General features: G+C 50.1%; 104 protein-coding genes and 1 pseudogene (1 of these 105 only partly in view). 50 read left to right on the top strand and 55 right to left on the bottom strand.

Going from position 1 to position 115,343, the window contains the following annotated elements; translation table 11 throughout:
* The 31 genes from CWE07_RS08405 to CWE07_RS08260 form a co-directional block, all read right to left on the bottom strand.
* On the bottom strand, nucleotides 1–889 hold the 5' portion of the coding sequence (locus tag CWE07_RS08405; RefSeq protein WP_111569452.1) for a restriction endonuclease subunit S. It extends 362 nt beyond the left edge of the window; only the first 889 of its 1,251 coding nucleotides appear in the window; it begins with the start codon at nucleotides 887–889; the stop codon falls past the left edge of the window.
* A complete protein-coding gene (locus CWE07_RS08400; RefSeq protein WP_111569451.1) occupies nucleotides 879–2,417 on the bottom strand; it encodes a type I restriction-modification system subunit M in 1,539 nt (512 codons plus the stop codon). Before CWE07_RS08400 ends, CWE07_RS08405 begins: the two co-directional genes overlap by 11 nt.
* Nucleotide 2,418: 1 nt before the next feature.
* The gene (locus tag CWE07_RS08395; protein WP_111569450.1) at nucleotides 2,419–3,048 is read right to left on the bottom strand and encodes a restriction endonuclease subunit S; all 630 of its coding nucleotides are present in this window, start codon (nucleotides 3,046–3,048) and stop codon (nucleotides 2,419–2,421) included.
* 36 nt (nucleotides 3,049–3,084) lie between these two features.
* Nucleotides 3,085–3,369, bottom strand: coding sequence for a DUF3884 family protein (locus tag CWE07_RS08390; protein WP_111569449.1), 285 nt, complete (start codon nucleotides 3,367–3,369; stop codon nucleotides 3,085–3,087).
* Between the two features lie 188 nt (nucleotides 3,370–3,557).
* Entirely contained in the window at nucleotides 3,558–4,451 is an 894-nt protein-coding gene (locus CWE07_RS08385; protein ID WP_241974107.1) for a bacteriophage abortive infection AbiH family protein, read from the bottom strand.
* Complete coding sequence (locus tag CWE07_RS08380; protein ID WP_241974104.1) at nucleotides 4,448–6,058, bottom strand: Tn7-like element transposition protein TnsE; 1,611 nt, start codon at nucleotides 6,056–6,058, stop codon at nucleotides 4,448–4,450. Before CWE07_RS08380 ends, CWE07_RS08385 begins: the two co-directional genes overlap by 4 nt.
* Nucleotides 6,055–7,563 (bottom strand): TnsD family Tn7-like transposition protein, encoded by a 1,509-nt coding sequence (locus tag CWE07_RS08375; RefSeq protein WP_111569447.1) that lies wholly within the window; start codon nucleotides 7,561–7,563, stop codon nucleotides 6,055–6,057. Before CWE07_RS08375 ends, CWE07_RS08380 begins: the two co-directional genes overlap by 4 nt.
* On the bottom strand, nucleotides 7,564–9,228 hold the full coding sequence (locus CWE07_RS08370; RefSeq protein ID WP_111569446.1) for an AAA family ATPase: 1,665 nt from the start codon (nucleotides 9,226–9,228) through the stop codon (nucleotides 7,564–7,566). It lies immediately after the preceding gene.
* A complete protein-coding gene (locus CWE07_RS08365) occupies nucleotides 9,228–11,306 on the bottom strand; it encodes a Mu transposase C-terminal domain-containing protein (protein WP_111569445.1) in 2,079 nt (692 codons plus the stop codon). Before CWE07_RS08365 ends, CWE07_RS08370 begins: the two co-directional genes overlap by 1 nt.
* On the bottom strand, nucleotides 11,290–12,117 hold the full coding sequence (locus CWE07_RS08360; RefSeq protein WP_111569444.1) for a TnsA endonuclease N-terminal domain-containing protein: 828 nt from the start codon (nucleotides 12,115–12,117) through the stop codon (nucleotides 11,290–11,292). Before CWE07_RS08360 ends, CWE07_RS08365 begins: the two co-directional genes overlap by 17 nt.
* 148 nt (nucleotides 12,118–12,265) lie before the next feature.
* Nucleotides 12,266–14,158, bottom strand: a complete 1,893-nt coding sequence (locus CWE07_RS08355) for a J domain-containing protein (RefSeq protein ID WP_111569443.1) — start codon at nucleotides 14,156–14,158, stop codon at nucleotides 12,266–12,268.
* An 80-nt stretch (nucleotides 14,159–14,238) separates the two neighbouring features.
* Entirely contained in the window at nucleotides 14,239–14,919 is a 681-nt protein-coding gene (locus CWE07_RS08350) for a hypothetical protein (RefSeq protein ID WP_111569442.1), read from the bottom strand.
* A gap of 211 nt (nucleotides 14,920–15,130) precedes the next feature.
* Nucleotides 15,131–16,249, bottom strand: a complete 1,119-nt coding sequence (locus CWE07_RS08345; protein WP_111569441.1) for an acyltransferase family protein — start codon at nucleotides 16,247–16,249, stop codon at nucleotides 15,131–15,133.
* A 79-nt stretch (nucleotides 16,250–16,328) separates the two neighbouring features.
* Complete coding sequence (locus tag CWE07_RS08340; RefSeq protein ID WP_111569440.1) at nucleotides 16,329–17,189, bottom strand: hypothetical protein; 861 nt, start codon at nucleotides 17,187–17,189, stop codon at nucleotides 16,329–16,331.
* Nucleotides 17,190–17,353: 164 nt separating this feature from the next.
* Entirely contained in the window at nucleotides 17,354–19,183 is a 1,830-nt protein-coding gene (glmS, locus tag CWE07_RS08335; protein ID WP_111569439.1) for a glutamine--fructose-6-phosphate transaminase (isomerizing), read from the bottom strand.
* 18 nt (nucleotides 19,184–19,201) lie between these two features.
* A complete protein-coding gene (gene glmU, locus CWE07_RS08330) occupies nucleotides 19,202–20,566 on the bottom strand; it encodes a bifunctional UDP-N-acetylglucosamine diphosphorylase/glucosamine-1-phosphate N-acetyltransferase GlmU (protein WP_111569438.1) in 1,365 nt (454 codons plus the stop codon).
* 60 nt (nucleotides 20,567–20,626) lie between these two features.
* Nucleotides 20,627–20,767 carry a hypothetical protein gene (locus CWE07_RS14330; RefSeq protein WP_157983250.1) on the bottom strand — a complete coding sequence of 47 codons (141 nt, stop codon included), beginning with the start codon at nucleotides 20,765–20,767 and terminating at the stop codon, nucleotides 20,627–20,629.
* Nucleotides 20,768–20,853: 86 nt separating this feature from the next.
* Complete coding sequence (locus CWE07_RS08325) at nucleotides 20,854–21,282, bottom strand: F0F1 ATP synthase subunit epsilon (RefSeq protein WP_111569437.1); 429 nt, start codon at nucleotides 21,280–21,282, stop codon at nucleotides 20,854–20,856.
* 18 nt (nucleotides 21,283–21,300) lie between these two features.
* On the bottom strand, nucleotides 21,301–22,686 hold the full coding sequence (gene atpD, locus CWE07_RS08320) for a F0F1 ATP synthase subunit beta (RefSeq protein WP_111569436.1): 1,386 nt from the start codon (nucleotides 22,684–22,686) through the stop codon (nucleotides 21,301–21,303).
* A gap of 40 nt (nucleotides 22,687–22,726) precedes the next feature.
* Nucleotides 22,727–23,587, bottom strand: a complete 861-nt coding sequence (atpG, locus tag CWE07_RS08315) for a F0F1 ATP synthase subunit gamma (protein ID WP_111569435.1) — start codon at nucleotides 23,585–23,587, stop codon at nucleotides 22,727–22,729.
* Between the two features lie 62 nt (nucleotides 23,588–23,649).
* A complete protein-coding gene (gene atpA / locus CWE07_RS08310) occupies nucleotides 23,650–25,191 on the bottom strand; it encodes a F0F1 ATP synthase subunit alpha (RefSeq protein ID WP_111569434.1) in 1,542 nt (513 codons plus the stop codon).
* Nucleotides 25,192–25,205: 14 nt separating this feature from the next.
* Nucleotides 25,206–25,739, bottom strand: coding sequence for a F0F1 ATP synthase subunit delta (atpH, locus tag CWE07_RS08305; RefSeq protein WP_111569433.1), 534 nt, complete (start codon nucleotides 25,737–25,739; stop codon nucleotides 25,206–25,208).
* Between the two features lie 17 nt (nucleotides 25,740–25,756).
* Nucleotides 25,757–26,227: a F0F1 ATP synthase subunit B gene (atpF, locus tag CWE07_RS08300; RefSeq protein ID WP_111569432.1), complete on the bottom strand. Its 471-nt coding sequence runs from the start codon at nucleotides 26,225–26,227 to the stop codon at nucleotides 25,757–25,759.
* Between the two features lie 33 nt (nucleotides 26,228–26,260).
* Nucleotides 26,261–26,500, bottom strand: a complete 240-nt coding sequence (atpE, locus tag CWE07_RS08295) for a F0F1 ATP synthase subunit C (protein ID WP_111569431.1) — start codon at nucleotides 26,498–26,500, stop codon at nucleotides 26,261–26,263.
* 58 nt (nucleotides 26,501–26,558) lie between these two features.
* The gene (gene atpB / locus CWE07_RS08290; RefSeq protein ID WP_111569430.1) at nucleotides 26,559–27,404 is read right to left on the bottom strand and encodes a F0F1 ATP synthase subunit A; all 846 of its coding nucleotides are present in this window, start codon (nucleotides 27,402–27,404) and stop codon (nucleotides 26,559–26,561) included.
* A gap of 14 nt (nucleotides 27,405–27,418) precedes the next feature.
* Entirely contained in the window at nucleotides 27,419–27,817 is a 399-nt protein-coding gene (locus tag CWE07_RS08285; RefSeq protein WP_111569429.1) for an ATP synthase subunit I, read from the bottom strand.
* Nucleotides 27,818–28,017: 200 nt separating this feature from the next.
* Nucleotides 28,018–28,923, bottom strand: coding sequence for a ParB/RepB/Spo0J family partition protein (locus tag CWE07_RS08280; RefSeq protein WP_111569428.1), 906 nt, complete (start codon nucleotides 28,921–28,923; stop codon nucleotides 28,018–28,020).
* A gap of 35 nt (nucleotides 28,924–28,958) precedes the next feature.
* Nucleotides 28,959–29,762 (bottom strand): ParA family protein, encoded by an 804-nt coding sequence (locus CWE07_RS08275; protein ID WP_111569465.1) that lies wholly within the window; start codon nucleotides 29,760–29,762, stop codon nucleotides 28,959–28,961.
* 87 nt (nucleotides 29,763–29,849) lie between these two features.
* Entirely contained in the window at nucleotides 29,850–30,503 is a 654-nt protein-coding gene (gene rsmG, locus CWE07_RS08270) for a 16S rRNA (guanine(527)-N(7))-methyltransferase RsmG (RefSeq protein ID WP_198679906.1), read from the bottom strand.
* A 75-nt stretch (nucleotides 30,504–30,578) separates the two neighbouring features.
* The gene (gene mnmG / locus CWE07_RS08265) at nucleotides 30,579–32,477 is read right to left on the bottom strand and encodes a tRNA uridine-5-carboxymethylaminomethyl(34) synthesis enzyme MnmG (RefSeq protein ID WP_111569427.1); all 1,899 of its coding nucleotides are present in this window, start codon (nucleotides 32,475–32,477) and stop codon (nucleotides 30,579–30,581) included.
* A gap of 528 nt (nucleotides 32,478–33,005) precedes the next feature.
* The gene (locus CWE07_RS08260; protein ID WP_111569426.1) at nucleotides 33,006–33,449 is read right to left on the bottom strand and encodes a flavodoxin domain-containing protein; all 444 of its coding nucleotides are present in this window, start codon (nucleotides 33,447–33,449) and stop codon (nucleotides 33,006–33,008) included.
* Between the two features lie 307 nt (nucleotides 33,450–33,756).
* Between CWE07_RS08260 and CWE07_RS08255 the strand changes: the two genes are divergently transcribed.
* From CWE07_RS08255 to CWE07_RS08235, 5 genes are all read left to right on the top strand, one after another.
* Nucleotides 33,757–35,238, top strand: coding sequence for a SulP family inorganic anion transporter (locus CWE07_RS08255; RefSeq protein WP_111569425.1), 1,482 nt, complete (start codon nucleotides 33,757–33,759; stop codon nucleotides 35,236–35,238).
* Nucleotides 35,239–35,265: 27 nt separating this feature from the next.
* A complete protein-coding gene (locus tag CWE07_RS08250) occupies nucleotides 35,266–36,120 on the top strand; it encodes a universal stress protein (RefSeq protein WP_111569424.1) in 855 nt (284 codons plus the stop codon).
* Between the two features lie 96 nt (nucleotides 36,121–36,216).
* Nucleotides 36,217–37,077 carry a patatin-like phospholipase family protein gene (locus tag CWE07_RS08245; protein WP_111569423.1) on the top strand — a complete coding sequence of 287 codons (861 nt, stop codon included), beginning with the start codon at nucleotides 36,217–36,219 and terminating at the stop codon, nucleotides 37,075–37,077.
* Nucleotides 37,077–37,541, top strand: a complete 465-nt coding sequence (locus CWE07_RS08240) for a hypothetical protein (RefSeq protein ID WP_181452274.1) — start codon at nucleotides 37,077–37,079, stop codon at nucleotides 37,539–37,541. Before CWE07_RS08245 ends, CWE07_RS08240 begins: the two co-directional genes overlap by 1 nt.
* A gap of 59 nt (nucleotides 37,542–37,600) precedes the next feature.
* A complete protein-coding gene (locus CWE07_RS08235) occupies nucleotides 37,601–38,764 on the top strand; it encodes an AI-2E family transporter (protein ID WP_111569422.1) in 1,164 nt (387 codons plus the stop codon).
* 13 nt (nucleotides 38,765–38,777) lie between these two features.
* Here the strand turns inward: CWE07_RS08235 and CWE07_RS08230 are convergent, their stop codons facing one another.
* A complete protein-coding gene (locus CWE07_RS08230) occupies nucleotides 38,778–39,038 on the bottom strand; it encodes a hypothetical protein (RefSeq protein WP_111569421.1) in 261 nt (86 codons plus the stop codon).
* A 93-nt stretch (nucleotides 39,039–39,131) separates the two neighbouring features.
* Between CWE07_RS08230 and CWE07_RS08225 the strand changes: the two genes are divergently transcribed.
* Both CWE07_RS08225 and CWE07_RS08220 read left to right on the top strand, forming a co-directional pair.
* Nucleotides 39,132–39,737: an NUDIX domain-containing protein gene (locus tag CWE07_RS08225; protein ID WP_111569420.1), complete on the top strand. Its 606-nt coding sequence runs from the start codon at nucleotides 39,132–39,134 to the stop codon at nucleotides 39,735–39,737.
* 96 nt (nucleotides 39,738–39,833) lie between these two features.
* Nucleotides 39,834–40,415: a DUF1439 domain-containing protein gene (locus CWE07_RS08220; RefSeq protein WP_111569419.1), complete on the top strand. Its 582-nt coding sequence runs from the start codon at nucleotides 39,834–39,836 to the stop codon at nucleotides 40,413–40,415.
* A gap of 15 nt (nucleotides 40,416–40,430) precedes the next feature.
* Here the strand turns inward: CWE07_RS08220 and CWE07_RS08215 are convergent, their stop codons facing one another.
* Together CWE07_RS08215 and CWE07_RS08210 are read right to left on the bottom strand one after the other, a co-directional pair.
* Nucleotides 40,431–41,846: an EAL domain-containing protein gene (locus CWE07_RS08215; protein ID WP_111569418.1), complete on the bottom strand. Its 1,416-nt coding sequence runs from the start codon at nucleotides 41,844–41,846 to the stop codon at nucleotides 40,431–40,433.
* 118 nt (nucleotides 41,847–41,964) lie between these two features.
* Complete coding sequence (locus CWE07_RS08210) at nucleotides 41,965–42,648, bottom strand: DUF2959 domain-containing protein (protein WP_111569417.1); 684 nt, start codon at nucleotides 42,646–42,648, stop codon at nucleotides 41,965–41,967.
* 425 nt (nucleotides 42,649–43,073) lie between these two features.
* On the opposite strand from CWE07_RS08210, the gene CWE07_RS08205 reads away from it, so the two are divergent.
* A complete protein-coding gene (locus CWE07_RS08205) occupies nucleotides 43,074–43,367 on the top strand; it encodes a type II toxin-antitoxin system RelE/ParE family toxin (protein ID WP_111569416.1) in 294 nt (97 codons plus the stop codon).
* A gap of 14 nt (nucleotides 43,368–43,381) precedes the next feature.
* Nucleotides 43,382–43,705, top strand: coding sequence for a HigA family addiction module antitoxin (locus CWE07_RS08200; RefSeq protein ID WP_081195053.1), 324 nt, complete (start codon nucleotides 43,382–43,384; stop codon nucleotides 43,703–43,705).
* Between the two features lie 43 nt (nucleotides 43,706–43,748).
* On the opposite strand, the gene CWE07_RS08195 is transcribed toward CWE07_RS08200, so the two are convergent.
* On the bottom strand, nucleotides 43,749–45,971 hold the full coding sequence (locus CWE07_RS08195) for a TOTE conflict system archaeo-eukaryotic primase domain-containing protein (protein WP_241974103.1): 2,223 nt from the start codon (nucleotides 45,969–45,971) through the stop codon (nucleotides 43,749–43,751).
* Nucleotides 45,972–46,684: 713 nt separating this feature from the next.
* Between CWE07_RS08195 and CWE07_RS08190 the strand changes: the two genes are divergently transcribed.
* The 14 genes from CWE07_RS08190 (at nucleotide 46,685) to CWE07_RS08130 (ending at nucleotide 62,392) form a co-directional block, all read left to right on the top strand.
* Entirely contained in the window at nucleotides 46,685–47,353 is a 669-nt protein-coding gene (locus CWE07_RS08190; protein ID WP_241974102.1) for a hypothetical protein, read from the top strand.
* A complete protein-coding gene (locus CWE07_RS08185; protein WP_111569414.1) occupies nucleotides 47,346–47,759 on the top strand; it encodes a hypothetical protein in 414 nt (137 codons plus the stop codon). The genes CWE07_RS08190 and CWE07_RS08185 overlap by 8 nt, the downstream gene beginning before the upstream one ends.
* A 70-nt stretch (nucleotides 47,760–47,829) precedes the next feature.
* Nucleotides 47,830–48,219: a hypothetical protein gene (locus tag CWE07_RS08180; RefSeq protein WP_111569413.1), complete on the top strand. Its 390-nt coding sequence runs from the start codon at nucleotides 47,830–47,832 to the stop codon at nucleotides 48,217–48,219.
* A 120-nt stretch (nucleotides 48,220–48,339) separates the two neighbouring features.
* On the top strand, nucleotides 48,340–48,969 hold the full coding sequence (locus tag CWE07_RS08175) for a recombinase family protein (protein WP_111569412.1): 630 nt from the start codon (nucleotides 48,340–48,342) through the stop codon (nucleotides 48,967–48,969).
* Nucleotides 48,970–49,010: 41 nt separating this feature from the next.
* On the top strand, nucleotides 49,011–49,166 hold the full coding sequence (locus CWE07_RS14420; RefSeq protein ID WP_181452273.1) for a hypothetical protein: 156 nt from the start codon (nucleotides 49,011–49,013) through the stop codon (nucleotides 49,164–49,166).
* Between the two features lie 109 nt (nucleotides 49,167–49,275).
* Entirely contained in the window at nucleotides 49,276–49,848 is a 573-nt protein-coding gene (gene mobI, locus CWE07_RS08170; protein ID WP_111569411.1) for a conjugative transfer protein MobI(A/C), read from the top strand.
* 174 nt (nucleotides 49,849–50,022) lie between these two features.
* Entirely contained in the window at nucleotides 50,023–50,964 is a 942-nt protein-coding gene (locus tag CWE07_RS08165) for a helix-turn-helix transcriptional regulator (RefSeq protein WP_111569410.1), read from the top strand.
* 27 nt (nucleotides 50,965–50,991) lie between these two features.
* Nucleotides 50,992–53,262: a type I restriction-modification system subunit M gene (locus CWE07_RS08160; protein ID WP_111569409.1), complete on the top strand. Its 2,271-nt coding sequence runs from the start codon at nucleotides 50,992–50,994 to the stop codon at nucleotides 53,260–53,262.
* Entirely contained in the window at nucleotides 53,262–54,608 is a 1,347-nt protein-coding gene (locus CWE07_RS08155) for a restriction endonuclease subunit S (RefSeq protein WP_111569408.1), read from the top strand. The genes CWE07_RS08160 and CWE07_RS08155 overlap by 1 nt, the downstream gene beginning before the upstream one ends.
* Nucleotides 54,601–55,467 carry a DNA damage-inducible protein D gene (gene dinD / locus CWE07_RS08150; RefSeq protein ID WP_111569407.1) on the top strand — a complete coding sequence of 289 codons (867 nt, stop codon included), beginning with the start codon at nucleotides 54,601–54,603 and terminating at the stop codon, nucleotides 55,465–55,467. The genes CWE07_RS08155 and dinD overlap by 8 nt, the downstream gene beginning before the upstream one ends.
* A 40-nt stretch (nucleotides 55,468–55,507) precedes the next feature.
* Entirely contained in the window at nucleotides 55,508–58,546 is a 3,039-nt protein-coding gene (locus CWE07_RS08145; protein WP_111569406.1) for a type I restriction endonuclease subunit R, read from the top strand.
* 10 nt (nucleotides 58,547–58,556) lie between these two features.
* Complete coding sequence (locus tag CWE07_RS08140; protein WP_111569405.1) at nucleotides 58,557–59,903, top strand: PDDEXK-like family protein; 1,347 nt, start codon at nucleotides 58,557–58,559, stop codon at nucleotides 59,901–59,903.
* Entirely contained in the window at nucleotides 59,900–60,235 is a 336-nt protein-coding gene (locus tag CWE07_RS08135; RefSeq protein WP_111569404.1) for a hypothetical protein, read from the top strand. The genes CWE07_RS08140 and CWE07_RS08135 overlap by 4 nt, the downstream gene beginning before the upstream one ends.
* A gap of 57 nt (nucleotides 60,236–60,292) precedes the next feature.
* Entirely contained in the window at nucleotides 60,293–62,392 is a 2,100-nt protein-coding gene (locus tag CWE07_RS08130; protein ID WP_023011905.1) for a GmrSD restriction endonuclease domain-containing protein, read from the top strand.
* Nucleotides 62,393–62,664: 272 nt separating this feature from the next.
* On the opposite strand, the gene CWE07_RS08125 is transcribed toward CWE07_RS08130, so the two are convergent.
* Complete coding sequence (locus CWE07_RS08125) at nucleotides 62,665–63,618, bottom strand: GlxA family transcriptional regulator (RefSeq protein WP_111569403.1); 954 nt, start codon at nucleotides 63,616–63,618, stop codon at nucleotides 62,665–62,667.
* Between the two features lie 144 nt (nucleotides 63,619–63,762).
* Between CWE07_RS08125 and CWE07_RS08120 the strand changes: the two genes are divergently transcribed.
* The 4 genes from CWE07_RS08120 (at nucleotide 63,763) to cueR (ending at nucleotide 68,495) form a co-directional block, all read left to right on the top strand.
* Nucleotides 63,763–64,641, top strand: a complete 879-nt coding sequence (locus CWE07_RS08120) for an MBL fold metallo-hydrolase (protein WP_111569402.1) — start codon at nucleotides 63,763–63,765, stop codon at nucleotides 64,639–64,641.
* Between the two features lie 43 nt (nucleotides 64,642–64,684).
* A complete protein-coding gene (locus CWE07_RS08115) occupies nucleotides 64,685–65,236 on the top strand; it encodes a cysteine hydrolase family protein (protein ID WP_111569401.1) in 552 nt (183 codons plus the stop codon).
* A gap of 180 nt (nucleotides 65,237–65,416) precedes the next feature.
* Nucleotides 65,417–67,942, top strand: coding sequence for a heavy metal translocating P-type ATPase (locus tag CWE07_RS08110; RefSeq protein WP_241974100.1), 2,526 nt, complete (start codon nucleotides 65,417–65,419; stop codon nucleotides 67,940–67,942).
* 55 nt (nucleotides 67,943–67,997) lie between these two features.
* On the top strand, nucleotides 67,998–68,495 hold the full coding sequence (gene cueR, locus CWE07_RS08105) for a Cu(I)-responsive transcriptional regulator (protein ID WP_111569400.1): 498 nt from the start codon (nucleotides 67,998–68,000) through the stop codon (nucleotides 68,493–68,495).
* On the opposite strand, the pseudogene CWE07_RS14515 reads toward cueR, so the two are convergent.
* From CWE07_RS14515 to rpmH, 7 genes and pseudogenes are all read right to left on the bottom strand, one after another.
* Nucleotides 68,487–68,955 (bottom strand): annotated as a pseudogene (locus tag CWE07_RS14515) (site-specific integrase); the annotation flags it as partial. The gene cueR and the pseudogene CWE07_RS14515 overlap by 9 nt on opposite strands.
* A 213-nt stretch (nucleotides 68,956–69,168) precedes the next feature.
* Nucleotides 69,169–70,551 (bottom strand): tRNA uridine-5-carboxymethylaminomethyl(34) synthesis GTPase MnmE, encoded by a 1,383-nt coding sequence (mnmE, locus tag CWE07_RS08095; RefSeq protein WP_111569399.1) that lies wholly within the window; start codon nucleotides 70,549–70,551, stop codon nucleotides 69,169–69,171.
* A 102-nt stretch (nucleotides 70,552–70,653) separates the two neighbouring features.
* On the bottom strand, nucleotides 70,654–71,379 hold the full coding sequence (locus tag CWE07_RS08090) for a hypothetical protein (RefSeq protein ID WP_111569398.1): 726 nt from the start codon (nucleotides 71,377–71,379) through the stop codon (nucleotides 70,654–70,656).
* Nucleotides 71,380–71,490: 111 nt separating this feature from the next.
* Nucleotides 71,491–73,200, bottom strand: a complete 1,710-nt coding sequence (gene yidC / locus CWE07_RS08085) for a membrane protein insertase YidC (protein WP_111569397.1) — start codon at nucleotides 73,198–73,200, stop codon at nucleotides 71,491–71,493.
* A gap of 4 nt (nucleotides 73,201–73,204) precedes the next feature.
* On the bottom strand, nucleotides 73,205–73,483 hold the full coding sequence (gene yidD / locus CWE07_RS08080; RefSeq protein WP_111569396.1) for a membrane protein insertion efficiency factor YidD: 279 nt from the start codon (nucleotides 73,481–73,483) through the stop codon (nucleotides 73,205–73,207).
* The gene (gene rnpA, locus CWE07_RS08075; RefSeq protein WP_111569395.1) at nucleotides 73,438–73,809 is read right to left on the bottom strand and encodes a ribonuclease P protein component; all 372 of its coding nucleotides are present in this window, start codon (nucleotides 73,807–73,809) and stop codon (nucleotides 73,438–73,440) included. The genes yidD and rnpA overlap by 46 nt, the downstream gene beginning before the upstream one ends.
* 42 nt (nucleotides 73,810–73,851) lie before the next feature.
* Nucleotides 73,852–73,986 (bottom strand): 50S ribosomal protein L34, encoded by a 135-nt coding sequence (gene rpmH, locus CWE07_RS08070; RefSeq protein ID WP_055439485.1) that lies wholly within the window; start codon nucleotides 73,984–73,986, stop codon nucleotides 73,852–73,854.
* Between the two features lie 512 nt (nucleotides 73,987–74,498).
* On the opposite strand from rpmH, the gene dnaA reads away from it, so the two are divergent.
* The 5 genes from dnaA to CWE07_RS08045 all read left to right on the top strand — a co-directional run bounded on the left by dnaA (nucleotide 74,499) and on the right by CWE07_RS08045 (nucleotide 81,812).
* Entirely contained in the window at nucleotides 74,499–75,839 is a 1,341-nt protein-coding gene (gene dnaA, locus CWE07_RS08065; protein ID WP_420836542.1) for a chromosomal replication initiator protein DnaA, read from the top strand.
* A gap of 77 nt (nucleotides 75,840–75,916) precedes the next feature.
* The gene (gene dnaN / locus CWE07_RS08060) at nucleotides 75,917–77,017 is read left to right on the top strand and encodes a DNA polymerase III subunit beta (RefSeq protein WP_111569393.1); all 1,101 of its coding nucleotides are present in this window, start codon (nucleotides 75,917–75,919) and stop codon (nucleotides 77,015–77,017) included.
* Between the two features lie 3 nt (nucleotides 77,018–77,020).
* A complete protein-coding gene (gene recF, locus CWE07_RS08055) occupies nucleotides 77,021–78,127 on the top strand; it encodes a DNA replication/repair protein RecF (RefSeq protein ID WP_111569392.1) in 1,107 nt (368 codons plus the stop codon).
* Nucleotides 78,128–78,135: 8 nt separating this feature from the next.
* Nucleotides 78,136–80,550, top strand: a complete 2,415-nt coding sequence (gene gyrB / locus CWE07_RS08050) for a DNA topoisomerase (ATP-hydrolyzing) subunit B (RefSeq protein WP_111569391.1) — start codon at nucleotides 78,136–78,138, stop codon at nucleotides 80,548–80,550.
* 86 nt (nucleotides 80,551–80,636) lie between these two features.
* Complete coding sequence (locus tag CWE07_RS08045) at nucleotides 80,637–81,812, top strand: alpha/beta hydrolase (RefSeq protein ID WP_111569390.1); 1,176 nt, start codon at nucleotides 80,637–80,639, stop codon at nucleotides 81,810–81,812.
* Between the two features lie 87 nt (nucleotides 81,813–81,899).
* Here CWE07_RS08045 and glyS read toward each other — a convergent pair whose 3' ends face one another.
* Nucleotides 81,900–83,969: a glycine--tRNA ligase subunit beta gene (gene glyS / locus CWE07_RS08040; RefSeq protein WP_111569389.1), complete on the bottom strand. Its 2,070-nt coding sequence runs from the start codon at nucleotides 83,967–83,969 to the stop codon at nucleotides 81,900–81,902.
* A gap of 12 nt (nucleotides 83,970–83,981) precedes the next feature.
* On the bottom strand, nucleotides 83,982–84,899 hold the full coding sequence (gene glyQ, locus CWE07_RS08035) for a glycine--tRNA ligase subunit alpha (protein WP_111569388.1): 918 nt from the start codon (nucleotides 84,897–84,899) through the stop codon (nucleotides 83,982–83,984).
* Nucleotides 84,900–84,997: 98 nt separating this feature from the next.
* On the opposite strand from glyQ, the gene CWE07_RS08030 reads away from it, so the two are divergent.
* Together CWE07_RS08030 and CWE07_RS08025 are read left to right on the top strand one after the other, a co-directional pair.
* On the top strand, nucleotides 84,998–85,603 hold the full coding sequence (locus CWE07_RS08030) for a DNA-3-methyladenine glycosylase I (protein WP_111569387.1): 606 nt from the start codon (nucleotides 84,998–85,000) through the stop codon (nucleotides 85,601–85,603).
* A 37-nt stretch (nucleotides 85,604–85,640) separates the two neighbouring features.
* A complete protein-coding gene (locus CWE07_RS08025) occupies nucleotides 85,641–86,120 on the top strand; it encodes a GNAT family N-acetyltransferase (protein WP_111569386.1) in 480 nt (159 codons plus the stop codon).
* Between the two features lie 18 nt (nucleotides 86,121–86,138).
* Here the strand turns inward: CWE07_RS08025 and tusA are convergent, their stop codons facing one another.
* The 3 genes from tusA to fadB form a co-directional block, all read right to left on the bottom strand.
* Nucleotides 86,139–86,396, bottom strand: coding sequence for a sulfurtransferase TusA (gene tusA / locus CWE07_RS08020; RefSeq protein ID WP_111569385.1), 258 nt, complete (start codon nucleotides 86,394–86,396; stop codon nucleotides 86,139–86,141).
* 116 nt (nucleotides 86,397–86,512) lie between these two features.
* Nucleotides 86,513–87,676, bottom strand: coding sequence for an acetyl-CoA C-acyltransferase FadA (fadA, locus tag CWE07_RS08015; protein WP_111569384.1), 1,164 nt, complete (start codon nucleotides 87,674–87,676; stop codon nucleotides 86,513–86,515).
* 17 nt (nucleotides 87,677–87,693) lie between these two features.
* Entirely contained in the window at nucleotides 87,694–89,835 is a 2,142-nt protein-coding gene (gene fadB / locus CWE07_RS08010; protein WP_111569383.1) for a fatty acid oxidation complex subunit alpha FadB, read from the bottom strand.
* 135 nt (nucleotides 89,836–89,970) lie between these two features.
* Here fadB and CWE07_RS08005 point away from each other — a divergent pair, with 135 nt between their 5' ends.
* The 3 genes from CWE07_RS08005 to CWE07_RS07995 all read left to right on the top strand — a co-directional run bounded on the left by CWE07_RS08005 (nucleotide 89,971) and on the right by CWE07_RS07995 (nucleotide 94,914).
* The gene (locus CWE07_RS08005; RefSeq protein WP_181452272.1) at nucleotides 89,971–92,016 is read left to right on the top strand and encodes a lytic transglycosylase domain-containing protein; all 2,046 of its coding nucleotides are present in this window, start codon (nucleotides 89,971–89,973) and stop codon (nucleotides 92,014–92,016) included.
* Nucleotides 91,961–93,355 (top strand): Xaa-Pro dipeptidase, encoded by a 1,395-nt coding sequence (gene pepQ, locus CWE07_RS08000; protein WP_157983249.1) that lies wholly within the window; start codon nucleotides 91,961–91,963, stop codon nucleotides 93,353–93,355. Before CWE07_RS08005 ends, pepQ begins: the two co-directional genes overlap by 56 nt.
* 107 nt (nucleotides 93,356–93,462) lie before the next feature.
* Nucleotides 93,463–94,914, top strand: coding sequence for a TrkH family potassium uptake protein (locus CWE07_RS07995; RefSeq protein ID WP_111569380.1), 1,452 nt, complete (start codon nucleotides 93,463–93,465; stop codon nucleotides 94,912–94,914).
* 50 nt (nucleotides 94,915–94,964) lie between these two features.
* Here the strand turns inward: CWE07_RS07995 and trkA are convergent, their stop codons facing one another.
* From trkA to def, 4 genes are read right to left on the bottom strand one after another with little or no spacing between them, the layout of a single operon-like run.
* A complete protein-coding gene (gene trkA / locus CWE07_RS07990; protein ID WP_111569379.1) occupies nucleotides 94,965–96,341 on the bottom strand; it encodes a Trk system potassium transporter TrkA in 1,377 nt (458 codons plus the stop codon).
* Between the two features lie 27 nt (nucleotides 96,342–96,368).
* Complete coding sequence (gene rsmB / locus CWE07_RS07985; RefSeq protein WP_111569378.1) at nucleotides 96,369–97,787, bottom strand: 16S rRNA (cytosine(967)-C(5))-methyltransferase RsmB; 1,419 nt, start codon at nucleotides 97,785–97,787, stop codon at nucleotides 96,369–96,371.
* Nucleotides 97,784–98,752, bottom strand: a complete 969-nt coding sequence (gene fmt, locus CWE07_RS07980; protein WP_111569377.1) for a methionyl-tRNA formyltransferase — start codon at nucleotides 98,750–98,752, stop codon at nucleotides 97,784–97,786. Before fmt ends, rsmB begins: the two co-directional genes overlap by 4 nt.
* 44 nt (nucleotides 98,753–98,796) lie before the next feature.
* Entirely contained in the window at nucleotides 98,797–99,309 is a 513-nt protein-coding gene (def, locus tag CWE07_RS07975; protein ID WP_111569376.1) for a peptide deformylase, read from the bottom strand.
* Between the two features lie 178 nt (nucleotides 99,310–99,487).
* Here def and dprA point away from each other — a divergent pair, with 178 nt between their 5' ends.
* Genes dprA through CWE07_RS07940 form a run of 7 tightly spaced genes read left to right on the top strand, consistent with a single transcriptional unit; the run spans nucleotide 99,488 to nucleotide 105,074 of the window.
* Nucleotides 99,488–100,651, top strand: a complete 1,164-nt coding sequence (gene dprA / locus CWE07_RS07970; protein WP_111569375.1) for a DNA-processing protein DprA — start codon at nucleotides 99,488–99,490, stop codon at nucleotides 100,649–100,651.
* Nucleotides 100,652–100,654: 3 nt separating this feature from the next.
* Nucleotides 100,655–101,128: a DUF494 family protein gene (locus CWE07_RS07965; RefSeq protein WP_111569374.1), complete on the top strand. Its 474-nt coding sequence runs from the start codon at nucleotides 100,655–100,657 to the stop codon at nucleotides 101,126–101,128.
* A 24-nt stretch (nucleotides 101,129–101,152) separates the two neighbouring features.
* Nucleotides 101,153–101,719: a DNA topoisomerase family protein gene (locus tag CWE07_RS07960; RefSeq protein ID WP_111569373.1), complete on the top strand. Its 567-nt coding sequence runs from the start codon at nucleotides 101,153–101,155 to the stop codon at nucleotides 101,717–101,719.
* Nucleotides 101,720–101,758: 39 nt separating this feature from the next.
* Entirely contained in the window at nucleotides 101,759–102,325 is a 567-nt protein-coding gene (tsaC, locus tag CWE07_RS07955; RefSeq protein ID WP_111569372.1) for an L-threonylcarbamoyladenylate synthase type 1 TsaC, read from the top strand.
* Entirely contained in the window at nucleotides 102,322–103,266 is a 945-nt protein-coding gene (gene hemF / locus CWE07_RS07950) for an oxygen-dependent coproporphyrinogen oxidase (protein ID WP_111569371.1), read from the top strand. The genes tsaC and hemF overlap by 4 nt, the downstream gene beginning before the upstream one ends.
* Nucleotides 103,263–104,204 (top strand): pseudouridine synthase, encoded by a 942-nt coding sequence (locus tag CWE07_RS07945; protein WP_111569370.1) that lies wholly within the window; start codon nucleotides 103,263–103,265, stop codon nucleotides 104,202–104,204. Before hemF ends, CWE07_RS07945 begins: the two co-directional genes overlap by 4 nt.
* A 39-nt stretch (nucleotides 104,205–104,243) precedes the next feature.
* A complete protein-coding gene (locus tag CWE07_RS07940; protein WP_111569369.1) occupies nucleotides 104,244–105,074 on the top strand; it encodes a hypothetical protein in 831 nt (276 codons plus the stop codon).
* A gap of 18 nt (nucleotides 105,075–105,092) precedes the next feature.
* Here the strand turns inward: CWE07_RS07940 and CWE07_RS07935 are convergent, their stop codons facing one another.
* Nucleotides 105,093–105,506: a group II truncated hemoglobin gene (locus tag CWE07_RS07935; RefSeq protein ID WP_111569368.1), complete on the bottom strand. Its 414-nt coding sequence runs from the start codon at nucleotides 105,504–105,506 to the stop codon at nucleotides 105,093–105,095.
* Between CWE07_RS07935 and aroE the strand changes: the two genes are divergently transcribed.
* From aroE to polA, 6 genes are all read left to right on the top strand, one after another.
* Nucleotides 105,505–106,377, top strand: coding sequence for a shikimate dehydrogenase (gene aroE, locus CWE07_RS07930; protein WP_157983248.1), 873 nt, complete (start codon nucleotides 105,505–105,507; stop codon nucleotides 106,375–106,377). The two genes, CWE07_RS07935 and aroE, sit on opposite strands and share 2 nt — an antisense overlap.
* Nucleotides 106,374–107,900 (top strand): SLC13 family permease, encoded by a 1,527-nt coding sequence (locus CWE07_RS07925; RefSeq protein ID WP_198679904.1) that lies wholly within the window; start codon nucleotides 106,374–106,376, stop codon nucleotides 107,898–107,900. The genes aroE and CWE07_RS07925 overlap by 4 nt, the downstream gene beginning before the upstream one ends.
* Nucleotides 107,901–107,911: 11 nt before the next feature.
* On the top strand, nucleotides 107,912–108,337 hold the full coding sequence (locus CWE07_RS14415) for an SLC13 family permease (RefSeq protein WP_198679903.1): 426 nt from the start codon (nucleotides 107,912–107,914) through the stop codon (nucleotides 108,335–108,337).
* 68 nt (nucleotides 108,338–108,405) lie between these two features.
* Entirely contained in the window at nucleotides 108,406–109,128 is a 723-nt protein-coding gene (locus CWE07_RS07920) for a TetR/AcrR family transcriptional regulator (RefSeq protein ID WP_111569366.1), read from the top strand.
* A gap of 57 nt (nucleotides 109,129–109,185) precedes the next feature.
* A complete protein-coding gene (locus tag CWE07_RS07915; RefSeq protein WP_111569365.1) occupies nucleotides 109,186–110,385 on the top strand; it encodes a DUF945 family protein in 1,200 nt (399 codons plus the stop codon).
* 476 nt (nucleotides 110,386–110,861) lie between these two features.
* On the top strand, nucleotides 110,862–113,642 hold the full coding sequence (gene polA / locus CWE07_RS07910) for a DNA polymerase I (protein WP_111569363.1): 2,781 nt from the start codon (nucleotides 110,862–110,864) through the stop codon (nucleotides 113,640–113,642).
* Between the two features lie 58 nt (nucleotides 113,643–113,700).
* On the opposite strand, the gene CWE07_RS07905 is transcribed toward polA, so the two are convergent.
* On the bottom strand, nucleotides 113,701–114,645 hold the full coding sequence (locus CWE07_RS07905) for a DMT family transporter (protein ID WP_111569362.1): 945 nt from the start codon (nucleotides 114,643–114,645) through the stop codon (nucleotides 113,701–113,703).
* A complete protein-coding gene (yihA, locus tag CWE07_RS07900; protein ID WP_111569361.1) occupies nucleotides 114,605–115,249 on the bottom strand; it encodes a ribosome biogenesis GTP-binding protein YihA/YsxC in 645 nt (214 codons plus the stop codon). Before yihA ends, CWE07_RS07905 begins: the two co-directional genes overlap by 41 nt.
* Nucleotides 115,250–115,343: the final 94 nt, after the last annotated feature.

Here is a 115,343-nt window from a genome sequence, read left to right as displayed (position 1 = left end):
GATCAATTCTGCTGAAATTTATTGCGCCCCAGCGCAAGTTAGCTGGGTTGTAAACGATATCATTTGGCTTTACTAGCTTATATTTCTTCTCATCAGTATTTTTAACCAGAAACTCCCGGTTATAACGAGCTGATTTTGGCGTAATTCCATCTTCAATAGTAAGAGAGAACAGTGGTATATCTTCTGTAGGAACTTGTTTCTCCTTTCTAACCTTTAACAGATCGGAAACTTTCAGCCACTTCCACTCCCCACTGAACCTAACCTTATTCTCATCCAATAGGCGCTTTTTACCGGAAAGCAATTGTTGCATCAGAGCTCTTTTCTGCTGCTGGCTATTGGCGAGCAGTTGTTCGGTGGTGGTGATGACCTTATCCCAGGTTGAGATAATTAGGGCGATCTTCATTTGTTCAGGAAACGGAGGGATAAGCCCAATAACCGAACACAATCGTTCTGGCGAAGTATGCTTCACTTTTGTTCCGGTCGATTGTTCTGTAATCTGCTTTCTTGTTGCTGGGGCATTGAAAAGTAAGTATAAGAACTCAATAAGGACTTGTTCTGGCGCTGTAATCTGAACTAAGCCTAGCCGTTGGTTATGCAGATATTTGTTATTTTCTGGAACAAAAAGAGCGCTACCCAGAAGACCTTTAGCTTGCTCTGTCATTGCTAGAAGCATATCACCCTTTTTTAGCAAGTACCCATCCGGTACGTCTCCAACATAGTATTTTGTCTTCTCACCTTGGTCTCTAAAGCCGCCAGATTCATTAAAGCTACCTGGAGTAAGCAAAATGAAATCACCGCGAGCAGCAAAAAACTTACTTTTGAAAGCAAACCCGTGCCTAACCTTTATTAATCCGTGAAGGTCTCTTTTTTCCCATCCCTCAGGCACCATAACCCAACTCCTCGAGATACTCGGCCATCTGGCTCTCCAGTTCAGTCAATTGCGCTTTCAGCTGCTCGCGCTCGGCCCTTACCGCCATAAGGTCAATTTCTGCTTCTTCCTCAAAGGTATCGACGTAGCGGGGGATGTTCAGGTTGTAATCGTTTTCCTGAATTTCTTCGAGGGTAGCTAAATAGGCGTACTTTTCCACGCTTTGGCGAGCGCGGTACGTATCCACCACTTTTTGAATGTTCTCGTCGCTGAGCTGGTTCTGGTTTTTACCCGACTTAAACTCACGCGAAGCGTCAATGAACAACACCTTTTCGTCCGTTTTGCTTTTCTTAAACACCAAAATAGCAGCCGGAATACCCGTGCCGTAGAACAGCTTCTCCGGTAAACCAATTACTGCGTCGAGTAGATTTTCATCAATAAGCTGCTTACGTATTTTGCCTTCCGCCGAGCCTCTGAAGAGCACGCCATGGGGCACAACCACACCCATGCGACCACCAAGTGTTGACGACGAGCCCGGCTTCAGCGTTTCAATCATGTGCAGGATAAAGGCATAGTCGCCTTTGGTTTTGGGTGGCACGCCACGGCGAAAGCGCCCAAATTTATCGTTCTGAGCGTCTTCATGGCCCCATTTGTCTAAACTAAAGGGCGGGTTTGCAGTCACGATATCAAACAGCATTAAATCGCCGTTTTTGTCGAGTAGCTTAGGGTTGCGAATGGTATCGCCCCACTCAATTTTGTGGTTATCTTCGCCATGCAGGAACATGTTCATCTTCGCGAATGACCATGTTGAGCCAATCGCTTCTTGCCCGAACAGCGCATACTGCTTGCTACCATGATTCGCCACCACCTTACGACCACACTTCATCAGCAAGGAGCCAGAGCCGCATGCGGGGTCACAAATGCTGTCACCGGGTTGCGGGTCGAGAAGCTCGGCAATTAAGTCCGACACCTCCGGCGGCGTATAGAATTCCCCGGCTTTTTGCCCGCCACTCGCGGCAAAGTTCTTAATCAAATATTCATAGGCATTGCCGATGACATCAAGACTGCCAACGCGGCTGGGTTTAAGGTTCAGCTCAGGCTTGGAAAAATCTTCGAGTAGGTGGCGCAGAATATCGTTCTTTTGCTTTTCTTCGCCGAGTTTATCGGTATTGAAACTAATGTCTTGGAACACGCTCTTGCCGGCGTCTTTGAGCTTGGTGCCATTGGCTTCTTCAATAGCATGTAAGGCTTGGTCGATACGCTCGCCATTACCCGGCTCATACCGGCGCTCATACAACGCGTAGTAACTTGCATCCGGCGGCAACACAAAGCGCTCATTCTTCATCAGCTCTTCAATTAGCTCCGGTACATCGCCATGCTCAGCTTTATACTGGTCGTAATGGTCTTGCCATACGTCCGAGATGTATTTTAAGAACAGCATGGTTAATAGAAAATCTTGGTAGGTACCCGCGTTTACCGTGCCACGGAAAGTGTCGCAGGCGGCCCATAGCGCTTTATTAATTGAGTCTTGGCTTACTTTTTCGTTCATATTAGTTCGTCTCCTTGAGTAATTGCTGAAACAGGCCTTTCATCATTGTCTCACGATTCGCGAGAAGGGCGTGGGTCAGCTGTTTTTCCTTTTCCCACATGCTATTTAAGTGCAGGATCTCGTTTTGTCTTGTTCGTGCCGGAATTGGAACATGCACTTGCTTCACCGCCGACGCTTTCAGTAACCGAATATTGGTGCCTTGGCTCTCTCCCAGCAATGCTCTTTGTGTTTCTGGCTCATTCAGCAACCAACAAAGAAAGTCCGTTGAGATGTTACTTTGGTAGCTTTCTTTTACTGTAATCACCAGAAACTGACTGCTGACTACAATAGGTAAGCTTGCTTGCGCTGGATCCAGTTGAAATGCCTTTAAAAAGCTTCCTTTTGATGGCAGTAAAATACTTTCCACCTGTAAAAATGCTTTATCCTTACCTTGCCAGCTTATTTGCGGAAGATCACTCACTTGAATCACCGTTGACTGCGTTCCGTCCCAAATTTGACGCGTGTCTTTCAACTGAATAATGTGTGTATTGCCATGTTTAGCCTCGCAAATACTCTCACGAAAGGTAAACCCCATACGAACATCAGCAATGCTTCCAAGCGGCACGATATTGGAAGTGATTTTTTTAGTCATTGAACCTCCTTGAATGCGCCATCCTTGGCGCGTTGATTATGCAGCTCGACCAAGCGTACTTTGCAGCCAACGAGTTAAAGTGCCGTCCTCATCGAGATTTCGCCACGCAGCTTCTCCTGTCAGCTGAGTAACAAGCAGGCCGTCGTCATTGTCCATAACAGCCGCTAAATAATCCCGTATTTGAGTTGCTGTCATGTTTGATTCAATTATCCAGCAGGAATTGAGTACATGAGCCCACTTTCCTAACGATTGAATTTTCTCGTGAAGTCGTTCGTAATTACGCTGATTTCTTAGGTCATAATTTATCTGATATACTTTCATAGTCTATTTACCTCGTAACTTTTGAAGGGTTATTGGTTAATGACGGCATTGGCAGGAGGCAACCTGCCAATGCGCCTTCCTAATAGCGGACTCGAATAAATGCAGTAGAGCCGCTACAGAAATATGATAGGTGAGCAGAGTTTGTTTGTCAAACTTTATTTTGCAGTAACATCAATACTGTATATTTTTCACTGTGCTAGCGCCTGGAATTCGATTGTTTTTTCATCAACCCCTAGGCTTGCCATGGTTTGCTGATGTCGTCGCTTTTCTGATTCTGAGTAATAACTAACATACCAGCGAGGTTGGCCAGCAGATGTCGCATCTGCAACAGCCTTGAAGTAGGGCAGATCCACCATTGATAGAGAATGCCCCAACACATGTATGGTTTTGGTGTAAGCAATACGCTTGAAAAATTCAGCATTGAGGCTGAGTATGTCAGCGGTCGGCTTGAAGGTCGATTCAAAGTATCCGTTGATGATTTCCTGCCCCTCTAAAACTCTGACATCTTCCATGTTTGTAAAATCATTTCCGCTCGAGAACCGGTGCTGAGGGCTCCAACCGTGGCCTAAAACTATGCCGTCTTCACCATCGTAAATAGAGCCGTGAATTTGCAGAATTTGGTCATCCTCAATGCTATAGAAATCCTGAAGAACTGGTGTGTAATTGAAGTTTAAGAACAAGCTATGATCGTCATTAAAATGAAGCTTCTGGCTATCATCAATCTCGTTCGTTTCAATGCTACACAGCCACTCATAAAAATAGGCTTTGAGCTCTGAAGACACCGACTTAACCACCAGATTCATTTCATACTGATAGTCATGGTGGAAAGAGTCACTCCAGTCGTCGTCACCGCAAGACTTTAAAAAGTAACTCGCTTCGTCAATTAAGGAGTCCTCATCAAAGTTTGCAAAAGCCTCTTCCAAATTGGACCAATTCCCTCGTAGGCCACACAGATACTTTTCTGCCGTTACTACTAGCTGAGGTTTTCGCTTCAAAACAAAAGCTCGGAAATCTTCGAACCGTGTTGGTAGTCCATGATGGAGATCAAAGCCATTACCGATGATAAAAACCCTTTTAATCACAAGAAGAGCCCACGCTTTAATAAATTTCTGCGCACGTTCGCAGCCCAACGCTCAATATCGCCTATAGCTATCTCTCCAGCTTTTTGCGTTTTAGGGTGCACGATAAAGGAGTGATTATCCGCGCCGCAAATTTCATCCAAATAAGCCTTTGGCCAGTTTAACGAGTTCTTGAGAAGGCGGGCTTCAAATTCGCTTCGTTGCTCAATGATCTTATTTCCAAAAGGAGCGTTGACTACTTTAGTTGACAACGGTTTAGCTGCATCTGACATGTCGACCTCTAACAAATAGAAACTTGCCTGATCAAAGCTTATTTTTACGGCAGTCCAAACTCTAGGAGTGCTATCATCGCGCATTGTGTGGCCATTGCATCGCCCAACTTTAGGCAGTTTTCGCGTACCTAACTTGACGACATCAAAGTCATGCGCCGACTCAAGAATCTCCAGCATTTTAAAAAAGCTAGCGAAGCGGCTTTCATACAAAGCAGTATCCTCTGTTTGGTCATCAAGCCCATCCCAATCAGCAGACGCTAGATTTCCATCTGGCCCTTGCTCCTCGGTGCTCACTTCACTTGAAGCCTGAGCGCTATCTCCATCACCTCGACTGCCCGAGCTTTTAGTCTTTGTAGCCGTTTTACGGGTATTAAACGGCTTCGCGAACTCAAACGTCGTGGCGTTACCCTGCAAAATCACTGGGTAATTCTCTTTGCTCTCACCACTTTCATCTTCAACTTCGTGTTCTGGTGCTCGCTCAGCAGAACCACCACTTGAGCCGCCATCTGGTTCCTGAACAAAGAATTTAGGACTAACGAAGTCGACCTCTTCTGGGACATTGGCGGCGATATTTTCAATGCCCGAAACTTCATAAACGAAAAACGTATTTGTGTCTCGGTCCCAATTACCTCTTACTTTGAGCCTTGCTCCATTCATGGACGGCGGCTCAAATTGGAAATCCCAAATTCGATATAAGCCTCGGCTTTTACCGGTTTCTAATTGTCGCTGACTGATACTTTCATACGACCGACGCGCTTCAGGATCGAGGAGCACCCAAGCCAAAAAGCGGCGATAGCTATAATCTTTAAACATGTTGTCTGCACAGGTCGTATGCTCTCTGACGTGCACCGCAACGTGCTCAGGATCGTGCTCGTCGTACTCAATTCCGAATTCGCGGTCTAAAACCCCATGATCAAGGCAGCTACGTGAGAGGTATACGTTTTTGAAAAACAGTGCTCGCGCCATTTCGAACTGTGGAATAAATACCGTGGTACCGCTTTCAAGCGGTACCACAAAGCACAATTGTTCTGCTTCTTTTTTCAGCTCTCTCGGCCATGCCGGGCAGTTGTTAATGGCGTCAACTTCCCAGTTTTGAGCATTCTCGACATTGAAAGATAATGTTTCACCCTGGAGACTGTAATTTTTAGTGGGTCTGAGGACATTCTTTCGAACGGTAATGGGAGCCTGAGACAGAAGGAGTATCGTTTTGTTTTGGTCGAACGGGTACACGCTTAGGTTAATTCCCCAGTTCTTATGCCCGTTCTTGCGAAAAAGGGACCCTATACCATTGAGCCAGGTGTCGTCGGTGAAACCCTTAAGATTATCTTGTATATTCAATGTCCAATGATCTCCTCAAGCAAATACTTAGCCTGCGGTGTTAAGCGCTCGTCACTCAAACCCGCCTGTCTCAGCACTACCCACCGCTTAACATCCTCATCAGAGCTCACCAGAGACGCCACAGCCGCCGTTATACGACGTACCTGGCATTCCCATACCGACTCAGGGTAAACCGCTAAAAATCGTTTACAGAGGGGTAACTTGTTTAAATTCTTTTCAACAGTGGACTTATTCGAAAGCTGGTTCAGATACCAAACCGTCGAGCGCCTAGACCCAGTCAGTTCTCTCTCTGCGCCATTCATAACCCGAAAAAAGCGTTTCACAGTCTTCAGATCTCGCTGACGCCAGTCAACTCGGCTTTGGCTGTGTGTTTTACGCCCTAAGTAGGTCCGGTTCACCGTTAACAGCCAGTCCCTGTCATTTCGGTAAAGCCAAGCATAAATTGCGGCTAATCCGAATTTCCGCGCTCCTTTGGTACCTAAACGCTTGAGTCCATTAAGCCACTTCTCACGATTTACTCCTACTAATTCTGATGCTGCCGGCGTCACTAATGGCTTAAACATTCGTTTGGGTACCCTGGCTTTGTTTACACTCGTTAAAACTTGCTGAACACTTAATTGAGGACCGAGAAAAGCATGCAACACTGCAAGGTGCTCTAAGTAACTAAATGCTTTTCTGTGCTTGCGGAAAATCGCTCGCAACCAGCAATATTCACTATCACTGATCGCCAAGCCGTGGGTACCAAGCCAGTTTTGTGACCAAAAATTAGTCACACGGTCAGCAATTTGCTCATACAAAACATGTTGTCCCTTATTCATGCCAAAGTCACACGCTAATGACTTGTAATAACTACCCCATTGTTCAATTGAGGGCGCTCTGGATTCCGCCATGTTCAAGAGCTGGTGGATGCTGTGTTGCAACGTCAAACCTTGCCTCGAACCCGTTACTTGCTGGTATGCCGGGCATACTTTACGAGAAGCAGGCCAATACATGTGCCGCATTTTACTGGTTCTAGGGACAACAGTTGTCTGAAGCTCCCCATGCTTTGGACAGCAATCAACTCCAGCGACTTGCCATTCGCGATGCCAATAGCACTCCCCATGCTGCGCCACTTGCTCTTCGATGCACATCGGGCAGTAGCGTAAAAAAGTAGGCTGACGTACTCGTGAGGCTGCGAATCCCGTGCTCAGATGCACTGTGCTTTTAGCGTCACTCACTAGTTGTTTAGCCAACTTTCGTCGCCTGTTTTCACCATTAAACCATGCATACAAGGGGAATAAGGTGTGTTTGTACAGAAGTGATTGAGGGGTTAACCCGCACTCTGTCGGGTAAAGTCCACTCACTTGACTTAGATGACCATGAAGATCGGTGGTTGCAATAAGTTTCGTGTTCCCGAACACTTCCCGAAGAAGCTCCTTGGGTGAGGTTATCCCGCTATGAATCCCATGCCTAGCTATGGTGCTGTAGATGAGTTCACCCTCGTAAGGTAGCGGAAATCCAAGCATCTAACTCACCTGCTTCAGCCTGGACTGAATATCAAAAATATCAGTGCCTAATTGTAAGTCGTTATAAAAGCTTGAACTTCTCTGCGAATACTTAAAGCGAAGGTCGTCAGAGCCAAGTTCATGCCATTTACTTGATTTAATGCTTTTTGGCTTGGACGCCCGAATTTGGGTTTTCGACGGCTGAGGCTCGGAATACCAAGCCAGTACAATTTTCGTCAGCTCAGGCAACCCAAGGGTTGGATGCTCTTTAAACACCCGCTCTATTAGAGGTGCGAGTAGGGTTGAGTCACAGTCCATGGCTTGCAGCATATTATATAATCGCAGTGCCTTTTCATTGTTACCGAACGACACTTCTGTTTTCTTTTGTTCTTGTTGCTGTTCAATTAAGTGGCGTAGTTCCAGCAAGCGCTTATCTATTGAGGGAAGGTGCAAATCAGAGTATTTAACGATTAAATCAGCATCATTACGCCGCAGAGCATCAAGCATCGGATGTACGGGAATTAACTCATCGTCATACACTTTTTGCAGCAATTCAGGGGTGATTCGTTCAATCCCAGTCGCAATTGCTCGAAGCTGCGCAAGCACAAAGAGTTTAACCACAATATCCAACACCCCTTGAGACAGGCTGTACCAGCGTTCTCGCGTCGCATCATCAAGTGTTTCGCTTCTGTGCTTAAGCCACTGATACTTCCAAAGCTTATTGGTGAAGGCCTCCCATTCACTCAAACGAGCCTTCCCATTGCTATCTACTCGTGCCTTATTCGGGCGCTGCATGGGTTCCCAGAATAAAGAACCAAAGCCAGCACTTCTACGACCAGCTTGCAGCTCCATTTCGAAGATTGGTCTAGCTTTCGGCGTTCCCACCAGTACCACGGGTACACCGATAACATTCACGAGCGCAACAAAGAACTCAAGCATCGCTTCTTTACTGACTGAACGCTTCAAGCCTAAGCGTTGTACTTCATCAATCACCAATACGCCGAGCGCTTTCTGAGTTGCGAACTGACCCATTAACGATAACAGAACTTCGGTACCATGGCGTTTTCGCGCGTATTTCTGTTCGTAATCCTCATCCAAAGTACGATCTACTTCTCGGAAGAAATTCAGGCATAGACTTTTCAATGAACCATCGCTTGGGCATTCAATACGCAAATAGGGCAACTGCACAAAATTGATATCTGAATGAAAAATGACAGGGGGATAGGTCGATAAAATTCGGTTAACCGTGGTGCTTTTGCCGCTTCCTGAGCAGCCTATCAACGAGAGGCATTTGGCAGTGGAGTTTGTCTGAGCAAACCTGAAATTGTTAGAGGCACCGTCCATGATTCGCTGGTAACCATCCTGCATCTTTCGATTTAAACTGCCGTCTTTCGGGTTTCTACCCACGTAGCCTGCTCTAATCATTACTGAGAGCTTTTCTTCAAGTTGCCGGTGAATGGATAGCGGTTGGAAAAAGTCATCAAGCAATGAGGCAATTTCATGCGCTCTTTGATGAGGCTCGGTAAAACAGTCCTTGGGGTCAAATGTTACTGTACCGGTCAACTGTGACTTCAGCGCCTTCAAGTCCATGATTGGTGGCAACGCTTCGATAAGCGGGTTACCCCGGTATCTTGAGACACCAGGATCTTTATACACTGCGGCCACAAAATTATCGGGTAACGGCATCAGTCATCATCTCCAAAAAGCTCGTCTACATAATCGGGATAATCCAGATCTGGTGAGCTGTCTTTCAGTGGTATCACATCTGCTGGTTTTTGGTGATGTGGCTCTGGTCTTACCGCTTTGCTTTGGCGCTCCAATTGCTTTTCATTTGCTCGATTGTCTCGAATCGCCCGAACTTTCTCGCTTTTGGGAGTACCAGTGTCGGCGGGACTACTCGCCTGTGCCTGAGCGAGTTTCTCGATCACAAACTCTTCGTGTTGCCGGCGAGTTTGTTTAGCAGCAATTTTTGCCGCTGCGGCGGTCTTTTTCTTTTCCTCTTGAATGCGCCAGACATCCCAGAACGAACCACCTCGGAACTCCCGAGAGCGTTCCGTCAAACTACACGTCCAATATTTATTGTTGCCCATTTCATAAAATAGGTGAATCTGATCCGCAACTAACGGGTCATACGCCGCCACCATTTTGCCTGGTCGTTTCACTGCTTTCCCGCGATGCGTCCAACCCATGCGGAGTATTTCTTGCGAGGTGTAGTGCAGACCAAAAAGACTAACGCCTTGTTCAGATACCGTCACTTGGGCGCGTGGCAGCAATGCAATACGTAATGCATCACTATCAGTTCGATGAAGTCGGCCAGTGCGATTCTGAATACCCCAACGCCAAAGTTGTAAGGGTATATTCGGCAAATCAGTAGGCATGTCGCTATCACGATCGTATTTATCCAGGACGGCAAACTGATTATGTTGAAGCACAGATGACAGCACGATTTGAGTAAAGTCTGTGACCGTCAACTTTGCGTCCAGCCTGTAATCGACGCCGCCGCGCTTTCTAACTAAGTTGCCCGTAACATGCCCTGGCATAAATGCACCGAACGATGCATGCATGGTTCGAAAATGTCGCTCTACAATGCCCTTGGCATCACCTCGATAGGGTGGCGTATTCTCTAGGCGCACTGCAAAGCTATTCTCGAGGTTCTCAATCTGGTGACCTAACAGCTCCCCCCTGTCTGCTAAGATCGCATCTGGAAGGCCAACACAAGGCCAGTCCTCATCAGTAATGTCAAATCCAAGGTTTTGGCAATACTCAACTTTGCTTGTTGCAGCCATATAAAGTGCCTGCATCGCTGCTGCGTATGATGGGTTCTCAAACCCGATATACATACCAGCTACCATGCGAGTGAAAACATCCATGACAAAGTAAACTACCGGGCGGCCAACTATGTTTCGCCTATCTGAGTCAGACACGAGGTATATATCAGCAATCGTGGCGTCTATTTCATAGCGTGAACCCGGCCCTTGGACCTGTGTATTTGCTGTACTGTGGAGCGGCCGTATATCTTTACTGAAATCCTTTGCGGACGCTCGTTTTTGTAACGTTTCTGGTTGCAGATATTCACGCTTATAGAAGTGGCGAAGTTGCCAAATACTTGGAAGATCTTCCTCCGGTACGTCAGGGAAGTACGTTCTATACATCGACTCAAGACGACGATGCGCATAGGGAAATGAGTGCTCTTTATCATTGAGAATGAACTTATCAATGGCGATTCTGAATAAGCGTTCAGTTTCTTGGTCAATAATCGCACCCACGCCCGGCTGGTGCTTTCTGGGACGCCCAAGCTTTTTGCCTTTCGCTACTCGTTTTTTCCCTTTACCACCAGAGTTTTTGTAATCAGGAAGCAACGCATTTGGTATTTGACCCCGCTGCCAATACTGACGAGCAAGCCGGTACACCGTCTGCTTGGTTGTCTGATTCTCCGTGACAATTTTTTCAACAATTGGGCCGCGACGTCTCGGCACATAAAATTCAGATAGTGAAATTAACGGTGCAAGTATTTCAAGGTTTCTATCTCGCTTTTGGCACGCGACAGAGCCTTCAGCGGGCGATTCATACTTCAATTCTGAATATGGATCCTCAACGCGCTCAAGAGCACCGCTATCAATGAATTCAGGGATTTCGTCCAGCAACATAAGCTCCGGAAGGGCTTTAGCATTATCAATATCTATCCAGACTAAGTATCTCGGTAGCAACTCCAGCACTCTGTAGCAAGCGTCATGAAATCGAAGTACCTCATTGATTTGAAACACGGTACACCTCTTGAATCCGGCGACTATCTGATGCACTTATTTGGCTGGCTTTTAACTTCCTTATTGGTGTGAAAAAATCAAAATCGAAATATCGTTTTGCAAGAAGAATCCTGACTTCACCCAGCGACTCGCCCGGCTCCAGGTCATAGGCCGTATCAAGCTTTTTACACACTTCTATAATCGTTTTATTACCAGCTTGGCTAAAGTGATGGTGATAAAACTCGATTTGCTCTAATGGCAATTCTTCCTCTTCTGTTCGGCGACCAGCAGGGTATAGCCATTCGACATTGGCCAACACCGCTTTTGGTACCTGCTGCTCAGTAATGAGGTACCAGGGAATGCCTTTTTCAACCCAGTAACGACGTTCGAGCTCCAGTTTTTCAACGGTACGTTCGTCGTCGAGGGCGTTCATGTACTTCACCTGAAGAGCATACTTTGGCTCAGACTCTTTTGTTGTATTAACCAAAAAGTCGGTCGACATAAAGTGGTCAGTGCCTTGCTGAGCCGGGTGCCTTATACCGGCGTCTAAAGCTAACTGTTTAGTAAGCGATCTATCGAGCGGAAATTGTTCGCGAATATCGGTGACTTCAGGCAGCCATTCGAGCAGAAGAAATACGGCAAGTTCAAGATCAGAAAGAAGGTGGTGGGTACGTTGAGATTTGTGACCGAAGATACGATGAACTCGACCAAGAGAGGGGAGATCTCGAACAGTTAGCCATGGCCGATACCCCGAGCCTTGTCCACTGCCACGCCCCTCCTTGACCCATTTGAGAAGCGTTTTCTCGGATATCTGGTTATTTTTCTTCGGCATACCGTTATTCCCGATTCCGCCAGTAAGCTATGTTAGTCAGGGAGTTATGTGTATGCAAATTTATTACCTGTTAACCTGTATATACCTAGTGACGGGGTGTATGCAGAAATTTGTTTAGGTTAGGTGCTTGAGGTTTTCGACTACCAGTTTAATCTACTCGAAACTTCCTCTTACACCTTAATACACGATAGCTTTCATATCGAAAGCCCCTGAATTTCAACTTGATGTTGCCGAGTTGTACAATCACTCCATTGTCGACAGCATGAATGGCCCGTATTGGATCTCTCACATTCAACTCGCCAGCTTTAATACCCGCTGGAGTAAACCACTGGAGCCGCTTATCTGTAAGTAACCCAAAACCAGCTTTCGTAACGAGTAGCCGACCCTGCTGGAAAACGTCCAGAAATCCTGCAAGCTTGGTATCATCTTCTAAGACGTAAAGTCGTGTCGAGGTGAGAAAGTAAGTGTATCGACCAATATTAACGATTTCGCTCGGACAAATCCCAATATCGTACACCACCTTAGGACGGCCCTCGGGTGAAACTAGAATTACTTTACCCGAGTAAGTAGCCAGATAAGCTCCACCGTCAGCGGAAAAACTTGCCATATAGACCCAATCTTGAGGCACTCCACCGGTTATTGTCATCTCCAGCCGAAAACCGTCTAACTCCACAACATGATCGGGAGCGGAGCGAGCGAAATAAGTAACATCGGACTCTTCATATGCCAATGTGTTCGGGTCGACACCAGTCAAAACCTCAAATGCACGATTTAACGCTTTCATCTTCTCGGTGGCAGTTGGATCGTTGGTGTTACGGTCTGGATGATGGGATAGTGCCACCTTGCGGTATTGTCTCTTTATATCTGCAGGATCTACAGGGAGCGATAACCCAAAAAGCTGTAGAGCTTCCTCAACCTCCTGAGCTACCCCAAAGCGCTGACTACGACCCACAACACGCTTCCAACCTTCTTTCAAAGGCATCACGAGACCCCACACCGTACTGCCATCGAGTGCACAACACCATGCCTCATCGGCTAGCGTAAAAAGATACCGATCCCCCTCAGGAGAAACGTCCACAGCTCTCACCTGAGATTTGAATTCCCCCCAATAGTTGGTATCAATGCTCTTGAAGTGTTCAACCACCCGAGGATCCTCGCGAAGATTGGATTCGATTACAGTCCTCAGCTCAACGTCATAGACATAAAGTTGCCCATTGGAATCCATGATCGCTATACCAGTACCAGCAGTACCTGTCCCTGTTCGATAGACGTCATGGGGTAACGTTTTTTCGTCAACAAGGCATCCCCGCCGGTCTATTCGTCGAAGCACGCTTTTCGCTTCTGAGCGATCCGAACTGGCCCCGGTTCGGTCAAGCAACCAAGTTCCTTTTGTATCAATGGCTGCAATAATGAAAGCAGGGTTTGGCCGCTCATCACTCTTCAGCTTTCGTTCACCTATAAGGTCCCAGGCCGTATCCTTCGAAACAGTAAATAATGGCAATGACGAGGGGTTCGCAACATCAACTGGCTCAAAGTCGTGCTTCTTTCCTGCCTTCTCTATATCTTTCAAAATACGATTAAAGCGGCGTCGGTCAACATCTTTGACGTATTCCGGAACGCGCTCGAACATTTCGACGCATTGCTTTGCTGCTGCAACCAGTTGCCCTGACTTCATCCGCTGTAGAATAAGCTTGACGTACGCTTTGGCGATAACATCGCCAACTTTCCCTTGTCGCTGTTCTGGAGATAGGTCATTGGCGAGCTTCACAACTTTGGTGTGTTGCTTTTTAAATCCTGCCCGAAAAACTGGACCAATTGAGGGGTGATCATATTCACGTTGAAACTCGTCCCGACCATCAACCTCCCATTTATGGGGCGATGGCGGGAGAGGAATATACTCGGCATGTGACCAGTCAAGCTCATCAGGACGCTCTCGCCTCCCAGCTGTTCTCTTCGATTCACTTTCTACTCTATCTAGCTCTTTTGAATCTTGAGCTTTTGGGAATCTTCGCTTTCTGAATATCTTTGAGAAAAAGCTCAAAAGTTGACATCCTTACGTTCGTTAATTCTCAGTAACACCATTGCAAAGACAGACTGTTAAATGACGTAAAAATCCAGTTGTCATGCAACATCGAATATTCCATATAAATCTTGAATGGACTGCTCTGAGCTGATCATTCTGTCTGAGTCCTTGATATAACGGACTATTGGTGCAAAAGTGCATCCCCATTGTTGGAAGTTGTAACGTGTAGAACAACTGTCCCGACGCTCTTCTGGATTAAAACACTTACGAAAGTAACTGATAATTTCGCTACCTGACAGACGCCAATGGTCTGTATCCTCGGCGTTAGCCAAAGGGCAACACATCAGTGCGCGAATGCGTACTTCATTCTCCACTAAACCTTTCATTGAACTATTTGCATCTACGCCGTCTAGCAACAATGGACGCAAATCACTGGCTAATGAATTCAGTTTTCCCTCTGGAAATAGGCCGGACCACCTAAGTATAGAAATTAAAGCGGAGGGGTCGTTTTTCCACGTTTCATTAAAGCTAATTCTTTCAGGGTCATGTTTAACTTCACACAAGATTAAATCTATTTTTCCATCGTTAGCACCAAGAAACTCGGATGGTTCAATCTGTCGCTCCGGTTCCCGATAATGCGGGTGACGGACAGCAATACAATCGACTTCAGTCCGGGCTTGCCCCCAATCGTCAGAATGAACAATAAACCCTGATGTGAAGTAGCCGTTTAAACGCAAATACAACTGAACAAGAATTTCATCTACATCAGATTTTGTCATTGTAATTGCACCATGATTGATTGCTTAAAGTTGAATTAAACTTGCTTATGGGTCAAATGAGCATTTCCTTCACCATTCTATACTGCCGAAATATTCACCAGCCATCAACAAACAAAAAATCCCCTCCCAAACCGCAAAGCAGTCCGTAAAGGAGATCTTGGTATGGAACTTTATTACTACACCACAATTCTTTACCTGTTAACTAAATATATTAGGCAGGAGCTCTAGACTCTTGGCTTAGTAACCTATGACGGAACCAGTTGTTCAGTGGGGTCGCATACCAACGGGCAACCACGAAACTAACTAAGCAGGAACTAACTATCATGACGGCAAGCATGAGTAGCTTCTCATTGCCCGTGACAACGTCGCTAGGTATAAAGGATCGCATGGTCGCCAACACAATAATGTGAAAGAGGTATAGCTCATAGCTATGTCTTCCCATCCATCTTAAGGGGGATGTCACTTTTCTCCAGAAGGGGGATTGTTTAGCGGGGCTATGAATCAGTAACAAAGCCGTACAGATAGAAATACCAGTGAACCCGAAAATGACGTTTCCACTAATCCCTGAAAAGTAAATGACTGGCAGTAATATAGCTGCAATCAATCTCCACGGCCGCATTGCTCTCGGGGCTATTTTTTCTTGAAGTAAAGCAGCCAAGACTCCTATGCTCAATGCGTCAAAAGTAGCAAGATAACCATGTAAGTAATCGACTGAGCTGTCCATATTTAACCAACGGTAAACAGGCCCGATTATGACAAATAGCGCCGCTAAATATACTAAGTGGCTTCCTCGTTTTAGCATGAGACAGCATAGCGGAAACAGTAGGTAGAACATTTCTTCGACTGACAGCGACCAATAGACATTCAGAACATAGTTAAAATAACCGTCTTGTTGCATCAGTGCGTTGTGCCAGAAAGTCAGGAGGGAAAGAACTGTTAACCACAAGGAAGGGCCGTCGTAGCCTGGCTCACCACCACCATTTTGGAAAAAAGGCAGCCCAATCTGACCTAGAATCAGCACAGTTGTTAAAGCTAAAAGAAGTGGAGGCAGAATGCGAGATGCTCTCATACGGTAAAAATGCCACATATCTATATTGCTCAGCGAGCCGTATCGTCTCAAAGCTATGCTGGTGATCAAGTAGCCCGAAATTGCGAAAAACATCGTTACGCCGTAACTACCGTTGATTACAAGACTATGTAGCCAAGCACTTGGAATAATGTCGTCCGTAATACTACCTCTAAAGCCGTAGGCCAGGGCGTGATGGAGCAACAAGACGACCAAAATGGCAAATCCACGCAATACATCAATATTTGGGTTTCTATCACTCATAAAACCATCACTTCCCTAATAGATAGATGTTTTGAACACAGCAGCGAGCTTTAGCGTAGGGTGTTAAGCAACAGGCAATTTAAACGTCGCAGTATTGCTCTCGCCATTTGTCTTTATGTTCTTCTATCGTTGTGTCAGAAATAGTTTTTGATACAGAAGAAGGATCCATAGATTCCGCGATAGCTCGTAAGCCGTCCAGTCCGATGTTTTCAATTAGGTACTCGGTAAAAGACCAGCTCATGGCATAGTATGCCGGAGCATAGGTTCGTCTGTCTGACATCATCAGTCTGAATATAGCTGCGTTCTCGTCAGAAAGTGTACTACGGCGACCTGGTTCACCAACGAGGGGAAGCATTGCTGCGCCCGCGGAGGAACCGCAAAACTCCGACAACCGTTCTAAACCGTCTGCTAAGATAAAGCTGCGATGATACCCGACACCGCTTTCGACAACGGAAGACGCCACATAATTTGCAAATCCCTCACCAACCCACTCCGAAGTCCGCCAGGACCATTGAGCCATAACATGCACCATCTCGTGAAGGTAGGGAATCATGTCATAGGTGATCGTATCAATATTCAGGAAAATCCAGGGTTCGTGAAAGATTGTGGTGTGGGGAACTCCGACATCGCTATGCACAAAAAACTCGATGGGATCATCTTCATTGCCTGGCATGTCAAACTGGGAGCCCAAGTATTGCCTGATTGCGATTGCCCCTTCATCAAAAAGCTCCAGTAATGACGCTAGAGTGTCCGGCTCAAATTTTCCCTGTTGTGCGCACAACACAACGTTAGTAGTATTTATGCAGTCTCCCTCAGCTCTTAACTCTTTGACTATCTTCTGATCCAGCTCTCTTACTGTTAAACGCTCTGAAGCCGAAGCTGAGACGCCAGCGAAACTCAGAGTGACTGTTATTAAAATTATTATTATCCGGAAAAGCATTAAACAACTCCTGTAAATACACGTCCAAAAAATCCCCTCCCAAACTGCTAAGCAGGCCGGGAAGGGGATTTCAGTATGAAACTTTATTCCTAAGTATGATTCTTTATTACTTAGTATGAAATTTTATTACTACACCACACTGCGTGACGCAGGCAAAGCCTGCCCTATTCGACGGTGACGGATTTTGCTAGGTTACGGGGTTGGTCAACGTCGGTGCCTTTGATGATAGCGACGTAGTAGCTCAATAACTGTAGCGGTAGGGTGTAGATAATTGGCGCGATGAGCTCGTCGACATGGGCTAAGTTGATCACCCGCATGCTGTCATCGCTTTTGAAGTTGGCTTTGCTGTCGGCAAACACATACATAATGCCGCCACGCGCGCGCACTTCTTCAACGTTCGATTTCAGCTTTTCTAACAGCTCATTGTTCGGTGCAACGACAATCACTGGCATTTCGGCATCAATCAGTGCCAATGGCCCGTGTTTCAGTTCGCCCGATGCATAGGCTTCAGCGTGTATATAGCTAATTTCTTTTAGCTTCAATGCGCCTTCCATCGCAATGGGGTACTGCTCGCCGCGGCCTAGGAACAAACTATGTTCTTTGTCGGCAAACTCGGGCGCCAGCTTCTCGATAGCGCCGGTAATGCTCATGCACTCTTCCAGCTTAGTCGGCAATGACGACAGCGCCTTAGCAATGCGTGCTTCGGTGCTACTGCTCATACCGTGGAAACGGCCAATCGCGGCGGTGAGCATCAGTAAACCAGCTAACTGGGTGGTAAAGGCTTTGGTTGAAGCCACGCCAATTTCGGCGCCTGCGCGGGTTAAAAACGCAAGGTCCGATTCACGCACCATAGACGACGAAGCAACGTTGCACACAGTTAAACTTGCTTGGTAGCCAATCTCTTTGGCAAGGCGCAATGCCGCTAAGGTATCGGCGGTTTCACCTGATTGGGAAATCGTTACCAATAAACTATTGGGGAACACATGCGACTTGCGGTATCTAAATTCTGATGCAATTTCGACATTGCACGACACACCAGCAAGGGCTTCGAGCCAGTATTTAGCCACCATACCAGCATGGTAGCTGGTGCCGCAGGCAATAATTTGCACGTGTTTCGTTTGCTTAAAGATATCCTCGGCTTGCGCACCAAACGCATCGACCGCAATTTTACCGTCCAGCACGCGGCCTTCTAGGGTGTTGCGTACTGCAAATGGCTGCTCGTGAATTTCTTTGAGCATAAAGTGCCGATATTCGCCTTTACCACCAGCATCGTATTGCAAGTCAGAGGTGATCACATCACGCTCAACGGCATTGCCATCGCGATCAAAAATCGCCACTGATTCACGCGATACCGCTGCAACATCACCTTCTTCAAGGTAGATAAATTTACGGGTTACCGGCAACAATGCCAGTTGGTCCGAAGCAACAAAGTTCTCGCCTATACCTAAACCGATCACCAGCGGGCTACCAGAGCGCGCTACGACCAGTTGGCCTGGGTCGCGTTGGTCCATAATTACCGTGCCGTAGGCGCCGTCTAATTGTTTGACGGCGTTTTGCACTGCCGCAAGTAGGGTCGTCGCGCTTTTTAATTCATGGTGAACTAAGTGAGCAATCACCTCAGTGTCAGTTTGTGAATCAAACTGATAGCCCAAACCTTGCAGGGTTTCGCGTAAACTTTCGTGGTTTTCGATGATGCCGTTATGCACCACAGCCAATTCATTGTTGGACACGTGTGGGTGAGCGTTGGCTTCCGTCACGCCACCGTGGGTTGCCCAGCGTGTATGGGCAATACCGACATGGCCGTTCACACCGTCACGCTCAATCGCATCGGCCAGCTCTTTGACTTTACCGACACGGCGCACTTTCACCATACCGGCGTTGTTCAACAATGCCATACCAGCAGAGTCATACCCACGATATTCAAGGCGACGAAGGCCTTCTAATAAAATTTCTGCGACGCGGCGTTCAGCCGTTGCACCAACAATTCCACACATGGCTTATTTTCCTTAATTCTACTTTTGTGGCTTCTTCCAATTCTGGATATTGCGTTGGCGCGCACGGCCAACCCCTAATTCATTATCACCTACGGCTTGGGTAATCACTGAGCCTGCGCCTGTGGTGGCGTGAGCACCAATACTGACAGGTGCGACCAACGAGCTATTGGAGCCGATAAACGCTCCTGCGCCAATCTCAGTTTTAAACTTATTTACCCCGTCGTAATTACAGGTAATGGTGCCGGCGCCAATATTTGCACCTGCACCAATGGTGGCGTCGCCCAGATAGGCCAGATGCCCAGCCTTAGCGCCGTCCCCTAAATATGACTTTTTCATTTCTACAAAGTTGCCGACGGCGGCTCCTTTCCCTAACTCAGCCCCCGGGCGTAACCGTGCAAACGGGCCTGCTTGGGCGCCTTCACCTAATATTGCGCCTTCTATGACGCTATTGGCTTTAACCCGCGCGCCCTTGCCAATCCGACAATCCCGCAACACGCAATTGGGTTCAATCACCGTACCTTCGGCCAAATAGACGCTGCCTTCAAACACCACATTAACGTCGACCACGACATCATTTTCAATCTCGACGTTGCCGCGCACATCAACCCGACTGGGGTCAATCAAGGTGGCGCCGGCCAGCATCAAGGCTTCGGCTTGACGCTGCTGATAAGCGCGCTCAAGGGCTGCGAGCTGCACGCGATTATTGGCACCTTCAACGTCGCTGGCACTGCCAGGTTGGCTGCTGGCAATCAACACGCCTTCATTCGCTGCCATAGCCACGATATCGGTGAGGTAATACTCGCCTTGGGCATTGTTGTTATTTAAGGCCTGCAACCAGCGCTTCAATGCTTTGCCGTTGGCGGCCATAATGCCGGTGTTCACTTCGCAAATCAGGCGCTGAGCATCCGTGGCATCTTTATGCTCGACAATGCCAGTTAAGCGTCCGTCTTGATCACGCACCATGCGGCCGTATCCAGTCGGGTCGGGGAGGTTGACGGTCAGCACCGCTAGTTCACTGGTACCTTTGGCCACCAGCAGTTGCTCTAAGGTTTGCGCCTGAATCAGTGGTACATCGCCATATAAAATCAATACGGTATCGTTATCATCAACGTGGGGCACTACCTGCTGCACTGCATGGCCAGTGCCTAATTGCTCGCGCTGCTCAACCCAATTCACCGCATAATCGCTTAAGCGTTGTTGCAGTGCGTCGCCACCGTGACCATAAATCAGTTGAATGGTATGGGCATTTAAGTGTTGGGCCGTTTCAATTACATGCGCAACCATGGGCTTTTGCGCAATTGGGTGCAACACCTTGGGCAATGCTGAGCGCATGCGCGTGCCTTTACCGGCAGCTAAAATTACGGCGTTAAGTGACGATGTCATTGGCAGTGTCCTGTAGCGTGATGACGGGTAATGGTGATAGTGGCGCTAGTTTAGCATTGTTTAAGGCTCAAGATAATGCGTCTGTACACCTTTGCTTGGTGTTTCATCCGCGTTTTCAGTCTGCTCTTCACGGGCTAATTGCCAAATCATAAACGCCACCACCAGCAAACCAAACACGAGGGCTAAGCGAAACTTTTTCATCTTGGTTTCCTTTTTAAATAAGGCCTGTCCAAATAACAAAAAACCCGGCACTTGGCCGGGTTTTCTAAGCCTACCGAGGTAAGCTGTTAACCACCTTTGCGGCGACGCAATTGTTGCAATACACGTAGCTGCGCCACAGCACGAGCAAGCTCAGCGGCTGCTTCTGCGTAGCTCATATCGCCTTTGGCATCTGCCATGGCTTCACGAGCACGCTTTTCAGCTGCCGTAATGGCCTGCTCGTCCAGATCACCGCCGCGAACAGCGGTGTCTGACAGTACGGTAATGTGGTCAGGCTGAACTTCCATAAAGCCACCGGCAATATAGAATAGTTCATCTTGGCCGTCTTCCAAAACCACACGTACCATGCCGGGCTTCAAGGCGGTCAGCAAAGGTAAGTGACCAGGTAAAATACCTAACTCACCTTCGCTACCTGTCACCGTCATCGAACGCACTTTCTTCGAGAATAACTTCTCTTCCGCGCTTACGATGTCTAGGTGTACTGTATTTACCGCCATCACAAACCTCCGGTTCGATTACATCTTAGCTGCTTTTTCAGCCGCTTCTTCAATGGAACCAACCATGTAGAACGCTTGCTCTGGTAGGTTGTCGTAGTCACCTTCAAGAATGCCTTTAAAGCCAGCGATGGTGTCTTTCAATGACACATACTTACCAGGTGAACCGGTAAATACTTCCGCTACGAAGAACGGCTGTGACAAGAAGCGCTGAATTTTACGAGCACGTGCTACGGTACGCTTATCTTCTTCAGACAATTCGTCCATACCCAAGATAGCAATGATGTCTTTCAGCTCTTTATAACGCTGCAATACTGACTGTACGCCACGTGCAGTGTTGTAGTGCTCATCACCGATCACTTGCGGGTCCAGCTGACGTGACGTTGAATCAAGTGGGTCTACCGCAGGGTAGATACCAAGTGAAGCGATATCACGTGACAATACAACGGTCGCGTCCAAGTGGGCGAAGGTTGTTGCTGGCGACGGGTCAGTCAAGTCATCCGCAGGTACGTAAACGGCCTGGATTGACGTGATTGAACCAGTTTTGGTTGAAGTGATACGTTCTTGCAGAACACCCATCTCTTCCGCCAACGTCGGCTGATAACCTACAGCTGATGGCATACGGCCTAGAAGTGCTGATACTTCAGTACCGGCCAATGTGTAACGGTAGATGTTATCGACGAAGAACAGAACGTCACGACCTTCATCACGGAATTTTTCCGCAATCGTCAGACCGGTCAATGCAACGCGCAAACGGTTACCCGGTGGCTCGTTCATCTGGCCGTATACTAGTGCTACTTTGTCTAGTACGTTCGACTCTTTCATCTCATAATAGAAGTCGTTACCCTCACGCGTACGCTCACCAACACCTGCGAATACTGAGTAGCCGCTGTGCTCGATAGCGATGTTACGGATAAGCTCCATCATGTTAACGGTTTTACCAACACCGGCACCACCGAACAGACCAACTTTACCACCCTTAGCAAACGGGCAAATCAAGTCGATAACTTTAATACCTGTCTCTAAAAGCTCAACCGAATTTGACTGCTCTTCATATGAAGGCGCAGCACGGTGGATAGACATCCGTTCTTTTTCACCCACTGGGCCCGCCTGATCGATTGGTTCACCCAATACGTTCATAATGCGGCCTAGGGTTTCGGTGCCTACCGGAACCATAATTGGCTCACCACTGTTTTCCACGCTTATACCGCGACGTAGACCGTCAGTACCACCCAGTGCGATTGCACGAACGATACCGCCGCCTAGCTGCTGCTGTACTTCGAGGGTCAAACCCGCCAGCTGACCGTCGTTGATACGAAGCGCGTCATAGATCTTTGGCACTGCGTCTTGTGGAAATTCGATATCCACAACGGCGCCAATGATTTGGACGACCTTACCTTGACTCATGACGTTTCCTCTAAACTCTTAAAACTTTATGACCTTTGCCTTATACCGCACCGGCGCCGGATACAATTTCCGAAATTTCTTGCGTAATCGCTGCCTGACGGGCTTTGTTGTAGACCAATTGAAGGTCATCAATAAGCTCACCCGCATTATCAGTTGCAGCTTTCATCGCTACCATTCGTGCTGCCTGTTCACTAGCTAAGTTGTCGACAACACCTTGGTACACCTGGCTTTCAACGAAGCGCTTCATTAGGGTACCCAAAATGGTTTTAGCATCCGGCTCGTAGATGTAGTCCCACGAATATTCGCGTTTGGCTGCATCACTCTTCGGCAAAGGCAACAGCTGACTGATCGTCGGTTCTTGACTCATGGTGTTCACAAACTTGTTGTACACCAAGAATAAACGGTCAATCTCGCCTTCATCGTATGCTTTTAGCATCACTGCTACGGTTCCAATCACGTCGTTCACAGACGGTGCGTCACCCAAGCCAGAGGCTTGTGAAGCGATACTGCCTGATACGCGTTTAAAGAACCCGGTAGCTTTGCTACCCACGGCTGCGAAGCTGACTTCAACGCCTTTCTCATCCCATTGCTGGACATCACGTAACACGGCTTTGAACTCATTTGCGTTCAAGCCACCGCACAGTCCACGGTCGGTTGAGATGACGATGTAACCAACACGCTTCACTTCACGCTCGTCCAAATAGGGGTGCGTGAAATCAAGATCGCCCTGGGCGATGTGTCCAATCACATTGCGAATGGCATCAGCATATGGACGCGATTGCTCCATACGCTCCTGCGCCTTTTTCATCTTAGACGCAGCAACCATTTCCATTGCGTTGGTGATCTTCTGAGTATTCTTGATACTCCCGATCTTGGTTTTTATCTCTTTACCGCCGGCCATGACTATTCTCCTGCGATTAAACGACTGGAGCCGCTTACGTGGCTACGCAAGCGGCTGCTCAATTACCACGTTTGGGTGGTTTTGAACTTCTCGATAGCAGCACCAAGCTGCTTGTCGATGTCGTCGTTGTAATTGCCAGTTGTATTGATAGTAGCCATGAGCTCAGCGTATTCGCTGTTCATGAAGTCAATTAATGCAGCTTCGAATGGCAATACTTTGCTAATTTCGATGCCTTTTAAATGACCTTTTTCAGCAGCGTAGATAGACACTGCCATGTCAGCAACGCTCATCGGCTTATACTGGTTCTGCTTCATCAGCTCAGTGACTCGTTGACCGTGCTCTAATTGCTCACGGGTCGCAGCATCAAGGTCAGATGCGAACTGGGCAAACGCCGCCAATTCACGATACTGAGCCAACGCTAGACGAATACCACCGCCCAACTTCTTGATGATTTTAGTCTGTGCTGCACCACCGATACGCGATACCGAGATACCGGCGTTTACCGCTGGGCGAATACCCGCGTTAAACAAGTCAGATTCTAAGAAGATCTGACCGTCGGTGATTGAAATCACGTTGGTTGGTACGAATGCTGATACGTCACCTGCTTGGGTTTCAATGATAGGCAGGGCGGTTAAAGAACCCGTTTTGCCTTTCACTTCACCATTGGTCAAACGCTCTACTTCTGCTTCGTTAATACGAGCAGCGCGTTCTAGCAAGCGGCTGTGTAGATAGAATACGTCACCAGGGAATGCTTCACGTCCTGGTGGACGACGTAACAATAGTGAGATTTGACGATATGCAACGGCCTGCTTAGACAGGTCATCATAAATAATCAAAGCGTCTTCACCGCGGTCACGGAAGAATTCACCCATAGTACAACCAGAGTAAGGTGCTAAGTACTGCAATGCTGCAGACTCAGATGCAGACGCCGCCACGATAATGGTGTGGGCTAATGCGCCGTGCTCTTCAAGCTTACGCACAACGTTGGCGATAGTAGACGCTTTCTGACCGATAGCGACATACACACACTTAACGCCAGTGCCTTTCTGGTTGATGATGGCATCGATTGCAATCGCGGTTTTACCGGTTTGACGGTCACCGATGATCAACTCACGCTGACCACGGCCGATTGGAATCATGGCGTCGATAGACTTGTAACCAGTTTGAATTGGCTGGTCAACGGCCTGACGCTCGATAACACCTGGTGCAATTTTTTCAACTGGTTCGAAGCGAGCCGCGTCAATCGCGCCTTTGCCATCGATAGGTGCGCCAAGGGTGTTAACAACACGACCCAATAACGCTTCGCCTACTGGAACTTCCAATACACGACCAGTTGATTTAACTTTGGTGCCTTCCTGCAAATCTGCATAAGGACCCATAACTACCGCACCTACTGAGTCGCGCTCAAGGTTCAATGCGATAGCGTAACGATTTCCAGGAAGCTCGATCATTTCACCTTGCATACAATCTGCAAGGCCATTGATACGAATGATACCGTCGGTATTAGCGATGATAGTACCTTCGTTACGAGCTTCACTGACGACTTCGAACTGATCAATTCGTTTTTTGATCAGGTCTGCAATTTCATTTGAATTCAGTTGCATGCTCTCGTCCCCGATTATGATTGCAGTGTGTTCGACAGCTTAGTTAGCTGGCTCTTCAGGGTACCGTCGATAACGGTGTCACCGGCTTGGATATACAAGCCACCCATGAGTTCAGGATCTACACTACAATTGAGCTTAACTTTGCGTGCGAGACGTTTTTCTAACGCGGCACTTAACTTCGCTTGCTGCTCATCGCTGAGCGCGACAGCCGAAGTGACATCAACACTGACTTCATTGTCGTAGTCAGCGCGCAAGCTAGAGAAAGTCTCTAGCACTGCGGGTAATGCATTTAAGCGTTCGTTAGCGGCCAGAACCTTAATAAAGTTCTGGCCTTTCTCGTTGAGTTGTTCACCGCAGACACTCAAAAATACTTGAGTGGCTTTATCACGGCCAACGGCGCCCTTCAGGAAAACCTGCATGGTGTCGTCGCTTGCCACTTGCGCGGCGAAAACCAACATCTCATGCCATTCCTGTAGCGCGCCCTGCTCAACAGCAAAATCAAAAGCTGCTTTCGCATAGGGGCGAGCCACCGTAGTCAAATCTGACATTTGCTCAACCCCCGTGATTACAGTTCAGCGACCAGTTTATCAACTATGTCACTTTGTTTAGCCGCGTCCACTTCGCGCTGAATAATTTTCTCAGCGCCGGCGACTGCCAGGATAGCGACCTGCTTACGTAGTTCTTCGCGAGCACGGTTACGTTCCGCAACGATCTCTGCATGACCGGAAGCAATGATTTTCTCACGCTCCTCGTGGCCACGCTGAGTCTCATCATCAACAATTTTGTTCGCACGTTTGCGCGCTTGTTCGATGATTTCAGCGGCTTCAGCTTTGGCTTTGTTAAGCTCCGCTGCAACCTGCTCGTGTGCTTTTTCAAGGTCTTTCTCAGCGCGCTCGGAAGCCGCCAGACCGTCAGCAATTTTCTTCTGACGCTCTTCAATGGCGTTGTTCAGTGGTGGCCACACAAACTTCATGGTGAACCACACGAACACGACCATCGCGATCGATTGACCTATCAGAGTTGCGTTGATATCCACAACGAGCCTCCTTTAAGTTGGTTACAGGGACTCTTATGCAAACGGGTTAGCGAACAACAGTAATAGTGCGATACCCACACCGATCATTGCGATAGCATCGATAAGACCAGCTAAGATGAACATTTTGGTTTGTAACTGTGCAGCCATTTCTGGTTGACGCGCAGTAGCTTCAAGGAACTTACCGCCCATCAGTGCGAATGCTAATGCAGTTGACAGTGCAGCAGTTGCTAAGATGATAGCTACAGCGAACAAAGTTGCAGTTTCAATACCCATTGGTTTCTCCAGTTTTTCTAAAGTTAAGGTTAAAAATAAAGGTTAAATCAAACTTCTATTAATGGTCTTCTGCAGCCATGCTCAAGTACACGATGGTCAACATCATGAAGATGAACGCTTGCAGCAAAATAACCATGATATGGAATACCGCCCAGGCGAAGTGCAGTGGTAACTGCGCTAAACCAACCATGGCGATCAAAATAAAGATAACTTCACCGGCATACAGGTTACCGAACAAACGCAGGCCAAGTGACACTGGTTTGGCGACTAACGTAACTAGCTCAAGAACTAAGTTAAACGGAATCAAAGCCCAGTGGTTAAACGGTGTTAAGCTCAGCTCTTTAGCGAACCCGCCAACGCCTTTATAGCGAATCGAGTAGCCGATGATGAGCACGAATACACCCAGCGCTAAGCCCATGGTGATGTTCAAGTCAGTGGTCGGAGCGATTTTCAAGTAGCTCCAAGGGTGCGCCATAACTTGCTCAAGGTAGGAATAACCCTGCGCGTATTCTGGCAATGCGCTTGAATTGACAAGTAGACCGACCATACCCGCAAGGGTAGGGAACCAATCAACCGGCACCAGCTTCATGAGGTTCATTAAGAAAATCCACATGAAAATGGTTAATGCCACAGGTGCAATTAAGCGATCTTTAACGTGGAAGGTTTCACGCACTGAACCGCTGACGAACTCAACGATCATCTCGACGAAGCACTGAAACTTTCCAGGCACGCCGGTGGTGGCTTTACGGCCCACCATCGCGAAACTAATGACAAATAACGAACCAAGAATAATCGACCAACCCAAAGCGCCGAGGTTAATGGCCCAGAAGCCTTCACCGACGGTCATGTCGCTTAAGTGGTGGTTGATGTACCCTTGGACTGTAATGTTTCCATTTGCAGCCATGTTAACAACCCAATTTAGTTAGTTTTTAAAAGTAAAATCGGTGCCAGTAAGTGCATCATATGAATCGTTGCGAACACGATGAACAGGGGTAGCATAGGTCCATCCAGAAAAATTAACGCAATGATTAACAACACCATCGAAAGCATAATTTTTAATGCTTCACCGGCTAAAAAACTGCTGACGACACTATGTGCCGAGCGCGCACCACTGAACTTAAACGCCAGTAATGCAAAAATACTGTTGGGAATTAAACCAGAGAGAGCTCCAGCTAGCGCATTGATGGCACCTTGAATGCCGGCAATGACCCCAAACACGCTGATTAACACGACAGCCACAATACATTGTATGGTCAGCAAACGCTGCGCAATGCGGCGCCCTTTAGCATTTATCTTGGTTTGGGCTGGCCTTGGCATTGAAGGTTTCCTGCGTTCTGACCGAGCGCGGGTGCTGGAATGGACACAGACCTGCGCGCAAAAACTCGGTGGAGTATAAAGTTTCGCGCGCAAATTGCAACTTTATCGGCTAAGGGTTCACCTTGCGAGGCCGCGAGTTACTTTACTAAACCACTTAGTAACTAACAAAGATTCAACGACTTGCAGGGCAATTATTCGGCTTATTTGATATGCGCAAGAATCCCGTCAAGTTCATCAAGGCTGGCGTAGTTGATCACGACCTTGCCTTTGCCCTTACGGTTATGGGAAATACTCACATTCGCGCCCAAGGTTTCGCTTAAACGCGATTCCAATGCCTGTACATTCGGGTCAGGCTGCGCTGGGGTCTTATCGGCGGCTGGATTTAGCGCCTTATTGACTAACTTTTCTGCTTCACGTACGGTCAAGCCTTTCGCCACGATGACGCGAGCAAGATCGCTTTGCACTTCGCCTTCAATGGCAAGTAACACTTTCGCATGGCCAAGTTCAATATCACCGCGCTCAAGCAAGGTTTTGACTTCATCATTAAGCTGATTAAGGCGCAGTAAATTGGTGACCGTGGTACGTGATTTGCCCACCGCATCCGCCACGCCTTGGTGTGTCATATTAAATTCATCAAGTAGACGTTGCAGTGCGGTGGCTTCTTCCATCGCGTTGAGGTCTTCACGCTGAATGTTCTCAATCAACGCTATCGCCACAGTGGCTTCGTCTGAAACGTCTTTGACCAAACAAGGAATGGTGTCTAAACCAGCCAGTTGCGCAGCGCGCCAACGACGTTCACCCGCGATAATTTCGAATTGATCAGGACCGATTTCACGTACGACCACTGGCTGAATAATGCCCTGGGCACGCACTGAGTTTGCTAAATCTTCCAGCGCATCCGGTGCCATGTCTTTTCGCGGTTGGTAGCGACCCGGCTGTAAAAACTCAACCGGTAATTTACGCAGTTCACCTTTGTCAGCGGCCACTTCAGGAATAGCTTGTTGTTCAAGGGCTTGTTGGCGCTGTTCTTGACGTGCATTAGCACTCGCACTGTCGGACAACAATGCGCCTAAGCCTCGTCCTAAACCACGTTTTTTCGCTGACATCCTAAGTAACCTTTTAACTGTTCTTGTTTGTTGTATTAGGCTTGTGCGGCTTGAGATTTCGCCGCTTTTTGCGCCTCTTCGGCACGTCGAATCACTTCGCCTGCAAGGGCTAAATATGCTTTCGAGCCAGTGGATGATTTATCATAGTACATCACTGGCGCACCAAAACTTGGTGCTTCGGCAAGACGCACATTACGCGGAATCACGGTGCGATATACTTTGTTGCCAAAATGGTTTTTCAGCTGTTCAGACACGTCGTTAGCTAACCGATTGCGCGGGTCATACATAGTCCGCAAAATACCTTCAATACTAAGCTCAGGGTTCACCACAGCCGCTAGCTGTTCAATCGTGTCCATTAACGCCGTTAAGCCTTCCAACGCATAATATTCGCACTGCATTGGCACCATCACGGCATCGGCCGCCGCCATGGCGTTCACCGTCAGTAAATTCAGTGAAGGCGGGCAATCGATAAAGATAAAATCGTACTTGTCGCGCACAGGCTCAAGTGCTCGGCGCAACTTGGTTTCACGCGCAAATACTTCCATTAACTTAATTTCAGCGGCAGTCACGTCACTATTGGCAGCGATAAGGTCGTATTTCACCGCCTCGCAATGCACCAGGACTTCGTCGACTGGCTTATCTTCGACAAATAAGTCAAACGCAGTGGTGGCGACATTATACTTATCAACCCCGCTACCCATGGTGGCATTACCCTGTGGGTCTAAGTCGATTAATAGAACTTTTCGGCGTGTTGCGGCCATGGACGCAGCCAAATTAACCGCTGTGGTGGTCTTACCAACGCCACCTTTTTGATTCGCTACCGCGATAACTCTACCCAAAGCTGCCTCTTTCTCGTGTTGTTGCATCCGCGCCACTACATTTTAAGGCTTATACCTGAACCGCGCTATGATAACAAATTGTCGTGATTAAGCACTACGTGGGCGAACGTCGACCACGTGACGCTCAGCGTCTAACTGCGGTACTTCAATGCGAGGGGTCGCTACAACTTCAAAACCAGCAGGTATTTGAGCTAACTCTTGGGTGTCTAGTTGCCCTTTTAAGGCAACAAAATGGCCCGTGTCAGCAGGTAAATGATGACACCAGCTCAACATATCTGCAAGTGAGGCAAACGCACGGCTTAATACACAGCTAAATGGCGTTTCAGGGGTGTAATCTTCCACCCGGCTTTGCACCGCAACGACATTATTTAAGCCTAGCTGGTGCACAACCTGACGAATAAAGTTCATCCGTTTACCAAGACTGTCAATCAACACAAACTGCTTGTCTGGGTGCATGATCGCAAGGGGTAAACCGGGTAAGCCCGGGCCTGTGCCAACGTCCGCGACCTGATTGCCAGTGACATAAGGGGCCACCAAGATGCTGTCCATGATGTGCCGCACCAGCATCTGTGACGGATCCCGCACTGACGTTAGGTTATACGCCTTGTTCCATTTGTTGAGTAGCAGCACTAAGGCGATTAACTGGTCAATTTGATGCCCGGTCACTCGCAGTGACGTTTGGTCAATTAAAGCCACTAGTTGTTTGCGCAACACCTGCGCATCTGGTACTGCGTGTTTCATAGTATTCCTTGAAGGTGAACGGCCGCTAGGGCCGTGCGGGTAAACTTTAAGTAAACAGCTCGCCGTTCGCCAGGGTTATGCGCTTTTCTTACGCAATAACCCCTGCTTTTTCAGATGTACCAGCAACATTGAGATAGCCGCTGGGGTAATGCCTGAAATTCGTCCGGCTTGGCCGACGGTTTGTGGCTGATGTTCACTAAGTTTTGCAACCACCTCATTGGAAAGGCCTGAAATTGTCTTGTAATCAAAGCCTTTAGGTAGTGGCGTATGTTCATGGCGCATGGCTTTAGCAATTTCATCTTGCTGACGCGCAATATATCCAGCGTATTTGGTCTGAATTTCGACTTGCTCTGCCGCTTGTTTGTCTTCCAAACGTGGGCCTAAACTGTCGATCGACATCAGATCGTTATACGTGACTTCAGGACGACGCAATAGCTCTTCCAAATTCACTTCTTTGCTGATTGGGCTTTTTAGCATCGGGTTAAGTTCACTGGTTGCAGCGTGATCTTTATGCACCCATGAACTGCGTAAACGCTGCTGTTCAAGCTCAATGTTTTCCATTTTCTCAACGAACCGAGCCCAGCGAGCGTCTGGCACTAAGCCTAATTCACGTGCTTTTTCGGTTAAGCGACGATCGGCATTGTCTTCACGTAGTAATAAACGATATTCAGCTCGTGACGTAAACATGCGGTAGGGTTCTTTGGTACCAAGGGTAGCCAAATCGTCAATCAATACGCCGATATAGCCTTCATCACGTCGTGGTGTCCAAGATTCCTTGCCTTGCACTTGAAGCGCTGCGTTCATGCCTGCAATCAAGCCTTGTGCGCCAGCTTCTTCATAGCCAGTGGTGCCATTAATTTGTCCTGCAAAGAACAAACCATCAATGTGTTTGGTTTCTAAGGATGGTTTTAAATCACGCGGGTCGAAGAAATCATATTCAATCGCATAACCCGGACGCGTAATGTGCGCGTTTTCAAAACCACGAATGGAGTGCACAAGTGCTTGCTGAACATCAAATGGTAAGCTGGTTGAAATGCCATTTGGATACACTTCGGTGCAATTAAGACCTTCAGGTTCAACGAAAATTTGATGGCTGTCACGATCTGCAAAACGATTGACTTTGTCTTCAATCGACGGGCAATAGCGTGGACCAATGCCTTCAATCACCCCTGAATACATCGGTGAGCGATCTAAACCAGCGCGAATAATATCGTGGGTATTCGCGTTGGTATGGGTAATGAAGCAGCTAATTTGACGCGGATGATCTTCCGGTTTACCCATGAATGAAAATTGTGGCGTTGGAAAATCACCGGGTTGTTCCTGCATCACTGAGAAATCAATAGTGTTGGCGTCAATGCGCGGTGGTGTACCCGTTTTTAAACGATCAACCCGTAATGGTAATTCACGTAAACGGTCGGCTAAAGCAATGGAGGGAGGATCGCCTGCGCGACCACTACGGTAATTACTCAAACCAATATGAATTTGACCACCTAAAAAAGTCCCTACCGTTAATACCACACTGCGTGCAGTAAATTTTAGGCCCATTTGGGTGATTACACCGGTAACGCGTTGGCCTTGGCCGGTGCTTTCAACAATTAGATCATCACAAGCTTGCTGGAAGATTTTTAGATTCGGCTGATGTTCTAAGGTTTGACGAATATACGCGCGATATAGGGCGCGATCTGCTTGGGCGCGTGTAGCACGCACTGCAGGGCCTTTCGATGCATTCAAAGTACGAAATTGAATACCTGCATGATCAGCAGCATGGGCCATTACACCACCCATGGCATCAATTTCTTTTACTAAATGGCCTTTACCAATACCACCGATCGCTGGGTTACACGACATTTGACCTAGTGTATCGATGTTGTGTGTCAGCAATAGTGTGTGTTGACCCATACGTGCACTAGCCAATGCGGCCTCTGTACCCGCATGACCACCGCCGATGACGATCACATCAAAATCTTGTGTCATAAGTTGTGTACCTGGTTGATCAAATGGTTGCGATCGTTTGATCGCTTAAGGGTCGCTATTTTACACCTTTATTGACCTGAGCGAAATGCTTGTTTGATCAGCATTGCGACTTTACTTGTGCAGGTTTGGTGAAGCTTTGGTATGTGCTAGAGCGGAGGTAACTTAAGATCGGTATATATAGATCTTTATTTATTTAGATCTCTTTATTAGTTGTTTTATTAGCTCTGATGATTTCTGTGTATAAGCGTGATTTGCGTCACAAGATCAGGATCTTACGCGATCATGATCAGTGTGCATAACCAGCGATCTTTTGCGGGGGTAACCAGTGGGATAAAAAGCGAGTTATGCACATTGACATTTATCCCCAATTTCATCCCCCTGTGAGATCACAGCTTTGATCAGGATCTATCCACAGCTTATAGCAAAGCTTGATTTACCTGCGTGTAAGCTGTGAATAAGATCATTAAAAGCGCCTTTGATCAAGATATCTGGGTTGCTGAGCTGTGGAGTAAAGTTATGCTTTGTGGGTTAAATAAGTCGATCGTATAAAGTGGCAAGCCAAGCTTGGGCGCTCACTTCGGGATCCGGATCCAGCATCATATCAATGTCTAACCGCTCACCGACGATCTGTGCGCCGAGATTCTCAAACAGACTTTGCGCATCAATTCCTGCTTGGCAAAAGGTGTCGTAGCTTGAATCGCCGATACTTAATACAGCGACTTTTACCGTACTCAAATCTGGTTTTTGGTTGGCTAAATCCTGCATAAATTGATCAATGCTTTCAGCGTACTCGCCAGCACCATGGGTAGCGACACATACCAACCAAGCGCTTTGGCTTAATGGCACCTCTTGAATATTTGGATAATCATGCAATTGGGTACTTACCCCTTTAGTCTCAAGCCATTGGTTGAGTTGCTCGGCCAAGTATTCCGTGTTACCAGATGTGGTACCTACAAGGGTGTGCAAAGTCATGAATTCGGTGTTCCTTTCACTTGGTTGTTTAATGAGCTAATTTCACGTAGTATGCGCGGCGCAAACCATATTGGTCAATTATAACTAGGATTTTTATCGTGTTACTTACGCCACCCTAGCCAACCTTTCATTTTCATAGTTTATCTATGTCTCCTTTGCCTTGCTTCCAGCTACAGAAGCCGAGGTCTCTGCATTATGCAGTAAACTCCTACGAGTGATTTTTAGTCAAATTTTAACAGTGAATTATTTTTGAGCCATTATTTGTGCGCAAAACTGTTAAAAATATGTATTTTTCAGGAATTTTATTATGTGGTCCCAATTTAAACAAACTTGGTTGTTCAACGTGCGCGCTGACGTGCTTGCTGGTATGGCTGTTGCGCTGGCACTCATTCCTGAGGCCATCGCATTTTCAATTATTGCTGGGGTGGACCCTACAGTCGGATTATATGCATCATTTTGTATCTGCGTGATTATGGCCTTTGTCGGTGGTCGACCGGGTCAAATTTCGGCAGCCACTGGGGCGATGGCGCTATTAATGGTGACCCTGGTTAGCGAACATGGGCTCGAATACTTGCTTGCAGCAACTGTGTTAACTGGTGTGCTGCAAATTATTTTCGGGGTATTAAAGCTGGGTAAGTTGATGCGCTTTGTTTCTCGTTCCGTGGTCATAGGTTTCGTCAACGCCTTAGCGATTTTGATATTTTTAGCCCAGGTGCCTGAACTGGTGAATGTTACTTGGCACGTGTATGCAATGGCTGCGGCTGGTTTAGGTATTATTTATGGCTTGCCGTTGCTAACCAAAGCGGTGCCATCACCTTTGGTATGCATTGTACTGCTCACTATCGTGTCAGTATGGTTAGGACTGGATATCACCACGGTCGGTGATAAAGGCGAATTACCTGATACTTTGCCCGTATTCTTATGGCCAGACGTGCCGCTTAATGTAGACACCTTACTGATCATTTTGCCTTATGCCGTGCCACTTGCCGTGGTGGGTTTACTTGAATCAATGATGACCCAAACCATTGTGGATGACTTAACCGATACTAAAACTGACCGGAATAAAGAATGTCGCGGCCAAGGCATCGCGAATATCGGTGCAGGTTTCATGGGTGGTATGGCAGGTTGTGCGATGATTGGACAATCGGTAATTAACGTTAAGTCTGGTGGTCGTGGGCGGCTGTCGCAGTTGGTTGCGGGTGTTTTCTTAATTATATTGGTGGTGTTTTTAAGTGACTATGTGTCGTTAATTCCAATGGCTGCGTTGGTGGCTGTGATGACAATGGTATCCATTGGCACCTTTAATTGGGGTTCATTTAAAGACCTCAAACGATTGCCGATTAGTACCAATATTGTCATGGTTAGCACCGTTGTGGTCGTGGTGTGGACGCACAATCTGGCCTATGGCGTATTCGTTGGTGTGTTGCTCGCAGCTGTATTTTTTGCCGCCAAAGTGGGCAACTATATGCATGTCACCTCAACTTTATCGGCGGACAAGCAGACACGTCGTTACGATGTCGTCGGCCAAGTCTTTTTCTCGTCGGCTGAGAAGTTTATTGAGTCGTTCGACTTCAAAGAGGCGATTGAAAAAGTGGAAATTCACCTCAATACCGCACATTTCTGGGATATTACTGCGGTCGCATCGCTGGACAAAGTCGTCATAAAATTTCGCCGTGAAGGCACTGATGTCGAAATATTTGGTATGAACGAAGCGACCAAAACCGTGGTGGATAAGTTCGGTAGTGCGAATGATCCCGAGGCAGCTGCTAAACTGATAGACAATCACTAATAACCTGACAGGTTCAAGGAGCTTGCAATGACTATTCAAACCGTTGCATGTATTGATGGCAGTGGGCTGACTCAAAGTGTCTGTGATTATGCCGCATGGGCGGCGCAGCGCTTGGGTAATCAGCTGGTATTGTTAAACGTGTTAGACGATGTGCGCACACCTACCGATGTTGATTTTAGTGGCAGTATTGGGGTGGATACGCGGCAGTCGCTATTGTTAGAACTGGCAGAAATTGAAGAAAAGCGTGCCAAACTGGCGCGCCGCCAGGGCTTGATGGTACTTGATGCGGCGCAGCGTCATTTAGCCAACCAACAAGCGGCACCTATTGAAACGCGCCAGCGTCATGGGGACTTAGTTGATAGTTTACTCGAGATCCAAGCCGACACGCGATTATACGTGATTGGCAAGCAAGGTCGACATGGCCCCGGTATTGGCCAGCATATTGGCCATCAGGTTGAACGTGTGATTCGTGCGGTTGAGCGTCCGGTGTGGGTGATTCCTCAATCATTTACGCCACCCAAAACCATTATGTTAGCCTTCGATGGCAGTGCCACGGCGCGTAAAGCGGTGGATATGGTGGCAGGCAGTCCTTTGTTTGCGGGCATGCCTGTCCACGTGGTGATGGTGGGCGCCGAGAACCACGATAACTTAGCTGAACTCGAATGGGCGCGTACGCAATTGCAGCATCAACAGTTCGTCGTGACCATGGCCCTTGAGCAAGGTGACGTGGAAACGACATTGCTTGAATATGCCGATAATGAAAACTGCGACGTCATTGTCATGGGGGCGTATGGTCATTCCCGAATTCGCGAGTTCTTCGTTGGTAGCCATACCAATCGGTTGTTATTAAGCAGTCACAAACCTCTGCTACTGTTACGCTAATTTTGCGCACAGAAGACGCGCGGAACTTGCAGCTCGCAGCACCATCTTAAACCTAAGCTAAGCTGAACGGCTAGGCGCTAAGTATTGGGGTGAAATATGTTGTTACCACAAAAGCCTTCCGGGCATCGAGCCTTGGTCGTTGAAGGCGGCGCGATGCGTGGCATTTTTGCTGCAGGGGTGCTGGACGCATTTATCGAAGCCGATTTCTATCCGTTTGACTTTGTCATTGGCGTGTCAGCAGGCTCGACGGCAGCATTGAGCTATTTGTCGGGTGATTACCAACGTACCTATAAAGTGTTTCAAAGCCATGCCACTCGACCCGAGTTCATTAATTTTCGCCGTGCGATGACAGGTGGTCATTTAACTGATGTGAAGTGGTTAATTGAACATTCAGTGCGTGATGTGGTGCTGAATGAACAAGCTTTGCACGCGCGCGGTATTCCGTTGTATGTCGTTTCTACTCGTATTCGTGATGGCAAGCCGTGTTATAGCGAAATCACTTTGGAAAACATGGGTGAGTTGCTGTCGGCGACCTGTGCGATTCCGATAGCTTATAAAGATTACCCAGAGGTCAAAGGTATGGCGATGGCGGACGGCGGCTTGAGCGATTCGATCCCAGTGGAAACTGCTTACCGTTGGGGAGCCAAGGACATTACGGTAATTTTGTCGCAAAGCCATGGCTACCGAAAACGGCCGGCGAATAAGACCTTTATGAACCTTGTGTTAGGGCGCAAACCTGCCCTTGCGCGTGCGACTAAGCTGCGCTTTGAACACTATAATCGTTCCCTGGATTTTATTGATACGCCACCAGAGGATTGCAAGGTACGCATGCTGGCGCCGGGTAGAGAATTTCGCGTAGGTCGCTTGTCGCGTAATACCGCGAGTCTGCGCAAAGGCTATTTACATGGCAAGCGGGTGGGTGCCCAATTTGTTGAACTGTATCAGCGCGGTGATTAATGCCAAGCTTTAATACCCTTGTAGAGTGGTTGCAACCTTACTTAGTGCTGATAGCTTCGATTAGTGCGCTGCTGGCTATCGTGTCTTTGGTGTTGGTGCCTATTCTATTGGTACAAATGCCGGCGGATTACTTTCTTGCTGCGCATCGTATTCGCCGCCGTCATTACACGTCAAGATGGTTACAAATTCTACGCAATATGGTTGCTGTGGTACTCATGTTGGCAGGCATCCTGATGCTAGTGCTGCCGGGGCAAGGTTTACTAACGATGATGGTGGCGATGATTTTGTCAGACGTGCCGGGTAAGTACCGCTTAGAACGTTGGTTTATTTTACGCCCTGGCATGTTACGCGCGATTAATTGGATTCGTCGACGATACCACAAGAAGCCCATGGTTGCGCCACCGACAGGTAACAACCGCAAGGTGTTTGGTCAACGTCGAAATAGCAACTTTAAGGGCCGCTAGTTGGGTATTTTGGCGCTTATCGCCTATATTAGAGGTTACTTAAGAGCTAGGTGGTACCCATGTCGGAACATAATCAACAACACAATACATCGTCCAGCCAACCGGAATCCAGCCAACCGGACGGTGAGCAAGCGCATGAACAGCAATCATCAACCTCTAAGCTTGTTTCAGTCATTCAACGCCAGGACTTAAGTACGCCTATTTATGGTTTATTTACCTTAGCGATTCTTTATACCTTATTCATCGCCAGTGATATTTTACTACCGCTGGTATTTGCACTGTTATTAAGCCTTTTAGTGTCACCTGCGGTGGCTTGGTGCGCCAAACATTTACGCATGCCTCGGGCGCTTAGCGGGCTTGTGTTAATGCTAACTGTGGTGGCAGCAATTGGTGGTATTGGTTACGGCATTTTTGCGCCATTGACCCAGTGGGCAGAAGAGGCGCCGGAGGCTGTCGAGCGTATTTTGCAAGGGCGCGGCGAGCTGCAACAAGATATTGAAAAGTTGCAGGAATCAGCAGAAGAAATTCAATCTGAAGTCGATGGCGAAGTCGAAGGCACTGAAGACCCAACTGTGGTCGTGCATGAAAGCGAACTATGGCAGCATCGTGTGTTTGCAGCGGCGCAAAGCGGCGTATCTGGCTTGGCCCTGGCGTTGGCGTTGACTTACTTTTTACTGGTCAGTGGCGACACTTTGGTACGCAATTTAGCGCATCAAATGGGTCGGTCCAAGCGCCAGATATTCCTGTCTATTGTCCGTTCCGGGCAAGAGCAAGTCGCACGTTATTTGGGGGTGATTACTTCCGTCAACGTGACTATCGGAATTATTGTGGGGCTGGTGTCTTGGGGAGTTGGCTTACCAACCCCCGTGTTATGGGGCTTAATCGCAGCGCTGGCGCGTTTTATACCTTACGTGGGCGGTATTCTTGGGGTTGGCTTGTTGGTGGTGGTGTCGGTTGCGACCTTTGACGACCTGCTGATGATCGCCATCGTACCAGGTACTTTCCTACTCTTGATTTCAGTGGTTGGCTTTTTCCTTGAACCTTATATTCACGGCCAACGCTTAGCGGTTAACCCGGTCATCATTTTTATTTCCATTTTCTTCTGGGGCTTTCTTTGGGGGCCGGTGGGTATTCTATTAGCCGTTCCGCTGATGACCGTGATAATGGTCGTGGTTTCGCATATTCCTAAGCTAAAACCCCTAAGTGAGGTGTTACGTAAATAACATCACTTGCTTTTTAAGCATCGTCGTCGACCCACTTAAGGAAAACTGCCTGGCCATGGGCATTAATTGCATTGACCGACCAAGTTAAATTGACTGGATTTTGGCTCACACGGCCTTGCAGTTGCGCGACGTCACCGTTGTCAAAAGTGACATGTACGCGACAAAAATGATTTGCCTGCTTTTTAAAATCATCGACCTTAAAGCTCACAGGCTTTGGCGCCTCAGTAGCGCGTCGACGCTTATGCCAGCTGAGTTGTCTTAATTCAAAGGGCATGCTTCACCTATTCAATTCACCTTCATTTTTAGCTGGGGCCAAGGTATTATCAAATTCGAATGTAACCCCGAATCGAAAGGAGTGGCGCGTAGTATGCCGCTTATTAGCCACTTAATACATCCTAAAGCGGTAGCACTTGCGCAGCAAGCAGGTGTTGACGAAGAGGTGCTCAAGTACCCGTTGTCGGCTGCCAGTGAACCATTGCTGGCGCCATTGCAGTTACTTAAGCGCCAAGCCGTGCGGGGCATTATTATTCGCTCCAGTGATGAAAAAATTCTGTTGATGTACACCGAGAGGTACGACGACTATAGCTTTCCAGGCGGTGGTATTGATAGCCATGAGTCAGCGGCAGATGCGCTGCAACGTGAAATGCGTGAAGAAGCAGGGGCTGCTGCGATTGATATCAGTGCTTCCTTTGGTCATGTCACTGAATATATGCCGACCTGGCGCTCGGGTTATGACCTGATGTTTCAGGTGTCCGAGTGGTTTCATTGCCATTTGCGTGAAAATTTGGTCGCCAATCAATTGGAAACCTATGAAGTAAACAACGGCATGCAAGTATGCTGGATTGATTTAGCTGACGCTATTGCCCACAATCGCGCGGTCATGCAAAGTAAGCGTGGCACTATGGGGATTTCAATTGAGCGCGAAACGCTGGTCATGGAGCAACTGGCGCGGCATAACGGTATATCTTCGTAGCCAATTAAACTCACAGTGAACATTGAACTTTTACCCTTGCGCGGTTATCGAATCCGCAATTGTTGTTAGTAGAAAGCCTTGTGTAGGACACATGATATGCAAATGAAACGTCGAGGTTTATGGGCAGTAGCCGCTGCGTTGGTAGCCGTTACCACCGTTGCTTGCGCGCAGATGGGGCAGTTAATCAACTACACCATTGGGGCTGAAGAGCTGGAAGAAATCGCCAAAAGCGAGTTAGCTAAGCAAAATTTAACCATTACGATGCTTGGCGCCAGTGCACGCTTAACCGTGGATGAGTTAGGCATTGGCATTGATGAAAATGGCGATGGCAAAGTTCAGGTACGTACCGCTTCGAGTGTGAATGCGTCGATGTTTGGGCGTGAGTACCCAGTCGGCATCCGTCTCACCATGTCTGGGGCGCCGCGTTACAGCGCTGCCGACCATGCCATTTATGTAACTGGCGTAACCTTGGATGATTCGATGATAGATACTGGCTTTGGCCAACTGCAACTGCAGGGGTTAAACCAAGAAGTGTATGCACTCATTCACGACTGGCTGGAGCAAAACCCGGTGTATCGCTTTGACCCCGAAGATTCGCGCTACCGTTTGCTGCAGCAATTAGGTTTAGATATCAGCGTTGAGCCTGGGCAACTTCGTATTCAAAGCGCCCAGCGCTAACGCAAAAACTTGCCGTTATTTTGGGCGACACGCCGGCAGAATAATTGACTCAGGGTTGCCAAATGCGCAGCCCTGACCAAATAAAATGCCTAAGTCGAGACCTAATTCGGCGTCTTTGGCATCTTCTAACCCGTCTAGCATCACATCAACGCCGTGAGAACGGGCAAGATCAATCACAGTGCGTAAAATCCGCTGTTGTTGCGGGTGGTATTGCACCCGCTTAATTAAGCTTGCATGTAACCAGACCACTTTGTTGATTTGAATTTGGCTTTTGTTCAATGGCTTTGCTGAGGCGCGCGCGCGTTTAAACTGGCGCGGGCAGTCGGCCTGAGCTAACTCAAAAATATCGTTAATGGCGTCCTGCCACTCGGTGCTACGCATCTCTTCATGCAACTCAAACTTAAATTTGTGCGCTGGCAGGTTCGACTTTTGCAACGTTTGATAGGTCGCTTCCATCAACTCGCAGTTATTCATATCCAAACGGCTTACTTTAACCGATAAGTACATAGCGGCTTGTTGATAGAGGGCGCCAAGCTGCTCTATGGCGCGGTCAACCACGTACTGCGTTAGCTTCAACATTAAGCCGTGGCGCTCAGCCAGTTTGAACGTAATGTCTAACGGCACTTCTTCGCCATTGTCGAGCAAACACGGCACTGCTTGGTAACTATATTTCGCATGCGTGCGTAAATTGATGACCGGAAAGACTTTAATTGGCAATGTATCAGAGTCTAACTGTAACGCGAGTTGCTCGGCTAAGCTGGCTTCGTTGCTTTGCGTCACGAGTGGGTGTTCAAATACCGCGACAACCTCTTGGCTCGCTTTTGAGCGTGCATGAGCCAGGGTAGTTTCAGCGTCTAGAATTAAATCTTGCGCGCTTTGTTCTTCATTCTGCTGGCGCCAATGAATGCCCATGGCAAAACCAAGCTGATAGCGCTGCCCACGAAAACGCATTGGCTTGGCCAATACCTGTTGTAAGTGCTCAATAAAGTCATCGGCTAAGTGACGATGGGCCTTATTGACGATAAAGCCGAAGCGATCATCACGTAATCGCGCACAGAACACACTCGGTTGGTCAAGTTTGCTGAATCTGCGGGCAAGTAAACGCAATACATAGTTAGCGACTTCGCGACCGTAGATTTCATTGACTAAGCGAAATTTCTGGCAGTTGATAATAATCAGCGCAAAGGGGTTGTCCGATTCTTGCAGCAAATAATCGACGCGCGCTTCAAATAAGCGTGCCATTGGCAGTGAAGTCAGAGGGTCATAGGACAATGCTTGCACCGTGTCCCAGCTCATTTGCTTCAAGTTGCGCAAACCTAAGGTGCGCATTTTACTGAGTTCCTGCACGCGTTCTACCTTGCAATTCGGTAGCGCAGCAGGAATCCAGTTTAAAGCCTGATGCATGGCGGAGGGGGGTGCTGAAACAGCCATCGTATTGATCCTTTACGTAGTCATTATGCTGATACTCATAGTTACCAGCCAATGAGATTAAAGGATCAATATTTTCGAACTATAAAAATGTAAAGATCCGTCTATTGTATCAGTTTGTTTAACTATTATTGCGCAGGCGTTGAATGAATGCCTCCGACTCACGAATCGACGCTTCCATGTTATCGATAAGTGTATTCACGTCACTGCGAATGCGCGCTAGTTCACCTTCTAAGGCGCCAATCGCCTGCGCATTGAGGTTATGGCGCAAGTACAGCATTTGGTCCTCAAAAGCGCGTAGCACTGGCTCCATGCGCTCTTCGGTTTGACGCATTTGGCTGATTAAGCGCTGATATTGCTCGCGGGTTTGACCAAGCTGGCGCTCGCTCGACGCGCGTAAATCTTGATTGGTATAGCGGTCGAGTTCATCTTCCCACTCGTCAAAAAGGTCACCGGCAACATCCTCGACGTCATTAATGCGGCGGCGCACGTTGGCTGCAGCATCTTCACTGTCGTCATAGGCTGCAAGCACTTCTTCGTAGCGCGCGCGTAAGTCGGTGTCTGGGGTATCAATCACGCTTTGATAGCGTTCAAGTGCGTTGCGAAAGGTTTCCTGGGCATCACTCTGGGCATCTCGCGAGCGTTCAACCCGAGTCACCAGAATATCGCGCTTTTCGTAGCCTAAGCGCTCCATCGCGTTGTAATACACATTGGTGCACGCCGTTGCGCTTAAAATAGCCGCACCTGCCAGCAAGGTTTTTACCCAACTAGCGGCAAATAATTTGATAACCGAAGTGTTTGCCATTCAATGCCTCTTGTCTGCATGTTGTTCACTTAGCGCTAAGTGTAGTCTATGCAACGACTTAGTGAGGCGTTGGGGCGATTTTTACTTGCCGATGCAGAATGTATAAAATACTTTAAAAACATAAGTTTATGAAACTCGTGGAGCACTATTGGAGTGCTGAAATTTGCGAAAAAAGTGTAAATATTGGCAAATTTCCTCTGCGTCGGCTCCTGACGACCCATTTTAAACTGGGATAAGTGGGAAACTGGGAGCCTTGTATACGCTTTTATCTCTATGAAATCAGCGCCTTGAAGTTGCTCGATAGTCCCTTTCTGTCAGACAAAATTATAGTAACATCGTTTTCTAAACGGATCCGTTCTCATTTTGAACGGACTTGACGCACAACGTTGTTATGCATAGAATGAGTAAAAAGTGATCAGGTAACTATGGCGGTTGAATTCAGGGATATATGGCTAGAGGCTTTCTACGACGAAGACCAAAGCCACAAGAAAATACCCAGTACTATTGAAGGCGCTCTGTTCAGAAAAATTCAGATTCTGGATGCCGCAACGCAGGAGTCAGACTTGAGGATTCCACCGGGTAACCGTTTTGAACATCTGCAAGGAAACCTGTCTGGATGGTGTTCTATTCGGGTTAACAAGCAGTATCGCCTGATTTTTCGCTGGGTAGATGGCACCGCCCAAGATACATATCTAGACCCGCATGTTTACAAGGGCTAGAGGAGGTTATGGTAATGAGGAATACAAAACGTCGGCCAGTGACTGTTGGCGAAATGCTCGTCACCGAGTTTCTGGAGCCGATGAACATCGAAATTAGTGAACTTGCCGAAGCAATGGGTGTGCACAGAAATACACTCAGTCGGATTGCGCATGACAAAGGCACGCTGACAGCACCCATGGCAATCAAACTCGCAGCGGCTTTGGGGAATACGCCGGAGTTCTGGCTGAATATTCAGCACGCGGTTGAGTTATGGGATGTTCGTCATCGTGCCTATGAACAAGAAGCTAAGAACGTGAGACGCGTAAAGCCCCACGAGTTACCTCTGAAGCAGGCCTGAAGCACATTTCGTTTCAGCCATGTTTCTCCTTTCTTTGGAAAGTTTACAGTAGCCGTGTTTGCGGCTCGGATTGGGCAAACTGGTATCCCATCGCCTTATAACCTTTCTCGCGCTTTCGGAACATGCGTTCAAGCATTGGCAGACTGTTGTCCAGGTAGTCGTAAACAGTGACTTCCTGCTTGCCGTCGGCATCCCGGTGAATCCTGCCAGCATACTGCGACAGCGTTCCTTTCCAGGCTATGGGCAGGGCTAGAAACAAAGTGTCGAGCCGAGGCAAGTCAAAGCCTTCTCCAATGTATTTCCCGGTTGCAACAATAACCTGAGCTTCGTGTAGCTGCGATTCGACACCCCGGCGCTCTTTGACGCGCATCCCGCCGCGCAACACAACCAACGATATAGACTCAGCTTCCAACAATGTTGCCAGCGTCTCGGCGTGCTCTCGTCGTTCGGTCAGCAAAAGACAGTTGGCCCCGTTTTGTACGCAGTGTACGACATCCTGAACAATATCCTGATTCCGGGCGTTGCTTTGGGCGAGCCAACGGTAAACCGATGCTATGTGTGGTCGTTCACCATTATTCTGAAAGATGTCCGTCGGTGGCGTTTCATGACGTTCTCGAACAATGACACGCTGGACAAACTTAGACCCATGGTCAGCCCTGACTTTGTGACGAACGGGTCCCGCGACCATAAACATGATTTTTTGGTGACCATCCTGACGGTCAGGCGTTGCCGTGAGGCCTACAACGTATCGAGCACTGACTTCGTTAAGCAGCATCTCATAACGTGGAGCTGAAATATGATGGCATTCATCGATGATGACTTGCCCGTATTCTCGGATCTTGCTTGAGACCGTATTATCTTTCTTGTTGATCAGGCTTTGATAGGTGGCAACGTCGATCTGACCGGTAGGTTTCTTTTTGCCGCCGCCAATCACACCTACGGAGGCACCCTCAATAAAGGTCTCCAGGCGCTCCTTCCATTGATCCAGTAACTGACGACTGTGAGTGAGGATCAGCGTGTTTACCTGCCGCTTGGCGACAATGCCAATAGCGGTTACGGTTTTGCCGAAAGCGGTCGGAGCATGAAGTATTCCGGTATCGTGATCGGCAAGCGCCGTCACAGCCTTTTTCTGATCACGACGCAGCGTTGCTTTCAGGCTGACTTCCGGCAGCAACTGGCCGGGCATTCTGCGGTCATCGATTTCTACTGTTATTCCCTGTTCGTGCAACAATGCCTGAAGATCATCAAAACAGCCTCTCGGTACCGAGATATAACCTTGCTCAATCCGGGCACATGATATGTAACGAGGGATGCCATGAGTTGAAAATCGAAGTGCCTGGGTTTTGAAAAATACTGGATTGGCAAAGCTCGCCATGCGCTTTATTCGTGCCGCCAGTGTCCCTGGTATGTCTGACAACTTCATATAAATGTGATTGGCCAGGGTAAGCGTGATGCTCTCGGGACATCCTGAAATTATCCCTGTATCGACCGGTAAAGCTTGTTCCCACGGCAACGCAACTTCTGCTATCGTATCGGAATCAGGCTCATTTCCAACGATATCTCGAAGCTGAGCCAGCGAAACGGTCTTTTGCTGACTAAGTAGCGCCCACTGATCCGGATACGGGGTTAGCTTATCGTCGACGAATACAGTACATCCACGACTTCGCGCCTCATGCTGAAGCGGAAGGGCAATCAAATTGCCAAATCCACCATCGGGCATCGTATCCTGGTTGGGGAATAGCCGGTCATACGAATCGAAGGACAGGCCCGGGTGACGTTCCATGGCTTTGTCCAGCAGCTTGAACCCCAAAGCCCTCGCGGACCAGGCTGGAACAGCGTCCGAAAAGAAGACCCATAGGTGGGCACCCGCACCGGACCGGGAGATCTCTACAAGATAAGGGACACCTTCATCACGACAAGCCTGGGCCAGCGCACGAACATCTGCTCTCCAGTCCTCCTTATCAAAATCTACAGCCAGCAGATAACAGGAACTGTCCGGCAACAATGGGTATAACCCTGCTACATGCTTGCCGGACAGGTGGTCATACACTGCACTGAAATCCAGAGGCTTGAACTTTTTGTGAGGGCACTCGCCGCACTTGATCCGGGGTTTCTGACAGATGCCCTGTACCCACTCATTTGCACAGGCGACAGCATAACCGGAACGTCCATTCGAGCTACTTTCCCAGCGAACCGCATAGACATCCTGTCGGCCGCGAAAGAGCCCGCGGAATAACTCAGCTTTTTGATTGGGAGTCAATTGCATTGATGTGGGTGATTGTGCAGCTCGCTGAAGCTCGTTCCTCCGGGAAAGTAAGGCTACTTTTTCCTTCTCAAGCTCAGATAACCTCAATGCAATGGCCGCAAGCTCTTCTTCTACTTGGATAAATGCCTCCCAATGCTAAATCAGTCAACCACAATAATCTTTCTTTGAATATTTTACTGATCCTATCAGATATAGATTCCTAATCAGTAAAACAAATGACCGCATTTTCTTACCAGTAAACAGCCGGAGTCAATAAGAATGGCCCCGCGACCTTGGTTCCGGGTCATCCAGAATAGCACCTGCCACCGCCGTCAGAGTAATTGCGGCGACGCTTTCCATAGGTAACCTCTGCTGATCAAAAGTGCCATTTTCTTTTATAGCCAAAGATATGCCTGCCCCGCCAATTTTTCGCTACGTCCGAATTTAAACTTTGTTCTGTTAGTGCAAACTATTGATTTATAAATATTATTTTTAGTTTTCCTCTTGCATATTCTCAACCTCATGAGAATATTTAATGAAAGAAGGAGGACATAATGAAAAGATTAGCACCCTTAACTACGGCAATATTGGCCGCTGCCCTGGCTGGCTGCGCGGCCACCCCATGAGCTTACAATCAGGAAGAGTCTCGGGCTTTAAACCTGGCGAGAGCCGGTGGCATCTACGATATGGACTTGCGTGATTCTGGGGATGGCTCTCGCTCCTACAGTAAGGGCATGTTGGTGCCATTACTGGATCTCGCCAGCCTGGCGACTTCATTCGATGCACCGCTTCGACATCTCTCAGGTAGCCAGACGTTTTTGTTCAACGCTACTGACATCATGATGACTCCAGACAATCCGTCGGCGAGACCAAGCCTGATGGGATGGATGCCAGCGTCTATGGCCACTTCGGAGGCTCAGGCCTATGAGCAGTATGTGGATCTGGTGGACCAGGCCATCCGATTAGCTGCCAATGATATGGCGTTGAGCGCCACCAAACTCAGTAACGTGGAGACGCCCGAGATAGACGGCCATCCACTGGTGCTTTGGTCGATTGAAAGCACTGAGTATGGATGTGGTGTGGGTCAATGTGTGGTTGCCTACAACATCAAGACGCCGAATCGTTGGAAGTCTCCCGCCTACGTGGAAGGTACTGAGCCCGAAAGCTACAACATCGGGGCTAATCATCCAGAGAATTATTCTCGCCTCGTTTTCCGGCAATCAGGTGAGCAACTCAGCTTCCCTGTGGACGAGTTCTATCGCACGGTCAGTGGTGCCTTACCATCCTGGATGTTGATGTATTTTCCTCCCGGCACCGTCATCCAGGATAGCGAACCGCTGCCGTACCCTGTGCTTTACGAGCAGGGCCAGCGACTGATGTTCAAGGAGCCAGTTCATGAGTGACTGGCATGATGAACTTGAGTTCGCTCTGTTGCCGCTTGAAGACGCCAAAATCGATAGCGACTGCATGACCTTTGTGATCAGCAATGCCCTGAGCGAGCAAGGCATCTTCCATCAATGTCGTATCGGATACGCAGAGGACCGGCTGAGCCGAATAGCCACCGCTCCCCATTGCTGGATCGAACTCGAACAGGGCTGGTGTTTCGATCTCCGGCTCAGACAATGGCTGGGCGATGAGGACGACCTCCCTCATGGCGTATTCCAGCCATGCAACTTTCCGCGAGTTCGATACCAAGGCACTGCGTTGGTGGTTCCACACCTGGACGCGGAAGTTTTGAGGGTGATGACGGACGATGCCTACAACAAAGTGAAACTGCCATGGCTGGCCGGGCGAGCCAGAGCGGCCTGACGCCGGTCAAAACTTGCATTTTCTCAGGTTCTGGTAGCTTCGAAGTAAAGAGCTATCGGGGACTGAAACCATGGTGAGGGTGACAAAAATAGTAGCAGTGGGGCTCGCCGGGATCGGCGTTGTGGAGCTCGCCTTAAGGGGTACCGATGCAGCGCTTTACGCATGGTATCTATTGTTCGTGCTCTGGGTGGCCGCACTGCTCATTCGCTTCGCAATGGCCGCAGTCGATGCTTACAAGACGGTTTTCGCCAAGGGACCCGATGGGGAAATAACGTTTCCTGAATTTGAGAAAAAGATGGCGTCGTTTAGTCGAGGCAGTGGTAGGGGAGAGAACGGTCCAAGCAGCACGACAACCCCCGGCACTGGGAGTCAACAAGACACTAGCGATCTGTTCGATGACTTCAGAGTCAATCCGATCCTCCGGGAAGATGATCCGTTCGGGGAGTTTTTCGACTCTTGAGGTGGTTCCTGATGGGTACACATCAGAGGAACCAACGATTCAGGCCGTTCAATATGACAAGGAACCATTTAAAACAGACCGGCCAAGCGGAACCACTTATAACAGACTGAGGAGGCATTAATGTTTATACGCGCCTATTTGAGAGCATCTACCCAGGAACAAAATGCCGAGCGGGCCAAAGCATCGCTAATTCAGTTTGCCGAGCAACACGGTCAGCGCATTGCTGCCTTTTATACCGAGAACGTCTCCGGTGCCACACTGCATCGCCCCGAACTGATGCGACTGATTGCCGAATCTGGTGAAGGTGACATTGTACTGGTGGAGCAGATTGACCGGCTTGCCCGCCTGAAACAGCAGGATTGGGATACGCTGAAGCAGAAGTTGGCCGCCAAACGGTTGGCGGTTGTCTCGCCGGAGTTACCAACGAGTTGGCTGGCACTGGACAAAAAAGACGACACCGGCTTTACCGAATCTATTCTGCAGGCGGTCAACAGCATGATGCTCGACATGTTGGCAGCGGTAGCTCGCAAAGATTACGAGGATAGGCGTCGACGCCAGAACCAGGGGATCAACAAGGCCCGCAGCGAGGGTAAGTATCAGGGGCGCCAACCTGACCTGAAGAGGCGACAACACATCGCCAGTTTACTGCGCACCGGTCATAGCTATAGCGAAATCCAGGACATCCTGGGTTGTTCGCGCCATCTGATTGCCTCTGTCGCAAAGGAACAAAAGCAGTCAGATGCAGCATAGGCTGCATTTTGCACTCAAAGTACGAAAACAGGAGAACTCACATGATCGATATGTCCGTCACACTCATTGCTTTCCTCGGCTTTGTCGCCGTTATCCTGGCGATCTGCGGCATCACATACCTGAATGCTAACAAGCTGGAAGCATTTCTCAACCGGAAGTTTAAAGCACGCCGCCAGGTCGATAAAAATTCCAGATAATCTGGGGGTAAACGGCTACTTTTGCCCAAATTGGCAAATTACAGACCCGTGGGTTTGTCTCTGCGGCCATTAGCATTTCTCTTGAATATCAACCAACAGGAGAATGCTAATGAGCAAACCCAAAACCATTCAGGAAATCACCGATAAGTGGCATGAGGTGGCACGCGCCGGGGAGTTTGACCATCACCAGGGGCGCCGAATGGCGCTTGATCAATGCAGACAGTATCTGCAATCGCTATCCAAAAGCCTGGATATGGAGCGAGCGCGCCTACGCTATCTCGCTCAGCGGCTGTCGGACCATTTCTGGGCGCATAATGAGGCTCATCGAACCAATGAAACGAGAGGCTACCCTGGCCATCACGGCTGCCGGGTGAGAATGCTGTACGGTAGCTTGGAAATGCATTGGTATTACAACACCTTCGTAAGAGTGAAAAACGGTAAGGGGCATGCGGTTTTCAGTGAACACATCCGCCGAGCCCTGAAACACCGGTACTCAAAACCCGCATTTAACCGCGCTCACGACTGGGAAAGGCCCATCATTGAAGAGACAGAAGCCGGATTTGAGATAGTGCGTATCATGAATGCAAACCTAACTCACATGCGCCGTCTCGTCAGGGCAAACCTTAAGCAGTTGGACAGCTTGGAGGCGCACTTCGATGGCCTTCAGCTCCCAGAATCCTAAACAAAAAACCGTTCAGGCCCGTCCCTTCCGGCGGGCTTTACGCAACCATTTTCCATCTGGAAAGGAGCCAAAACTTTCACATGTGAAAGTTCTATAGGACAAATCAAAATGATTGCATGATGTAGGTTTGTGTAATAAGGTGGCTAACCATATTTAGTCAAAAAAGGTGCGAACGTGCCGGGAAACGCCGCCTTAAAGCTCGAAAATCACTCACACGCCCAGCGCGAGCGCTTGGCGTTCATTGATTTTTGCCTGCAATACCATGGCTCAGTGGGCCGAAGTGAGCTAATGGCGCACTTCGGCACCGCAGTCGCCTCCAGCACCCGGGACTTCACTCTCTACCGTGAGCTAGCCCACGAGAACCTGATCCTCCGTCACGAAAACAAGCGCTACTACCGTACCGACAACTATCAGCCTCTGTTCCACCATGAGCCCCATGCCGCCTTGAAAACCCTGGCTCACGGCTTTGGCGATGGGCTATCGGTGACTCCTGGCCAGTCTGGTTTCTGTGAGGATGCACCAGATTTGATCACGCCACCACAGGATGTGCTGGCGACAGTGAGCCGGGCAATAAGCCAACAACAGGCTGTGCGGATGACCTACCAGTCCCTCAGTTCAGGCGCTAGCGAGCGTGTGGTTGTGCCGCACAGCATCGTCAACAACGGCCAGCGTTGGCACATGCGCGGCTACTGCCGAAAACGCGGTGCATTCCGAGATTTTGTCTGCAATCGCATCACCAGCGCCCATATCTGTGAAAAGCCTATCGACAGAACGGATATCGCAGAGCAGGAACATCAAACGTCGGATGCCGAATGGAATGAGCAACTGACCTTAGAGCTCATCCCGCACCCGTGCCACAGTCATCCGGAGGCTATTGCGCTGGATTTTAATATGTCCCGGCAGAACAACCAGCCGGTCCGACAGCTCAGCATCCGTGCCGCTCGCGCTGGCTACCTGCTACGCCATTGGAACGTGGACTGTAGCCCCGATCATCGGTTGCCAGAGCAGGAATATCACCTGTGGCTGCGTAACCACAACATTCTTGAACACTGCACTAACGCTGTCCTGGCACCTGGCTATGCCGGCACCGGTGACGAGGCAGCGCCAAGTAGTTAACAACAGATATTAAATAGCGAGAACAGCATGCAACAAAACCATCATCAAAACCTTGTCGGCTTCATCTGGAACATCGCTAACAAGCTGCGAGGCCCGTATCGGCCACCCCAGTACCGGCGGGTAATGCTACCAATGATCGTCCTGCGTCGGTTTGACCTGGTATTGGCGGAAAACCAGAAAAAGGTACTGGCTGAGAAGGAACGCCTGGAAGCCCGCGGCATAACCGGCCCTGCACTGGAAAAGGCGCTTTCACGCATTGCCACCAGTGGCCGCAAACAGGAACTGTTCAATACCAGCGGCTTTACCTTCGATAAGCTACTGGCTGATCCGCCGAACATTGCGGGCAACATGATTGCCTACATCCAGGGTTTCTCACCCCGCGCTCGGGACATCTTTGATAAGTTCGATTTCGAGGCGGAAATCGCCAAGCTGGATGAAGCCAACCGCCTTTTCCTGATTCTCAAAGAGTTCTGTAGCAACGAGATTGACCTCTCGCCCAAGACCCTCAGCAACCTACAGATGGGCTATCTGTTTGAAGAGCTGGTCAGAAAGTTTAATGAACAGGCCAATGAAGAGGCTGGGGACCACTTTACTCCCCGTGAAGTCATCCGGTTGATGGTGCAGTTGTTGTTTACCGATGAAGAAGGCATCTTTGCCCCAGGCATTTACCGGAGTATCTACGACCCCACAGCCGGTACCGGTGGCATGCTCTCGGAAGCTGAAAAGTACATTTGCGGTGACGGTACCCATGAAGGATTGAACCCCGATGCCCACATCGAGCTGTTCGGTCAGGAGTACAATCCGGAATCCTACGCCATTTGTTGCTCAGACCTCCTGATCAAAGATGAGCCCATCGACAACCTCATCTATGGGGACACGCTGGGCGTGAAAGACGCTAAGAACAAAAACAACGGCTTCGTACCTCACGATGGCCACCAGGAGAAGAAATTCCACTACATGCTTTCCAACCCGCCTTTTGGGGTTGAATGGAAGCCGGAAGAAGATTTCGTCCGTGAGGAGTACGACGACCAGGGCTTTTCCGGGCGCTTTGGTGCCGGTCTGCCCCGAATCAATGATGGCTCGCTGCTTTTCCTGCAACACATGATTTCCAAGATGCACAACCCGCCGAAACTGGTGGATGGTATCAATGAGGGTGGTGACGGATCGAAGATTGCCGTGGTTTTCAACGGCTCCCCGTTATTCACCGGTGATGCCGGTAGCGGTGAGAGCAATATTCGGCGTTGGATTATCGAAAACGACCTGCTCGACGCCATCGTGGCCCTGCCAGACCAGATGTTCTACAACACTGGCATCTACACCTACGTCTGGATTGTCAGTAACCGCAAGCCGGAACACCGCCGAGGCAAAGTGCAGCTGATCGACGGCACCCGCCATTACAAGAAGATGGACAAAAGCCTGGGTAACAAGCGAAATGAGTTGGCTGAGGAGCATATCCGCGAACTGGTTCGCCTCTACGCCGAACATCAGCATGAGGCGACTTCCGTAGCACCGGTACATACCAAAGGATCATCAAGACCGACAGGAACCGAAACCCGTACCGTCAGCAAGATCTTTGATAACCACGAGTTTGGCTACCTGAAAATCACAGTGGAACGCCCTCTAAGGCTGAATTTCCAGGCCAGCCCACAGAGGGCTGCTCGCCTGGACGAGCAACGGGCGTTTGCCAACCTGGCTACCAGTAAAAAGCGTAAGGACCAAGCGGCCTATCAGGCGGAAATTGAGGCGGGTAAACAGTCTCAGGCTGCCATAATAGACCTGCTAGAAGAGCTGGATGGCAACATCCTTTATCAGAACCGGGATGAATTCGAAGCGCTACTGAATAAAGAGCTGAATAAGGCTTTGAAGAAGGCCGACCTCAAGGTAGGTGCTCCGGTGAAGAAGGCGATATTGGCGGCGCTGTCAGAGCGAGACCCAGAGGCCGACATTTGCCGTGACAAGAAGGGCAACCCAGAGCCAGATCCGGAGTTGCGCGATACCGAGAACGTGGTGTTGCCCGCTGATATCAGCCTGCCCTTGCCGCTGAAATACGACAACGAAACCGGCCATGACAAACTGCTTGCGTTGGTAAAGGACCATTGCGAGGCCTATTTGGCCGCTGAGGTGTTGCCGCATGTGCCCGACGCCTGGATTGATCACAGCAAAACCAAGGTTGGTTACGAGATTCCGTTGAATCGCCATTTTTACGTATACGAGCCACCACGCCCGTTGGAAGAGATCGCTGGCGAAATTAGTCAGTTGGAAAAGGAAATCGTCGCTATGTTGGCAGAGGTGGTTTGATGAGTCGGTACTCCCCCTACCCTGCATACGATGATAGTGGGTTTCCAAAACACTGGAAGGCTATGCGCTTACGTTTTGCGGTGACGCTGAATCCCAGCAAGAATGAGATCACCCTATCCGATTCAGAACTTGTTTCATTCATTCCTATGGATGCTGTCGGAGAGTATGGAGGTATTCGACTAGATGAAGACAAGGAGCTGGCGCAGATCGGCAGCGGTTATACCTATTTTTGTGACAACGATGTAGTTGTCGCGAAAATCACTCCCTGCTTCGAGAATGGAAAGGGGGCTATTGCCAAGGGACTGACAAACGGGTGCGCTTTTGGAACGACAGAACTCCATGTTCTCCGAGTCGATCTGGAACTGCTAGATCCGGACTTTCTGTTTTACTTGACGATTTCAGACTGGTTCAGAGATCTAGGTGAGTCAGAAATGTATGGCGCTGGAGGTCAGAAACGGGTACCAGAGGATTTTATAAAGAATCTGATTACTGGCATTCCACCAAAACACGAACAGCTGACAATAGTTGAGTTTCTCGACTACAAAGTTGCTCAAATCGACGAACTGATTGCCAAAAAGCAGGCTCTTTTGGACAAGCTGGTCGAGCAACGAACAGCGTTAATTAGTCAGGCGGTCACCAAAGGGCTTGATCCCTCGGTGCCGATGAAGGATTCGGGTGTTAATTGGTTGGGGGAGATTCCTTCGCACTGGCAGTGTCTTCCCTTACGGAGACTTAGCCATTACGTCAAAACTGGAACGACTCCTACTGGGGTAAACGAGCTGCATTTTGATGACGAAGGCTTGCCTTGGTATAAGCCTGGGGATTTCACTGATGGAGTTTTTCTTAAATCAGCTGGAAATAAGTTATCACAAGAGGGAGTGGAGGCCGTTAGAACCTTCCCATCCGATACAGTCATGCAAGTAGGGATTGGTGCAACAATAGGAAAAGTGGCTATTGCTAAGAGTCCGGCATCATGTAACCAACAAATTAACTGCATTCATTGCAATGAAAAGTTACACCATCTGTTCGCTGTATATTTCTTGCGCGCAATCCGAGACTTCATTGTCAAATGTGGCAAATACACAACCCTACCGATCATCAATCAAGACGAAACAAAGAGTCTACCGTTCACAGTTCCCTCATACGATGAACAAGTTACGATCTCTAATTATTTATTAGAGGCGGAAAAAAAGTCATCAAGACAAAGTAAGAAAGTATTAGAGATAATTGAACGGTTGCAAGAATACCGCGCCGCCCTGATCACCAACGCCGTCACTGGAAAAATCGACGTGCGGGACTTTTGCATACCCACTACCACTGAGCAAAGGGAGGTTGCCCATGGCTGATGCGCCGTCGACCAATACTCACCACGAGAGTTTTGAAGGCATCCGAAGAGAGGATGAACACGGCAATGAGTTCTGGTCAGCCAGGGAGCTGGCACCGCTCTTGGAGTACCAGCAGTGGCGAAATTTTGTTCAGGTTGTTGATAAGGCGAAGCAGGCCTGCGCGAAGTCAGGAAACGAGGTTTCAGACCATTTTGCTGACGTCAGCAAAATGGTCGACATAGGCTCTGGAGCGCAACGTCCGGTACCGGATGTCCACCTGTCACGCTATGCCTGCTACCTGATCGTCCAAAACGGCGACCCTACGAAGCCGGTCATCGCCAACGGCCAGACCTACTTCGCTATCCAGACGCGCCGACAGGAGCTGGAGGACAGCGAGCAGTTCACATCCCTCTCCGAGGATGAGAAGCGCCTGGCAATCCGTAAGGAGCTTATCGCCCACAACAAGTACCTGGCGGCGGCTGCCCAGGATGCAGGAGTCGAGACTCCCTTGGATTACGCCATTTTTCAGGATCATGGCTACAAAGGGCTATACGGGGGGCTGGGAGCCAAGGACTTACATGCCAGAAAAGGGCTCAAGAAGAGTCACAAGATTCTGGACTACATGGGAAGTACGGAGCTTGCTGCCAACCTGTTCCGTGCTACACAGGCAGAAGAGAAGCTTCGCCGGGACAACATTCAGGGTAAGCAGAACGCCAACAAAACCCATTTCGAGGTAGGCCAGAAGGTTCGGCAAACCATTGGCGAACTGGGCGGCACCATGCCAGAAAACCTGCCCACGCCGGATAAAAGCGTCAAACAGGTAGAAAGCGCGCAGAAGAAGCTGGGAAAGCAGCATAACGACGATTCTGACCAAGAGTAGTCGCTGAAACCCAGCCAAGTTTTAAAAAGGAACATAGGTTATGCACAAAGAAATCGACTTTGAGAACGCCATAGAGCAGGCGCTGATCACCCAGGGTGGCTACCAGAAGGGGGATCCCACCAGTTTCGATGCTGAAACCGCCTTGTTCCCGGCGGATGTCGTGAGTTTTGTGCAGAAGACACAACCCAAGATCTGGGAGCGGTTGAACAACCTGGACGCGAGCAAGGCCGAGAGCATGCTCCTGGATGCTTTAACCAAGGAACTGGCCGCAAAAGGTGCCCTGACCGTGCTGCGCGAGGGTTTCAAGTGCGTCGGCAAGTCGGTGAAGCTAGCTTATTTTGCTCCCAATACCAGTATTGATACCGGCGCGGCTGAACGCTACGCCGCGAACAGGCTGACCGTGGTTCGTCAGGTACATACCAAGACGGGCGCAATTCCTGACATGGTGCTGGCTGTGAATGGTCTCCCAGTTGCCACATTGGAGCTGAAAAATGCCATGTCGGCGACCGGGTGGACCGTTGAAAATGCCAAGTCCCAGTACCGCTTCGAACGAAACCCCAAAGACCCGCTGTTCGCCTTCAAGAATCGCTGCCTGGTGCATTTTGCGGTAGATACCGAGCAAGCGTTTATGACGACCCACCTGGAGGGTAAGGATACCTTTTTCCTGCCTTTCAACCGGGGTTTTAATCACGGCGCTGGCAACCCGCCCATGGAAGGTGATGTTCGTACCGCCTACCTGTGGCAAGAGGTGCTGGAGCGTGACAGCCTGATGGATATCCTCGCCCGTTTTCTGCACCTTCAGGTAGAAGAGAAAACGGTCGTGACCGAAAAGGGTATCAAGCGCCACCGCAAAGAAACGCTGATTTTCCCTCGGTATCACCAGCTGGATGCCGTTAGGTCTCTGACCCAGCATGCAAAAGCCAAGGGTTCCGGTCATAACTATCTGGTACAGCACTCTGCGGGTTCCGGTAAATCCAACTCCATTGCCTGGTTAGCTCATCGTTTGTCCAGTCTGCACGATGCCAACAACGAGAAGGTATTCCATTCCGTGGTGGTGATTACTGACCGCCGGGTACTCGACCAGCAATTGCAGAACACCATCTTCCAGTTCGAGCACAAGTTGGGCGTCGTCCAGAAGATCGACGAGAATACTCAGCAACTGGCCAAGGCACTGGCTGACGGTGTGCCTATCATCATCTCGACTATCCAGAAATTCCCCTTCATCAGTCAGACCATCCGCACGCTAGAGCAAAAAGGCAAAGGCATTTCAATTTCGACGGAAGGCAAACGCTTCGCAGTGATTGTGGATGAGGCTCACAGCTCGCAAAGTGGCGAAACGGCCATGGAGCTGCGGAAGATCCTGAACAAGGATGGCATCGAGTCAGCCATTGCTGAGCAATTACTGGACATGGAGGACGAGAGCCTTAGCGAAGAAGCCAAAAAGGAACTCATCCGTGAGCAGCTCAAACGTGCCAAACAGCCCAACCTGAGCTTTTTTGCGTTCACCGCTACCCCTAAGTTCAAGACCATGGCGGTGTTTAACGAGCCGGGACGAAACGGCGAAGCTCCGTTCCATCACTACAGTATGCGGCAGGCCATTGAAGAGGGCTTTATCCATGACGTTTTGGCCCACTACACCTGCTACAAGCGTTATTACAAGCTGATCCAGAAGGTGGAGGATGACCCTGAAGTGCCGCGCCGCAAGGCAGCGCGGGCGTTGGCTCGCTTTGTGTCCTTCCACGACTATGAGATAGCGCAGAAGGTGGAGGTGATTGTTGAGCACTTCCGCACCCATACCCGCCACAAGATCGGTGGCAGGGCAAAGGCCATGGTAGTGACCAGCTCTCGTGAACATGCGGTGCGCTACAAGCTGGGCTTCGACAAGTACATCAAATCCAAAGGCTATAAGGATGTGAAGTCCCTTGTAGCCTTCTCGGGAGAAATCGCTCTCAAGGAATATGCTGACAAGACATTTACCGAAGTCGGTATGAACGAGGGCATCAAGGAGTCTGAGCTGCCAGATAAATTCAACACCGAGGAATATCAGGTGTTGCTGGTCGCAGAAAAATACCAAACCGGCTTTGATCAGCCTTTGCTGCACAGCATGTATGTGGATAAGAAGCTGTCAGGCATTCAGGCGGTGCAAACGCTGTCACGGCTTAACCGAACGGCCAGGGGCAAGACAGATACCTTTGTCCTGGACTTCGTGAATGAGCCGGATGAAATCTACAAGGCGTTCAAACCCTATTACGAGGTGACCACCAAGGAAGAGGATACCGACCCTCAGCAGCTCAATAACCTGGCCCACACCCTGTCCACCTGGCAGATTTTTACGGAGGGTGAGGTGAGCGCGTGGTGCGAGATCTGGTTCCGTAACCGGCTGAACCCGACGGGCGGCGAACATAAGAAGCTGAACAGTCTGATTGACCTGGCTGTCGAGCGTTTCAAGAAATTGAGCGAGGAAGACCAAGCCCTGTTCAAGGGGCAATTGGTCAGCTTCCGTAACCTGTACGGCTTCGTTGCCCAGATTATTCCTTATCAGGACTCGGACCACGAGAAGCTGTACACCTATTCCCGCTTCCTGCTCACCAAGCTGCCTTACACCACCGATACGCGCACGGTGCAGGTTGATGACGAGGTAGAGCTGAAGTACTACCGGCTTCAGAAAATCAGTGAAGGAGCCATCGACCTGAAAGTAGGCGAGCCGGAAGCCCTCTATGGCCCGACCGAGGTCGGTACCGGCCAGGCAGAGGAAGAGGTGCAGTTATCGACACTGGTCGACAAGCTCAATGAGCGATTTGGTACTGAGTTTACCCCGGCAGATCAGCTGTTCTTCGACCAAGTGAAGGAAACCGCCGTTGCCAACGAACAGCTTCGCCAGGCCGTCATGGCCAACAGCCTGGAGAACTTCGAACCGGTATTTAACAAGCAGCTTGAGAACTTGTTTGTAGAGCGCATGGACGGCAACGAAGACATTTTCATACGCCTGATGAACGATGCGTCTTTCCGCAACATCGCTTCTCAGTACCTGATGCGGGCTGTGTATAACCAGGTCAAAACCAGCGTTGAGACGGGATAAGGCAGGCGAAATGGAATCATGGGAAGAACTCTTCGCTGCGCTGGAAGCGTTTGACGAGGAACAAGCAGAACAAACACGAAAGGGATTGAATGACTTCAATCTGCTCAGCTCGGTTCTGTCAGTCAATGATGAAGTCCGGCTTCATACCCGGTTTATCTATGCTCTGCTGAATCCGAAGGGGAAGCATTATCAGGGAACGCGATTTCTTGAACTCTTCCTGGAGGCTATCGGACGACAGGATTGGCTGGATCCGACATCTGTATCCGTGCTGAAAGAACATTGTCCGAATGGCCAGGGAGATCAGATTGACCTGTGGATAACTGATGGTAAACGTCAGATCGTTGTCGAAAACAAACTCAATGCGCAGGACCAGCCCCGGCAGGTTGCGCGTTACCTTGAGGTGATTAATGCCACGGATCCGGCACAGGCAGACGAGACGCTGTTTATTTACCTGACTAAAAATCGACAGGCCCCCTCTGCCTTTGGTTTGGGTGGGTTAACGGTTTGTCACCGGACATCCCGTTTGCTCAACACCAACAGCCAACCGGTCGCTCACTATCAAAATCTCAGTTACCGGAAAAATACCCAACAAGACAGTATTCATACTTGGCTTGAGTCATGCGTCAACGCTGTCGACCGGCAATCTCACATCGCTTGGGCGTTGCTGGATTATCAGGCAGTGGTAGAACGGGCAACGAAGGAGTATGTGAGCAAGGTGAAAACGCTAAAAGACATTCTCGAAGAGGGCATTGCCGAGGGAAAGCGACACCACGAGCAGGCAATCCAGTTGACCAGAGAATTACCTGCCATACACGCAAGTTGGCTTGAACAAGCATTAACAAGCAATCTCGAAGAGCTATTCGAGCCGTTTGTCAGTAAAGGTGACATGACCAGGATTGGGCCGGAAAACGTAGAGTTGTTGAGCCCCTTCGTCTATACCGCTTTTCAAGATAATGCTGCCAGCCTCCTGTACGCGCCTAGATTTAATTTTTTCCGAGCGGGTAATGGGACGCGTAACCGTGGCGCTTTCTATCGACTGGAGACCGGGCCATGGGCCAAAGAGGCGGTTCTTATGCTGTTTTACGGCTCCAAGATGCTCCATGTGGGCTGCCTGCTGACAGAGCATGCTGATCGCTCTATAGAGGGCCTGATGCCGACTCTGAAGCTTTCAGAGCCTGCTGCACTGAAAAGCAAGATATTTCCTCGGGTTATGACATACGCCGAAGCCCTTGAATACCAAGGCATCATCCACCTTGCCGACTTTTCTAACAGCCCACAACGGGGCGTTCTGGACGAGCTTTTAACAGGCTTGAGTTGTGCTGACAGCACGACTCTATCAGGAGGAAACGAGATATGAGCTACGACGCTAACTTCGATCAAACCCGACTAGACCAACTGGCGGAACAGTACCTGGCAGATAATCGAGCAGAAGGGGAAGTGTTTTTTCTGAGTGATTCCGATGATAACCGCCTCGATCATGCTCGTTGGCGGTTCGAGGAGGCTGATCACGATTTATTGAAGGATTCCGGCTTCAAAATGCATTTGATGGAGCTGCTGGACACCTTGCTGGTGTATCGCGCCAAACACGATAAACCGAACGCTAGCCAGGGCGTTGTGAAAATACGCGGTAACGACATAACAATCGAGTGGTTACCCAAAAGCGAGTTTGAAGAGCTGCGGGCCGTGTAATCAGGCTAAAACAAACGTTGAATAGTAGTAACAGAACAAAAAAGGATAGTGCCCGTTATGAAAGCGACAGAAGCCAAGTTGCTCGACTTCCTGAAGAAGTCGCCACAATTTGTCATTCCGATCTACCAGAGAACGTACTCTTGGTCTGAACAGCAATGTCGTCAACTGTGGGACGACATCATGCGAGCCGGTACCAACGATGGCATATCAGCACATTTCATCGGCTCGGTGGTCTACATCGAGAAGGGGCTTTATCAGGTATCCAGTCAATCACCACTGTTGGTCATTGATGGGCAACAGCGACTGACTACCACCATGCTGATTCTTGAGGCGCTATCTCGACACCTTGGGGACACAGAACCTTTGGAGGGGTTTTCGGCTAAGAAGCTGCGCAATTACTACCTGCTTAACCCGTTGGAAGAGGGTGAGCGAGCGTACAAACTGCTATTGACTCAGACGGACAAAGAGAGCCTTCTGGCGTTGGTCACGCAGAAGCCGTTACCTGATGACGGTTCTCTTCGAATCCAGGAAAACTTCGAGTTCTTCAACAGCCAAATTGAGCGGCTTAACGGGGAACTGGAAACCCTCTGCCGGGGCCTTTCAAAGCTCATCATCGTTGATATTGCGCTGAGCCGAGACCAGGATAACCCGCAACTCATTTTTGAGAGCATGAATTCCACAGGAAAAGCTCTGAGCCAGGCTGACCTGATCCGGAACTATGTGCTGATGGGACTGGAGCCGGAGCATCAAACTCGGCTCTATCGCGATCATTGGCGTCCGATGGAGGTGGAATTCGGGCAAGAAGGCTATGGCGTTTACTTTGACAGCTTCATGCGCCACTACCTCACGGTTAAAACCGGCGAAATTCCACGGTTAGATGAGGTATACGAGGCTTTCAAACAGCATTCACGTCGCGCCGAAGTGGCGAGTGCTGGTGTCGATTTATTGGTTGCTGAAATACATGCTTTCGCTCGGTATTTTTGTGCGATGGCATTGGGGAAAGAAACAGATAAACAGTTAGGAATGGCATTTAAGGATCTGCGGGAACTCAAAGTTGATGTGGCCTATCCGTTCCTGCTGGAGCTTTACCATGATTACCAACAGGACAATCTGTCCCGAGATGACTTTCATAGCGCTATTCGGCTGATTGAGGCTTATGTGTTCCGTCGTGCCGTTTGTGCCATCCCCACAAACTCGCTGAACAAGACCTTTGCCACTTTTCACAAATCATTGCAGAAGAACCGTTACCTGGAGAGCATCAAGGCTCACCTACTTAGCTTGAAGTCATACCGGCGTTTTCCGAATGACGAAGAGTTCAAAAGGGAACTGGCAGTACGCGATTTATACAATTTCCGCAGCCGTAGCTACTGGTTACGCCGCATGGAAAACTTTGAGCGCAAGGAACGGGTTCCGGTCGACGAATACACGATCGAACACATCATGCCGCAGAATGAAAACCTGCCCTCTGGTTGGAGAGATGAACTAGGCTCGGAATGGAAGCGTGTGCATGAAACCTGGCTGCATACACTGGGTAACCTGACTCTTACGGGCTACAACTCAGAGTACAGCGACCGAGCGTTCATCGAGAAGCGTGATATGCAGGGCGGATTCAAACAAAGCCCTCTACGGCTCAACGAGGGCCTGGGAGCTGTAGAAGCATGGAATGAGGACTCAATTAAGAGTCGGGCCGCCAAGCTGGCCCAGCAAGCGGTGCGGGTTTGGGCGGCTCCGGTATTGCCGGACGAGATCCTCGATACCTACCGCAACGTGGCCGTCAAACCAGAAGCCTACAACCTTGAGGATCACCCTCAACTGGCAAACGGGAGCCCAATGCGCGCTCTATTTGAGCAGCTTCGAAAGGAAGTCCTGGCGCTCGACCCGAGCGTCACTGAAGAGGTCCTCAAGCTCTATATAGCGTTCAAAGCCGAAACGAATTTTGTCGATGTGGTCCCGCAAAAGACCCGTTTGCGACTGTCTCTGAATATGCCGTTTCACGAGTTGAGCGATCCGAAAGGGATGGCTCGTGACGTGACCAACCTCGGACGTTGGGGAAACGGCGATGTGGAAGTAGGGTTAAGTGAGGAATCTGAGCTGGCCTATGTAATGGGGCTCATTCGACAGGCGTTCGAAAAGCAGATGGGGAACGATGCTGATTGAGCAGTGGGAACAGCGCCCCGGCAACTGGGGCGGAAAGTAGTGGCTGGATGATCACATGAGCGAGAGTTCTCCAACAGCGGTCAGGGACTCTCCTGGAGGACTTTCCAATCGCTACACATACCTATCTGATTTGGATAACTTTGAGCTCATTCCATGCGATCTAATAGGTCGCCTCTTGGAAATATGATCAGCGCATATACTATTAATCTGGATAAGTTGTTGTCGAAATCACAGTGCGTGAGTGTTCCAAATCAGATGGAAATGGCGCGCACTTAGTCGGCATCCCCGAACGTCTTGCGCCAGTCTCGCGGACTAACATGATGCCGCTGTTTGAAGTGCTGTCGGAAAGAAGTAGCTGTATGAAAGCCAACTCTTTCCGCTATGGCTTCAACAGACAGCGATGTTGTTTCCAGTAGCTCACGCCCTTGCCTTAATCGCTCACTCACCAACCACTCCAACACCGGCATGCCGGTAGCTTTTTGAAAATGACGTGTGAAGGTGCGTCGGCTCATAGCGGTACGGGAGGCAAGCTCATCAATGGTGTGGGTGTCGGCCAGGTTTTCCCGCAGGTAATCTAGAAGCCGGTTGATGTGGGCATCCTGGGTGGAGATCGCGACGGGTTGTTCAATAAACTGAGCCTGACCTCCTTCCCGATGAGGCGGAACCACCATGAGTCGGGCAATCGTATTGGCCGTCTTGGCGCCATAGTATTCACGCACGAGGAATAGGCAGCAATCCAGTCCCGCAGCCGTTCCTGCCGAAGTGACCAGCCGATCATCCTCAACGTAAAGGGCATTGGTATCGAGTTTTACCTTCGGGAAGCGCTGGAGAAAGTCCTGCTCAGCCAGCCAGTGGGTTGAAGCTCGTTTATTGTCCAGCAATCCCCCGTACGCTAGAGCATAGGTTCCATAACAAAGGCCGACCACATGCGCGCCGCGCTCATGGCAACGAGCAAGCGCCTCTGTTAATTCTGACGGTGGCGCCTCATTCAAGTCATGCCAGCCGGGCACCACGGCAATATCAACGTGATCCAGTAGCTCCAAACCTCCATCAGGCTCAATAGTCATTGCCCGCTCGGAATTCAGAGGCTGTCCTCCCGGTGCCACAATCACCAATTCGAACAACGGGCCATCAGGCAGGGTAATACTGAAAACCATGTAGGGCACCGAGAAATGGAAAGGACTGAATTGCGGGTGAAGGATAAGCCCAACTCTGGGTCGCCTCATGGTCATACTCCTTTGGTTCATCTGACCCGATAATAACCTACTGGCCCGATCTTTTCGATGATTGTCTTTCAGGTCAATATTTGTGGTGACGAAAACTACCTACACTCTACCCATCAACGAACACCCATTTGGAGGACAAACACCATGTTGATTAAAACCATCGCTAGCACACTGTTGCTGGCATCCGCTGCTTTTGTAGGCAGTGCTTTCGCGGAGTCTGGTTCAGGCACATTGACCCAGGAAATGCAGCATATTCGGAACGCCACAATAAAGGTTACCTACGGTGAAACCACGTTTCTGATAGATCCCATGTTGGCAGATAAAGGAACCTATCCTGGCTTTGAGAACACTTACCGCAGTGAGCTGCGCAATCCTTTGGTTGAGCTGCCCATGGCGGCAGAAGATGTGATTGAGGGCACTGATGCTGTGATCGTGACCCATACCCACCTGGACCACTGGGACGACGCGGCCCAAAAACTGTTGCCGAAGGATATTCCTCTGTTCGTTCAGAACGCCGCTGATGCTGAAACGCTTGGTTCGCAAGGCTTCAAGAACGTGCGCATTCTGGATGACAGTGCGGAATTTGGTGGCGTGACACTCCACAAAACCGGCGGCCAGCACGGTTCCGATAATCTTTATGCCGTTCCCGAGCTGGCCAAGTCTTTAGGCGAGGTGATGGGCGTTGTTTTCGAGGCAGAGGGGCAAAGAACAACCTATGTTGTGGGCGATACCGTATGGCGCGATGAAGTTATGCAGTCACTGGACCGTTACCGCCCCGACGTAATTGTGCTGAACACTGGTGCTGCCGAAGTAACCGGTTTTGAGGGCGATCCGATCATCATGGGCAAAGAGGACACCTTGCGGGTTCACCGTGCCGCACCGGAAGCGACTATCGTTGCCGTGCACATGGATGCGGTTAACCACATGACTCTCAGTCGCGAGGGACTGGCGGATTTTGTGCAAAACGCGGGAATTGAAGAGCATGTTTTGATTCCGGCGGATGGCGAAATTATTTCTTTTTAATTCAAACACATCCGGAACACATTACCGAGAAAGGAGCAATCAAATGAGCAAAAGGGCCATTATTGTTGTTGATATCCAAAATGAATATTTTTCATCTGGCAAACTGCCATTGGTGAATATAGAGCAGGCTGCGGCCAATGCTGCACGAGTCATACAGATGGCTCGTCAGAACAAGGACCTTCTGATTCATGTCCACCATGAGTTTCCCGATCCGAATGCGCCGCTATTCACATCGGGCAGCGATGGCGTCGAGATTCACGAATCCGTCGCACCTGATGGCGATGAGCCGGTAATTCTGAAGAATTACCCCAACTCGTTTCTGAATACCAACCTGAAAGAGCTGCTGGATACCAACAGTGTTGAGGAAGTGGTGGTGATTGGTGCCATGAGCCACATGTGCATTGAAGCGACTAGCCGCGCCGCTTCAGACTTTGGATATAAGGTTACAGTTGTCGAGGATGCCTGCGCCACAATGGATGTGGAATTCAATGGTGTGAAAGTGCCTGCGGCACAAGTTCATGCCACTGCTATGGCAGCTCTCGAGTTCGCCTACGGTACCATTACTTCAACCAAAGAGTATCTGAACGGCGCGTGAGGGCGCCTGCACCGCCGAGCGTTAGTAACCACCGATACAGGCCATATATCTTCGGGCCTTCTCGGTGTACTAAGACAAGTCATACCGACCTCTCAGCAGAAAAATTTATTCTTGACCTTCCCACTATGGGAAGGTTTATCTTTCCTGTATATCATCTTGAGATGCGTATAGAGGAGATAAATGATGGACATCCAGGTCAAACAGAGACCGCCGGCTGCGACGGTAATAAGTCTACCGATCAAAGGTATGAGTTGTGCGTCCTGCGTCGGGCGTGTGGAGACAGAACTCAGGAAAGTTGAGGGTGTTGGCGAAGTGGCGGTGAATCTCGCTACCGAGCGTGCTGATATTCGCTCTACTGAGCTGCTCGACCGCGGATTACTCGTCGAGGCGATAGAGAAAGCGGGCTATTCAGTACCTGAGGCAACCATCGAGCTTGCCATTGAAGGTATGACCTGCGCGTCCTGCGTTGGCCGAGTGGAGCGGGCCTTGAAGGCCGTCCCGGGGGTTACCGCGGCGACCGTCAATCTCGCTACCGAACGGGCGAGCGTTCGTGGCAGCATGGGCTCCGAGACCCTCGTTGCGGCAGTGGTTGGCGCCGGCTATAACGCCCGGCCGATTGATCAGTCCGGAGTGGATGCCGACGCGACGGAGACCCGAAAGGATGCCGAAAAGGCGGGCCTCAAGCGAGATCTGACCATTGCAGCAGTGTTGACGCTGCCCCTCTTCGTGATTGAGATGGGAGCTCATTTCATCCCCGGCGTTCACCAGTTTGTGGCGAACAAGATTGGCATGCAGGTGAGCTGGTATATCCAGTTCGTGCTGGCCAGTCTGGTTCTATTTGGACCGGGCCTGCGATTCTTTACACAGGGTATACCGTCTCTCCTGCGCGGCGCTCCGGACATGAACTCGCTGGTGGTGCTAGGGACCTCGGCCGCTTGGGGGTATTCGGTCATCGCAACCTTCTTCTCCGGCGTCCTGCCGTCCGGCACTGCAAATATCTACTACGAAACGGCTGCCGTGATCATTACGCTGATCCTACTGGGCCGTTTTCTTGAAGCCCGCGCCAAAGGACGGACATCGCAGGCCATCAAGCGGCTGGTGGGCTTGCAAGCCAGGACGGCGCGTGTACGGCGCGATGGCCAGTCAGTCGATATAGCCATCGGCGAGGTTCAGCCGGGCGACCTTGTAGAGGTGCGCCCCGGCGAGCGCATACCGGTCGATGGCGATGTGGTTGAGGGGAAAAGCTACATTGATGAATCGATGATCACAGGTGAACCAATTCCAGTGGCAAAAGCGCCGGGCAGCCCGGTTGTCGGCGGCACAGTTAACCAGAAGGGGGCTCTCGTTGTCACCGCTACGGCGGTGGGTGGCGCGACTGTGCTCTCACAGATCATTCGCATGGTCGAGCAGGCCCAGGGCTCGAAGCTGCCCATCCAGACGCTGGTGGATAAAGTCACCTTGTGGTTTGTGCCTGCCGTGATCGGCGCGGCTTTCCTCACCTTCCTCACGTGGCTCTTCTTCGGCCCATCTCCAGCGCTGACATTCGCGTTGGTCAACGCAGTGGCGGTGCTGATTATTGCGTGCCCGTGCGCCATGGGACTGGCGACGCCCACCTCGATCATGGTGGGCACCGGGCGAGGCGCCGAAATGGGTGTACTGTTCCGCAAAGGTGAGGCCCTTCAAATTCTGAAGGATGCCAGGGTGGCCGCGGTTGATAAAACCGGCACGCTGACCGATGGCAGGCCAGCGCTCACCGACCTGGTGATTGCCGAGGGTTTTGAGCGAGACGAGGTACTGGCCCGGATCGCAGCGGTGGAGGCTAAATCCGAACATCCAATTGCCCGTGCAATCGTTGAGGCGGCCGAAGCAGATAGCCTTATGCTTCCTGCGATTACCAACTTTGAATCCATCACCGGATTTGGTGTCGCGGCGGAGATAGAGGGCGTAGTCGTCGAGATCGGCGCCGACCGTTACATGGACAAACTCGGTCTTGATATTGTGCCCTTTGCCGAAGCGGCCTCACGTCTTGGTGACGAAGGTAAAACCCCGCTTTATGCGGCCATCGACGGGAAACTGGCGGCTATTATTGCGGTTGCCGATCCCATCAAAGAGGGAACGCCGGAAGCGATCGCCGCGCTGCATGCGCTCGGCCTCAAGGTCGCGATGATCACAGGCGACAACCAGCGTACGGCCAAGGCGATTGCCCGCAAGCTAGGTATCGACGAGGTGGTGGCCGAAGTCTTGCCCGAGGGCAAGGTCGAGGCGGTCAAGGCACTCAAGGCCGAGCATGGCAAGCTCGCTTTCGTCGGCGACGGCATCAACGACGCCCCGGCGCTGGCTGAGGCCGATGTCGGCATCGCCATCGGCACCGGCACCGATATTGCCATTGAAGCGGCAGATGTGGTGCTTATGTCCGGAAGCCTGAAAGGTGTGCCAAACGCCATCGCGCTTTCCCAGGGTACTATTCGTAATATCAAGCAGAACCTGTTCTGGGCCTTTGCTTACAACACTGCGCTGATCCCGGTGGCAGCAGGCATTCTCTACCCGGCCTTCGGCATGCTGCTCGCGCCGGTGTTCGCCGCAGGAGCCATGGCGCTGTCGTCGGTGTTTGTACTCGGGAATGCCCTGAGGTTGCGTCATTTTCGCGTCCCCATGGCGGTGGACGACAGGCCGCACCAGCGGGTGGACGTTGCACAAGCGAAATGAGTACAGCCGAGCCTGCCGCCGTGCTGGCTCGACACTATCTGGAGAGGAGTGGGTAATGAATATCGGGAAGGCAGCGGCGGCATCAGGCGTTTCGGCGAAGATGATCCGCTATTATGAATCGATTGGCTTGATACCGGAAGCTTTGCGGACCGAAGCCGGATACCGGGATTACACCGGTAAGGACGTGCAAACACTACGTTTCATCCGGCGCGCACGGGATCTCGACTTCTCGGTGGAGCAGATGAATGAGCTGGTCGCGCTCTGGCGCGACCGGAGCCGGACGAGTGCCGACGTCAAAAGTCTTGCACTTGAACATGTGGCAGAACTTGAACGTAAGGCCCGCGAACTACAGGAGATGAGCCGGGCACTCACGCACCTGGCAGAAAATTGCCAAGGCGATGCTCGGCCAGACTGCCCGATTATCAGCGGTCTGGCCGGAGATGGTGTAGAGGAGGAGGAATTGGAAAGTAAAAGGGAGCTTATTCCTCCCCGCTTTGGAGCTATTGGGATTGAACCAAATCCTGCGCAACGTCGCGAAAGAAAGAAGCGCTGAGTCTGGAAGATCCAGGTATTGCAATGAGTTCCCGGCGTTCACCAGCTTCTTCTGCCGAAAAATGATGCGGTAGTGGCCATCGGCGAATTCCTCTATCTCATCCCAGACCAGCTTGTGGATGTCTGACCAGCGAAGGCCTGTGGTGCAGGAGAACAGGAAAGCCCGCCGCAGCACGTCATAACGGCATTCGGCTTTGGTTAGAGCCCTTACCTCTTCCAGGGTCAAGTAAGTGCGTTTCGTGTTTTCCGGCTTGATGGACTTGACCTGTTGAACCGGGTTGTCGCGGACAATGCCATCCCGATAGGCTTGGTTGAATCCAGATCGAATGGTTGGATTTGCTCCCGGAAGCCTTCTCGTCGGTCAACTGGTCGAAGTAATCGAAGAAGCTGGCAGACAGCTTGGTCCGATCACCCAATCCATGTCGTGACGACTCGATTTCCAACAGCCGCTTTGCCCGTATGGCTTCAGCCTTCTGGTTCGCGTTTCTGGATAGTGATTTTCATGTTTTGCTCCTTTTGTGCTCCGAGTGCTCCGAAAACTTATACTCGGAGCACACACGGAGCAAGAGGGGGCAAAACGGATCAAATTGCCTGCAAAGAAATAGAATAAATTTCTTTATAAAACAATGACTTATTTTAATTTGGCTGGATGCTTTTCGATCTTTTTGGCCGTTTCACTTGCCGATACAAAACGAGCTGAAGATCTTACCTAGCAGGTCGTCGCTGGTGAATTCACCGGTGATCTCGTTTAAATGCTGCTGGGTTAGACGTAGCTCTTCAGCCAATATTTCACCTGCTACATGCATCTCTAGCTGGTCTTTGCCTGATAGTAAGTGCTCACGTGCTTTATCCAGTGCGGTGAGGTGTCGGCGCCGCGCCATAAAGCCGCCTTCCATCTGATCATTAAAACCCATGCAGGCCTTCAAATGTTGGCGCAATAGTTCGATGCCCTGGCCAGTTTTGGCCGACAGGTTGAGTACGGGGGTGTCACCGTGTTCGGTGATACTCGCGTTTTGCTGATTTAAGTCGGCTTTATTGCGTATCACGGTGTAGGGAATATGCGCGGGTAAACGCTTAAAGAACTCCGGCCATATTTGGAACGGGTCAATAGCGTCGGTTTCGGTGCTATCCAGCATAAATAACACACGGTCTGCTTGCTCAATTTCCTGCCAGGCCCGTTCAATTCCGATTTGCTCGACCTTATCGGGACTTTCGCGCAGCCCTGCGGTGTCAATAATGTGCAGCGGCATACCATCAATTTGAATATGTTCACGCAGCACATCGCGGGTGGTGCCCGCAATTTCGGTGACAATGGCTGATTCTCGCCCTGCTAAAGCGTTGAGCAAGCTTGATTTGCCTGCATTGGGGCGTCCTGCGATGACCACGCGCATGCCTTCGCGTAGTAATGCGCCTTGACGCGCTTCACGCTGCACTTGCTCTAAATTATCAATAATTGCGGCTAGGTCGCCGGCGACTTTGCCGTCGCTGAGAAAATCAATTTCTTCGTCGGGAAAATCGATAGCGGCTTCCACATACATGCGTAAACGAATCACGGCATCGACGAGGACGTCGATACGGTGTGAAAACTCACCTTGTAAGCTTTGTAATGCCATGCGCGCGGCTTGTTCAGACGTGGTGTCAATTAAGTCGGCAATCGCTTCAGCTTGGGCAAGGTCAAGCTTGTCGTTCATAAAGGCGCGTTCGCTGAATTCACCCGGGCGTGCCATGCGCACGTTAGGTAAGCGCAACACTTCGCGAATGATCATGTCGATGACAACGGGACCACCATGACCTTGCAGCTCCAATACGTCTTCGCCCGTAAATGAATTTGGGCCTTGGAAAAATAGCGCAATGCCTTGGTCGAGGGTTTGCCCTTGGTGGTCTTTAAATGGCCCATAGTGGGCATAACGCGGTTTTGGGCACTGACCTAATAGTGCGTTGGCCACTTGCTCTGCTGCAGGCCCACTAATGCGTACAATGCCCACACCCCCTTTACCCGGCGGAGTGGCTTGCGCCACGATACTGTCGTTTGAAAATTCGTCGGTTTGAGTTTGCATGCTATCTAAACTTTATCGGTTGGGTGTAGGCAAGTTGAATAGGCTGCATTATCGGTGTTTCCAGCCTTGGCGTCCATGCCTGTGTGTCTTGCGAACCCTTGGCTAGTCGTCTGTATCGTTTGCTTCCGTGCTGCTTTGGCTGCGAATCACCAGTACCCGATAACTATCATCTAAGGGCTGGCCAGCAAATTGGTAGCGTAAGCCCTCTTCATTTTGATTGATGGTCTGCAACGCCTGCAGAATTTGTGCAGGCTGAAGGCTATCGGGGTTTTGCTGACTTACATCAAGCTGACAGATGCTGCTGCGGCACTCCAACCCAGCAATACTCAGTGCCTGCGTAGCGGGGCTCGTCGCAAGGGCGTCGCGGATCAGCGCGCGACTCGGGTCGGCCCAGTAGGGGTCAACGGATTGCATCGAGAATTCACGCTGACGGGCATCAAAATCATTGGTCATTGCTGCGCCCAGCTGGGCGTAGTCAACGCTTTGCATTGAGCGTGTAGAAGTGTCTGCCGCCGCCTCTGTAGGTGTTTCCATCTGATTAACCGGTGGGTTCTGGCTACTTGCAGGTGCACTGCTGGTGATAGATGCTGGCTGCTGCTGGCGCTCGAAGCGGGTGGCCAGCTCAGTAAATTGCTGCTCGGTTTGGCTGTGTAAGCGCTCAATGTGCGCATTCAATACGTCTTGTTGGCGCTCAAGTTCGGTGCTGAGCTCTTCACGTGTCAATGGCGCAGTGTGCTGCTGGCGCTCTACAAATAGCAGCGTAAGCAGCACCGCAATGACAAGTATGTAAAACATATGCATGAATTTAGCAGTTCGTGAACGTGGCATGTGGCGTAGCTCCAGCTAGTGACAGATTAAACTCATCTCATATGACTTTATCAGTTTATGCCGAGAATACAAAAAACCCAGCCGAAGCTGGGTTTTCTTAGTGAATGGATGTTATTTAGTCACTTTCGGTGTTTTTGGCTTTTTCTGCTTAAAGCCATTTTTCTCGATTTGACGATATATCCACAACATCTGAGCAATCGAAATCAAGTTACTGGTTAGCCAGTAAAGTACTAAGCCCGATGGGAAGAACAAGAAGAACACCGTGAAAATAATCGGCATTAACTGCATGATCTTCTTCTGCATTGGGTCAGTGATAGGGGTTGGTTGCAAGTGCTGCATCAACCACATTGACGCACCCATCAATAACGGCAGAATGAAGTACGGGTCGCGGCTAGACAGGTCAGTAATCCACAGCGCGAAGTCAGCGTGACGGAATTCTGCCGACTCGAGCAGTACCCAGTACAAGGTTAAGAAGATAGGCAACTGCAGCAGCATCGGTAAACAGCCGCCAAGCGGGTTCACACGCTCTTCCTGGTAAAGCTTCATCATGGCGGCCGAGAGTTTCTGGCGGTCGTCACCAAACTTCTCTTTAAGCGCTTTCATTTTCGGCGCTACCATGCGCATTTTCGCCATCGAGGTGTACTGTGCTTTGGTCAGTGGGTAAAGTACCAACTTCACAATTAAGGTCACCAAAATAATGACCACACCCCAGTTGCCGACCAGTCCGAAAATAAACTGCATCAGGCTAAATAGTGGAATTGCTAACCACCACATGAAGCCGTAATCGACAGTCAGGTTGAGGTTATTGGCCAATGCGCCTAAGCGGTCTTGGTCTTTCGGGCCTAAGAATAATGTGCTTTGCAGTTGTCCAGTTGCGCCTGGTTCCACTTGAATGGTGCGGCTGGTAAAGCCAATTAAGGCCTCGTTATTTGGCGCTTGCATGGTGTACAGCACGTTTTGCTCAAGCTGGTTTGGTACCCACGCAGTAACGAAATAATGCTCCAGCATTGCGACCCAGCCACCAGTGGTGGTGCGTTGCAAGTTGCGGTCCTGAATTTTACCGAAGCTATATTTTTCGTAACGCGTGTCTTGAGTTGAAAACGCGGCGCCACGGTAGGTCGGCATAAACATACTACCTGACGCATCGACCATGGTTTGACGTAACTGGCCATACATGGCAACACGCTTTGATGCATCAGAGTGGTTGACGATGTCATAGCGCACGTCGACGGCGTAATCGCCACGACGGAAAATGTAGGTCTTAATGAACTCAACACCATCTGACTCACGCACGTAGGTTAACGGCACTTCAAGCACATCGGCGCTGCCGATATAAAAATTGCTTTGTGTGGCGCTAAAGGTCGGGCGTGGGTTGGTGGCATCGTCGGTACCATCACGGCCGACTAAACCACTTTGGGCCGTGTAGGTGTGGCCTGGTAAGCGATGCAAAATATGGAAGCGCTCAGATTCACCTTGGCGTTCAGCAAATTCAAGCAGGCGTGCATCGACCAAGTCGCCGCCGGTTAAATCAATTTGAATGTCCATGACGTCAGTAACAACGCGAATGGTATCACCAGATTCAAGGTCGGTACTGGTTGGTACGTTAGCTGACGAACTTGGGCTCGCGCTTGACACTGCACCGTCGGCACCTGGCACCACGTTTTGAGAATCTTCCACGCTCGGCAGAATATTCGTGGGTTCTGGCGCACTCGCTGCGTCCACACCTGGCGTGCTGGCGGCGTCGCGAATCTGCCATTGCTGGAACATAAAGAAACTTAAGACCAGCAAAGCAATAATTAATAAAGAACGTTGCGAATTCATAATATTACTTTGTCTCTTTTTGCCTTGGTTGCGATTGGGCTTCGGGTTGAGAGCCGGGCACTGGGTCGATACCACCAGGATGACCTGGGTGGCATTTGACAATGCGCCGAGCAGCAAGTGCGCTGCCTTTGACTACGCCATGCAAGCGAATGGCCTGAATGGCATATTCTGAACACGTAGGGTAAAAACGGCAACGCGGCCCAAGTAATGGGCTAATCACAAGCTGGTACACGCGAATTAACGCGATTGGTATTGCTTGCAGCGCTTGCTTAACTTTCGCCATAGGTAGTTCATTAAGTCATGCAAAGCGGGGTTGTCCAAATCGGTTATCCCTGGTTTTGCGATGACGATAATATCAAACCCTGACAGATTGTGCTGCTGTAACCGAAAGCTTTCCCGCATTATTCTCTTAATGCGATTGCGTTCAACCGCCAGACGCGCACGTTTTTTACTGACAGTAACGCCAAGTCTTGGGTGCGAAAGGGAGTTTGGTTTGGCCAGAACGGTTACTTCTTTAGTAACAGCTTTGACTGGAGGGTTGTCAAAGACAAATTGAAAATCCGCGGGCGCTAACAATCGTAGCGCCCGCGGATAAGTATTCTGAGTCACTCAGTGGGCCTGAGTTAATTTAAAAGCCGAAAGTACTGAGCATTAAGCGCTCAGTACTTTACGACCTTTTGCGCGGCGACGTGCTAAAACCTGACGACCATTTTTGGTAGCCATACGAGCACGGAAACCGTGAGTGCGCTTGCGCTTTAAAACGCTTGGTTGAAATGTTCTTTTCATAACAATACTTCCGTACGTGATTTTGTCTTAAAAATTGAGCGCGAATTCTACAAAAAGAAAGGATCTGTGTCAACGTAAACTGATCACTATTTGCTGTGGATAACTCATGTTTTTATGCCCAAACTACTGGCTTGTGGCCCCGATATTTCGTATTATGAGCAGGTGATCGCGCACTTGAGATGGCATTTGCTTTAGCGCCGTCGCTTGCGGTTAAAAAGTGCGGGAAGTAGTGCACGCTTATACAGTACTCATGTAACAAAAAGTACGGGTTATCAAAGGTTTTTACCACTGCCAGATTGGCTTCTCAAGCAGCTTCATGGGGTCTTAAGCACCACATGCATTTTTTCTTTTTGTGGAAAACTTTACGCTGTTACGCACAATTACGTTACGCACAACGATAAGATGAACAAAAATTATGATGAGTTTTTGCATTAACAGCATGTGGAAGGGAGTTTCGTGTGAGTAAGTCGCTTTGGCAACAATGTTCTTCTCGTTTGCAAAGCGAGCTCAGCATGCAACATTTCAATACCTGGATACGCCCGCTACAGGTGGAAATGCAAAACAACACGCTATTCTTGTACGCCCCCAATACCTATGTGATGGAATGGGTGAAAGACAAATACCTTGAGCAAATTATCACTTTTTTGCGTGAAGAAGCTGGCCAAGAGCCGCCGAACGTGGAATTAAAAGTTGGCGGTGTCCGCCAAACCGCCAGCCCCAAAGCATCTAAAGCGAGCCCTGCGGCACAAGCAGTGCCCGCACCGGCGCATAGCAATAGCCGTTCGCGTAATCAGCGCCGCACTGCAGAAGAAGACCGCCCAGTCTCGCTACAAAGCAGTAACTTACACCGCAATTATACCTTCGCTAATTTCGTTGAGGGTAAATCGAACCAATTAGCCCGTGCTGCAGCTCTTCAGGTGGCGGAAAACCCAGGTGGCGCGTATAACCCGCTATTTATCTACGGCGGTACCGGCTTAGGTAAAACCCATTTACTCCATTCTGTGGGCAACGGCATTTTGGCGCGTAAACCCGATGCGAAGGTGTATTACTTGCGTGCTGAACGGTTCGTTCAAGACATGGTGTACGCGATGAAGCACAATAAAATTGATGCCTTCAAAGAAAGCTACCGTTCGGTTGATGCACTGCTGATTGATGACGTACAGTTTTTTGCGCGTAAAGAGCACTTCCAGGACGAGTTTTTCCATACATTTAACTGGTTACTTGAGGGAAATCAACAGGTTATATTAACCAGTGACGTGTATCCCAAGGAAATCGAGGGCGTCGACGACCGCCTCAAGTCACGGTTTGGTTGGGGCTTAACGGTAGCGATTGAGCCACCTGAGTTACCGACCCGTGTTGCCATTTTAGAACGTAAAGCTGAAGAGCGCGGCATTAAGCTCCCCCATGAAGTGGCGTTCTTTATTGCAAAACGATTACGTTCCCACGTACGTGAATTAGAAGGCGCGCTGAACCGGGTGGCGGTCAACGTCAATTTAACTGGCCGTGAACTGACCATCGACTTCGTTAAAGAGGCCCTGCGTGACTTAATCGCTGCCCAAGAGAAGCTTGTGACCATCGATAATATTCAGCGCACTGTGGCTGAGTACTATAATATTAAAGTAGCAGATTTAACCTCGAAACGTCGTAGTCGCTCGATTGCACGGCCACGCCAATTAGCCATGGCGTTGGCGAAAGAGCTCACCAGCCACAGTTTGCCAGAAATCGGCGACGCGTTTGGCGGCCGCGACCACACGACGGTGTTACATGCCTGTCGCAAGATTAAAGAACTGATTGAGTCCGATCATGAGATTCAGGAAGACTATCGTAATTTGAACCGGACGCTTTCGGTATAGCGTCAAATATTGTCCGCGATAATATGGTGGTACGGACGAACAAACGCATAACAGCGTGACAGTATGGGAGACAGCCAATGAATTTTACGACGAATCGAGACGCGTTACTCAAGCCTCTACAAGTAGTGAGCGGTGCCGTTGAACGCCGCCATACGTTGCCAATTTTATCTAACGTGCTTATTCGCGTGAATCAGAATGAATTGAGCATGACGGGTACTGACTTAGAAGTTGAATTGGTATCCAAAGTGAGCCTTGAGCAGGCTGCCAGTGGCGAAGTTACCGTGCCCGCGAAAAAGTTGCTGGATATTGTCCGTACCTTGCCCGACGGTAGTGACGTCAAGCTTGAAGCGAATGGTGACAAGGTCGTGTTACGCTCAGGGCGAAGTAAATTCACCTTGAGTTCATTGCCAGCCAGCGAGTTTCCGGATATCGACGAGTGGGACGCGGAAGTTACCTTTGAGCTGGCGCGCGGTGATTTGAAATATTTAATGGAACGCACGCATTTTTCCATGGCCAATCAAGACGTGCGTTATTATCTCAATGGCATGTTGTTTGAAGTGAATGAAGACCAGCTTCGTACGGTTGCAACGGACGGTCACCGTTTGGCGATGTCAGGCATGCAGCTGGAGCAAACTGGTTTGCCCCAGCGTCAAGTGATTGTCCCGCGCAAAGGTGTCAGCGAGTTAATGCGCTTACTTGAACAAGACGACCAGCTGATTCAAGTATCGATTGGCCAAAACCACTTGCGTGTGCGCAGTGAAGGCATGGTGTTTACCACTAAATTGTTGGACGGCCGCTTCCCGGATTACCGCCGCGTATTGCCTCAAGGTGGTGATAAAACCGTTATTGCAGACCGCGAACTGCTGCGCAGTGCTTGTGTGCGTGCGTCGATTTTATCGAATGAAAAATTCCGCGGTGTCCGTTTGAATCTGAGTAATGGTGATTTGGCCCTAACAGCCAATAACCCAGAACAAGAGCAGGCCGAAGAGTCCATCGAAGTGGATTACCAAGGCGATGCATTGGAAATTGGTTTTAACGTCACCTATGTGCTGGATGTTTTGAACTCGATTCAAGGCGAGCAGGTTAAGTTCACCTTAAGTGATGCGAATAGCAGCGCCTTAGTGGAAGACAATGCCGATGACTCTGCTCTGTACGTTGTTATGCCTATGCGTTTGTAACCGATGCAATTAGAGCGTTTGCACATAGAGAAATTTCGTAATTTTTCTAGCAGTCAGCTCGAATTTGCACCCCAAGTGAATTTAATTTGCGGTGCGAATGGCAGTGGTAAAACGAGTTTGTTAGAGGCTATTTATTGTTTAGGCTTTGGTCGCTCGTTTCGTACCCACCAGATTAAACAGGTGGTGCAGGACGACCAAGACGCGTTTACCTTGTTTGCGAAGTTAGTGGCACCGGTGGTGGGCAGCGACGAGTGTGATACGCATAAGATTGGATACCGGCGCTTTCGCAATGGCGAAGCCCAAATTAAAGTCGACGGTGAGATAGAGCGGCGTTTTGCAGCACTTGCGCGCTTAATCCCAGTTCAGTTAATTACGCCCGAGAGTGTAGAACTGATTACTGGGGGGCCAAAGTTGCGTCGGCAATTTTTAGATTGGGGATTGTTCCACGTGGAACAATCGTTTTACCCAATGTGGACCAGTTATGTTAGGTTGCTAAAGCAGCGCAACGCATTATTACGTCAAGGCCAGCACCAACGCCAGGATGGTGTGTATTGGGACCAGCAACTTGCCGTTGCTGGTGAGCAAGTGGCTGAGGCTCGGGTCGCGTATGTAGAAAGCTTGAACGGGCTATTAAATGACTACTGTCGATTGTTTTTACCGCAGTACGATTTTAAGTTTAAGCTCAACCATGGTTGGGCCCGTGACGAACATAGTTTGCTGGATGGCTTACAAGCGCGTTTAGAAAACGACCGTAAGCAAGGTTTTACCAGCTCTGGACCACATAAAGCAGAATGGCAAATTCGTGTGGACGGCGTGGATGCACGCGAGCGCTTATCCCGCGGCCAATTGAAATTATTAGTATCAGCCCTAAGGCTGGTACAATCGCAAGATTACAAATTAAAACGCGGGCAATCGTGTATTGTATTGGTAGACGATTTACCCGCTGAGTTGGACGTAGAAAACCAACACAAGATGTGTCGCGCATTACAACAAAGTGGAAGTCAGGTATTTATTACTGCCATAGACGAGAACAAGATAAAGTCCCATTTTAGCGATACCGAAACTCAATTGTTCCACGTGGAACATGGAACAATACTTAGTAACGAGTAGGAAAATATATGTCAGAGAACAATTATGATCAGTCGAGTATTAAAGTCCTTAAAGGTCTTGATGCTGTGCGTAAGCGCCCAGGCATGTATATCGGCGACACGGACGACGGTACCGGTCTGCACCACATGGTTTTCGAAGTGGTGGACAACTCGATTGACGAGGCCTTAGCCGGCCACTGTAATGAAATCTATGTCACCATGCACGCAGACGGCTCTGTGTCGGTGCGTGATGATGGCCGTGGTATTCCAGTCGAGATGCACGAAGAGGGTGTATCTGCAGCCGAAGTTATCATGACGGTATTGCATGCTGGTGGTAAGTTCGATGACAACTCATATAAAGTTTCTGGTGGTTTGCATGGCGTGGGTGTATCTGTTGTCAACGCGCTGAGCTCAAAATTGCAGTTAACTATTTGGCGTAATGGCCAAATGTGGCGCCAACAATACGTTCACGGTGTACCTCAAGCACCGATCGAAGCGGTGGAAGACACTACCAAGAGTGGTACTGAGATTCGCTTCTGGCCAAGCAGCGAAACCTTCACCGACGTGCAATTTCATTATGACATCTTAGCCAAACGTGTACGTGAGCTATCGTTCCTGAACTCAGGCGTATCGATTCATTTAATTGATGAAGGCAGCGACCGTAAAGACCACTTTAAGTATGACGGTGGTATTGCAGCGTTTGTGCAGTACCTTAACCAGAAGAAAACCGCGATCCACCCGAAAGTGTTCCAGTTTTCGTTTGAGCGCGAAGACGGTATTTCTGTCGAAGTGGGTTTGCAGTGGAACGATTCGTTCCAAGAGCACATTTATTGCTTTACCAATACCATTCCCCAGCGCGATGGTGGTACCCACATGGCGGGTTTCCGCGCCGCGTTAACGCGTACATTAAATAACTATATGGAAGCGGAAGGGTATACCAAAAAAGCCAAGACCAACGCATCGGGCGATGATGCGCGTGAAGGTCTGACTGCGGTTATCTCAGTTAAAGTGCCAGACCCTAAGTTCTCTTCGCAAACCAAAGATAAATTGGTGTCGTCTGAAGTGAAAGGTGCCGTAGAGCAGGCGATGAACGAACATTTACAAATGTTCTTGCTAGAAAACCCAACTGACGCCAAGGTTATCGTACAAAAGATTATCGATGCGGCGCGAGCGCGTGAAGCGGCCCGTAAAGCGCGTGAAATGACACGTCGTAAAGGTGCTTTGGACCTTGCTGGCTTGCCGGGCAAATTGGCGGATTGCCAAGAAAAAGACCCAGCATTGTCTGAACTGTATATTGTCGAGGGTGACTCGGCAGGTGGTTCTGCGAAACAAGGTCGTAACCGTAAGAACCAAGCGATTCTGCCGCTCAAAGGTAAAATTTTGAACGTGGAGAAAGCGCGCTTTGACAAAATGTTGTCGTCACAAGAAGTGGCTACGCTGATTACCGCCATGGGTTGCGGGATTGGTCGCGACGAGTATAACCCGGATAAAACACGTTACCATCGCATCATTATCATGACCGATGCGGACGTCGACGGTTCGCATATTCGAACGCTGTTGTTAACTTTCTTCTACCGTCAAATGCCGGAAATTATCGAGCGTGGCTATATTTATATCGCTCAACCGCCACTGTATAAGGTGAAAAAAGGTAAGCAAGAAACTTACATTAAAGACGAGCCAGGCCTGATTCGGTACCTAGCCAGCTTAGCGTTAGAAAAAGCCTCGTTACACGTTAACGCGGATGCACCAGGCATTACCGGTGTGCAGTTAGAGAAAATGGTTCGCGACTATCAGTTTGCGGTGGACACGATTAAGCGTTTGAGCCGTCGCACCCCTGCGCACATGCTGAACCGCTTAGTCTACGCGCCGAAGCTAACCCCTGAGTTGGTGAAAGATAAGCTGGCCATGGACAGCTGGGCAAGTGACTTTGAGGCGGACTTAACTAAGCACGAGAAAGACTCGGCAAGTTATCAGGTGTTGTTGAACGAAGATAGTGAACGGGGTGCATTCCTACCAGTAGTGCGCTTGCGCCGTCATGGTATTGATACTGACTTCCCGCTTAACTACGAGTTTATTGTAGGCCGCGACTACGAGCGCATGACCGCCATTGGTGGTGAGATCAACGGCCTGGTTGAAGAGGGTGGTTATGTGACCCGTGGTGAGCGTCAGCAGCCAGTGAAAGATTTCGTTGAAGCGATTGAATGGCTGATTAATGAATCGAAGCGTGGCTTATACGTTCAGCGTTACAAAGGGTTGGGTGAAATGAACCCTGAGCAGCTGTGGGAAACCACCATGGACCCAGCGAACCGCCGGATGACGCAAGTCAAAATCGAAGACGCTATCGGCGCTGATCAGTTGTTCTCTACCTTGATGGGCGACCAGGTTGAACCGCGTCGCGCCTTCATTGAAAGTAATGCACTGAAAGTCGCAAACCTTGACGTATAGTTTGCGCTAATACGTCTGTCCGAGGCCGAGCCTTCCTGCTACAGTGGTGCTAACGATAAGTTGCCCATTGTTAGGAACTCGGCCTTATGTTTTTATCCACCTCCCGCAGTATTCGCTTATCTAGTCTCGCTGTACTCGCCGTCACTTTATTGAGTGGCTGTGCCAGTATTGTCAGCCAAGGCGCATTGTCGCCGCCGATGCTGAATGTCACCTTAATGTCTGAACCTGAATTGAATGCCATCGGCTACCGTCATGGTAAGTTTTGTGAGGTCGCCAACTACCACGAACTTGGTTTCGAGGCACTACAGCAGCGCTATGATACTCAAGGTTTGTGCATGGCCTACATGCATGCGCCAGCGTATGACAATGCAGGCTTGCGCAATTGGGCCGTGCAAGCTGATACGTGGGGTGAGCATGCACCGATACGCACGCGCGCAATGGAGGTTGAGTTGAAGTATTGGCCTTGGCATAGTGCATTGTCCGCGCCGTTTTTCGATGCGCTGTCGATAGACGATAGCCAGGAGCAATTGCTCTATGCAATTGAGCTAAATACTACGCGTGGCGATGATGAGGTGGTGCTGCATTTAACCCGCGAAGATAGCGCTGAGAGCCCGGTTCAGAAACAGGGTACCTATGTACTGATACATGGCTTTCGCACCAATAAGCAGTCGTTATTCTTTGTCGCAGAAGCGTTGCGGTTTCATGGTTACGATGTGGTGCTAGTGGATTTGCTCGGTCACGGCCAGTCACAAGGTGAATTCAGCTTCAGTGGTAAGCCGGACGCTATGGTGGTCAGCAAACTTATTGATAGCCTCGCACTGCAGGGGCCCGTGCATGCTTTGGGTATGTCGATGGGCGGCACCACAGCGGCACACTTGACCGCGCTGCGCGATGACATTGAGTCGTTGACGCTGTTGGCACCTATGCTTGAGTTCGTTGACGCATTTGTCGACGCAGGCCGTGCCTACACCCGCACCGCGCACTTACTGCCACAAAGCACCTTACAAAAAGGTGCGCAGCATGCACTGAATGAGGTTGGCACGCCACTAGGTGATACCTCGGTGGTGCAGCGTGTGAGTGAGTTAGGTGTACCCGTGCTGATCTTTGCTTCGGCGAACGACAGTATTTCATCGCTTAATAAATTGCAGCAATTGCAAAGTGACGCTGTGACTGTACACGCATCAGAGCCGCGTATGCATCATGGGATGATGCTATTAGACACGGCCGACATCGCAGTGTGGCTGCAGTGGCGTGGTCAATAAAACCGGGTAGGGACATGCAATCAAGCATAAAAAAGGGTCGGCATTTGCCGACCCTTTTAGTTATGCGTACTCTTTCATTGACTGGATTTATGCCTGCAACAGCGAGATGTCCGCGATGTTCAGGAACTGCCCACGCAAGTCGGCCAATAAAGTCAAACGATTGTTGCGCACTTCGGTGTCGTCTGCGTTCACCATCACTTCATCGAAGAAGGCGTCAATCGGCGTACGTAGCGCGGCTAGGCGGCTTAACGCTGCATTGTAGCCGTCAGCGCTGAGCTCTTGTTTAGCAGCCTCCAGAGCTTGATACAAGGCCTTCTCTGCGTCTTCCTGCAATAGGTCTGCATTTACCTTGGCACCTAATTGCGTACCTTCCGCTTCGGCCTTGGTTAAGATATTACCGACACGCTTATTGGCGGCGGCAAGTGCTTCAGCTTGTGGGTTCAACTTAAAGCTGCGCACGGCCTGCACACGTTGATCAAAGTCATAGGCGACGGTTGGGCGACGTGCCAGTACGGCTTGAATCACATCGACAGGGACGCCTTGCTCTTCATAGTAAGCGCGGAAACGGCCCAGTAAGAAATCAACAATTTGAGTTACAAGTTCAGGCGTCGCAGTAATCTTATCGCCGTACTGGGTAACGGCAGATTGCACTAAGCGAGTGAGATCAAGCGGCAACGCTTTCTCCACTAAAATACGCAACAGGCCGATGGCAGCGCGACGCAACGCAAACGGGTCACGGTCGCCCTTGGGTGTTTGGCCGATACCGAAAATACCCGCTAAGGTATCGAGTTTATCTGCCAGTGCGACGGCGCAACCGACGGTGCTTTCGGGTAGTGTATCGCCAGCAAAACGCGGATGATAGTGCGCTTCAATGGCTTCTGCCACCAACTCAGGTTCGCCATCAATGCGCGCGTAATGCATTCCCATCACGCCTTGGACTTCAGGGAATTCCATGACCATATTTGACATTAAGTCGGCTTTTGCCAGCAAACCGGCACGCTGGGCAGCGCTCACATCGTCGTTCAGCTGGGCTGCAATGTCACCGGCAAGCGCACTCATGCGGTCGGCTTTATCGCCTAAGGTGCCCAGTTGCTTTTGGAACAACACGCTATGCAAGGCCTTGACGCGGTCGCTAAGTGGTGTCTTTTGATCTGTAGTAAAGAAGAACTGGGCATCGGCTAAGCGCGGGCGCACTACCTTCTCATTGCCGGAAATCACTTGCGCCGGGTCTTTGCTTTCTATGTTACTAATAAATACAAAGCGCGATAGCAACTCACCATTACGAGCTTGCAGCGGGAAATAGCGCTGATCATCCTTCATGGTATAAATCAGTGCTTCTTTCGGCACCGCTAAAAAGCCTTGTTCAAAACTAGCTACATGCGCGACCGGCCATTCGACCAGCGAAGCCACTTCGTCTAATAGGGCTTCGTCCATGATCGGATTGGCTTGTTCCTGTTCGGCAAGTTCTTCAATTTGCTCACGAATGACGGCTTTGCGCTGTTCAAAGTCGACCAGAACATGGGCATCGGCCATTTGCTCAATATAGCGCGCAGGGCTTTCAATAGTCACCAATTCAGGGTGATAAAAACGATGTCCGGTCACTTGATTTGAGCTTTTAATGCCCAATACTTCAAGATCAACCACATCGGTACCGAATAATACGGTCACCTGATGCACTGGGCGAATGAAGCTATGGCTGCTATTACCCCAACGCATTGGGCGCGGGATAGGCAACTGTTTCAGTGCCTTATCGATAAAACCTTGCAACAGCGTGGTGACACTTTGCCCTTTCTCAGTGGCCTTGTGTAGTAACCACTCGCCTTTATCAGTACTCAAGCGTTCAGCTTGCTCAATCTCAATACCATTGCCACGCGCCCAACCAAGGGCTGCTTTGGTTGGCTGGCCATCCGCGCCAAATGCCACACTCACCGCAGGGCCACGCTTTTCGACGATTTTATCAGCCTGTTCGCTTTGCAAACCTTCAACTAATACCGCTAACCGTCTAGGTGAATTAAGGCCTTTGATAGAAGTGAATGCTAACTCACTATCTTTGAGTTGTTGCTCAATACTTGCGGTGAAGCTCGCAGATAAACTGTGTAAGGCTTTCGGTGGCAACTCTTCCGTGCCAAGCTCAATTAATAAATCCTGGTTGCTCATGGGGTGGAATCCTTACTTCTGCTCGGTTGCAAGATCAGTCGCCAACGGGAAACCAAGGGCTTCACGGGCGGCGTAATACGCCTCGGCACAGGCTTTTGCCATGCTGCGCACGCGTAAAATATAGCGTTGGCGCTCGGTGACCGAAATCGCGTGGCGTGCATCGAGTAAATTGAATGCATGGGACGCACGCATCACTTGTTCATAGGCTGGCAATGGTAAATTGTGGCTGATCAGCAATTCACATTCTTTTTCGCAGGCTTCAAAGCGCGCAAAAAGCACGTCTACATCGGCGTGTTCGAAATTGTAAGTCGATTGCTCGACTTCGTTTTGGTGAAACACGTCGCCATATAAGATTTTGCCGCGCGGACCGTCAGTCCAGACCAAGTCATAAATGCTATCGACACCTTGGATGTACATGGCTAGACGCTCAAGCCCGTAGGTGATTTCGCCGGCCACCGGCTTACACTCTAAGCCACCAACTTGCTGGAAGTAGGTGAACTGGGTAACTTCCATACCGTTGAGCCATACTTCCCAGCCTAGACCCCAAGCACCCAAGGTGGGTGATTCCCAGTTGTCTTCGACGAAACGAATATCATGAACCAGGGGATCAAAACCCAGCATGCGCAGCGAATCAAGGTAGAGGTCCTGAATATCAGACGGTGATGGCTTCAAAATAACCTGAAACTGGTAGTAGTGCTGCAAGCGGTTTGGGTTTTCGCCATAACGACCGTCCGTAGGGCGGCGGCATGGTTGCACATACGCGAAGTTGGCAGGCTCGGGGCCGATGGCACGCAGGAAGGTTTGCGGGTGAAAGGTACCAGCACCTACCTCCATGTCTAGCGGTTGTACAATAGCGCACCCTTTCTGTGCCCAAAAGTCTTGCAGAGCTAAAATGAGGCCCTGAAATGTCTTAACGTCGAATTTCTGCATGATATGTCCATTTAGGTGGCCGATTCAGTGCTATTAAGCGCTTTTCAATTGTGTGATTATACCCTGACCATTGCCCCAATTTACAGGGAGTATGCAGGTTGAATAACGAACTAAATCACCCAAAACGCTGTCCTTGGTGCGGTGACGCACCCGATTATCAGGCGTATCACGACCAAGTCTGGGGTCGACCAGTGTATGACAGCCAAGACTTGTTCGCCAAACTTTGTTTGGACGGCCAGCAAGCAGGGTTAAGCTGGATCACGATTTTACGCAAACAGGCGGCCTATGAAGAGGCGTTTTTCGGTTTTGACCCTGAGCGTTTACACGCGATTCAAGGGGCTGAGCGCGAGGCCTTTATAGCTAACCAAATGACCAATGCAGGCATCGTGCGTAATCGTCTTAAAATTGAGTCCGTGTTTAGAAATGCGGATGGATTTATCGCCATTGAACGCAGCGGTACACAATTTAGCGACTTTATTTGGCAATTCGTAAACCACCAAGTTGTGGATAATTGCCCACAAAGCATGGCCGATATAGCCACTGACACTGAGGCTTCGAAAGCAATGTCCAAGGCGCTTAAAAAAGCGGGGTTCAATTTTGTTGGACCGACTATTTGCTATGCGTTTATGCAGGCAACGGGCTTGGTCAACGATCACTTGGCGTTTTGCCACGTGCGTCAGGTACTAGATACCGCCAAGAATTAACTCACGAAGTCATTGATTAAAAGGTACAAGCACTATCATGTTAGATATCCAAGCAGTTGATTACAGTAACCAAGCGCAAGCTGACGCATTGCTGATGTTATTAAATGCCTACGCGCAAGATCCGATGGGGGGTGGTGAGCCCTTACCAGCTGCAACAAAACGTGATCTTATCGCGCAAATGGCCGCCCGTGACGGCGTGTATAGCTTTATCGCTTATGTGCAGGGTAAACCAGTGGGGCTGGTCAATTGTGTGGAAGGCTTTTCTACCTTCGCGGCCAAGCCTTTGTGCAATATTCATGACATTGCGGTGCTATCAGGTCATCGCGGCCAGGGTATCGCTCAAGCGCTGATGCAGCGTGTGTGTGACGTGGCAAAAGAGCGCGGTTGCTGCAAAGTGACGCTGGAAGTGCTGACGGGCAATGAGCGCGCACGCAACGCCTATGCTCACTTTGGCTTTAAGCCGTATCAGCTCGACCCAAGCTTGGGCCAAGCAGAGTTCTGGGAGTACAAATTATAATGCCTTGGTGATGCGGCCTCAGGTCGCGCTGCTACCTGCGCCCTTTTGAATGAGGTAATGGTAGGGCTCCAGCTCGGTTTGCTGGGCCAGCAATTGGTGCGACATAAAGCGACAAAAGCTTGGTACGTCACGGGTGGTTGCGGGGTCGTCGGCGATGACTAATAAGGTTTCACCGGGCTGCATCTTACGCACTTGAGCACGGATCATCATCACCGGCTCTGGGCAGCGTAAACCTAGTGTATCGAGTTCATAATCGGCTTGTGAGAAAGGCTGCATGGGGCGCACCAATAAATTAAGTAGGTGCCTATAGTAGATAAAAATGAAGCCCTAAGCAAAAAAGGCAGCACCTAAAGTGCTGCCTTTCAACTTAGCGTTGATTGTACTTAGCGTGGTTAGATACGCTCGTACACGGTAGCAATACCTTGGCCTAAACCGATACACATGGTGGCTAAACCTAAGGTCGCGTCTTTGCGTTCCATCAGGTTAATTAAGGTAGTTGAAATACGCGCGCCCGAGCAACCCAATGGGTGGCCTAGTGCAATCGCACCACCGTTCAAGTTCACTTTGTCATCCATCAAGTCCATGATGTCTAAACCTTTCATCACCGCAAGTGCTTGCGCGGCGAATGCTTCGTTGAGTTCAAACAGGTCGATGTCTTGCAAGCTGACGCCAGCGCGCTGCAATGCTTTTTGCGTTGCAGGGACTGGGCCGTAACCCATAATGCTTGGGTCACAACCAGCCACTGCCATTGAGCGGATTTTCACACGCGGTGTTAACCCTAAGGCTTTGGCTTTCTCTGCTGACATAATTAAGGTCGCCGCGGCACCGTCAGAAATAGCTGATGACGTTCCCGCAGTGACCGAGCCGTTGGCTGGGTCGAATACAGGGCGCAAGCTAGCTAAGCCTTCCACCGTGGTTTCCGGGCGCACCACTTCGTCATACTTCACACGCTTCAGCACGCCGTCTGCGTCATGGCCGTTAATCGCATGGATTTCGTTATCAAATGCGCCACCTGTGTTGGCTTGATGCGCCAGTTGATGCGAGCGCGCACCGAACTGATCTTGCATCTCGCGGCTAATACCGAACTTGCGACCCAATAACTCGGCGGTCATCCCCATAGAGCCAGCCGCGCGTGCGACTGATTTGTTCATGCCTGGGTGGAAGTCGACGCCGTGCATCATAGGGACGTGACCCATATGCTCAACACCGCCAGCGATATAAATATCACCATTGCCGGTTTGGATGGCACGGGTTGCATCGTGAATAGCCTGCATGGATGAACCACACAGACGGTTCACGGTGACCCCGGCGACACTGTGCGGGAAGCCAGCGATTAAGGCTGAATTACGTGCAATATTAAAACCTTGCTCTAAGGTTTGTTGCACACAACCCCAATAGATATCTTCAATCTCAGTGGCGTCTACGTTTGGGTTGCGCTCAAGCAAGCCCTTCATCAGTTCTGCCGATAAATCCTCGGCACGCACGTTACGAAATACACCGCCTTTCGAACGGCCCATCGGCGTGCGGATACAATCTACAATGACTACGTCTTTCATAATCTTCTCCGTTCGAATTAGCTGTTAAAGTATGACTCGCCGGCTGCGGCTTTCTGGCGCAGACCGTCGGTAACTTGGTACATTTCGCCCAAGTGTGCATATTTGTCAGCTAACTCGACAAAATTCTGTAAGCCCATGGTTTCTAAGTAACGGAATGCACCGCCTCGGAATGGAGGGAAACCAATCCCGTACAATAAGGCCATATCGGCTTCTTCTGCACTGGCAACAATGTCGTCTTCATAGCAGCGAATGACTTCGTTGAACATCGGAATCATACAGCGCGCGATGATTTCATCGGCCTCTGCATCCGCGTTTTTCTCACCAATCACTTGGTAAACGTCCGCATTCACTTCTTTGACTGGGCGGCCGCGCTTGTCGGTGCTGTACTCATAGAAGCCTTTGCCATTTTTCTGACCGTAACGGTTGGCGGCAGCTAACTTCGCAATCGCACCGTTCTCGTCACGTGGCATGCGGCTTGGGAAGCCTTCAGCCATAACATGCGTTGCGTGGTCTGAGGTATCAATACCTACGACGTCGCTCAAATACGCAGGGCCCATTGGCCAGCCAAACTGTTTTTCCATGACTTTATCGATTTTCGGGAAATCAACGCCGTCGTCTAACAACATGCTGAAGCCCGCAAAGTAGGGGAACAACACGCGGTTTACAAAAAAGCCAGGGCAGTCATTGACGACAATTGGGGTTTTACCCATTTGCAGTGCGTAGGCAGTGACCGCAGCAACGGTGTCTTCAGACGTGTCTTTACCGCGAATAATCTCAACCAATGGCATTTTGTGCACAGGGTTAAAGAAGTGCATACCGCAAAAACGGCTTGGGTCTTTCAAGTTGGTCGCCAAGCGGTCAATTGAAATGGTTGATGTATTTGAGGTGATGATGGCGTCTTTAGCTACGACGCCTTCGATCTCGGCCAATACTGCGCCTTTCACTTTCGGGTTCTCAACCACAGCTTCAACAATAATATCAACGTTTTCTAATTCGTTGTTATGCAGTGTTGGCACAATCGCATTCAAGGTTTGGGCGACTTTCTCTGGCTTCACTTTGCCACGTTGAACGCCTTTACCAAGAATCTTAGCAGCTTCGTTCAAGCCCAAATCAAGCTGTTCTTGCTTGATATCTTTCATCACCGCTGGGACGCCTTTGACCGCTGATTGATACGCGATACCGCCGCCCATGATGCCTGCGCCGAGTACACCAGCACGTTTGATTTGCTTGCTTGCACTCTTCGCCGCTTTTTTGCTTTTACCTTTTACCAGCTGGTCAGCTAGGAAAATACCGACCTGCGCGCGAGCTGCGTCGGTCTGGGTAAGCTTAACAAACAGCTCGTTTTCGATATTTAACGCACCTTCGCGTCCTTCACCAGCGCCACGCTCAACGACTTCAACAGCGGCGTGCGGGGCAGGGTAATGCTTGCCTGCTTGGGCAAATACCATAGCTTTTGCGGTACTAAAAGACATCAAGCGTTCGGTATCATTGGCCTTAAGCGGCTTTAGTTTTGGCTGGCGCTTGGCCTGCCAATCTAATTCGCCAGCGATGGCGTCTTTGACCATGCTAAGGGCGGCGTGCTTGAGCTTGTCCTGACCGACAATGGCGTCAACTAAACCTATGCTCAACGCTTTTTCTGGCTTGTGGTTTGCGCCGGTGGTAATCGCTTCTAAAGCGTTGTCTGGGCCAATCACACGGGGCAAACGCACCATGCCGCCGAAGCCAGGGATTAGCCCAAGCTTCACTTCCGGCAAGCCAATCATCGCAGTGTCGTCAACGACACGGTAATCACACGCTAAGATAGCTTCGCAGCCGCCACCTAGCGCAAAGCCACTGACAGCGGCAACGCTTGGAACTGGCAAATCTTCTAACTTGTCGAATACTCGAGATGCCATGTGTACCCAAGATTTGGTTTTATCCAAGTCGGCGAATAGCGTCAGAAATTCAGTGATATCAGCGCCTACAATAAAAGTAGGTTTACTGCTGGTTACTATCACACCTTTTAACGCATTTTCGTTGTGCAGAGCGTCTAAAGCAGTGCTAAATTCAGTAAGAGTTTTTTGGTCAAATTTATTAACTGAACCTGGAGCGTCGAACTGAAGTTCGGCAATACCGTCTTCAATAAAGTCGACGTGTAGGTTTTCACCTTGGTAGATCATCGTGGGTCTCCCATTTGTTTACGGCCCATGCCGTTAACCGTTTACTACGTACAATGGTGCTGAATGAGTATGGAACAAAAATGTGGCACTAATCATCCCATATTGCAACAAAGATTAAAACAGCTGTTTAAATGCATGCGTAAGACTAAGCTGACACAAGGAATTGTGCTGATAGCATCACTTACTTTTAGCGCCAATGCGCTGGCTGAAAGCCGTGCGACTACTGCAGTGGTATCGCCAAATTTAACTGAGCTACGAGACCAATTTGAAGACGCTGAGCGGCGGGTAAAACGGGCTAATGAAGCAGAATATTTACAGCTGCAAAAGAAGTTTTCCGGCTATCCGTTATGGCCCTATTTAGAAGTTGAGTTCCTGCAAAACCACTTAAGTTTGGACAACGAAGCCTATGTCCTGAACTTCATGCAGACTTATTATGGTTCTCCGATGGAACGCCAGTTGCGCGATGCGTGGTTGAACTTTCTGGCGCGGCGTAATGATGCCCAGCGCTTCACCCGCGACTTTGTGAATCGGGGTAATACCCAGCAAGTGTGTCGTTATTTAGGCTATCGTTTGCGCTTAGACCCGTCAGAGCAGGAACTTGAACAAGAGATTTGGCCGCAAGTTCAGGCGCGTTGGGTGCAGGCAAATAGTCAGCCGCGCATATGTGACAGCGTATTTACGCAGTGGACACGTGCGGGCGAGCGCACTCAAGATGTTGTTTGGCAGCGCTTCAACGCTGCGCTGGATGAAGGCGTTTGGAATATTGCTCGCTTTGCGCGTAGTTTGCTGTCGGACGAACAAGAAGCGGGGGCCACCCAACTCGCCAACCAACTGATTGGATTACGTCAGCGTCCGCAACGGGTGTCAGATTGGGCACAATTACCGCATCAGAACCCACGTGTTCGCCATCATTTATACCGTGCTTTACAGCAGTTGAGTTGGCGCGATATTGACGCTTTAGTGCGCGTTTGGCCACGGATGCGTGACGAAATTGAGTTCACTACGGCGCAAAAGCAAGTGATTGATAGCCAAATTGGGGTGGTCCTTGCAGTGCGCAATGAGCCGTCCGCACGGGCTTGGTTCGAAAGCGTTGATACGACGGCGCTTGGGCCAGCCGGCCAGCAATGGTATTTAGCCACGCTACTGCGCGATCGTGACTTTCATACGTTGTTGGAATTTAGCGAGCATATGACGGAAGGTTCGCAGCCTGCCTATTGGCGAGCGCGTGCGTTGACCGAGCTGGAACGACACGTGGAAGCCGAGGCGGAATGGACTGAGTTAGCTAAATTGCGTCACTTTTATGGCTTTATGGCGGCCGCGCACTTAGACCAAGCACCCAACCTAAGTCGCGAACGCGCAGCGGCTACGCCAGAAGCTACTCAAGCGCTCCTTAGCCGTGCTGAAGTGCAGCGAGCGCATGAATTTTTTCAGTTGGGCCGACATTTTGATGCACGGCGGGAGTGGAACTTAGTACGCTCGCGTGTGAGCGAAGACGAGCGGGTTGCCGCTGCTATTTTGTCCTACGAATGGGGCTGGCTTGATCAAAGTATTCGTGAATTCGCAGCGTTAGGGTTAAACCAGGATCTTGAGCGGCGCTTCCCGATGGGCTTTCGTGAGGTGCTGGAACGCGAAGCTGAATCCAACCAAATTGACCCAAGCTGGGCGTTGGCGATTATCCGTCGTGAGAGTGCGTTTCAGGTGGATGCGGTGTCGCCAGTCGGTGCGCGAGGTTTGATGCAAATCATGCCGGACACGGCGACATATTTGCAGCAGAGCACCCACGTGGGTCGTCAGATGCGTCGTGCACCGGATATGAATAACCCAGAAGAAAACATTCAATATGGCACGCGTTATTTAAGTGAGTTATTACGCCGCAATGGGGGCAATTGGTTATTGGCGACTGCAAGCTATAATGCTGGCTTTCACCGGGTACGCGAATGGGTGCCGAGTGAGTCAGTGCCCGTGGATATTTGGATAGAAACCATACCGTATCAGGAAACCCGGGATTACGTGAAAGCTGTGCTGACGTATCAACAAATTTATCTCAGCCTATTGGCGCGGGATGACAACTTGCTACAACACATGCATAGTATGCGTATGGACCCCGAAGGAGGCCTCTGCGAATATGCCAATATCCAAGTCGAATCAGCAACTCGGCTCGCACCTATCACCACGTGTTGAAGGGCATAACTTTGAACAGTACCGCGCGCATTTCCATGACCTAAAGGCGCGGTACGATCGCTTACTTGAAGCCCATGATATGGACGTTTTGGCTGTGCATGCCGGGCAGCCAAAACGTCATTTTATGGATGACAGCGAGTATGATTTTAGAGTAAATCCGCACTTCAAAGCGATTTGCCCACTCGTCGATGCACCACACTCGTGGGTGATTATGCGCCAAGGCGCTAAACCGACACTGATACTTTTTGCTCCAGAAGATTTCTGGCATGAAGTAGTTAACATTGATGACGCGGACTGGCTGCCATTGTTCCACGTGGAACTGATTACTACCCCCAGCGATATTGAGCGCTTCATTCCTTATAATAAAGACCGAGTGGCGTATTTGGGCGAACATATAGAGGTCGCGCAGGCCCTTGGCATTATGCAGGTCAACCCGGAGTCGTTATTACATTCGCTACATTACCACCGCGTTTTTAAATCGGACTATGAACTGCAATGTATCGCCACTGCGAACCGGATTGCGGCGGCAGGTCATGAGGCCGTAGAAGCGGCCTTTTACGCTGGGCGAAGCGAATTTGAATGCTGGCTTGCGTACATGCAGGCAACGCAACAAGGGCCTACCCAAGCGCCTTACCAATCGATAGTCGCACAGAATCAGCATGCGGCTATTTTGCACTATCGCGGTAAATCCACCCAGCCGCTGCACGGGCGTTTGAAGTCGTTGATGATTGACGCTGGGGCCAGCTACCGAGGTTATGCATCGGACATTAGCCGTAGTTATAGCTTTAGTGAGCAACAGGGAGAGCACGCGGTATTTGCTGAACTTGTAAAGCGCGTCGACGCCCTGACTTTAGAGCTGGTTGACTGGGTTCGCCCGCATCGGTATTTCGGGAGTATTCAGGAGCAGGCGCATTATGGAGTTGCCCAGATATTACTCGATTTCGGCTGGGTCAAGGGTCTTAGCCTAGATCAAATGATCGACGAGCGCGTCACCTATGCATTTATGCCGCATAGCTTCGGCCATATGCTTGGGCTGCAAGTGCATGATGTGGGCGGCAACCTAGAAGACGCCAGTGGCAAAGCCAGCCAAGCCCCGGAGCGCTTTCCTAACTTGCGTACCAACCGTAAAATTGAACCCCGTCAAGTGGTCACCATTGAACCTGGGGTCTACTTTATTGATGCCTTATTGCAGCCATTTGGCCACGGCCCACTGGCGCGGCATTTTGATTGGCAGGCACTGGATGCGATGCGTGACTTCGGTGGTGTTAGAATTGAGGATAATATTGTGGTTACCGAACACGGCGCTAGCAACCTGACACGGGCGCAGGGTTTAAGGTAGTATCGCGCCTAAATTAGGTAGTTGAAGCTGAATACGTCAGTAAATAGTCCGCGTAAAACGGTGAATAACAAGCTAATAAAAAGCTAAAAATATGGTAAATCAAAAGCATGCAAGTTAGGACGATACTGCGTATTTTGGGTCTTCTGGTCGCGCTTTTCAGTATGACCACGCTGCCGCCGATCGGTGTTGCCATGTATTATGGTGACGGCGGTGCTGGCGCATTCTTTTTTGCCTTTTTACTTAGCCTATTGATAGGATTCGCGTTGTGGTACCCCAATCAAAACCAGCGTCGGGAATTGAAAACCCGCGAAGGCTTCGTCATCGTAGTTTTATTTTGGGTGGTGTTGGCTTCAGTGGGGGCGATTCCCTTTTGGATGCCTGATGAATTCCAATTAAGCTTCACTGACTCGATGTTTGAAGCCTTTTCGGCACTAACCACCACGGGTGCCACGATTCTAACCGGTATCGATGAATTACCTCATGCCTATCGCTTCTACCGCCAGCAACTGCAGTGGTTTGGCGGAATGGGAATTATCGTATTGGCAGTCGCAATTTTGCCATTGCTAGGCATCGGCGGCATGCAGCTATTTCGAGCTGAGACACCTGGGCCGATGAAAGATAACAAGATGACGCCACGTATTGCCGACACGGCCAAGCACTTGTGGTACATCTATTTGGGCATAACTGCGGCCTGCGCATTGGCGTATTGGGCCGCTGGTATGAGCCTATTCAATGCCATTGGTCATGCAATGTCGACGGTCGCCATCGGTGGCTTCTCCACCCACGATGCAAGCCTTGGTTATTATGACAGTGGCTGGGTCAATTTGGTCGCTATCGTGTTTTTATTGATTGCCGGCGTTAACTTTGCACTGCACTTTGGTGCCGTACGTGGGCGCACGGTAAGGGGCTACTTAGCAGACCCAGAGTTGCGCGCGTTTTTATTGATTCAATTCGTACTCATGGTGATATGCGCGGTGACCTTGGTGCTATTCCAATGGCACGACGACATTGGCGCTTCTATCTCTCACGGCGCCTTGCAGGCGGTGTCTATTGCCACGACAGCGGGTTTTACCACCGAAAACTATGCGGTGTGGCCGGTGTTCTTGCCGGTGTTGCTTATATTTGCGAGTTTTATCGGCGGCTCAGCAGGTTCGACGGGCGGCGGGTTAAAGGTTATTCGGGTGCTGCTGTTATTCCGTCAAGGCGTGCGCGAGCTTAATCGCTTGGTTCACCCTAAAGGGGTGTTCAGCGTTAAATACGGTAATCGGCCACTGCCAGACCGTGTGGTACAGGCCGTATGGGGGTTCTTTGCTGCATATGCACTGGTATTTGTGTGCATTATGCTGGCATTTATTGCCACCGGGCTGGACGATTATTCGGCGTTTGGTGCCACCGCTGCGACACTAAATAACTTAGGCCCTGGCTTAGGTTCTGTGGCGGTGAACTTTACCGACGTGACCACGGCCGGCAAATGGGTTGCGATTCTCGCCATGCTGTTTGGGCGTCTTGAAGTGTTTACCTTGCTGGTGCTATTTACCCCGACCTTCTGGCGAGGCTAATACGGTATCATCGTGAGCAATGTTTCTGTTTTAAAAGCAATGCTTCTGTTTTAAAAAAACAGGGCGCTAGGTTCAAATAAGCGCTCAACGTCAGTGACATATTTTTTGTCCACCAAGAACATCACCACATGGTCATCGGACTGAATCACGGTCTCACCGTGAGCGATAATGGTTTCACTGCCGCGCACAATGGCGCCAATAGTGGCGCCCGGTGGTAACTTGATTTCATTGATAGATTTGCCAATCACTTTTGACGTTTTTTCATCACCATGAGCAATCGCTTCAATGGCCTCTGCTGCGCCTTTTCGTAATGAGTAGACATTGACGATATCGCCGCGGCGAATATGGCGTAACAGTGCGGAAATGGTGGCGTTTTGCGGTGAAATGGCGATATCAATGTCACCACCTTGCACTAGGTCGACGTACGCACTGCGCTGGATTAACACCATGGTTTTCTTCGCGCCCATGCGCTTTGCAAGCATCGCTGACATGATGTTGGCTTCATCGTCGTTGGTGACTGCAACAAACACGTCAATATCTTCAATATGCTCTTCGCTGAGCATTTGTTGATCCGACGCGTCACCATGCAGCACTAACGTATGCTCTAAGCTGGCGGATAAGTATTCGGCGCGCTCTAATTTAGTTTCCACTAGTTTGACCCGGTGGCTGCGTTCTAAGGCACGCGCCAAGCCAGCACCGATAAGGCCACCACCGACTATCATAATGCGCTTGTAGGTGTCCTCTAAGCGCTGCAATTCTTGCATTACGATGCGAATATTATTGGTGTCAGCGACAAAGAATACCTCGTCATCGGCTTCTATAACGGTGCTGCCGAGGGGGCGAATGGCGCGACCTTGGCGAAATATCGCCGCAACACGTGCATTTACGTTTGGGATATGTTGTTTGAGGGCTGATATCGCATGGCCGACCAATTTACCGCCGTAATAGGCTTTAACGGCAACCAAGCTGACTTTACCGCCCGCAAACTCCATCACCTGCAACGCACCAGGGTAATCTATCAAACGCTTGATATAGTCGGTGACCAACTGCTCTGGCGCAATTAAGTGATCAACGGGCATATCCTGGTTGTGGAAGAGTTTGTCTTTATAGCGGATATACTGCTCTGAGCGAATACGGGCAATTTTGGTCGGCGTATTAAACATACTGTAGGCAATTTGACAGGACAGCATATTAACTTCATCGGTGCTGGTCACTGCAACCAGCATATCCGCGTCTTCCGCGCCAGCCGCTTCCAGCGTATCCGGATGCGCGCCATTGCCAACCACGACGCGTAAATCATACTTTTCTTGCAGCTCGCCCAGGCGATTACGGTCAGGGTCAATAATCGTAATCTCGTTCTGTTCACCGACTAGGTTTTCCGCCAGCGTGGTTCCGACTCGTCCTGCACCTACGATAATTATTTTCATAAATACGCTGCTTAAAAGTGAAGTATGTTAGTTAACTGCTTTACGCAGCACGGCGTAATAAAATCCGTCGTGACCATCAATTTGCGGTAGCCACTGTAAACCAATCTGAGTATTCGGTGGCATGGCAGTCGGCGTATTCGCAGTACCAGCCCCAAGCTCAGGTGCAACAATGTGCGCCATATCAGGGCCTTCACAAGGTATCAATTCAGCATCCGTGTGCTGTTCTAAAAATGCCACTACTTGCAGGGCATTCTCGTGCGGCAGTACCGAGCAAGTCGCATATATCAAAGTACCACCTGGCTTTAAGAGCTGCCACATGTTGCTAAAAATTTGCTGCTGCAAAGTGACTAAATTGGCAATATCAGCTGCCTGGCGCAGCCACTTAATATCCGGGTGACGGCGAATGACGCCAGTGGCGGAGCAGGGAGCATCAAGCAAAATGTGATCATATAAGGCACCGTCCCACCAATCTTGAGTGCTGGCATCGGCATGAATAATCCGGGCGCTCAGGTGTAAGCGCGCTAAATTTTCACTGACTCGAGCTAAGCGTGTTTGCTCAATATCCAGTGCATCGACCTCTATATCGTAGAGCTCAAGTAAGTGAGCGGTTTTGCCGCCTGGCGCAGCACAGGCATCAAGTACCCGTTGACCAGATTGCGCGGGCACCAGTTGCGCGGCATATTGTGCTGCGGCGTCCTGCACTGACACGGCACCGTCGGCAAACCCAGGCAGCGCAGTCACGTCACAGGCTTGCTTTAGGCGCAAAGCTTGGGGTAACCCCACTGCGGCCTCGCTTTCAATGCCAAGCGCACTAAGTTGAGCCTGATAGTCGCTTAACTGCATGCGCTGTTGATTCAAATAGCGCTGATTGACCCGCAACCACATCGGAGGTTGGTGCTGATTCGCCTCCACAATGCTTTGCCAATGCTCAGGGTAACCGGTTTGCAGGTGTTTAAGGAGCCAGCCAGGATGGTTGTAGCGCTTGTCAGCTTGCTGCGCCAATTGCGTCTCAAGATTATGTTGTTGACGCTGAAAGCCGCGTAACACGGCATTCACCAAGCCCTTCAGTGCCTTTTGGCGCACTAAAACAGTGGCCTCGACGCTGGCTGATACCGCGGCATGGGACGCCGTGCGCATCGCGCTTAACTGATACAGCCCAACCAGCATCAGGTAATGGACAATCCTGACTTTGCTTTTCAGCGGCTTATCAAGTAACTGCGATACATACCACTCAAGGCTTGGCAATTCACGCAGTACGCCGAAAGCTACGGCTTGGGCAAGCCCTTTATCGCTGGCGTCGAGTTTAAACTTCGCGACTGCTTCTGGCAGCGCTTGATTGAGTGAACGTTGATGCTGTAACACTTGCTGTAAAGCATAGGCAGCCGCCGCACGCGGGGCCGCGCCACTCTTCGCTTTCTTGCTCTCGCCGGTGCGGGCTTGATTCATGCGTCACCCGCTGTGGCGTCCATTACGCAACCGACGGCAAACAACTGGCCACGGCCATTTAATAGGTCAGCTGCGGACATTGGCTTTTTACCAATCGGTTGAATGCTTTCCAATGCAAGAGTGCCTTCGCCACAGCTGACCCAAATACCCTGCTTATCGGCGCGTACTATGGTTCCAGGGGAAGCGGTGCCAGGATTAGCGTGTTCTGCCCATGCGACAATACGCCCTTGGATAACTTTAAAGCGCTCGCCCTGGAGATAAAACTCGGTACCAGGCCATGGGGTGAAGGCACGAATACAGCGCTCAATAAATACCGCGCTTTGTTGCCAGTCAATCCGAGCTTCGTCCTTATTCAACTTACTTGCATAAGTGGCGGCGTGGTTGTCTTGCTGTTCAGCCGGTAAGCCGTCCGCGGCTAGCTTGTCCACTGCTTCAATCAATGCCTGAGGACCGAATTCGGCAAGTTTGTCATACAGGCTGGCCGACGTTTCTTGCGGATCAATCGCTACACTGTGTTTGAGTAACATAGGGCCAGTGTCTAAGCCAGCATCCATTTGCATAATGGTCACGCCAGTGACAGTGTCACCGGCCCAGATAGCGCGCTGAATTGGGGCGGCACCGCGCCAACGTGGCAACAGTGAACCATGCACATTAATACAACCTAAGCGTGGGGCGTCCAGTACAGCCTGGGGCAATAACAAACCATAAGCGACAACAATCATCAGATCAGCTTGGTAGCTCTGCAGCTGCGTTAACGCGTCCGACTGCTTAAAGTTGGCTGGCTGCTCAACCGGTAGGCCGTGAGTCAGCGCAAGTTGTTTCACTGAGCTGGCTTGTAGCTTTTTGCCACGACCTGCAGGGCGGTCAGGCTGGGTATACACAGCCACCACTTGATGGTCTGTTTCAAGTAAGGCGGCTAGATGCCGCGCTGCGAAGTCAGGGGTGCCGGCGAAAATAATGCGCAAGGGTAATTCCTTTGGTAGCGAGGGGCTGCGAGGTAGCTGCGCGTTTAAGCGTAACGCGCAGCGAGCTTAGCTTCTTTTTCTAGCTTCTTACGGATACGGTTGCGCTTCAGCGGCGACAGGTAATCAACGAACAGTTTGCCTTCTAAATGGTCGAGCTCATGCTGAATACAGATTGCCAGTAAGCCATCCGCGGTCAGTGAAAACGATTCACCGTTGCGATCAAGGGCTTCGACGGTGACTTCGCCCGCACGCTCAACTTTCGCATACACATTTGGGAAGCTAAGGCAGCCTTCTTCATTTTCAAAAATACCATCGCGGGCAACAATCTTCGGATTGATAAACACGAGTGGCTGGTCTTTGTCTTCCGAGCAATCGGCAATAAATAGCTGTTGATGCACATCCACTTGGGTAGCCGCAAGGCCGACGCCATTAGCGTCATACATAGTTTCAAACATGTCATCGATAATGCCACGCAAGGTGTCGTCAACCTCAGCCACTGGCTTGGCTACGGTGCGTAGGCGCTCGTCTGGATACTGCAAAATGTCTAGCTTAGCCATGGATAAAACCTCAGATTCTTTACATGTGCCGTGGCGATTGGTGCCCCTTTTTTAGTCAAAAAGAGTTAAACCACGAGATATGTCGCAATTTTAACCTTTACGCCTTATAAATCCTAGTCTCGCGTGCGTGGGCTTCTACTATTAGCGTAGTAGATAATTTCGATGCACGGATGCGTAGATGACTCATACAGACTTTGACACTCAAATACAGACTTCAGCAACGGATAAAAAAGCGACCAAGTTAGATGCCCAAGCGCTGCAAAATTGGTTGGCGTATAGTTTAGCGCCGATGAGTCTGCTGCATTTGCTGAATCGGCATGGGATGCAAGTCGGGCGTGATATCACGCAACCGTTCAGCGATTTGAACCCTTTTTGGCGTCAGCAAATGCCGAAAGTTGATCCAAGCGTGTTGAAGGCGGTGTTGAATTGGTTGGATGCCGATGAAAACCACCAGTGTATCGTTCAAGGTGATCCTCTCTACCCCGAACTCTTAGCCGATATAAATAGTCCGCCGCGAATGCTGTACTGTGCCGGCGATGCGCGCTTGCTTACCAGCCCGCTATTGGCGGTGGTCGGTAGCCGTAGAGCATCCCCCTATGCGTTGACGCAAGTCAGCGACATCACTGCCAATTTAGTGCGTCATGGCTGGGGTATCTGTAGCGGCATGGCGATGGGTGTCGACGGAGCTGCCCATCGCGCGGCATTGGAGCAAGGCGGAAAGACGGTGGCGGTGCTCGGTTGTGGCGTCGATATTTGTTACCCCCCACGCCAGCATACGTTGTACCGGGATATTCAGCAGAATGGACTGTTGGTCAGTGAATTTTATCCAGGCGCACCTGCGCGTAGCGATCATTTTCTGCGCCGCAACCGTATAATAAGTGGTCTAAGCCAAGGTGTTTGGGTTGCAGAAGCCAGTTTACGCAGTGGCTCACTGGCGACCGCTAACTTTGGGTTGGAGCAAAACCGCGTGGTCTACGCGTTACCAGGGCCAGTGACGATGCCAAGTTTCGCGGGCAACCACAAATTGTTACAGCAGGGCGCTGCTTTAATCACTTGCGCGGAGGATATATTAGCCGAGCTACCCGTGTTAAAATGCCGACCAGAGCTTGAAAATGAGGGCTCGCGCCCACATAGTCATCATCAATCTTTGGGGTTAGCACAAAAGCGCTTGGCAAATAGTGAATTGTTAGCTAACGTTGGATTTGAGACCACGTCCATTGACAGTCTGGTCACCCGTACCCGCCTGCCAGTGGCTGCACTAATGGACCAACTGATTACACTTGAGTTGGATGGATGGGTAACCGCAGTACCTGGCGGATACGTCAGGGTGAGGAGGGAATAAGCGATGTTTGATATCCTCATGTACTTGTTTGAAAACTACATCCATTCTGAAATGGAAGTAGTCGTCGACCATGATGAACTGACTGATGAGCTTACCCGTGCCGGATTTGCACATCAGGAAATCAACAAAGCATTGGCGTGGTTAGAGCGCTTAGCTGATCTGCAAGACAGCCAAGCCAAACCCTATTTAAATAAGGCGCCGCAAGGTGCCGTGCGCGTGTTCACTGAGGCAGAGAAAGGGCGTTTGGACATACCGAGTCAAAGCTTTTTGATGTACTTAGACCAGATCGGCGTACTCGACTTTACCACCCGCGAAATGGTACTTGACCGTGTGATGGAACTCGACAGCAAGCAGTTCAGCTTAGAGGACCTGAAGTGGGTGGTGCTGATGGTATTGTTCAATGTACCTGGGCGCGAAGACGCATACTCACAAATGGAAGGTTTGTTGTTTGAGGAGCCGGATGGCTTCTTACACTAATATCATGCTGGACCAAGGTTAAATGTGTCAGTGAGTGATCATAAACCATTATTTGACCTAGCAAGCCATGAAAACACTGCGGGCGAGATTTGCCCGCAGTGCCAAAGCCCTCTCAAGGTTAAGCATATTGGCACCAATAGTTTTTGGGGTTGCACCAGCTACCCTGCGTGCGACTATACGCGCTCGTTACACGAAGAAGCGAGCTTTACTCCGCAACCACTCCCCGATAGTCCTTGTCCGCTGTGCCAATCGCCATTAATGCTGAAAAAAGGTCGCTATGGCTTTTTTATTGGTTGTAGTGACTTTCCAACTTGCCACTACATGGCAGACCCCGAGCCTGAAGCGCCCGTGGCATTGGCAGACTGTCCGACGTGCAAGAAAGGTCAGTTAGTCGAGCGCACCAACAAATATGGCAAAGTATTTTATGCCTGTGACCGCTACCCCAAGTGTAAGTTTGCGTTAAATCATAAGCCTCAAGCGTCGCCTTGCCCTGAGTGTGACTATCCGCTGTTGATTGAGAAGCCAAGTAGCCAAGGCATACGGCTAGTCTGCCCGCAAAAGTCCTGCAGTTATAAGTCAAAGCCTTTATAATACCGTCATATCCGTATTTCGAATGCAGGAGAGTTGGCGGTGACTGAGACAACCGAGACCCTAGTACAAGCGCGCGATGCCCTTCGCGACCATCAAGTGATTGCTTATCCGACGGAAGGGGTGTTTGGCCTCGGCTGCGCGCCTTATGACGAAGTAGCAGTGCGCAAGCTGCTGGCGCTGAAAAATCGGGACATTAGCAAGGGCATGATTCTCATCGCTGCCGACTACTCTCAGTTACTTGATTATGTCGACGACAAACAAATCGGGCAAGACGTGCGCTTTAAAGTGCTGTCACACTGGCCTGGGCATACCACGTTAATCTTACCTGCTCGCCATGACGTGCCGCGCTTTCTAAAAGGTGATCATGACACCATTGCGGTGCGCGTGACGGCGTTTGAGCCTGCGCGACGCCTATGCCGCGCATTAGGCACTGCATTAGTATCAACCAGCGCCAACGCCAGTGGCGAACCTGCCATGACCAGCGCCGAACAGGTTCGCCAAAGCTTCGGTGACCAGCTAGGCTGGATTATGGACGAGCCAGTCGGCCAAGCATCGGGTCCAAGTAAGATTATCAATCCATTGACTAATGAGGTCGTGCGTACATGAGTTTTGATAGCAGCCAAGAACATCAGTACTTAGCCCGCGTTAAAACCTATTTGATGCAGCTTCAAGATGCCATTTGTGCTGAATTAGAGGCCATCGATGGTGGTGCCAAATTTACGGAAGATGCCTGGGACCGGCCGGAAGGCGGTGGTGGGCGCTCGCGTATTTTGCGTGGTGGTGATGTATTTGAGCAAGGTGGGGTGAACTTCTCTCATGTGTTTGGCGCTAAGATGCCAGCGTCTGCCACGGCCCATCGACCTGAACTAGCCGGACGTAGCTTTCACGCCTGTGGTGTATCCTTGGTGCTGCATCCGAATAACCCTAACGTGCCAACGAGTCATGCCAACGTGCGCTTTTTTATTGCTGAGAAAGAGGGCGAAGCACCAGTGTGGTGGTTTGGTGGCGGATTTGATTTAACGCCGTTTTATCCTCAGGAAGCAGACGTCATTCATTGGCATCAGACCGCAAAGCGCGCCTGTGACCCCTTTGGTGAAGACTATTACCCACGCTTTAAACGCTGGTGTGACGAATACTTCTTCCTACCGCACCGTAATGAAACCCGCGGGGTGGGTGGTTTATTTTTTGATGACTTAAATACCAACCCAGCTGGTGAATTAGACTTCGAGCACGCCTTTGGGTTGATGCGTTCGGTGGGCGACCACTTTACTCAAGCCTATGTACCCATTGTAAAAAAGCGCAAAGATGCGGCATTTGACCAAGCTCAGCGTGACTTCCAGCTGTATCGCAGAGGGCGTTACGTTGAGTTTAACTTAGTGTATGACCGAGGCACTCTGTTTGGCTTGCAAACTGGTGGTCGCACGGAATCCATCTTAATGTCGATGCCGCCGCTGGCACGCTGGCAGTATATGTATGAACCAGAGCCAGACAGCGCAGAAGCCAAGTTGTATGACCGTTATTTAAAGCCGCAGGCGTGGCTTGAATGAGCGAGGCAACAGGCGTGCGCCTGAATAAATGGATAAGCGAAACTGGCATTTGTTCGCGTCGTGAAGCCGATGCGTTGATTGCTGCGCAGCAGGTCAAAGTAAACGGTCGAGTCGCCGAAATGGGTGTTCGGGTCGGCCCCGATGACACCGTTGAGGTAAAAGGGCGGACTTTAGGTAATAAGCCCAAGCGGGTGTACCTGGCTTATCATAAGCCGGTGGGGGTCACTTGCACCACGGAACGCAAAATTCGCAGCAACATAGTTGATGCAGTGAATTACCCTCAACGCATATTTCCGGTCGGTCGCCTTGATAGACCCTCAGAAGGTTTGATTTTGCTCACTAATGATGGTGATATTGTGAACAAGATCTTGCGCGCAGGGAACGAACACGATAAAGAATACATTGTGACCCTGAAAGACGCCTTTGATGATAGCTTTTTGCAGGCTATGCGCAGTGGTGTACCGATTCTTGATACGGTCACAAAGCCATGCCAAGCTGAGCGTATCAGCCGAAAAACTTTTCGGATTATTTTAACTCAGGGGCTTAACCGCCAGATACGCCGTATGGCAGAGTATCTAGGTCATGAGGTGGTGACCCTCAAGCGCATTCGAATTATGCATATTGGCTTGGGTGATTTAGCCCCCGGCAGTTACCGTGAATTGGGTGGCAAAGAATTGAATGTGCTTGAGAAGCTATTGTCGCACTCAATTAAAACCGAAGAAGCGTCCTACACAAGTGGGCAAGCAAGCGGACAAGAAAGTGGGCAAGTAAAGAAAGCACGCGCTCAGAAAGGTGAACCGGCTAGCAATAAGCCATCAGCCAAGCGTGCGAATCAAACGAATAAAAAACCACGCTCGTCGGGTCGGCAGTCAAAGACGGGTGATTTGAAACCAGCAGAGCAACGGGGCAAAGCAGGATTTAGAGCCCGTAAGCGTTAATCTGCAAGCCTCTTTGAGGCATTACGATGGGACACTAAGATGAGTCAAATCCTTGTGATCGTTGCCATAGTGGGTATTGGCTACCTGCTATATCGAAGCCTAGTTATTAAGCGTCAACCTCAGCAAGATGACGCACCAGTGCAGCAAAGCGCGCCTAAACCTGCGCCTGATTCGCCAGCTCCGAAAGCCGAAGCGGACGCCAAAGTACAAGCAGCAGCGCAAGCTGATGCGGCTGCACCAACACCAACACCAACACCAGTTACCCCTGCGCCTGACACTAGCACTGCGCCAACCCCGCAAGCTAAAGCTGCTGAAGCGTCTGCAGTAGCCAGTCACAACGAGGTCGGCGCTGAGGCCAATCAAGAGGCTCAGCAGGCGGTTGCGAAGGCCGCTGAGAAAGCCCATATGGCAGCCGCGGAAGAGGCGACCAAGAGCACCTTGCAGCAACAGGCGAGTGCAGGCATTGCCAGCAATCAAGCACCCGCAGCGCCAGAGGGCGCGGAAGCTCAGGCTGCGGCGCTAAGTGAAACTAATGACCCCCTTGCACGCCACCGCCTATATCAACATATTGTCGAGCAGAGCTATCGCCAGCGTAACGACTCGCGTGGTGAGGCGGCGCTGATGTTTTATGCGGCCGCACACATCAAAGAGTTTGATGCGATTAAAGGGCCATTAAAGAAGCAAAACGGTGGCAAGTTGCCTCAGGTCGCGACGTTTAAACAATACAGTGCGGCGCTGACCGAGCGTGGACAGTATGCCCAAGCCATTGAAGTGTGCGAGCAAGCGGTGAAGTATAAGCTAAAAGACGGCACTAAATCCGGCTATGAAGGTCGCATTGAGCGCATCAAAAAGCTACAAGACAAACAATAAATGTATAGAAGGTAAGGCTCATTCTCGGTTGATCATATGGTGGGCTAACTGAGTAAATTGAGCCTTTAACTGCTGATGTAAGAGTGGATCTTGCACTTGTTCATCAAGCACTCTATACATGCAGTGTAGCCATTGGTCGCGCATGCGCGTATCAATGGCAAAAGGTAAGTGGCGGGCGCGTAACCTGGGGTGACCATATTTGGCGCTAAACAGTTGTGGGCCACCAAACCAGCCACTTAAGAATTCAAAGAATTTCTGGCGAATGGCGTCTAATGGTTGTGGGTGCATTGCCAGCAGCTCAGCAGCTTCAGGGTCTGTTTGCATAATATCGTAAAAGCGATCAGCCATGTTGCGCACGGCCACTTCCCCTCCTAACTGTTGGTATTGCGAAAGCGGCTCGGGCCGATGGCGATTGAACAAGCGAGACAACATGATACCTCTAGCAGTATTTGGTGACCCTATCCGACATAGTTTGTCACCGCAATTACATCAAATATTTGCCCATCAAACGGGGTTGACGGTCGACTATCGCGCCATTTTAGCACCGCCAGAGACCTTTACTGAACAGCTGCAGCAATTTTTTAGCGCAGGCGGTATCGGCGCGAATGTCACCTTACCGCACAAAGTCAGCGCGCTGGAAATTGCCGATCAAGTGTCACCACGGGCACGTTTGGCGGGGGCAGCTAACACCTTGCACATGACAACACGGCAAGGTTTATATGCTGATAATACCGACGGTGAAGGGTTGGTTAACGACCTTCGCTTGCAAGGCGCACCCTTGACCAACCAGTGCGTGCTAATTCTTGGCGCGGGTGGTGCAGTGCGCGGTATTGTAGCGCCGCTACTTGAAGCGGGTGTTGCACAAATCGTGGTGAATAACCGTACCTTGAGTCGCGCACAGCAACTGGTTACGGCGTTTCATGCGCAAATGCCTGCTAGCGTAGAGCGTCTTTTTGCGTACACACCAACCCATGACAGCCAAGAATTCGATATTGTGATCCATGCCGCCGCAGCCGGTCATCATGGCCAAATGGGGATTGAGTTCAAGCCTGCATGGCTGAAGCATGCCAGTCTCGGGTATGACTTGAGTTACGGTAAGGCAGCGCAGCCGTTTTTGACCGCGGCCGCGGCGCTTAACCCAAAGATTTCTGTAGTCGACGGTCTTGGTATGTTGGTGGCACAGGGCGCCGCTAGTTTTTATATTTGGACCGGTGCCAAACCGGACGCTGAGCAAGCGCTTGCGCAATTGCGGCAACGCTTGGTAACGCCCCTGACACCAATCACTCAGGAAGCACCTGAATGACCCTTGAACAGAGCTTAATTCTGCTGGTATTAGCGGTTGCCATGGGGATGTTTATTTGGGGGCGCTGGCGGCATGACATGGTGGCTCTAGGTGCTTTGTTAGCCTGTGTATTTTTAGGCTTAGTCCCAGCGGACATAGCATTCAATGGCTTTGGCCACCCAGCGGTGATTACCGTTGCATGTGTATTGGTGCTCAGTAGTGCGCTGCAGTCATCAGGCGCTGTAGATGTATTAGCGCAGCGAATTTTACCGAAAACCAGCGGCCCGACCTTTAGTATCGCAGCATTGACGGGTGCTGCCACGTTAATGTCTGCCTTTATGAATAATGTGGGAGCGATGGCGTTGTTAATGCCGATTGCGATTCAGCTCGCCTCGCGCTTGAACATTCCCCCTGGACGCGTGCTGATGCCCGTGTCGTTTGGTACCATTCTCGGGGGCATGACCACCCTAATTGGTACACCACCGAACTTAATTGTTTCGGGCTTTCGCAGTGAGCAAGGCGATGGTGGCTTCGGTATGTTTGCGTTCACCCCAGTGGGCGCCACAATCGCAATAAGTGGGGTTATTTTTGTTGCACTCGTCGGCTGGCGCCTTGTACCTGCGCGCAAGCGCACGGATGCATCAGGCTTTGATACCGCGGCGTATATCACCGAAGTACGCGTGCAAGATGGCAGCAAAGCAGATGGCATGCGCGTGCATGAACTGGAAAAGGCGCTGGATGACTATGATGCCCAAGTTGTCGGCATCTTAAGGGGTAGCGAGCAAGTGACTGCACCACACCCGCAACGCCAATTGCATGCGGAAGATGTGTTGGTGATAGAGGCTGAGCCGGAATCCTTGGGCGGCGCTCTCTCAAGCTTAGGACTGAAGCTTGAAGAAAGTCAGCGTCCGAAGCAGACTGACGAAGAAGACAGTGATGAAGCGGCGAATAAAGAGCTCGCCATCGATACCCGTGCTGAACCACAAGCCTATATGGGGCGACGGGTCACTGCGTATTCAGCGGGGCATACTCAAGCTCAGCGCCAAAGCAACAGTGCAGGGGCTGAGAAAGACACTGAAAGCGATGAAGAGGCAAAACTGAAGGCGAAAGAGCGCCGAGATACCAGCGATGTGGTCATTATGGAACTTACGGTGCTGCCGGACGCCGACATTATTGGCCGTGCGGCGAGTGATCTTGCGCTGCGCACACGCTATTCGGTGAACTTGCTGGCGGTGTCGCGGCAAGGGGCACACAAGATTCGTCGCATACGTCACACCAGGTTGCGTGCTGGTGATGTATTGTTAATGCAAGGCGGCAGTGCCGACTTAAGTGAGTTTGCGACTGTGTTTGGTTGCGTACCGCTGGCTGAGCGCCAAATTCGCGTACCTAGTAAGCGCAAAGCCACCATTGCCACCTTAGTGATGGCGGCTGCAGTGGGCGGCGCGGCACTGGGCTTATTGCCGGCGGCGGTGTCATTTGCAGCCGGTGTACTTGCCGTAATGGCGTTGAAAGTCGTTGCCCCCAGCGTGTCTACAGTGCGATAGATTGGCCGGTCGTGGTGCTACTCGCGGCGCTCATACCTGTCGCAGGGGCAATGAGTAGCACGGGTACCGCGGATTTAATCGCTAATTTAATGCTAAACACGCTCGCTCAGGGTAACGCAATTATCGCACTCACCGCGGTGCTGATTATTACCATGATGCTATCTGATTTTATGAATAATGCGGCGACAGCAGCGGTCATGTGCCCGATTGCACTGAGTAGCGCGCAGGCTCTGGGGGTGAATGGTGATGCCTTTTTAATGGCGGTTGCGGTGGGCGCATCGTGCGCATTCTTAACTCCAATCGGTCATCAAAACAATACGTTAATCTTGGGGCCTGGGGGCTTTCGTTTCGGTGATTACTGGCGTTTAGGTGTGCCACTTGAGGTAATTGTCGCTGTGGTCGGTATTCCTGCGTTATTGTATTTCTGGCCGCTCTAGACATCGGCGCTGGAACTGGCGACAATATCGACAGGTGCGTGGCATTTAAGACACAAGGGGATGTTGTGATGGATAATGTATTAGGTGATAAATTACGGGCGCGCACGGCCAAGGAAAAAGACCGTCGGCGTGACAGTATTGTGCAATCGGCGCTCGAGCTGCTATTGGCGAAGCCCGGTAGCTTACCGACGATGAACGAGATAGCTCGCCGGGCAGGGGTCTCAAAGGGTACCACCTACATTTATTTCGACACCAAAGAATCCATTTATTTGGCGTTGCTGGAAGATGACTTACACGGTTGGTTGAGTGATATCGAGAAGGCACTCAGCTATCAGGCCGACGACAAAGTGGCGCGCTTAATTACCGCGATTCTTGGCTTTAAACAGGCGCAGCCGAACCTATGGTCGCTGGCTAGCCTGAGTCATTCCGTGATTGAGCTGAATATCGATAGTAAGGCATTACTTTCGTATAAAACTAAATTGGCGCAACGCTTTAAAAGCGCTGCTAAGGCGATTCGTCAGCACCTTGAGTTAGATGAAAGCCATAGTGCAGACGTGGAAGCTATGCTGATGCAAAGCTATGCTTACTTATTAGGGCAATGGCAAGTATGTAATCCCCCGCAAAGTATTGCCAAATTGCTCAAAGGCCCCGGCTTTAAAATTTTACAGCCTGAATTTGACCAAGTGGCCGAACAAGGCTTGTACCAGCAGTGGGAAGGCTTCATGCAACGCATTAATAAAAAAGCTGAACCAAGCAGCGGTGTGCTGAATCGCCTGTTTCGGCGCAGCTAAACAATAACGAACTGCGCATGCGGCGACGTATGCGCCACAACTAGAAAAGGAAATACCATGGCTCGTTCGATCAAGTGGTTAGTTGGCCTAGCCGTCATTGTAGGGATAACATACGTGGCGCTGGTCGCAATCACCGGCTCTAAAATGCGCGATATCGCGTCGCAGCAACTTGAAGCGTATCAGCAGCAAAACCCTGAAGTCGACGTTGACTTAACTTGGCACGACACCAGCTTCTGGCGCTCAGAAGGTGTGGTTTCATTCTCAATGGACATTGAGGATGAGCAAGTTGCATTCACCCATACCATGAATTTGCGCCATGGCGCGTTACGCGCCAGCGTGACCGGTGAAATCACCGGCATCGTAGGTGAGTTTGATGTCAACCAGCGTTTGTTCGAAGGGCAAGCGATTACCCTTGATGGTCGCGTCGGGCTGGGTGGCTTGAGCTTGACCTACCATGTACCGGAAGTGAACTTCGATGACCAAAATATAGGTTTACAATACCGCGTGGCGGCTTTTGATGTCGACGTGGTGTTACGTGATAGCGACCAGCACTCGCAACTGACCATTGACTGGATTGAGATGCTACTCGGTGCGCCAGACACCGGGGTTGATGCCAATCAAAAGTTGCGTTTTGAAAACGTGCAAATGCGTTCGCATACAGACGTTGGCGATGATGGTCTATTCGATGCCTCGACCGCGCGCTTTAGTATTGACCACATCTACTATACCGATGCGGCTGAGCCTGTGGTCAGCATGCGCGACTTTAGCTCCGACATTGATATGCAGCGCAATGGCGATTATGTCGCTGGCACAGCCAATTTAATGGTCAACGAGTATGACGCCTACGGTGTGACTGGTGTCTTCGAATTAGAAACCAGTACATCGGAACTGTCATTTAGCGCGTTCCGCACTTGGCAGGAAAATAGCAAAGACCCTGATGCAATCAATGATTTTCTGGTGAATTTACAACAGCAACAGTCGGCGCTGAATATTGACAACCTGCGCCTGACTATGGGCCAAATGGGTAACTTGGTTGCGAATGGTAGTTTCACCTTGCGTGAAGATCTCGACTTTAGTACTGGCTTTGACCCTGAAGCAGATGACAATATTTTTCAAGGCAATTTAATTGTTGAAGACTTACCGGTGTTATTGCTGATGCCTTTATCAGGCCTGGTGTCAGGCGAGCTACCTTGGGTGGTAGAACTGCGCGAAGGCAATATGTTGGTCAACGGTGAGCCGTTAGATCTGCCACAGTAAGGTACTAACGTATTGAAAAACCTGGCTCAGTTTTTATAACTATAAGAGCCAGGTTTTTTATTGCCAAATAATGCTGGCACTTCACCCGCACTATGGTAATGTTGCAAACCCGCGAGCGAAAAAGTCGTCATCGCGGACATGCTAAGGACTGAAATGAAGCCATCATGGTGTGCAAAATACCAGCGCTTTAAATTCAATGTCCACAGCAAATAATAAGGCTTAAAAAAGCCTGCATTAAAACTCGTTGTACCCTGGCTTCCTGAAGTAACGCCTTGAATTTTTTGAACTTTATTTTTTTCTTCTTCGATACTGCGTCTATTTAACTAGATACGGTAGGTTTAACGTTTCCCACACACTTATGCACAGCTTATTCACAGCTGGCCGTAGCGTTGCAACACTGATTCTACCTAGGAAAATTGGCATTTGCGTGGCATGCTATAGGCAGAACTTTTCACCGCAAGCAGGCGACGTTTTTCATGACCCAAATCCCGCATAACCCATTCATCTTGGTTGATGGCTCCTCATATTTATTTCGCGCTTACCATGCGCCGCCCCACCTAACCAATAGCGCGGGCGAACCCACAGGTGCTATTTATGGGGTGGTGAATATGTTGCGTAGTCTGCTCAAGCGCTACGAACCCAGCCACATGGCGGTGGTGTTCGACGCTAAAGGTAAGACATTTCGCAATGACATGTACGCAGAGTACAAAGCCAACAGGCCGCCAATGCCTGATGACTTGCGTTCACAAATTGCCCCGTTGCATGAGATTGTGCGGGCGATGGGTTTGCCACTGCTGTGTATTGATGGCGTTGAAGCGGACGATGTGATTGGCACGTTAGCGCGTCAAGCTGAAGCAGAAGGCCGCACCACACTGATTAGCACCGGCGATAAAGACATGGCGCAGCTCGTGGGTGAGCACACGATTTTGATTAACACCATGACAGATACGGTGATGGACATTGAAGGGGTGCATAAGAAATTTGGTGTAAGCCCTGAGCAGATCATTGATTACTTAGCCTTGATGGGAGACAGCTCAGATAATATTCCTGGTTTACCTGGGGTTGGTGATAAAACCGCGCAGGCTATGTTGCAAGGCATGACAAGTATTGACGCCATGCTGGCTGAACCGCAGAAAATCACTGAGTTGAGTTTCCGTGGCGCTAAGAGTATGCCGCAGAAACTGGCAGAATTTAAAGACCAGCTATTGTTGTCGCGTGACCTCGCTACGATTCGTGAAGACGTTGCGCTCGATTTCACGCCAGAGCAATTAACCATACAGGCTGCCGACACCGAACGCCTAATTGCGTTATATGGTCAGTGCGAATTCCGTCGCTGGTTAGGTGAGGTACTTGAACAAGGTCCGGTCACCGACCAAGTGCTGGGCATTGAGCCGCAGCAAAAACAAGCCGGTGCGGAGCAAGCAGCGCCAGAGCAGCGGATTGATACCAGTCAGTATGAAACCATATTGACCCAAGCGGATTTTGACCGCTGGTTAGATAAGCTTAAGCACGCCGAGGTGTGGGCCCTTGATACCGAAACGACCAGCCTCAATTACATGCAGGCACGTTTGGTTGGGATGTCCTTTGCCGTCGCTGAGGGTGAAGCTGCGTATTTGCCATTGGCGCATGATTACCTGGATGCACCCGCGCAATTAGACCGCGACACGGTACTTGAAGCGTTAAAGCCGATCTTAGAAGACGCGACACCGCGCAAGGTGGGTCAAAACCTCAAATATGATATGCATATTCTAGCCAATTGTGGCATTCAATTACGGGGTATTTTGAATGACACCATGTTGGCTTCTTATGTCCTGAACAGCGTCAGTTCACGCCATGATATGGATACCCTGAGCCTTCAGTACCTCAACCATAAGCCCATTAGTTTTCAAGATATTGCTGGTAAGGGCGCTAAGCAACTGACCTTTAACCAAATTGATTTGGCTCAAGCCGCTCCATATGCCGCTGAAGACGCCGATGTGACCCTGCGCTTACATAACGTGCTGTGGGACAAGCTTGCGAATGAGCCGGGCTTAAAGAAAGTGCTTACTGAGCTTGAGTTACCTGTGCTGAGCATTTTAGCGGGTATGGAGCGCCACGGGGTGATGATTGACCCCACGTTGCTGGCGCAGCAAAGCAAAGAACTGGCCCAGTCATTAAAAGAAATTGAGCAGGAAGCCTATGCTATTGCAGGCGAGGAATTTAATCTAAATTCTACCAAGCAGTTGCAGCAAATCTTGTTCGAAAAGCTGGAACTTCCAGTGCGCAAAAAGACGCCGAAAGGTGCGCCAAGTACCGCAGAAGAAGTGCTGCAGGAATTGGCACTGGATTACCCATTACCCGCACTTATTTTGCAACAGCGTGGGATGGCCAAGCTAAAGTCAACGTACACGGATAAGCTACCCAAAGTGATGGTGCCGAGCTCAGGCCGGATTCACACGTCTTATCATCAAGCCGTCGCTGCGACCGGGCGTTTGTCCTCCAGTGACCCGAATTTGCAGAATATCCCGATTCGCAATGAGGCAGGACGTCGCGTGCGCCAAGCTTTCGTTGCACCCGAAGGGTACAAAGTTGTGGCTATCGACTATAGCCAGATTGAACTGCGCATTATGGCGCATTTGTCACAAGACAAAGGTTTGCTGGATGCGTTTGCCAAAGGGCTCGATATTCACCGCGCCACGGCGGCAGAAGTATTTGGCGTTGGTCTCGACGAGGTCAGTAGCGAGCAGCGTCGCCGCGCGAAAGCAGTGAACTTCGGTCTAATTTACGGGATGTCAGCTTTTGGTTTAGCCCGTCAGTTGAACATTGGCCGCAATGACGCCCAGCATTATATGGACATCTACTTCGAGCGTTTCCCTGGCGTGCAGGATTATATGGAGCGCACACGAAGCACGGCCGCTGAGCATGGCTATGTGGAAACTTTGTATGGCCGCCGTCTGTATTTGCCCGACATCAAGGCGCGCAATATTCCGCGCAAAAAGGCGGCTGAGCGCGCGGCTATCAACGCGCCAATGCAGGGCACTGCGGCAGATATTATTAAGCGCGCGATGATTGCAGTGGCAGATTGGATAGCTGAGCAAAACAATGATGACGTGATCATGACCATGCAGGTGCACGATGAATTAGTTTTTGAAATTAAACATCAAGCACTAGACAGCGTCGTACCTAAGCTATGTGCTGTGATGCAAGAAGCAGCAAACTTAGATGTGCCCTTGATTGCTGAAGCGGGTGTTGGTGATAACTGGGACCAAGCTCACTAGCGGGTTCACGAGCAGAAAAAAGGGCACATGGCGTGCCCTTTTTCTTTCGCTATGTAAATTAACGTGCTGCTTCGCTAGCGCCAACTTGATTGGGGGTTGCAGCAATTGGTTTGCTGCTTTGGCGGTTGGCTATCCAAACCCCAACCAGAATTAAGCCCATACCAGCGACTTGGAACAGCGTGATGATTTCGCCATCGAGCAGGCCTAAGCTCACGGCTACAATCGGGATTAAGTAAGTGACAGAGCTGGCAAAGGTGGTATTGGCGATTTGCACCACGTGGTTAAATAGAATCAACGCTAAGGCAGTGCCGACTACGCCTAGAGCGATGACCGCCGCCAGCGACCACCAAGCTTGCATATCGCTCGCAGCACTTAGCTTGGTGCCCACTTCGCCTGGACCTGCCAAATAAATAATCGCCACGGGCAACACCATCAGCAGCGACACGCCGGTAATGGTGACAGGGCTTAGGTTGGGCAAATACTGTTTGATAAAGTTTAAGTTTAAACCGTAGCAAATCGTCGCCAGTACGATAAACAGTGCATAGGCATTTAAGCTCAGCTCACCGCTACCTTGAATCAGCACCAACAAAGCGGTGCCAGCAAAGCCTATCGACAAGCCAACCAATGTTTTTGGTGCAATGCGTTGGGCGAAAAATAACGCGCCTACAATAAGCGTAAACAGCGGCGTGAGTGCGTTCAATGCGCCCGTGACGCCACTGTCTAATTGCGTTTGCGCAAAGGCGAACAAAAACGCAGGTAATAAGCTACCTGTCATGCCCACTGACAGTAGTACCAACCACTGCTTGCCTTTTACCCGGTGTAAACGCAGCAGCGCAAAGGGGGCCAGCGCAGCGGCTGCAGCCGCTAGACGAATAGCCGCTACTTCGGTTGGTGTATACACCAACAAGCCTTTTTTAATCAGCATAAAAGAGCTGCCCCAGACCAGGGCGAGTAAAAAGAGCTTAAGCCACGTCGATAGGGCTATCGTGTTGTCCTGCGTCATCTTGATTTAACCATTGACTAAGAGTGTCTTCTAATTGCGGTAAGCCGTGCTTACTGGTGGAGCTGAAGGTGATGACTTTAACGTCACCGCCAAAGGCTGGCACTGCTTCTTCCGCCTGCATAAGGGCTTTTTTACGCGCGCCCGACTTGAGCTTGTCCGCTTTGGTCAGTACCGCGAGTACCGCAATGTTGCTAGACACCGCCCAATGAATAAGCTCTTGATCGAGGTCTTTAAACGGGTGGCGAATATCCATCAAAACTACCAAGCCGCGTAAGCACTTACGCATTTGCAAGTATTCGCCCAACGATTTCTGCCACTTCAATTTGATTTCCAGCGGTACTTTGGCAAAGCCGTAGCCGGGTAAATCAATCAAGCGTTGAGACTCAGTCAGTGTGAACACATTGATCAATTGCGTGCGGCCCGGCGTTTTACTAGTACGCGCCAGTTGGCGTTGGCGGGTCAATGCATTTAATGCACTTGATTTTCCTGCGTTTGAGCGTCCGGCAAAAGCGACTTCAATCCCTTCGTCCGCCGGTAATTGACGTATATTGGGGGCGCTGGTTAAAAAACGCGCCTGACTAAAGTTAATTGGAGAGTCTGTCACGGTACACCTCAGTACAGAAATTGGCCGCGTATTATGCAGGATTTCACCTAACTGAGCTACCTGAATCGGCGCTTATCGCCGATTAGGCATTTAT

Origin of the sequence: Aliidiomarina maris, from assembly GCF_003987335.1 — a bacterium.
Taxonomy (GTDB): Bacteria; Pseudomonadota; Gammaproteobacteria; order Enterobacterales; family Alteromonadaceae; genus Aliidiomarina; species Aliidiomarina maris.
Note: the sequence above shows the minus strand (reverse complement) of the source record. Positions and strands in the feature narration are given on the sequence as shown.

Excerpts from the sequence above, each read along its gene's own strand:
- CWE07_RS08400 (WP_111569451.1), bottom strand. The coding sequence starts at position 2,417 with ATGAACGAAAAAGTAAGCCAAGACTCAATTAATAAAGCGCTATGGGCC.
- CWE07_RS08395 (WP_111569450.1), bottom strand. The coding sequence starts at position 3,048 with ATGACTAAAAAAATCACTTCCAATATCGTGCCGCTTGGAAGCATTGCT.
- CWE07_RS08390 (WP_111569449.1), bottom strand. The coding sequence starts at position 3,369 with ATGAAAGTATATCAGATAAATTATGACCTAAGAAATCAGCGTAATTAC.
- CWE07_RS08375 (WP_111569447.1), bottom strand. The coding sequence starts at position 7,563 with ATGCTTGGATTTCCGCTACCTTACGAGGGTGAACTCATCTACAGCACC.
- CWE07_RS08370 (WP_111569446.1), bottom strand. The coding sequence starts at position 9,228 with ATGCCGTTACCCGATAATTTTGTGGCCGCAGTGTATAAAGATCCTGGT.
- CWE07_RS08360 (WP_111569444.1), bottom strand. The coding sequence starts at position 12,117 with ATGCCGAAGAAAAATAACCAGATATCCGAGAAAACGCTTCTCAAATGG.
- CWE07_RS08350 (WP_111569442.1), bottom strand. The coding sequence starts at position 14,919 with ATGACAAAATCTGATGTAGATGAAATTCTTGTTCAGTTGTATTTGCGT.
- CWE07_RS08345 (WP_111569441.1), bottom strand. The coding sequence starts at position 16,249 with ATGAGTGATAGAAACCCAAATATTGATGTATTGCGTGGATTTGCCATT.
- CWE07_RS08340 (WP_111569440.1), bottom strand. The coding sequence starts at position 17,189 with ATGCTTTTCCGGATAATAATAATTTTAATAACAGTCACTCTGAGTTTC.
- glmS (WP_111569439.1), bottom strand. The coding sequence starts at position 19,183 with ATGTGTGGAATTGTTGGTGCAACGGCTGAACGCCGCGTCGCAGAAATT.
- glmU (WP_111569438.1), bottom strand. The coding sequence starts at position 20,566 with ATGACATCGTCACTTAACGCCGTAATTTTAGCTGCCGGTAAAGGCACG.
- CWE07_RS14330 (WP_157983250.1), bottom strand. The coding sequence starts at position 20,767 with ATGAAAAAGTTTCGCTTAGCCCTCGTGTTTGGTTTGCTGGTGGTGGCG.
- CWE07_RS08325 (WP_111569437.1), bottom strand. The coding sequence starts at position 21,282 with ATGGCGGTAAATACAGTACACCTAGACATCGTAAGCGCGGAAGAGAAG.
- atpD (WP_111569436.1), bottom strand. The coding sequence starts at position 22,686 with ATGAGTCAAGGTAAGGTCGTCCAAATCATTGGCGCCGTTGTGGATATC.
- atpG (WP_111569435.1), bottom strand. The coding sequence starts at position 23,587 with ATGGCCGGCGGTAAAGAGATAAAAACCAAGATCGGGAGTATCAAGAAT.
- atpA (WP_111569434.1), bottom strand. The coding sequence starts at position 25,191 with ATGCAACTGAATTCAAATGAAATTGCAGACCTGATCAAAAAACGAATT.
- atpH (WP_111569433.1), bottom strand. The coding sequence starts at position 25,739 with ATGTCAGATTTGACTACGGTGGCTCGCCCCTATGCGAAAGCAGCTTTT.
- atpE (WP_111569431.1), bottom strand. The coding sequence starts at position 26,500 with ATGGGTATTGAAACTGCAACTTTGTTCGCTGTAGCTATCATCTTAGCA.
- atpB (WP_111569430.1), bottom strand. The coding sequence starts at position 27,404 with ATGGCTGCAAATGGAAACATTACAGTCCAAGGGTACATCAACCACCAC.
- CWE07_RS08285 (WP_111569429.1), bottom strand. The coding sequence starts at position 27,817 with ATGCCAAGGCCAGCCCAAACCAAGATAAATGCTAAAGGGCGCCGCATT.
- CWE07_RS08280 (WP_111569428.1), bottom strand. The coding sequence starts at position 28,923 with ATGTCAGCGAAAAAACGTGGTTTAGGACGAGGCTTAGGCGCATTGTTG.
- rsmG (WP_198679906.1), bottom strand. The coding sequence starts at position 30,503 with ATGAAACACGCAGTACCAGATGCGCAGGTGTTGCGCAAACAACTAGTG.
- mnmG (WP_111569427.1), bottom strand. The coding sequence starts at position 32,477 with ATGACACAAGATTTTGATGTGATCGTCATCGGCGGTGGTCATGCGGGT.
- CWE07_RS08260 (WP_111569426.1), bottom strand. The coding sequence starts at position 33,449 with ATGACTTTGCACACCCTTGTAGGTACCACATCTGGTAACACGGAATAC.
- CWE07_RS08255 (WP_111569425.1), top strand. The coding sequence starts at position 33,757 with ATGTGGTCCCAATTTAAACAAACTTGGTTGTTCAACGTGCGCGCTGAC.
- CWE07_RS08250 (WP_111569424.1), top strand. The coding sequence starts at position 35,266 with ATGACTATTCAAACCGTTGCATGTATTGATGGCAGTGGGCTGACTCAA.
- CWE07_RS08245 (WP_111569423.1), top strand. The coding sequence starts at position 36,217 with ATGTTGTTACCACAAAAGCCTTCCGGGCATCGAGCCTTGGTCGTTGAA.
- CWE07_RS08240 (WP_181452274.1), top strand. The coding sequence starts at position 37,077 with ATGCCAAGCTTTAATACCCTTGTAGAGTGGTTGCAACCTTACTTAGTG.
- CWE07_RS08235 (WP_111569422.1), top strand. The coding sequence starts at position 37,601 with ATGTCGGAACATAATCAACAACACAATACATCGTCCAGCCAACCGGAA.
- CWE07_RS08230 (WP_111569421.1), bottom strand. The coding sequence starts at position 39,038 with ATGCCCTTTGAATTAAGACAACTCAGCTGGCATAAGCGTCGACGCGCT.
- CWE07_RS08225 (WP_111569420.1), top strand. The coding sequence starts at position 39,132 with ATGCCGCTTATTAGCCACTTAATACATCCTAAAGCGGTAGCACTTGCG.
- CWE07_RS08220 (WP_111569419.1), top strand. The coding sequence starts at position 39,834 with ATGCAAATGAAACGTCGAGGTTTATGGGCAGTAGCCGCTGCGTTGGTA.
- CWE07_RS08215 (WP_111569418.1), bottom strand. The coding sequence starts at position 41,846 with ATGGCTGTTTCAGCACCCCCCTCCGCCATGCATCAGGCTTTAAACTGG.
- CWE07_RS08210 (WP_111569417.1), bottom strand. The coding sequence starts at position 42,648 with ATGGCAAACACTTCGGTTATCAAATTATTTGCCGCTAGTTGGGTAAAA.
- CWE07_RS08205 (WP_111569416.1), top strand. The coding sequence starts at position 43,074 with ATGGCGGTTGAATTCAGGGATATATGGCTAGAGGCTTTCTACGACGAA.
- CWE07_RS08200 (WP_081195053.1), top strand. The coding sequence starts at position 43,382 with ATGAGGAATACAAAACGTCGGCCAGTGACTGTTGGCGAAATGCTCGTC.
- CWE07_RS08195 (WP_241974103.1), bottom strand. The coding sequence starts at position 45,971 with ATGCAATTGACTCCCAATCAAAAAGCTGAGTTATTCCGCGGGCTCTTT.
- CWE07_RS08190 (WP_241974102.1), top strand. The coding sequence starts at position 46,685 with ATGTTGGTGCCATTACTGGATCTCGCCAGCCTGGCGACTTCATTCGAT.
- CWE07_RS08185 (WP_111569414.1), top strand. The coding sequence starts at position 47,346 with ATGAGTGACTGGCATGATGAACTTGAGTTCGCTCTGTTGCCGCTTGAA.
- CWE07_RS08180 (WP_111569413.1), top strand. The coding sequence starts at position 47,830 with ATGGTGAGGGTGACAAAAATAGTAGCAGTGGGGCTCGCCGGGATCGGC.
- CWE07_RS08175 (WP_111569412.1), top strand. The coding sequence starts at position 48,340 with ATGTTTATACGCGCCTATTTGAGAGCATCTACCCAGGAACAAAATGCC.
- CWE07_RS14420 (WP_181452273.1), top strand. The coding sequence starts at position 49,011 with ATGATCGATATGTCCGTCACACTCATTGCTTTCCTCGGCTTTGTCGCC.
- mobI (WP_111569411.1), top strand. The coding sequence starts at position 49,276 with ATGAGCAAACCCAAAACCATTCAGGAAATCACCGATAAGTGGCATGAG.
- CWE07_RS08160 (WP_111569409.1), top strand. The coding sequence starts at position 50,992 with ATGCAACAAAACCATCATCAAAACCTTGTCGGCTTCATCTGGAACATC.
- CWE07_RS08155 (WP_111569408.1), top strand. The coding sequence starts at position 53,262 with ATGAGTCGGTACTCCCCCTACCCTGCATACGATGATAGTGGGTTTCCA.
- dinD (WP_111569407.1), top strand. The coding sequence starts at position 54,601 with ATGGCTGATGCGCCGTCGACCAATACTCACCACGAGAGTTTTGAAGGC.
- CWE07_RS08145 (WP_111569406.1), top strand. The coding sequence starts at position 55,508 with ATGCACAAAGAAATCGACTTTGAGAACGCCATAGAGCAGGCGCTGATC.
- CWE07_RS08140 (WP_111569405.1), top strand. The coding sequence starts at position 58,557 with ATGGAATCATGGGAAGAACTCTTCGCTGCGCTGGAAGCGTTTGACGAG.
- CWE07_RS08135 (WP_111569404.1), top strand. The coding sequence starts at position 59,900 with ATGAGCTACGACGCTAACTTCGATCAAACCCGACTAGACCAACTGGCG.
- CWE07_RS08130 (WP_023011905.1), top strand. The coding sequence starts at position 60,293 with ATGAAAGCGACAGAAGCCAAGTTGCTCGACTTCCTGAAGAAGTCGCCA.
- CWE07_RS08125 (WP_111569403.1), bottom strand. The coding sequence starts at position 63,618 with ATGAGGCGACCCAGAGTTGGGCTTATCCTTCACCCGCAATTCAGTCCT.
- CWE07_RS08120 (WP_111569402.1), top strand. The coding sequence starts at position 63,763 with ATGTTGATTAAAACCATCGCTAGCACACTGTTGCTGGCATCCGCTGCT.
- CWE07_RS08115 (WP_111569401.1), top strand. The coding sequence starts at position 64,685 with ATGAGCAAAAGGGCCATTATTGTTGTTGATATCCAAAATGAATATTTT.
- CWE07_RS08110 (WP_241974100.1), top strand. The coding sequence starts at position 65,417 with ATGATGGACATCCAGGTCAAACAGAGACCGCCGGCTGCGACGGTAATA.
- cueR (WP_111569400.1), top strand. The coding sequence starts at position 67,998 with ATGAATATCGGGAAGGCAGCGGCGGCATCAGGCGTTTCGGCGAAGATG.
- mnmE (WP_111569399.1), bottom strand. The coding sequence starts at position 70,551 with ATGCAAACTCAAACCGACGAATTTTCAAACGACAGTATCGTGGCGCAA.
- CWE07_RS08090 (WP_111569398.1), bottom strand. The coding sequence starts at position 71,379 with ATGCCACGTTCACGAACTGCTAAATTCATGCATATGTTTTACATACTT.
- yidC (WP_111569397.1), bottom strand. The coding sequence starts at position 73,200 with ATGAATTCGCAACGTTCTTTATTAATTATTGCTTTGCTGGTCTTAAGT.
- yidD (WP_111569396.1), bottom strand. The coding sequence starts at position 73,483 with ATGGCGAAAGTTAAGCAAGCGCTGCAAGCAATACCAATCGCGTTAATT.
- rpmH (WP_055439485.1), bottom strand. The coding sequence starts at position 73,986 with ATGAAAAGAACATTTCAACCAAGCGTTTTAAAGCGCAAGCGCACTCAC.
- dnaA (WP_420836542.1), top strand. The coding sequence starts at position 74,499 with ATGCAACATTTCAATACCTGGATACGCCCGCTACAGGTGGAAATGCAA.
- dnaN (WP_111569393.1), top strand. The coding sequence starts at position 75,917 with ATGAATTTTACGACGAATCGAGACGCGTTACTCAAGCCTCTACAAGTA.
- recF (WP_111569392.1), top strand. The coding sequence starts at position 77,021 with ATGCAATTAGAGCGTTTGCACATAGAGAAATTTCGTAATTTTTCTAGC.
- gyrB (WP_111569391.1), top strand. The coding sequence starts at position 78,136 with ATGTCAGAGAACAATTATGATCAGTCGAGTATTAAAGTCCTTAAAGGT.
- CWE07_RS08045 (WP_111569390.1), top strand. The coding sequence starts at position 80,637 with ATGTTTTTATCCACCTCCCGCAGTATTCGCTTATCTAGTCTCGCTGTA.
- glyS (WP_111569389.1), bottom strand. The coding sequence starts at position 83,969 with ATGAGCAACCAGGATTTATTAATTGAGCTTGGCACGGAAGAGTTGCCA.
- glyQ (WP_111569388.1), bottom strand. The coding sequence starts at position 84,899 with ATGCAGAAATTCGACGTTAAGACATTTCAGGGCCTCATTTTAGCTCTG.
- CWE07_RS08025 (WP_111569386.1), top strand. The coding sequence starts at position 85,641 with ATGTTAGATATCCAAGCAGTTGATTACAGTAACCAAGCGCAAGCTGAC.
- tusA (WP_111569385.1), bottom strand. The coding sequence starts at position 86,396 with ATGCAGCCTTTCTCACAAGCCGATTATGAACTCGATACACTAGGTTTA.
- fadA (WP_111569384.1), bottom strand. The coding sequence starts at position 87,676 with ATGAAAGACGTAGTCATTGTAGATTGTATCCGCACGCCGATGGGCCGT.
- fadB (WP_111569383.1), bottom strand. The coding sequence starts at position 89,835 with ATGATCTACCAAGGTGAAAACCTACACGTCGACTTTATTGAAGACGGT.
- CWE07_RS08005 (WP_181452272.1), top strand. The coding sequence starts at position 89,971 with ATGCGTAAGACTAAGCTGACACAAGGAATTGTGCTGATAGCATCACTT.
- pepQ (WP_157983249.1), top strand. The coding sequence starts at position 91,961 with ATGCCAATATCCAAGTCGAATCAGCAACTCGGCTCGCACCTATCACCA.
- CWE07_RS07995 (WP_111569380.1), top strand. The coding sequence starts at position 93,463 with ATGCAAGTTAGGACGATACTGCGTATTTTGGGTCTTCTGGTCGCGCTT.
- trkA (WP_111569379.1), bottom strand. The coding sequence starts at position 96,341 with ATGAAAATAATTATCGTAGGTGCAGGACGAGTCGGAACCACGCTGGCG.
- rsmB (WP_111569378.1), bottom strand. The coding sequence starts at position 97,787 with ATGAATCAAGCCCGCACCGGCGAGAGCAAGAAAGCGAAGAGTGGCGCG.
- def (WP_111569376.1), bottom strand. The coding sequence starts at position 99,309 with ATGGCTAAGCTAGACATTTTGCAGTATCCAGACGAGCGCCTACGCACC.
- dprA (WP_111569375.1), top strand. The coding sequence starts at position 99,488 with ATGACTCATACAGACTTTGACACTCAAATACAGACTTCAGCAACGGAT.
- CWE07_RS07965 (WP_111569374.1), top strand. The coding sequence starts at position 100,655 with ATGTTTGATATCCTCATGTACTTGTTTGAAAACTACATCCATTCTGAA.
- hemF (WP_111569371.1), top strand. The coding sequence starts at position 102,322 with ATGAGTTTTGATAGCAGCCAAGAACATCAGTACTTAGCCCGCGTTAAA.
- CWE07_RS07945 (WP_111569370.1), top strand. The coding sequence starts at position 103,263 with ATGAGCGAGGCAACAGGCGTGCGCCTGAATAAATGGATAAGCGAAACT.
- CWE07_RS07940 (WP_111569369.1), top strand. The coding sequence starts at position 104,244 with ATGAGTCAAATCCTTGTGATCGTTGCCATAGTGGGTATTGGCTACCTG.
- aroE (WP_157983248.1), top strand. The coding sequence starts at position 105,505 with ATGATACCTCTAGCAGTATTTGGTGACCCTATCCGACATAGTTTGTCA.
- CWE07_RS07935 (WP_111569368.1), bottom strand. The coding sequence starts at position 105,506 with ATGTTGTCTCGCTTGTTCAATCGCCATCGGCCCGAGCCGCTTTCGCAA.
- CWE07_RS07925 (WP_198679904.1), top strand. The coding sequence starts at position 106,374 with ATGACCCTTGAACAGAGCTTAATTCTGCTGGTATTAGCGGTTGCCATG.
- CWE07_RS07920 (WP_111569366.1), top strand. The coding sequence starts at position 108,406 with ATGGATAATGTATTAGGTGATAAATTACGGGCGCGCACGGCCAAGGAA.
- CWE07_RS07915 (WP_111569365.1), top strand. The coding sequence starts at position 109,186 with ATGGCTCGTTCGATCAAGTGGTTAGTTGGCCTAGCCGTCATTGTAGGG.
- polA (WP_111569363.1), top strand. The coding sequence starts at position 110,862 with ATGACCCAAATCCCGCATAACCCATTCATCTTGGTTGATGGCTCCTCA.
- CWE07_RS07905 (WP_111569362.1), bottom strand. The coding sequence starts at position 114,645 with ATGACGCAGGACAACACGATAGCCCTATCGACGTGGCTTAAGCTCTTT.